Genomic DNA, 115343 nt, shown 5'->3' with positions numbered 1-115343 from the left:
TGGCGCTGTTGAACCCGCGCGTCGAGATCGACGAGATGAGCATGGACGACCGGCTCACGTCGACGCCCTTGAGCCGGTCCATGCTCGTGATGATCTCGGTCGAGGGCATCCGAGCGAGCGCGGCCGCCCCGACCCGCTCGATCGTGACCGGCGCCTCGAGGATGGTCTCCTCCTGGCGCGAGGCCGAGACGACGACGTCGCCGCCGGAGAGCACCTGGGGCTGGAGCGTCACCTGGAGGCCGTCGGTCGGCCCGTCGACCGTCACGCGCTGGGTCTCGTAGCCGGTGTACGAGACGCGGAGGACGCGCGCGCCCTCGCTAAAGTCGACGTCGAGCGCGAACCGGCCGTCGGCGTCGGTGGCCCGCCCGGTGAACGTGCCGTCGACGACGACGTTGGCGCCGGGGACGGGGCCGAAGTCGACCGTGCTCACCACGCCCGAGACGTTCTGCGCGACGACGGGCGGGGCGGACGCGGCGGCGAGTGCGAGGAGGGCGCCGTAGGCGGCGTAGCGACGGATCATGGGCGGGGTGGTGGATGATTCCGAACGGGTTACGGCCTTCATCAAATACCAACGAAAGCGCTTCCCGTCAACTCGCCCACCCGTTTCCGCCCCGCCCGAGCGCCGTCGTCTCCCGGGAGCCGGTCAGGCCGCCCCGCTCCCGCCGTGTCGGAGCGGAGGCTGCAAAGGCTCAGGCTCGGAACCCTTTCGGGTTAGGTGCGGAGTTCTGAGTATGAGGTACGGCCCGATCCCACCTCCGCGCGCGTACTCCGTACCGAGTCCCCTGTACGTCGCTCTAGAGCGCGGGCGGGGCGGCAGCCGACGGGCGTTGACGAGGACGGCCGCGCTCTCGCCGCCCCGCCCACGCGGGCGGGGCGGCACGGCGGGGTGGGGGCCGTACGTTCTCTCCAATCCCGCCCCGCCCGCCATGCCGAGCATCGACCTGCCCCCGTCCGTCGACGAAGCCAAAGCGCGCCTCCTGCTCGCGGTCGCGCTGTTCCAGGAGGGGGAGGTGTCCGTGGGGCAGGGCGCGGAGATCGCCGGCCTGAGCTACCGGGCCTTTGCCGACGCGCTCATGGACCGGGGCGTCCCGCTCACGACCTACACGGAGGAGATGCTGGAGGAGGACTTCGCGTTCGCTCGGGAGTTCTCCCGCGCCCGCGGCCATTGATGGACCTCGTTGTCACGGATACGACTCCGCTGATCGCTTTGGACCGCGTCGGTCACCTCTACCTGCTGCCTGCTCTCTTCGACGTTGTCGCCCCGCCGACCGTCGTCTCTGAATTCGGGCGGCGACCGCCATGGCTCCGCGAACGCCCGGTGCCGGATCCGTCTCGCGTCACAGCCCTCCTCGAAACGCTCGACCGTGGAGAGGCCGAGGCGATCGCGCTAGCGGAGAGCCTTCCCAATGCGCGGTTGCTCATCGACGAGCGGAAGGGGCGGCGCGTTGCCACCTCGTTAAACCTGCGTGTCACGGGAACGGCCGGCGTGCTTCTCGCCGCCAAAGGCGCCAACCTCGTCCCGCACGTGCGCCCTTTGTTCGACGCGCTCGTCGATGACCGCGGGCTCCACTTGTCGACCGCCTTACGGTTGGCAACCCTCCGTGAGGCCGGCGAGGCGTAGGCCTCCCCGCCCGCCCCGGGGCGGGGTGGCCAAACAGGCGCGCGCCCACCCCGCGAGAAACGGAGTGGGCGCGCTTTCTGGGCGGCCGTGGCGGCGGCCATCCCAGTCGGGTCCGCCCCGCCCCCGCGCGTCGTGCGCCGCGGGCGGGGCGGGGTGGCTCAGGTGCCGGCCGAGTAGTCGGTCGCGTAAGTGACCTGCTCGTCGGTCAGCTCGTCGATCTGCATCCCCATCGTCTCCAGCTTCACACGGGCGATCTGCTGGTCGAGCTCCTCGGGGAGGTCGAGGACCGTGTTCTCCATGTCCTCGCCGGCCTCGTGGGCGCGGATAAGGGCGAGGTGGGCCTGGAACTGGTTGGCGAAGCTCATGTCCATGACTTCGGACGGGTGGCCCTCGGCGGCGGCCAGGTTCACGAGGCGGCCGTCGGCCAGGACGTAGACCTTTTTGCCGTTGTCGAGCGTGTACTCGCGGTTATCCTCGCGAATCACGCGCGTGTCCTGCGACGCCTCGGCGAGCTCCTTCAGGTTGAGTTCGACGTCGTAGTGGCCCGTGTTGCACACGATCGCGCCCTCCTTCATCGAGACGAAGTGCTCGCCGCGGATGATGTCCTTCATGCCCGTCGCGGTCACGAAGATGTCGCCCACCTTGGCGGCCTCCTCCATCGTCATCACGCGCATGCCGTCGAGCGTGGCCTTGAGGGCCGCCGTCGGCTTGACCTCGGTGACGATGACGTTGGCGCCCATGCCCTTGGCGCGCATGGCCACGCCACGGCCGCAGTGGCCGTAGCCGGCGACGACGAAGTTCTTGCCGGCGATGAGGACCGACGAGGCGCGCAGGATGCCGTCGAGCGTCGACTGGCCGGTCCCGTAGACGTTGTCGAAGTCCCACTTGGTCTCGGCGTCGTTGACGGCGTAGACCGGGTAGCCCAGCTTGCCGTCGTCGGCCATCGCGCGGAGGCGGTGGACGCCCGTCGTGGTCTCCTCCGACCCGCCGACGATGTCGTCGAGCTTGTCCGGGTGGGCGCTGTGGACGCGGAAGATGAGGTCGGCCCCGTCGTCGAGCGTCGTGTGCGGCGTCTTATCGATCGTCCGGTCGATGCACCAGTAGAAGGCCTCGGTGTCCTGGCCGTACCAGGCGTAGATCTCGACGCCGTCGCCGTCGCCGTTCGGGCCGAGCGCGAGCGCGGCCGAGACCTCGTCGTTGGTCGAGAGCGGGTTGCACCCGGACCACGCGACCTCGGCCCCGCACGCCTTGAGAGTCTCGATAAGGACCGCCGTCTCCTTGGTCACGTGGAGGCAGCCGGTGATCTTGTAGCCGTCGAACGGCTTCGACTGGCTGTACTCGTCGCGGAGCCGCATGAGGACCGGCATCCGGCTCTCGGCCCACTCGATCCGCTTGCGGCCGGCCTCGGCGAGGCTGAGGTCCTTGACTTTGTAACGTCCTTCTTTGTGGTCCATCAGTCGGAGAGGCTGGGCCGGCCGCGCCGGCGGGGTTTCAGTCGGGAGCGAAAGCTACGGCGGTCCGGCACGCGGCCGTTTTAAGTCTCGAAACAGTTTGCGCACGCCGCCCCGCCCGGCCGCTCACCGCCCCGCCCGCGTGGGCGGGGTGGTTGATAGCAGACGCGCCGTGGCCGCAACATCTTCCGCCCCGCCCCGCCCCGCCCCGCTCGGGCGGGGCGGCTAGGCGGCCTGCGCCGCCTCCTGGAACGCGCCTACGAGGTCCAGGCGCTCCCACGGGAACGCGTCGCGGCCAAAGTGGCCGTAGGCCGCCGTGTCGCGGTAGCGCGGGCGCTCGCCGTTGGCGGCCAAGAGCCCCAGCCGGTCGATGATGGCGCGCGGGCGGAGGTCGACCGTCTCGGTCACGATCTCGGCCAGGCGCGCGTCAGTGATCCCGTCGCGGGCGGTCCCGTTGGTCTCGACGCGGATCGACACCGGGTCGGCGAGGCCGATGGCGTAGGCGACCTGGACGAGGGCCTCGTCGGCGAGGCCGGCGGCGACGAGATTCTTGGCGACGTGGCGGGCGGCGTAGGCCGCGCTCCGGTCGACCTTCGAGGGGTCCTTGCCGGAGAATGCCCCGCCCCCGTGGGCGCCCTTCCCGCCGTAGGTGTCGACGATGATCTTGCGGCCGGTCAGCCCGGTGTCGCCGTGCGGTCCGCCGATGATGAACGTGCCCGTCGGGTTGACGTGGAGGACGAGGCCGTCGTCGACGAGAGCCTCGGGGAGCACGGCGGGCAGGACGTGCTCGCGGACATCGGCCTCGATCTGGGCGAGCGGCGTGTCGGCGTGCTGCGTCGAGATCACGACCGTGTGGACGCGCTTCACGGTCCGGCCGTCGTCCTCGTACTCGACCGTCACCTGGCTTTTGGCGTCGGGCCGGAGGTACGGCATGACGTCGGCGTCGGGGCCGTCGGTCGCCTTGCGGATCTCGGCGAGCCGGCGGACGAGCCGGTGCGAGAGCACGAGCGCGAGCGGCATGAGCGTGGCCTCGTCCTCGCGCGTGGCGTAGCCGAACATCATGCCCTGGTCGCCGGCGCCCTGGTCCTTGTCCAGCCCGGCCCCCTCGTCGACGCCCTGCGCGATGTCGGGCGACTGGTCGTGGATGGTGACCAGGACGCCGCACGAGCGGGCGTCGAACTGCAACGCGGGGTCGGTGTAGCCGATCTCCTCGATCGTCCGGCGGACGACCTCCTGGACGTCGACGTAGGTGTCGCTCGTGACCTCGCCCGAGACGACCACGAGGCCCGTCGTGCACAGCGTCTCGATGGCGCACCGGCTGGCGACGTCGCCGGCGAGGAACGCGTCGAGGAGCGCGTCGGAGACCTGGTCGGCGACCTTGTCGGGGTGCCCTTCGGAGACGGACTCGGAGGTGAACAGCGGCGCCATGCGGGGCGGGGTGGGGGGAGGCCAGCGGGGAGCGCCCAAGATAGAGACGCGGCCGCCCCGCCCGCGCCGGCCCCGCCCGCGCCGCCCCAGGGTGCGGGCGGGGCGGCGCGTGCCGTGGCGGGCCACCCCCATCGGCCGTAGCTTAGCGGCCGCCCCGGCACGCCCGCCGGGCCACAAGCCTGCCCCTCTGGGCGCCCCCTCACCCACCCCGCCCCCACATGGCCGACGAGACAACGGAACAGCGCATCAAGGCGATCATCGTCGAGAAGCTCGGCGTCGACGAAGGCGACGTCTCCCGCGACGCCTCGTTCACGAACGACCTCGGCGCCGACTCGCTCGACACCGTCGAGCTCATCATGGAGTTCGAGAAGGAGTTCGACATGACGATCCCCGACGAGGACGCCGAGCAGATCGCGACCGTCGGCGACGCCGTCGACTACGTCGAGACAAACAAGGCCGCCTAAGGCCCCCCGGCCGCCGCCCCGCCCCGGCCCGATGGGCGCCCCCGAGCGGGGCGGCACCGTCGGGCCGCGTTCGTGACCGGCCACCCCGCCCCGCCCCCCGACCGCATGCCCACGCAGGACCGCCGCGTCGTCGTGACCGGCCTCGGCGCGCTCACGCCCATCGGCAACACCGTCCCCGCGTTCTGGGAGGCGATGATGGCCGGTCGGAGCGGGGCGGCGCCGATCACGCACTTCGACGCCTCCGCCTACCCGACCACGTTCGCGGCCGAGATCAAGGACTTCGACCCCGAGGACTTCCTCGACCGCAAGGAGGCCCGCCGGCTCGACCCGTTCGCCCAGTTCGCGATCGTCGCCGCCGACGAGGCGCTCGCCGACGCCGGCCTGAACCCCGCGGAGTTCTCCGAGGAGGAGCGCGCGCAGACGGGCGTCGTTATGGGCTCCGGGATCGGGGGCATGAAGCTGTTCCAGGACCAGACGGTGGTCTACGCCGAGCACGGGCCGCGCCGGCTGAGCCCGTTCTTCGTGCCCATGATGATCATCGACATGGCGCCCGGGCTCATCTCGATTCGCCACGGGCTCCACGGGCCGAACTACGCGACGGTCTCGGCGTGCGCGACGTCGAACAACGCGATCGCCGACGCCACGATGCTCATCCGCAGCGGGCTCGCCGACACCATCATCGCCGGCGGCACCGACGCCTCGATCACCGAGATCGGGCTGGGCGGGTTCGGCAACATGAAGGCGCTCTCGACCCGGAACGACGACCCCCAGGCGGCCAGCCGCCCGTTCGACGCCGAGCGCGACGGGTTCGTCATGGGCGAGGGGGCCGGCGCGCTCGTCCTCGAGGAGTACGAGCACGCCCGCGCCCGCGGCGCCCACGTCTACGCCGAGGTCGTGGGCATGGGCATGAGCGCCGACGCCTACCACATCTCGGCGCCCCACCCCGAGGGGCTCGGCGCGCGGCTGGCCATGCAGCAGGCGCTGAAGACGGCCGGCATCGGGCCGGACGACGTCGACTACCTCAACATGCACGGCACGTCGACGCCGCTCGGCGACGCGGCCGAGACGAAGGCGATCAAGGCCGTCTTCGGCGAGCACGCCTACACTATGAACCTGTCGTCGACGAAGTCGATGACGGGCCACCTCCTGGGCGCCGCCGGCGCCGTCGAAGCCATCGCCGCCATCCTCGCCATCGAGCGCGGCCGGATCCCGCCGACCATCAACTTCGAGACGCCGGACCCCGAGTGCGACCTGAACTACACGTTCAACGAGCCCCAGGAGCGGACCGTCGACGTGGCGCTCTCGAACGCGTTCGGGTTCGGCGGCCACAACACGTGCATCGTGTTCAAGAAGGTGGAGGCGTAGGGCTGGGGGACGGGCAGAGACCGGCCGCCCCGCCCTCACCTCGGGCGGGGCGGAGGGAGGGGAGAAACGAGTGGGCGGGGCCACCCCGCGAGGGGCCACTCTGCCCACGTCGCAGGCACGCCACGCCCGCGTGCCGGTCGGGTGTGGAGACCGCCCCGCCCCCAGTCGCCCTCTGTGCGAGCGGGGCGGGCGCGCCGGTCGGTGCCGCTTGGCCGGCGCCCTCTGCCCGTCCCCCCCGCCTCGCTCCGTCCTACCCGCCCGTCTCGCGGCGCCACAGGGCCTCCACCACGTGGTCCACGCCGCGGCCGAGGTGGCGGCGGAACGTGCTGAACGGGAGCCCGAGCCGCTCGGCCGCCGCCGCCTGCGTGGGCTCGGGGTCGAGGTAGGTCGCCTGGAGCGCGCGGAAGTAGGGGACGTCGCGGACGCCGGCGCGGAGCTCCTCGGCCGCCTCGCGCAGGAGCGCCCGCAGCGCCTCGACCTCGTCGCCGCCCCGCTCGCGGACGAGGCGCGACCGGAGGAGCGGGTTGTCGGCCAGCCGGTGGGGTCGGGCGTAGGCCTTCAGCGCGCGGCGGGCGGCGTCGGCGAAGTCGCCCTCGCTCAGCACCACGAGCGCATCCGCGGCGTCGAGCGCGGGCGGGGCGGGCGCCCGGTCCGGGGACTGCCCCGCAAGCCCGTCGAGCCACTCGGCCGGCGGCGAGGCCCGCCAGTCGCGCCCGAACACGGCGTACGCCCGCCCGCCGACGGCGAACGCGGCCTCGGGGTACGGGCGGAGCCCGGCGAACGCGAACACGGGCGCCCACAGGTTGGGGTCGGCCACGGCCAACAGCGAGACGGCGAGCCCGGGCGTCGAGAGGTAGCATTGGACGGTCCGCGCGAAGACCAGGCTCTGAACCGTCGAGACGCCTTGGTAGGCGTCGGCGTCCATCCACGACCGGAACAGGAGGGCGGTCTCGTCCGGCCGGAGCCGCCCCCCGACGGCCGCCCACGCCGGGCCGAGGGCGGGGTCCGAGGCGTCGCCGTCCGGCCCCGCCGGCCCGAGGCGGAGCGTGAGGAGGAACCCGGCGACCGCCCCGCCCCCGTCGCGGAACACCTCGACGGCCTCCGGCCGGCGCTCGGCCCACCTCCGGACGACGGCGGCCGAGGCCGCCCCCTCGTGCCGGGCCGCGAGCGCGGCGACGGCGTCGACGTCGCCCGGCGCGAGCGGGGTGGGACCCTCGACGCGGGCGCCGGCCCACGCCGCGAGGAGCCGCCCCATCAGCGGCCGGACGACCGGGTTGTCGCGGTAGAGGTGGACGTAGTCGGCCAGCGTCTCCCGCCGAGCGGCGTCCGAGGCCGGCCGCTGGAGGCGGCCCGAGTAGTGCCGCCGCGCCCGGCCGTGGAGCGCCGCGTAGCGGGCGGGGTCGCGCCACCGGAGGTCGGCCTCGACCGTCTCGCGGACGAGGTCGTGGAGGCGCACGCCGGCCGGCCCCGCCTCGACGAACGAGAGCCCGCGGAGCCACTCGAACGCCTCGTGCGCCTCGCCCGCCCCGCCCCCGCCCTCGCCCTCGCCCGCCCCGCCCCCGCCCGCCCCGCCCTCGCCCAGGAGGGCAGCCAGGAGCGGCTCCGAGACCGTCCGCACCACGGAGGAGCCCTCGACGGCCGCTCGGTGGGCCGGCGTCGGGACGTCGGCCATGAACCGGTCGAGCAGCGCGCGGACGACGGCCGGCTCGTGCGCGGCGTCGAACGCGGGCGGGGCGGCGTCCGGGCGCTCGCGGAACCGCTCGGCCACGAGCGCGAGCGCGAGCGGGTGCCCGTGCGTGAACGAGAGGACGCCCTCCCACGCCTCGCCCGGCACGCCGCGGCGGTCCAGGAACGCCTGGGCGTCGGAGACGCCGAGGTTACGGAGGGCGACCATGCGGACCGCCCCGCCCCACCCCACGCGCCACTCGGGGGCGGGGCGGTCGCGGCCCGCGAGCACGACGAGGACGCCGGCCGGCAGGCCGGGCACGAACGTGCGCTGGAACCACCCGTCGAGCGCCCCGAGCCGCTCGTACGTGTCGACGAGGAGCACGGAGCGCCCGCCGCCGAGCGGCGCCGCGGCCCGGGCCACGGCCGCGGGCTCCGGGTCGAGGTCGCGCCCGTCCACGCGCACCACGGGGACGGCGGCCTCGTCGCACAGCCGGGCCACCTCGTCCAGGAGCGCCGTCTTGCCGATCCCGCCCGGCCCCCACACGTGCGCGACGTGGAACGGGAGGCGGTCGGCACGGAGGGCCTCGGCGAAGGCGCCGAGCTCGGCGGCGCGCCCGACGAACTGCGCGTGGCGTGCCCGGTCGAGGTGGGCGCCGAGGGTGGTCGGGCGGGGCGGCGGCCCGTCCTTCGGAGCAGGGGGCATGGGGCCTAAGGGGTCGTCCTACATGTGCCTCGGGCCTCCTCCTACCCGAGTGATCACTTAGTGGGCACAATCTAGTCTTGTTCCTGGTGCCCGCATCCCCTTTACTTGGTCACATCCCGACCCCCTATCCTCCCCTTTTCCAAATGCGTTCACTGCGACCCCTTTTGGCCGGAGCGGCGGTGGCCGGCTTGGTCCTCACGGCCGGCCTCCTGGCCCCTCCCTACTCCGACGCCTCCAGCCACCGCGAGGCCCCGCTCATCGCCGACGACCCGCTCGCCGACAACACGGACGTCTACGCGTTCCGCGACCCGAACGACGACGGCAGCGTCATCCTCGTCGCTAACTACATCCCGCTCTCGCACCCCGACGGCGGCCCGAACTACAACCACTTCGGCGAGAACATCCGGTACGAGATCCACGTCAAGAACCAGACCTCGGCCGGCGCACTGGGCTCGGCGACCGACGACATCACCTACCGGTTCACGTTCACGCGCGTCAACGAGGACCCGTCGACGTTCTTCAACATCCGCCTCGGCAAGGAGAACCTCAACACGTCGTACACGCTCGAGAAGAGCACGGACGGCGGCCGCTCCTTCCAGACCATCATCCAGGACGGCTACACCCCGCCGGCCCACGTCGGCCCGCGCTCCATCGAGTCGGCGGTCGGCCTGGGCGAGGACTACCTCGACCTCGTCGAGGACGCCGTCATCAACGCCAGCGGCGGCGGCGGCGAGACCGTCTTCGTCGGCCCTCGCGACGACCCGTTCTTCGTCGACCTCGGCGGCGTGTTCGACCTGGGCCACATCCGCCAGCAGTTCGGCGAGAACGAGCGGAACGACGCCCTCGCCCGCGACGCCGTCGCCGGCTACAACGCGCACTCGCTCATCCTCCGCGTCCCGATCTCGACGCTCCAGAAGAACGGGATGGACGCTGACGACGTCGCAGACGACGCCTTCCTCGACCGCGACTACGTGATCGGCGTGTGGGCCTCGGCCTCGCGCACCCAGGTCCGCACGCTCGCCCGCGACGGCTCGGCCCCGACCGAGACCGGCCCCTACATCCAGGTCTCGCGCCTCGGGATGCCCCTCACCAACGAGGTCATCATCCCGATCGGTGAGAAGGACCGCTGGAACTACACGACGCCGTACAGCCGCGACGAGCAGGACTTCGCGGAGTACTTCTTCAACCCCGAGCTCGCGCTCTACATGGGGAACGGGATGTTCGGCGAGAACGTGCCGGGCCTGAGCGACGCCCTCACGGTCCAGCAGAACGCGTACCCCGCCCTCGACCTCAACGGCAACGGCACACCGGGCGAGGTGGGCGACGGCCTCGACTTCACGAACGGGGCCGACGGCGCCGCGGCCGTCCTCCCGCTCGTCACGAGCGGGGCGCTCGACGTCTCGGGCTCGGCCTTCTCGGTCATGACGCGCCCGGTCTCCGGGGGCAGCCCGACGGCCCTCCTGGCTCCGGGCGAGCCGCGCCGCGTGGACCTCTTCCCGATCTTCTACTTCGGCGTCCCGAACCTGCCGCCGTACCAGCTCGCGACGGGCAAGGGCGGCCTCGTGGCGGACACGGACAACGACGGCGCGCTCGAGTTCACCGAGGGGAAACCGTTCATCGAGACGTTCCTCCCCATCACGCAGACCCCTGACGGCGGGCTCTACGGCGGCGACATGCTCCGCTTGAACATGGCTGTGCCCACGACGGATCGGAGCTCGGCCGAGTTCAAGAGCTGGGCGCGCCTCGGCCTCGTCCGCGCTGCCGCGATCGGGCTCACGGTGCCCGCCTTCGGCACGGCCGCCCAGGAGTTCATCCCGCACCTCGACGGCTTCCCGAACGGGCGCCGCCTCGAGGACGACGTGACGACGATCGAGCTCCAGGCCGTCGCGGGCGTGGTGCTCGCGGCCGTCGGGCTCCCGGAGGACGACGCGACGGCCGGGGACTACTCGGACCTCGCCTCGCCGCAGCTCCTCCGTGAGCTGGCGTTCGTGGCCGGGCCGACGAAGAACGACATCCCGTTCCTCACTGAGTTCCCGTACGTCGCCACGCCGTTCGACGGGTATGAGTTCGTCCGCCGGCACCTCGCCGACGCGCCCGACGCAAACTTCTCGACGCCGACCGGGGTCGGGGTGGGCGTGCCCCAGGGGTTCATCCTGGAGCAGAACTACCCGAACCCGACCGCGGCCACGTCGGCGATCCAGTTCCACGTCGCCCGCGCCGGCGACGTCCGCCTGGACGTGTACGACGTGCGCGGCCGGCTCGTGGAGACGGTCTACGACCGCCCGACCGCGGTCGGGACGCACACGGTCGATTGGAACGCGGGCCGGCTCGCGTCGGGGACGTACCTCTACCGGCTCCAGATCGGCGGTGAGACGGTCGCGACGCGCCAGGCGACGGTCGTCCGCTAGCGGACGGCCGGTGCTCGCCTGAGCGAGCGGTCGCCCTCGGGGGGCGGGGCCAGCCTTCGGGTCCGGCCCCGCCCCTTCCCGTTTTCCCTCCCCCGTTATGACTGAACGCACCTCTCGTTTTCTCGGCGTCGCCCTCGTCGTCGTCTCCGTCGTCGTCGTGGGCATCGTGTGGCTCAACCGGAGCCTCGCCCCGCTCCCCGAGGACCACGGCCAGGTCTCGCCGTCGGCCCAGTTCGAGGACGCGGCCGACGCCGTCGCCTACTACCGCGCCCAGCTCCGCCGGACCCCCAGGTCCGCGGAGGTCCGCGTGCGTCTGGCTCAGGCGCTCATCCAGCTCGCTGAGGAGGACGGCCGCGAGACGGAGCTGATTCCCGAGGCCACCGAGCGGCTCGCCGAGGCCCTCGAGATCGACCCCGACCACTACTACGGGCAGACGATCCAGGCCTCGCTCTACAACAAGCTCCACGAGTTCGAGCGCGCCCGCGACCTCTCGCGGGAGCTCCTGGAGGCGTACCCGAACCACGCCTACGTCCACGGCACGCTCATCGACGCGCTCGTCGAGTTGGGCGAGTACGACGAGGCCGTCGCGGCGTCCGACCGGCTCCAGACGCTCCGCCCCGGGCTCCCGGCGTACTCGCGTGCGAGCTACCTCCGCGAGCTCCACGGCGACGCCGACGGCGCCATCGCGGCCATGACGCTCGCGGCCGACGCGGAGCCGTACGGGCGGGGCTCGCGGGCGTGGGCGCTGTACCAGCTGGGCAACCTGTACCTCGGCCAGGCCAAGCCGGACACGGCCGCGTTCATCTTCGAGGGCATCCTGGAGGAGCGGCCCGACTTCGCACCGGCGCTGACAGGGCTCGGCCACGTCGCCCTCGTCGGGGGCGACGCCGACGAGGCCGTCCACCTTTTGGAGGAGTCCCGGGCGCTCCGCCCGATGGAGGCGACCGACGAGGTGCTGGTCGAGGCGTACACGGCGGCCGGCGACCGGCGGAAGGCAGAGGCCGCCGCCGACCGCGTCCTGAAGGCGCTCCACGCCGCCCGCGAGATGGGCGAGATCGTGGACATGGAAGAGGCCGACTTCCTGGCCGACCGGGGCGAGGATCTCGGCCGTGCCCTGAAGATGGCGAAGGAGCAGGTCGCGCGCCGGCCGGGCCACCTCCACGCCAACGAGACCTACGCCTGGACGCTCTACAAGACGGGGAAGGCGCGCGACGCCGTCCCGTACATCGAGCGCGCGATGCGCTTGGACACCGGCGACGCAATGGTCCACTACCGGGCCGCGCGGATCTACCAAGCGGCCGGGCGGGGCGGGGAGGCCGCCCGCCACCTCCAGCTGGCGCTCGACGGCCACCTCGGCGTCGAGAGCCCGTCGGCCGAGGCCGAGGCCCGCGCGCTCCACGCGTCGATGGGGCCGGCGCCCGTGCAGGCCACGTCGGCCGCGCGCTGACCGCCCCGCCCGCCGTGCCCGCCCCGCCGCTCCCCCCCGCCCGCGCCGCGCGCCCCCTCCGGGGGGCGCTGGTCGCGCTCGCGCTGGCCGGCTACGTCGCCGCGCTCGCGGCGACGCCGGCGGGGCAGGGGCTCGGCCTGCTCGGGCACCTGGCGGGCGCGCACGCGGCGCCGGCCGCCGCCCCGCCCCTCGTCGTCGGCACGCCGGGCGGCGAGCAGCCCGTGCTCCCGACGCTCCGCGCTCGCCACCGGCACGGGGGCGGGGCGGCCCACGAGCACGGCGCCCACGAGCACGGCGCCGACGGCCACAGAGGGCACGGCGCCGACGGCCACAGAGGGCACGGCGCCGACGGCCACAGAGGGCACAGCGCCGCGCCGGACCTCCACCGGCACACGTACCCCGTGCTCGTCCACGCCGCCCCGCCCGAGCCGGACGCGGCGCGGGCGGGGCGGGAGCACGCGGGCCGTTTGCCGGGCGGGGCGGGCGTCCACGAGCACGACGGCGTGCCCCACACGCACGGGGCGCCCGCCCCGGAGCCGGCGGTCGTGGCGCCCGTCTCGCTCGACGAGCACCGGCAGCCGGAGGCGCCGCCCGTGCCCGGCCCGCCGCCGCGGGCCGCCGCCCCGCCCGCGCCGGGCGGGGTGGGTCCAGCGTGGACCAGCCTCTCGGTCGAGACGCCGCCGCCCCTCGGGCGGGGCTAGAGCCGACGCGCCCCGCCCCCGTGGGCGCCCTGGTTCTGCGGCCGGACGCTCCGGCCGCCCCGCCCCCGCCTGTTCTGCCGGCCGGCCGCTTCGGCGTGCCGCTCTCTCTACCGACTCCCCATGTCTCTGCTCCCCCGCCGCCTCCTGCGGCTCGCGTTCCTCTGCGCCCTCGTCTCCGGCAGCGCCTCCGCCCAGACCCGCCCCGCCCCGTCCGGCCGCGTCGTCGGGACCGTGACCGAGGCGCGGACGGGCACGCCGCTCGCCGGCGTCAACGTGGTCCTGGGCGACCGGCGCAACGCCGTCTCGCGCGCGGACGGCCGGTTCGAGATCCCCGGCGTCTCGGCCGGCACGTACACGCTCCGCGCCAGCTCAGTCGGATACCGGGTTCTGGCCCAGCCCGTCACGGTCCCGTCGGGCGGGGCGGTGCGCGCCGACCTGGCGCTCGTGCGGGGCGAGGCCGACCTCGGCGAGGTCGTGGTCGAGGGGCGCGCGACGAACCTCGTCGGCGTCGCGACGGCGGCGTCGGAGGGGGTCGTCGGACAGGAGCAGATCCGGCTCCGGCCGCTCCTGCGCGTCGGCGAGGTGCTCGAGACGATCCCGGGCACGGTCGTGACGCAGCACAGCGGGTCGGGGAAGGCCAACCAGTTTTTCCTGCGCGGCTTCAACCTCGACCACGGGACGGACTTCTCGGCGACGATCGAGGGCGTCCCGATGAACCTGCCGACGCACGCGCACGGGCAGGGCTACCTCGACCTCAACTCGCTCATCCCCGAGCTCGTTGACCGGGTCGCGTTCGAGAAGGGGCCGCAGAACGTCGAGGCCGGCGACTTCTCGACGGCCGGCCGCGCCGAGATCCGCCTGGTCCGGCGGCTCGACGCCGGCATCGCCCAGGCCGAGGCCGGGGCCGACGGCGACTACGGGGGGCTCGTCGCGGGCTCGTCGGCGGCCAGCGGCGGCGACCTCCTCTACGCCGTCCGCGGGCGGTACTACGACGGGCCGTGGGTGAACCCCGAGAACAGCGGGCTCGTGAGCGGGGTGGCGAAGTACTCGCGGGGGACCGAGGCGAACGGGCTCGCCGTGACGGCGCTGGCCTACCACACCGGCTGGGACGCGACGGACCAGATCGCGCGGCGCGCCGTCGAGGGCGGGGTGGTCTCGCGGCTCGGCGCGCTCGACCCCACCAACGGCGGCACGACGGGCCGCTACACGCTGGCCGGCGCGGTCCAGACGACGGCGCCGAGCGCGGCGCGGACGCGCGTCGAGGCGTACGCGGCGTACTACCACCTCAACCTGTTCTCGAACTTCACCTACTTCCTCGACGACCCCGTCCAGGGCGACCAGTTCGAGCAGGAGGACCGGCGGCTCTACGCCGGCGGCGGCGCCTCGCACCGCTGGCTCGCGCCCGGCCTCGGGCGGGGCGGCGTGAACACGGTCGGCGTCGACCTCCGGCACGACCAGATCTTCGGGGTCGGCCTGTTCCGCACGCGGGACCGCGTGCGCGTGGGGACCGTCCGCGACGACCGCGTGGCCGAGAGCACGGTCGGCGCCTACGTTCGCAACGAGACGCGGTGGACGGACTGGCTGCGGACGACGGTCGGGGTCCGCGCCGACGCGTTCCGGTTCGACGTCGAGAGCGACCTCGACGCGAACTCGGGCGTCGAGACGGACGCCATCGTGAGCCCCAAGCTCGGGTTCGCGCTCGGGCCGTGGCGGAGCACCGAGGTCTACGCGAGCGCCGGGCTCGGCTTCCACAGCAACGACGCCCGCGGCACGACGATCACCGTCGACCCGTCGAGCCGCGAACCCGTCGACCGCGTCGACCCGCTCGTGCGCACGCGCGGGGCCGAGCTCGGCGTGCGGACGGCGGCCGTCGCCGGCCTCCAGTCGACGGTCGCGCTGTGGGCCATCGGCCTGGACTCGGAGCTCCTCTTCGTCGGCGACGCTGGCGGCACGGAGGCGAGCGACGCGAGCCTCCACTACGGCGTCGAGCTCACGAACCACTACCGCGCGGCAGACTGGCTCGACGTGACGCTCGACGTGGCGCTCACGGAGTCGCGGTTCACGGACGTCCCCGAGGGCGAGGACCGGATCGAGAACTCGATCGGGCGGATCGTGACCGGCGGCGTCTACGCGGGCCGCGAGGCCGGGCCGGTCGGGGCGCTCCAGGTCCGCCACTTCGGCCCGCGCCCGCTGACCGGCGACGGGTCCGTGACCTCTAGCGCGACGACGCTCGTGAACGCGAAGGCGGGGTGGCGCTTCAGCCGGCTCGCCGTCTCGCTCGACGTGCTCAACGTGCTGGGCTCCGACGACGTCGACGTCAGCTACTACTACGCCTCGCGGCTGCGCGGCGAACCCGAGGGCGGGGTGGAGGACGTCCACTTCCACCCGGTCCTCCCGCGCACGGCGCGGCTGACGGCGCAGGTCCGGTTCTGAGCGTCCGCCCCGCCCGCGCTTGGGCGGGGCGGTGTGCGCCGGTACCCGCCCCGCCCGCGCGGGGCGGGGTGGTCAGCCCTCGTCGTGGAGGTCGTCGGTGAGGCTGCCGAGCGGCTCGTCGTGCTCCTCCTGGAAGAGGACGAACGCGACACCGTCCTCGACCTGGCGGAGCGGTTGGTGCGCCTCGACGACGGCCGCGTAGGTCTCGTAGCAGGCGAGGGCGGCCTCGGCCGTCTGCCGGTCCTCGTCCGCGAACGTCACGACGGCGCCGACGCGCTCGCGCGGGCTGCCCCGGAGGCCGGCCGGGTTGTCCGCGACCTCGCCCTGGACCAGCGTAAAGAAGGCGAGCCGCCGCGGGCTCCGCCCCGCCATCTCGTCGCAGGCCGCCTCGTAGGCCCGCTTGACGACCGCGTGCGTGACCACGTGGTCGGGGTGGACGCTGTTGCCGTGGTAGTCGTACGTGACCACGACGTCGGGGCGGACCGCCTCGATCTTCCGCTCGATCACGTGTTCGAGGTCGCGCGGGTCGAGGTCCTGGAGCCCACCGTCGGGGAAGTCGAGGACCGTGAGGTCGGCGCCCAGCGCGTCGGCCGCGCACTGCGTCTCCTGCTCGCGGCGCGCGCCCATCTCCTCGACCGACAGGCCGAGGTCGTGGCGCACCTTGGTCGCCCCGCCCTTGGTCAGCGTGAGGAGCGCGACGTCGTGGCCCTCGCGGACCTGCCGGGCGATCGCGGGCGCGGGGCCGAACGACTCGTCGTCGGGGTGGGGGAAGACGTAGAGGAGCGTCACGGGCGGGGCGGTCTCGGAAGGCGGGGTGGCCGCGTCGAAGGGCGCCCGCCGCCGCGCGGTTCCTCGCCCCGCCCCGCCCGCGAACGCTTCGCTCGCCGGGGCGGGGTGGCGTGCCCCCTCTCGGACCGCCTCGCCCGCAGCGTGGGGCGGGGCGGTGGGTATAGGGCGACGTGCAGGTCGGTACCGGGTACTCGGTACGAGGTACGCGCGCGCCGACGTCAGATCGGGCCGTACCCCTGTACCCGGTACCCCGTACCAACCCGGAGGGTGCTCTAGCTGGCGCCGGCCTCCGGCTCGTCCTCGTCCGTCACGACCTCGTGGAACACGGTCTGGCCCGTGCGCAGCATGCGGCGGACGTACGGGTGGCAAAGCCCGCACTTCTGACCGAACCGCGCGTGCTCCTGGAGGCCCGCGACGGTGGCGGCGCCGGTCTCCGAGGCGACGTCTGCGAGGTGCGCGAACGGCACGCCGAAGCACAGGCAGCGGTCGATCTCCATCAGCCCTCGGCGACCACGGCCGCCCGTCCGAACGCGAGCGCCGACGGCGCGATGCCGGCCCCGAACCGCCCGACCTCGGCGCCCGCCCGGTCGTGGACCGTGACCACGCCGTCGGCGCCGTAGGGGCTCACGGCGTCGGGGCGCCCGAGGTAGAGCCGCTCCCCGTCGGCGTCGTAGGCGACGGCGCCGACCGGCGCGCCCGGCACCTCGACGCGCGCGTCGAGCGTGTTGTCCGTCGCGTCGAACCGGAGCACCGCCCCGCTCCCGATCACATAGACCTCGCGGGCCGTCGTGTTGCTGGGGACCGCGCCGTCGGCGCCGAGCGTGGCCGAGCCGAGCGTCGTGTCGTAGTCGAACCGCGTGCGGACGGCGCCCGTCGCCCCGTCGAGGACCACGACCGCCCCGCCCGCGACCTCGCCCGTCTCGAAGTCGGTGGCGCCCGTGCAGACGACCCACACGTCGAGGTCGGCGTCGGCCAGGAGCGTCCGCGGGCCGACGCACAGGTCGTCCAGCGTGTCGACTACGCGGCCGGTCTCGGTGTCGAGGACGCTGACCGAGGTGCCCGACCCGAAGCCCGAGTTGGCCACGTAGGTCCGCCCGTTCACGCTGACGACGCCCTCGGGGTTGGGGCCGACCTCAACCGGCGCGCCGGTCTCGCCGGTCCCGAGGTCGAGGAGCGTGACCGTCCCGTCGTAGAGGTTCGTCACGTAGAGGTCGAGCGGGCCGCCTCCGGTGAGGCTCGGTCCATTCGCGAGGCCGCGCGGCGTCCGCACGTCGTACTGGGCCGTGGTCGTGCGGCTCGCGGCGTCGTAGACGTCGATCCGGCCGCGCCCGGTCGTGAACGAGTCGCTGTAGTTGAGGAGCACGTAGAGCGCGTCGCCGCCGCCCACGAGCCCTTGCACCAGGCCGTCGACGGTGGGGACCGCGTCCGGCGTCACCGTGCCCGTGGCGACGTCGTAGCGTGTGACCGAGCCGTTGTTGTCGGAAAAGTTGCCCTGGTTGCCGACGAACAGGACGGTGCCGGCCTCGACCTCGTCGGGGTCGTTGGCGTCGCACGCGGCGACGGCGAGCGCGAGGACGAGCAGGAGGGCGGGGCGGAGGACAGAAAGGCGGGGCATCAGCGGGTTCGGATCGTGAGCCGCACGCGCGCGTGGCGCGGCGGCATGGGGTAGGACTGGACGACCTCGTACTGGGCGCCCGTGAGGTTCTCGGCCGCGAGGCCGAGCGTGAGGTCGACGGCGCCGACCGCGCGCCGCACGGACGCTTGGGCGTCGACGACGAGGTAGGCCGGGAGCGGCTGCGAGCCCGACGCCGTCGTAAAGCGGGCGCCGACGATGCGGGCGCCCAGGTCGAGGCGGAGCGCGCCCCACCCCGCCCCGCCCCACGCCTTGGCCGTCCACCGGGGGACGTAGCGGAGCGGGGCGTCGGTGCCCCGGTCGCGGGCGTCGACGTAGGTGGCCAGCGCCCCGCCCTCGACGAGGGCGGGGCGGCCGGCGAGGCGGACCGCGCGGGCGGCGCGGACGGAGCCTTCGAGGCCCAGGCTCCGGGTGCGGGCCACGTTGGCGGGCTCGAAAAAGGTGGACGTCCGCGGCGCCCACACGATCTGGTCGCGCGCCCAGGTCGCGAACGCCGAGGCCTCGGCCTGCACGCCGCGCCCGCTCCACACGAGCCCGCCGTCGGCGCTCCACGCCGTCTCGGGGCGGAGGTCGGGGTTGCCGCCCGGCTGCCAGAAGCGGTCGTTGAGCGTCGGCATGCGGAAGGCGCGAGCGGCGTTGGTCTTGAGGGTCAGCGAGGGCGCGAGCGCGACGTTCGCGCCCAGCTGCGGGCTGAGCGCGAGCCGCCGGTCCGCCCCGCTCGGCGCGTACACGTCGGCGCGGGCGGAGGGGAAGAACGCCCAGCGGCCCCAGGCGACGCGCCCGCTGAGGGCGGCGCCGGCAAAGCGGTCGAGGGCGTCGTCTTGGAGGCTTGGGTGCTCGCCCCGCCCCGCCCCGGCGGAGAGCGCGAGCGCCCACGCCCCACCCCACCGCTCGGTTGTGGCGCGGAGGTCGAGAAAGGCCGCCGTCGTGCGCCCCGTGTCGTCGATGGCGTCGGGGCGGTCGGGCGGGGCGGGGAACGGGGCCGCGTAGCGGAGCCGCGTCCGCTGGAGCGAGGCGGCGGCCTCGACGCGCGCCCACGGCGTCTGCCGGTGGGCGGCGGCGGCCAGGCGGACGCGGCGGTCCCACTGGCGCGCGCCCACGTCGCCGTCGCCGCCCAGGCCGCGCTCGGCGTCGGCGGCCCACAGGCTGAGGCCGGCTCCGCCCCGCCCCTCGCCACCCGGCTCGGCGCCGACGGCCGCCGTCGCGTAGACCGACGCCTGCCGGGAGTCCCAGCCGCGCCGCGTCACGAGCGGGGCGTCGAGCCGCGAGCGGTCCCGGAACGCGTAGTCGTCCTCGGCGCGCGTCGCCTCGGCGGCGACGAGCGCGCGCACCCCGCCGACGCGGCCCGCCCCGAGCGCGTGCGCGCGGCGCTCGCCCCACGGCCCGACGTCGGTCCCCAGCCGGGCCTCGGGGGCGCCCCGGCGGGGCGGCCGGAGGTGGACGACGCCGCCCACGGCGTCGCTCCCGTAGAGCCCCGACGCCGGCCCACTCAGGACCTCGACCGACTCCAGGAGCGCCGTCGGGAGCAGCGAGAGGTCGACCTGCCCCAGCTGCGGGTCCGTCAGCCGCTGGCCGTCGAGGAGCACGAGCGCCTGCTGCGACGACGCGCCCCGCACCGTGACGGTCGCCAGCCCCGACGGCCCGTAGCGGCGGACGTGGACGGGGGCGCGGGCTTCGAGCACGCCGGCCAGGCTCGCGGCCGCCGTGGCGTCGAGCGCCTCGCGGTCCAGGACCGTCACCCGGACCGGCGCCTCGCGCGTCGGCAGCGCCTCGCGCGTGGCCGTCACCGTGACCTCGCCCAGCTCGACCGAGTCCGCCGGGGCGGGGCGGGGCGGACGGCTCGGCGTCTGCGCGCGGGGCGCGGCGGCGAGGGCCGCGAGCGTGGCGGCGAGGAGGAAGGGGCGGGCGGGGAGGCGCATGAAAAACCCCGCGCCTCAAACGAGAAGCACGGGGAGCACGCGCACGCGCCACGGGGCCGCACGGGTGCCGCCGCGCCTCTGATCCCGGAGGCGGGTGGGGCGGTCTCGCCCGGGCAGGTCTCCTGGCTCGCGGCCCGGCCCAGTTCCGCCGTCCCAGGGGGGCGGGGCGGAGTGAGCGCCCGCCGGCTCGGCCCCGACCTTCCCCCGGCCGCCGCGGAGCGCGGGGCCGGAGTGGTCGCGGGCGTCGTCGCCAGCGGCGGGCCGCCTACAGTTGCGGGGACAGCTCCGGTGTTGGACCGGATTCCCTTTTCATCCGCGCCGGCCGAGGCCGGTCGCAGAACCCGAGGCGGTGGAAGAAAGAGCGGCCGGCAAGGTAGGCGCCCGCCCCGCCCGGCGCGCGCGCTCACCGCATCTTCGGGAGTAGGGCCAGACCACCCCGCCCCGCACGGGCGTGGCGCCTGGGCGGGGTGGTCGAATCGCGGGCGGGCGGGGCGGCACACGGCAGCCCGCCCCGCCCAGGCGGAGCGGTCGGGATCACGGGCGGGCGGGGCGGCGTGAGGCGCCCGTGCCCCACCCTGAACCCTGGCTCCGGGGGCCGCTCCCCGGCGTCCCCGACCTGTTGCAGCCCGTCGCCCACGCGCTCGTGCAGGCGCGCGAGGAGGTGCCGGAGTACGTCGCGGACGTGGGCGGGGCGGCGCTGTGGGCGCGGCCGGCGGGGCGGGCATCCGTCGGGTTCCACCTCCAGCACCTCGCCGGCGTCCTCGACCGGCTGCTGACGTACGCCCGAGGCGAGGCGCTAAGCGACGCCCAGCTCGCCGCGCTCGACTCCGAGGGCGAGCCCCGCCCCGCCCTCACGACGGGCGCGCTGGTGGCGGCGTTCGAGGACGCCGTGGACCGCGCGCTCGCCCAAATCCGCGCGACCGACCCGGCGACGCTGCTCGACGCCCGCGCCGTCGGCCGCGACCGCATCCCGTCGACGGCGCTCGGCCTGCTCGTCCACGCCGCCGAGCACACGCAGCGCCACGTCGGGCAGCTCCTGGTGACGGCAGCCGTCGTGACCACCCCGCCCGCGTAGCCCGGGCGGGGCGGCCTGGGCGGGGCGGGGCAGAGCAGCCGTACCCGGTACTCCGTACCCTGTACCCACCCGAAGGGTGCTTACGCCACCTGGAGCGCCTCGTCGACGGCGTCGAGGTCGGCCGGCGACAGCGCCCACCCCGCCGCGTCGACGTTCGCGCGGACCTGCGACGGCTTCGTGGCGCCGGCGATGACCGACGCGACCGGCTCGTGGGCCAGGAGGTAGGCGAAGGCGAGGTCGAGGACCGTGTGGCCGCGGTCCTTGGCAACGGCGATCAGGCGCTCAACGGTCTCCAGGTTGTCGGCCGTGAGCAGCGAGTCGCCCATTTTTGCGAACCGGCTCCCCTCCACCCCGCCCAGGCGCGAGCCCTCGGGCGCCTCGTCGCCGCGGCGGTACTTGCCCGTCAGGAGCCCGCTCTTGAGCGGGAAGTAGGGGACGAACGCGAGGCCCAGCTCGCGGCAGGCGGCGAGCGTGCCGCCGTCGCCCTCGGGGTCGCGGTGGAGCAGGCTGTACTCGTTCTGGAGCGCGACGAAGCGGGCGCCGGTCGCGGCGGCCTCGGCCTCGCGGAGCTGCTCGGGCGAGAGGTTCGAGCAGGCGACCTCGCGGACCTTCCCCTCGCGCACCAAGTCGTCCAAGGCACCCAGCGTGTCGGCGATGGGCGTGTCGGGGTCCGGCTTGTGGAGGTAGTACAGGTCGACGCGGTCGGTCCCGAGCCGCCCCAGGCTGCCCTCGATGGCCCGGCGGACGGCCGCGGGCGTGGCGTCCCTCCCGTGCCCGAACTTCGTGGCAATCGTCACGTCGTCGCGGCGGGCGCCGAGGGCGCGGCCGAGGATCTCCTCGCTCTGGCCCTCGCCGTAGACTTCGGCCGTGTCGAAGTGCGTGACGCCGGCGTCGAGCGCCGCCGAGACCACCTCGCGCGAGGCGGCCTCGTCGATGTGCCAGCCGAAGTTGTTGCAGCCGAGGCCGACGGTGGAGACGGTGAGCGAGCCGATGCGGCGGGTGTCCATGACGGGAGGGGAGTCGGGCGGGTCGGGTCCGTCGTCCACCCCGCCCCGCCGGCCGGGGTTTCCCGCCCCGCCCGCGCTTGCCGCGCGGACACCCGGGGGCGGGGCGGCGTAGGACGGCCGCCCCCCCCGCCCCGCCCATGCGCCGCGCCGCCGTCTCCGTCCTGCTCGCCGTGCTCCTCGTCGCCGGCTGCACGTGCGCCTCGGACAGCGTGAACCGCGGCGACCTCAACCTCGTGTCGCTCGACGACGAGTGGTCGCTCGGCCGCGACCTCGCCGCCGAGGTCGACGCCCAGGTCCGCCCGCTCCCCGACCCCGTCGTGCAGGGCTACGTCGACCGTGTGGGCAGAGCGCTCGTGGCCCAGACCGAGATGGCCGACCGCGACTGGACGTTCACCGTCCTCGACGACCCGGCCGTCAACGCGTTCGCGCTGCCGGGCGGGCACGTCTACGTCCACGCCGGGCTCGTCGCGGCGGCCGGCGGTCCGGACGAGCTGGCGAGCGTGGTGGCCCACGAGGTCGCCCACGGCGTGGCCCGCCACAGCACCGAGCGCATGGTGAAGGCCCAGGGCGTGAGCTGGGTCGCCGGGCTGGTCTTGGGCGACAACCCCGGCCTCGTCCGCCAGGTCGCGGCCGGCCTCGTGGGGCGGGGCGCGCTCGCCCGGTTCTCGCGGTCCGACGAGGCCGAGGCCGACCGCCTCGGGTTGGACTATCTGGCGGCGGCCGGCTACGACCCGGACGGGCAGGCGGCCATGTTCGAGACGCTCGTGGCGCTCCGCGCGCGCCGGCCGCTTAGGTTCGAGCGGTGGTTCCAGTCGCACCCGCTCGGCGAGGACCGCGTCGAGGCGGCCGAAGCGGCGGCCGAGGCCCTGCCCTCGCCGCCACCCCGCCCCGACGAGGACGCGGCCTTCGAGGACGTTCAGCGCCGCGTGCGCCCGTTCGTGTCCAGCCGCTAGCCGCCGGGCGGGGCGGCGGGCTCGGGACCACCCCGCCCGATGCTCAGGAGCGGGTCGGTCGCCCGCGTCGAGTCTCCTCCCCCCAGCGGGGGAGGGAGACTCCTACCGAACAGCCTCTCAGGGGCGGGGCGGCTACGCGAGGTTGTGGAACACGCGCTGCACGTCCTCGTCGGCCTCCAGCTTGCCGACCAACTCCAGCACGTCGTCGGCCGCGTCGTCGCCCGGGTCGGTCGTCGTCGTGGGGACGTACTCGACCTCGGCCGTGATGGGCTCGACGCCGCGCGCGTCGAGGGCCTTCTGCATCTGGCCGAAGTCGGCGAACGCGCACCGCGCGACGAGCACCGCGCGCCCGTCCTCGGTCGTACCCTCTTCCAGGCTCTCCAGGCCCTCGTCGATGAGGTCGAGCTCGAGCTCGTCGCGGTCGCCGAGCGTGTCCGGGTCGAGCGCGAACGCTCCCATCTTGGTGAACTGGAACGCCACCGAGCCGCTCGTGCCCAGGTTGCCGCCGCCGCGCGAGAACACGGCGCGGAGGTTGGCGACGGTCCGGTTCACGTTGTCCGTCGCCGCGTCGATGAGGAGCGCCACGCCGTGCGGGCCGTAGCCCTCGTAGAGGACCTCGTCGTAGCTCGCCGTGTCCTTGCCGAGCGCCCGTTTGATGGCCGCGTCCACCTTCTCCTTGGGCATGTTGACGCCCTTCGCGTTCTGGACCGCCCGCCGGAGCTGCGGGTTGAGGTCGGGGTCCGGCCCGCCGGCCTTGACGGCGATCACGATGTCCTTGCCGATGCGGGCGAACTGCTTCGCCATGCGGTCGTAGCGCGCGAACATGGTGTGCTTGCGCTTCTCGAACATCCGGCCCATGCGTCTCTCGGTGTGGTGAGGGGCCGAAGCTACCGCGCTCGCCCACCCCGCCCACAGCAGCCTGTGCGGGCGGGGCGGTCGCGTATCATGCGGGACCCCGCCCCCTTATGGTCGATGGGCGGGGCGGCTGACGTTCTAGTTACACGTACTTGCCTCCTGCCCGTGTCCGCCGTAGCCGCCGTTTTCGTCCACTTAGCCCTAGCGGTGGCGCTCTTCTTCCTCATGGGCTGGATCGGCAGGCACACCGCGGGCATGGGCTACATCAGCCTGTCCCTCTTCGTCACGAGGGACGAGGCGCCGGCCTTCAACTTCGCCTTCCGAGCCTTCGGACCGATAGCGTTCATTGTGATCGTGGCCGCGGCGCTCTACGGAGTGGGCGCAGACTGGCTCGTCGGGGGCATCTGGTTTGTAGCCGTCTACTACTCCGCGTTCCGTGTTGGCTACAACCTCGCTATGGGCAGGAGGCTGCTCCTCAACTGGCCGAGGGAGGCGCTTATCCTCGCTGTCACGGTAGGAGGAGCCTGGCTCCTGTATGACAAGGTTATCCGCGTCCGGCAGTACCTCCTTCCCGATGCGCAAAGTGTCTCTACCGAGCTCTGGATCATCGTAGCGTTGTTCATCTACGCTACCCTCAATAGGATCGAGGTGAGCGAGGCGGGGTCACGGCGCCGCAAGGAAGCTTACCTCGCCCACGCCTTCCGCACGCTGCGCTCGCAGTACCAGAGCGTTGTGGAACCGCTGGTGCCGAACGCCTTCGTGGAGTCCGTCGTCTACTCGATCATGGTCTACGAGAGCTTCCAGCGGCCGCCTGCCTTCCAGGCGCTAGAGCGGGTGGCGTTCCCTCGGTTCAGCAAGTCGCTCGGGCCGATGCAGGTGCAGACGGAGTCCATGATCTCCAACACCGAGAGCGTCCGGCTCGGGACGGAGAAAATCGTCGCGGCGTACGAGCGAGCCGTGACCGAACGCGCCGAACCAAACTTTGACCCGGTCCATGACGACTACCGCCGGGGCTCCGTTGTCTACAACATCGCGGAAGATTATAACCCGGACCACAGCTACATGGAGGCGATTAGCGCTCTGAACCACCGGGTCATTGAGCGCTTCTACCCCAGCTTGGCTGAGCGCAACAGGGCAGCAGGCAGCTACGCGAACGGCCTCAGCGGCATCCTGTCGTACGTGTAACCCACGGCTGGTACTAGCTGAAAGCCAAGGAGTCGACGGCGATCCCAACCGATCGGGGCGGGCACAAGGAGCCGGGCGGCGCACCCCGCGCTCCGGCTCACCGCCCCGCCCCGCCCGGTCGGGGCGGCGGCCGCAGGGTTGGGCGGGGCGGATCCGCGTGCCTCGCGCACCAGCCGCGCACGCGCGGCGTTGACTCGGCGGGCGGGGTGGCTCGCCGCTCCGGGGATCTATCCTCAGGCTTACCTACGGGTTTCGTGCTGGCCCCCTCCTCTACTTTGGCGCTCCCCCGCCCCTGCCGCCCGTGATCCGGCCCCTCCTCGTCTGGACCGCCGCCGCCCTCCTCGCCGGGTGCGCCGGGGTGTCGCGGCCGGCCACACCGGGCGAGGTCCGCGCGCGGCTCCCCGCCCTCGAAGCGCGGGCGGCGGCGTCGCCGGGCGACGCCGCGGCGCTCCGCGAGCTAGGCCGCGCCTACGCCCGCCTGGGCGACCTCGACCGGGCCGCCGACGTCCTCGACCGCGCCGAGCGGGCGTCCCCGGGCGACGCCGCGACGGCCTACGCGCGCGGGCTCGTGGACGAGGCCCGGGGCCGCCCCGCCCTGGCCCTAGCCCGCTACCGCACCACGGGCGGGGCGGGGCCGTACGGGCCGCTCCTGGCGGGGCGGCGGGCGCGGCTGGAGGCCCAGCGGACGCGGGCCGAGGTCGACTCGCTCCTCGACGCCGAGCGGTACCCGACCGTCGGCGACGACGCGGCCGTGGTGTTCCCGCTCCGGTTCCGCGGCGACCCCGCGCTCCGCCCGCTCGCGCGCGGCCTGACGGCCCTGCTCGCCGAGGACGTCGGCGCGCTCGGGCTCCGCGTGGTCGGGGCGGGGCGGGTCCAGGCCACGCTCGACACGCTCGGCCTCGGCCCCGACGACGTCGACGCCGACCGCGCCCGCCGCCTCGCCCGCGTGCTCCAGGGCGACCACGTCGTGCTGGGATCGGTCGACGCGGCGGGCGACTCGCTCCGTGCCGAGGCCGCGCTCTGGGAGTGGGACGCGGCGCCGGCGCCGGTGCCGGCGGAAGCGGCGGGCGCGCTCGACGACCTGTTCCAGGTCGAGGCCGCGCTCGTCGACGCGTTCGCCGAGCGGGCCGGCGTGGCGCTCTCGGACGCCGAGCGGGACCGGCTCGCGCAGCCGCCGACGCGCAGCGTGGCCGCCTTCGTCCAGTACGGGCGCGGGCTGGCCGAGGAGGACGCCGGCCGCTACGCCGAGGCGGCGGCGCTCTACGACGAGGCCGCGCGCCTCGACCCGGCCTTCCGCCAGGCCGCCGACCGGGCGGCCGTCGCGCGCACGCTCGAAGCGGCGTCGGGCGACGTCGACGTGGCCCTGGCCGCCGTCGACCGGCTCGGCCCATCGGTCGGCGCCGTGCGCCTGGTGGGGCAGCGGTTGACGCACGCGAACCAGGCCCTCGGCGTTCACACGCCGGCGCCGGGCGGCGAGCGCGTGCCGACGGCCGAGGTCCCGCTCACCCCGCCCTCGGACCCGCTCCCCCTGCCGCCCGCCCCGCCCGGCCGCAACCAGACGCCTCGCTAGATGCCCCCGACGCCCGACGCGCGGGCGGGGTGGCTCCTCGCCCTCGCCGCCCTGCTCCTGACCGCCCTCGCGCCCGCCGCGACCGCCGCCCCGTCCGACGAGGCGCGGGGCGGGCGGGGCGGCGTAGAGATCGCCGTCCGCGCGGCCCCGTCGTTCACGTCGACGCCGGTCACGGACGCGGCGGTGGGCGAGGCGTACAGCTACCAGGTCACGGCCACGGACCCCGACGGCGACCCGCTCTCGTTCGACCCGGGGACGCTCCCGGCGTGGCTCACGTTCGACCCCGGCGCGCCCAACGACGGCGCCGTCATGCTCCAGGGGACGCCGGCACCCGGCGACGTGGGGGACTACAACATCTCCATCCTGGTCTCGGACGGGACGACCATTGTAGAGCAGACGTTCACGCTCACGGTCCGCCCCGCCAACAACCCGCCCATCGCTCGGGACGACGAGGCGGCGACGTCCGCAGGGCAGACGGTGACGGTCGACGTGCTCGCCAACGACACCGACCCCGATGGCGACCCGCTCACGCTGGAGGGCGTGTCGGCAGCGTCGGAAGGTCAGGTCGTCGCCAGCGACCAGAGGGTGCAGTACACGCCGGACGCGGGGTTCGTCGGGACCGACGCCTTTTCCTACGCCGTCTCCGACGGGCGGGGCGGGACGGCCGGGGCCACGGTGATGGTCACGGTGACGGCGGCCAACAACCCGCCGACGGCGCAGCCCGACAGCTACACCACGGCCGAGGGCGCCGCGCTCACGGTCGACGCGCCGGGCGTGCTCGCCAACGACACCGACCCCGACGGCACCCCGCTCGCGGCCGAACTCGTGACGCAGCCAGCGAGCGGGGCGGTCGAGTTCACCGTCGACGGCTCGTTCACCTACACGCCGAGCGCCGGCTTCTCGGGGACCGACACGTTCAGCTACCGCGCGTCGGACGGCGAGCTCACGTCGGACCCCGTCGCCGTCACGATCACCGTCACGCCGGCCAACAGGCCGCCGACGGCGCAGCCCAACACGTACACGACGCCCGCGGGCCAGACGCTGACCACCCCGCCCCCGGGCGTGCTCGGCAACGACTCGGACCCCGACGGCGACCCGCTCTCGGCCCAGTTCGTGGACGGGGTGGGCAACGGGGAGCTCGCGCTCCAGCCCGACGGCTCGTTCACCTACACGCCGGACCCGGGGTTCTCGGGGACCGACGGCTTCACCTACCGCGCGTCCGACGGCGCCCTCACGTCGGAGCCGGTCGCCGTCACGATCGCCGTCGACCCGCCCGCGAACGTCCCGCCGCAGGCGCAGGACGACGCGGCGGCGACGGCCGAGGACCAGCCGGTGACGATCAGCGTGCTCGCCAACGACACGGACCCCGACGGCGACCCGCTCTCGGTCCTCGCCGTCACGCAGCCCTCGAGCGGTCAGGCCACGGTGACGGGGGGCGGGGCGGCCGTCCGGTACACGCCGAACCCGGGGTTCGTCGGGACCGACACGTTCGCGTACACGGCCACGGACGGGCGGGGCGGGGAGGCCGAGGCCACGGTGACCGTCACCGTCACGAACGTGAACGAGGCGCCGGCCGCGCAGCCCGACGCCTACACTGTGGCCGAGGACGCCGTGCTGACCACCCCGCCCCCGGGCGTGCTCGGCAACGACACCGACCCGGACGGCGACCCGCTCGCGGCCGATCTCGTGGATGGGCCGGACAACGGCGTGCTCGACCTCCGCGCCAACGGCTCGTTCACCTATACACCGGCCGCCGACTTTTCGGGGACCGACGGGTTCAGCTACCGCGCGTCCGACGGTACCCTCGCGTCGGCCCCGGTCGCCGTCACGATCACCGTGGCGCCGGTCGACGACCCGCCCGTGGCGCAGCCCGACGCCTACACCGTGGCCGAGGACGCCGTGCTGACCACCCCGCCCCCGGGCGTGCTCGGCAACGACGCGGACCCGGATGGCGACCCGCTCGCGGCGGACCTCGTGGGCGGCCCGTCGAACGGGACGCTCAACCTCCGCCCCGACGGCTCGTTCACCTACACGCCCGCCCCCGGGTTCAGCGGGGCGGACGGGTTCACCTACCGCGCGGTCGGGGGCGGGGCGGCGTCGGAGCCGGTCGCCGTGGCGATCACGGTCACGCCCGTCAACGACGCGCCCGTCGCCCGAGACGACGGCTACACCGTGGCCGAGGACGCCGTGCTCTCGGTCGACGCGCCGGGCGTGCTCGCCAACGACGGCGACCCGGACGGCGACGGCCTCTCGGCCGAGCTCGTGACGGGGCCGTCGAGCGGCACGCTCGACCTCGACGGCGACGGCTCGTTCACCTACACGCCGGCGCCCGACTTCTCGGGGACCGCCACGTTCCGGTATCGGGCGTCCGACGGCGCCCTCACCTCGGCCCCGGCCACGGTCACGATCACCGTGGCGCCGGTCAACGACCCGCCGACGGCGCAGCCCGACGTCTACACGACGGCCGAGGACGTCCCGCTCTCGGTCGACGCGCCGGGCGTGCTCGCCAACGACGGCGACCCCGACAGCCCGACGATCACGGCCCAGCTCGTGACGCAGCCGTCAAACGGGACGCTCGACCTCCGCGCCAACGGTTCGTTCACCTACACGCCCGCCCCCGACTTCCAGGGCACCGACGAGTTCACCTACCGCGCGTCCGACGGCGGCCGCACGTCTGCGGCCGTCCCCGTGCGGATCACGGTCGGCGGCCGGAACGACCCGCCCGTCGCCCGAGACGACGCGGCGACGACGGCCGAGGACGAGGCGGTGACGATCAACGTGCTCGCCAACGACACGGACCCCGACGGCGACCCGCTCTCGGTCCTCGCCGTCACGCAGCCCTCGGACGGCCGGGCCGCGGTGACGGGGGGCGGGGCGGCCGTCCGATACACGCCGAGCGCCAACGCGAACGGCCGGGACTCCTTTACCTACACGGTTTCCGACGGGAACGGCGGGACTGCGACGGCGACCGTGACCGTGACGGTCACGCCCGTCAACGACCGGCCCGTGGCCCGGCAGGACGTGTACGTGACGGACGAGGACGTCGTGCTCCGGGTCGGCGCGCCGGGCGTGCTCGGCAACGACACGGACCCCGACGGCGACCCGCTCACGGCCCAGCTCGTGACGCAGCCGGCGAGCGGGGCGCTCGACCTCCGCCCCGACGGCTCGTTCACCTACCGCCCCGCCCCCGACTTCGCGGGGACCGTCACGTTCCGGTACCGGGCCTCTGACGGCACCCGCACGTCGTCCTCGGCCACGGTGACGATCACGGTCGCGCCGGTCGACGACCCGCCCCTCGCGCGGCCCGACGTCTACGTGACGGACGAGGACGTGGCGCTCGACGTGTCGGCGTCCGACGGCGTGCTCGCCAACGACACGGACCCCGACAACACCCTCTCTGCCGTGCTCGCGCGCGGCCCCTCGAACGGGGCGCTCGACCTCCGCGCGAACGGCTCGTTCACCTACACGCCCGACCTCGACTTCGTCGGCCGCGACGCGTTCACGTACCAGGCCGTCGGGGGCGGGGTGGCGTCGGAGCCCGTCACCGTGACGATCCGCGTGGGCGGCGAGAACGACCCGCCCGTGGCCCAGCCGGACGCGGCGACGACGGCCGAGGACACGCCGGTCACGATCGCGGTGCTCGACAACGACACGGACCCCGACGGCGACCCGCTGAGCGTGGCGTCGGTCGTCCAGCCGTCGAACGGCACGGCGACGATCTCGCCCGACGGGACGACGGTGGTGTACACGCCGAACCTCAACTTTAACGGGGCCGACGCCTTTTCCTACGCGGCGTCGGACGGGAGCGGCGAGACGTCGAGTGCGAGCGTGTCGGTCACGGTCACGCCGGTCAACGACGCGCCGGTCGCCATGGACGACGCGGCCTCGACGCGGGCCGGCGAGCCGGTCCTCATCGCGGTCCTCGCCAACGACCTCGACGTCGACGGTGACGCGCTCACGGTCGCCTCGGTCTCGGCGCCCGCGAGCGGGCGGGCCGCCGTCGAGGGCGGGGCGGTCCGCTACGCGCCGGACGCCGGGTTCGTCGGGACCGACACGTTCACGTACACGGTCGCGGACGGGCAAGGCGGGGCCGCCGAGGCCACAGTGACGGTGACCGTCCGGCCCGCGGGCGGGGCGGCCGTCGCGTCGGAGGCCGGCCCCGCCCGCGTGGGCGCGCCCGTGACGGTGGCCGTCGCGGCGACCGCGTTCACGCCGTCCTCGGCGGACCTGTTCTACCGCCCCGCCGGCGGTGGGGCCTACCGCGTGACGCCGCTCGCGCCCGCCGAGGCGGGGTACGCCGGGACGATCCCGGCCGACGCCGTCACGGCCCGCGGCGTCGACTACTACGTGGTCCTGAGCGGCGACGGCGCGCGCGCGACGGACCCGGCCGAGACGCCGGCCCTCGACCCGCGGCACGTCCGCGTGGCGATCCCGCGGGCCGAGGCTCCGGTCGCGTTCGAGCGCGACGGGTACCGGATGGTCGCGCTCCCGCTCGTGCCCGAGACGCCGACGGCCGCGGCCGTCTTCGCCGACGACCTCGGCCCGTACGACCCGACCGTGTGGCGCCTGTTCCGGTGGGACGCCGAGCGCGAGGCCTACGACGAGTTCCCCGACATCGCCGCCCCGCTCGTGCCGGGGCGGGGCGTGTGGCTGGCCGCCCGCGCCGGCGGCGCCTTCGACGTCGTCGACGCGCTCTCGGCCGACGCCTCCGACCCGGTCGCCCTCACGCTCGCGCCGGGGTGGACCCAGATCGGCACGCCGTTCGGGTTCGCCGTGGCCTGGGACGACATTGAGGGGAGCGAGGCCGTCTCGCCGCCGGTGGCGTGGGACGGGGCGGAGTACGTGTTCGACCAGGGCGTCCTGGAGCCGTGGCGCGGCTACTTCGTCGAGAACCCGACCGACGCGCCGGTCACGCTGACGGTGCCGCCCGTCGCGGTCGGCGCGGCGGCGCGGCGCGCGCCGGTCGCGGACGCGGGCAGCGGGTACCGGCTCCGCCTGAGCGTGACAGCCGCGCGCAGCGAGGGCGGGGCGGCCGACCTCCGCGACACCCAGAACGTCGTCGGCTTCGCGGCCGCCGCCGCCGCCGGCCGCGACCGGCTCGACTGGGCCGAGCCGCCGCCGCCCGGCCCGCACGTCCGCCTGAGCCTGCTCGCCGACGGCGCCCGGCTCGCGCGGAGCCTCCAGCCCGACGGCGGGGGCGGGGCGGCGTGGGACGCCGAGGTCACGGCCTCGGCCGACCTGCTGGCCGCCCCGCTCGCGCTCCGCGTGGCGCTCGACGACGAGCGCCCGCTCCCCGACGGCTACGGCCGCTACGTGCTCGACCTCGACCGCGGGGCGGCGCTCGCCGCCGACGGCGGCGCGGTCGAGGTCACGCTCTCGGCCGCCGACCCGGTCCGCCGGCTCCGCGTCGTCGTGGGGACCGAGGCGTTCGCGTCGTCGGTCGCGGGCGGGGTCCCGCTCGTGGCGCCCGCGTTCGGGCTCGAACGGGCGGCGCCGAACCCGGTCCGCGCCGCCGCGACGCTCGCGTTCAGCGTGCCGGCGCCCGGCCCGGTCACGCTCGACGTGGTCGACGTCCTGGGCCGTCGCGTGGCGGTCCTCGTCGACGGCGAGCGCGGGGCGGGGCGGCACGAGGTGGCGTGGCGCCCGGACGGCCTGGCGAGCGGGACCTACGTGGTCCGCCTCCGGGCCGCGGGCGAGTCCGCCACGCAGACGGTGACGGTCGTACGATGACGCCGATGCCCGCCCCGCCCCGCCCGCGCTCCTACCGGCTGCTCCGCCCCGCCCGCACGTTCTGCGGTGGGGGCGGGGTGGTCGCGCTCGCCCTGGCCGTTCTCGCCCTGTGGGCGCCCGCGCTCTCGGCCCAGCCGCGCCTCCCCGCCCAGGTCACGGCGGCGGCCGTGTACCAGCAGGTCCTGGACGACTCGGCCCTGGGCGACTCGTCCGGGCTCCGCCAGATCGCGGTGCCGCTCGTGGTCCTCGCGCCCGTCGCGCGCGGGGTCGACCTCAGCCTGCGCGCGGCCTACGCGACGTCGTCGCGGGACGGCGGCGAGAGCGTGGGCGGGTTCGCCGACGCCGAGGTCGCGCTCAGCGTCCGCCGGCCGGTCGCGGGCGGGGCGGTAGCCGTCGGGCTCGCGGCGACGGTGCCGGCCGGCGGCGGCCTGACGCGGGCCGAGGCGGCGACGGCGTTCCTGGCAGCCCAGGACGTCTACGCCCTCGCCGCGCCGTATCCGCGTCGCGGGCCGAGCGTGATGCCCAGCGTGTCGGTCGCCGTCCCCGCCGGCCCCTCGGTCGTGGTCGGGGGCGGGGTGGCGTACCGGCTGCGGACGGGCTTCGAGCCGCGCGCCGACCTCGACGCCTCGTTCGACCCGGGCGACGAGCTGGCGCTCACGGCCGGCGTCGACGTGCTCCTCGCGGACGGCTCGACGGTCGCCGTCGACGGCCACTACGTCCGCTTCGGGACGGACACGCTGGGGGAGCTGGAGTACACGACGGGCGACACGTTCGGGGCCTCGGCGGAGTGGGCCGGCCTCGTCGGCGGGCTGCCGGTGCGCGTGCTCGCGGCCGGCCGCCGGAAGGCGGGGAGCGACGCGGCGGGCGCCGCGCTCACGCGCCTCGGCCAGGACGCTGCCGTCCCCACGCAGGCGCGCCTCGTCGCCACGCTCCGCGCCCGGTTCGGCCCAGCCCTGACGGCCGACGTTTCAGCCGGCGCCCGCTACTACGCCGAGAGCAACGCGTTCGCGTCGCGGGCGCTCGCCGACGTGCGCGTGGCGCCCGCCTACCGGGTCTCAGACCGGGTGGCCGTCGTGGGCCGCCTCGGCGGGACCGTCGGGAGCTTTACGGCCTTCGAGGCCGGGCTCGGGCTGAGCGTGGGCCTGTGAGGACCGTGGGCCGGTAGACCAGCCAAAGCGCTCCGCCGGGCGGGGAGGCCGAACCGCTCACTCGCCGCCCCGCCCACGCCGGGGAGGCGCCGGAGGAGACCGAACCCGAACGCCGCCGGGTCCGCCCCGCCCTTGGGCAGAACCCGCCGCCGCCGTTCCCAACCGACCGCGGGCGGGGTGGCGGCGCCCGTCGAGCCGTCCTCCCCGCCGCCCCGCCCGCGCAAGGCGAGGCCCCACCGGGCGGAGTTCCGGTGGGGCCTCATGGACAACCCTGGCGGAGTTGTCCGGGGGGATCGTTCCGAATGCGGAATGGAGGATGCGGAATGACGAAGGTCTCAGACCACACGCCACGCTCGGTGCCGATGCCGGAGACTACGGGCGCGCCGGTGTCACGAGTGCGTCACCGCCCCGCCCGCAGCTCCCCTCCCGCATTCATCATTCCGCATTCCACCTTTTTCAGTCCATCATCCTCCGCAGGAAGGCCGGCACGTCGGTGTCGTCCTTGTTGATGCGCTCCTGGCGCGGGACGTCCTGGGCGGGGAGGCGGCGGACGTTGCCCGGGCGGGCCACGTCGCTCTCGCCGCGGGGCGTCGGGCGCGGGCGCTCGCCCGGCAGTTCCTCGTCCTCGCGGAGCCGCTCGGGCGCCGGGCGGGGCGGCTCCGGCGGGCGGCGGCGCTCGAAGGCCGGCTCGTCGAGGACCTTCAGGCTGTCCTCGCCCTTGTAGCGCGGCGCGCCCTGCCGCCCCGCCCCCAGCGTCACGCTGCGGCGCGGGGCCTCCTCCTCGGTCTCGCGGGCGACCTGGTCGAAGCCGGTCGCGATGACCGTCACGCGGAGCGAGTCGCCGAGCGTCTCGTCGATGACGGTCCCGAAGATGACCTCGGCCTCGTCGCCGGCCTCGTTCTGGATGACCGACGTGGCCTGCGTCGCCTCGCGGACGCCGAGGTCGACGCCGGCCGTGATGTTGACGAGCACGTTGCGGGCGCCGGCGATCGAGATGCCGTCGAGGAGCGGGCTCGAGATGGCCTCCTGCGCCGCCTTCTGCGCCCGGTTCTCGCCCGTCTTGATGGCCGACGACATGAGCGCCGTCCCGCCGTCGAGCATCGTCGTGCGGATGTCGGCGAAGTCGAGGTTGATGAGGCCGTGGACCGTGATGAGCTCCGAGATGCCGCGCGTGGCGTTGTAGAGCACGTCGTCGGCCATCTCGAAGGCCTCGACGAGCGTGGTCGAGTCGTCGGCCACGTCGAGCAGGCGCTCGTTCGGGATGATGATGAGCGTGTCGACCGTCTCGCGGAGCGCCTCGATGCCCTGCTCGGCCATGCGGAGCCGCTTGCGGCCCTCGGCCACGAACGGCTTGGTCACGACGGCGACGGTGAGGATGCCCATCTCCTTGGCGATCGCCGCCACGACGGGCGCGGCGCCGGTCCCGGTGCCGCCGCCCATGCCAGCAGCGACGAACACCATGTCGGCCCCGTCGAGGGCCGCCTCGATGTCGCGGTGGCTCTCCTGGGCGGCCTCGGCGCCGACCGACGGCCGGGCGCCGGCCCCGAGCCCCTTCGTCAGCTCGCGGCCCATTTGAATGCGCGTGGGCGCCTCGTTGGCCTGGAGCGCCTGGGCGTCCGTGTTGACGGCGACGAATTCGACGCCGTGGATGCCCTTGGTGAGCATGTTGTTGACGGCGTTGCCGCCTCCGCCGCCGACGCCGATGACGCGAATGAGCGCCGTGTCTTGTGCGTCGTCGTCGAACGCGAAACGTGTGGAAAAGTCTGAGTTCATGATGAGTCCCCCCGGATGGGTGGCCAGGATTGTAGAGGGGCGGTGGGACCACCGGCAAAGTACCGGCTCCGCGGTCCCGCCGCCTGTGCTTTCTGTCGGTTGGGGCGTGCGGTCTAGAGCGTGCGCCGAGGGCGTGCCGTCTAGAGTTCGTCGAACCAGCTCCGCATGCGGCTGGTGATTTTCGAGACCAGGCGGTCGGGGTCGGCGTCGTAGCCGTCGCCGAAGGCCGGCTCGGGCGGAGCGGCGTCGGGCTCGGCGGCGTCGTGGGTGAGGAGCGAGGTGCCGGCCCCGGCGCCGGTGCGCAGGCCGTGGAGCACGAGGCCCACGCCGGTCGCGTACTTCGGGTCGTCGACCTCCTCGGCGAGGCCGCCGTCGAGCCCGAGCGGGCGGCCGATGCGGGCCTCAATGCCGAGGATCTCGGCGGCCAGCTCGGCCGTGCCCGGGATGAGCGCCCCGCCCCCGGTGAGGACGACGCCGGCCGAGAGGTGGCGGCCGTAGCCGGACCGCTTGATCTCGATGGCGACGATTTCCAGGATCTCCTCCAACCGCGGCTGGATGATCTGGGCGAGCGTCGATTGTCCAATGGACTTGTCGGGGCGCCCGCCGATCCCGGGGATCTGGATCTCTTTGTCCTCAGTCACGAGGTCGGTGTGGGCCACGCCGAACTGGCGCTTGAGCCGCTCAGCCTGGTCGTGCAAGATGCCGAGCCCCTTGCGCAAGTCGTCGGTCACCTTGTTACCGGCGACGGCGACGACGGCCGTGTGGCGGATCGTCTTGTCCTCGAAGACGGCGATGTCGGTCGTCCCGCCGCCGATGTCGACCAAGACCACGCCGACCTCCTTCTCGTCGTCGTGCAGGACGGCGAGCGACGAGGCCAGCGGCTCCAGGACGATGTCGTCGACGGCATAGCCGGCCTTCTCGATGCAGCGGTAGACGTTCTTGGCCGCCGAGACCAGCCCGGTGATGATGTGGACGTTCGCTTCGAGGCGCACGCCCGACATGCCGATGGGGTCGGCCACGCCGTCCTGGCCGTCGACGATAAAATCCTGCGGGAGCACGTGGAGGATCTCGCGGTCGGCCGGCATGGCCACGTGCTTGGTGTCTTCGAGGAGCCGCGTCACGTCCTCGCGGCTGATCTCGCCGCCGGTGACCGTGATCACGCCGCGGCTCTGGAAGCTCTGGATGTGGTCGCCGGCGATGCCGACGACGACGGACCGGGTCTCGACGCCGGCCGCGCGCTCGGCCTCGCCGACCGCCTTGCGGACGGCCTCGACGGTCTTGTCGATGTTGACGACGACGCCGCGGTTGAGCCCCTCGGAGGCGGCCCAGCCGACGCCCAGGACGTTCGTGCGGCCGAGGGCGTCGGTCGAGCCGACGACGGCGCAGATCTTGGTCGTCCCGATGTCTACGCTGACGACGATGCGTTCGGTGTCTTTCATGGGTCTGGGGGGAAGAGTGATGAGTAAAGAGTGATGAGTGACGGGCGGGGCGGGGGCGCGGCGCCCGGGGCTACCGCCCCGCCCTCGGGAGCGGCCGGCGGTGGGGCGGGGGCCTCTCCTGGAAGCGGTCGCAGGCGCCGCCTCGACCGCCCTCCTCTCCCACGTCTATCCCCGCGCAGGCGGGGACCCAGGAGTCGAGCGGCGCCGCCCTCCCATCCTGGATTCCCGCCTGCGCGGGAAGGACTCGTGTGAAAGAGCGTGCTGAGGAGCACACGCCTGCCCCTGGCCTCCTCCATCGAGGAGGAGGCCCGTTCCCGCCCCGCCCCGCCCCGCCCTCGTGGAGGGACGGCGGCGACACGCGGGCGGGGTGGCAGCGGGTGGTCACGGGAAGCAGAGCGAGGGCGGGGTGGCGGAGCGGGCGGGGTGGCCTGGATGTCGGGGACGAGCGGGTGGCGTCAGCCTCGGGACGCGGACTCGGGCTCGTCACCCGTCACCCGTGACCCGTCGGCCGCCCCGCCCTCGCGCGTCACGACCTGGCCGTCGAACCGCAGGTCGACGAGCCGGAAGTCGTGGGCGGGGCGGGGCAGGACGGCCTGGTCCCAGAAGGCGCGGAGCCGGCGGAGTTGGTCGGCCGGGTCGCCGCCCCGCCCGAGGCGGACCGGCACCGAGCCGTGGCCCGTCGTCGGCGTGGTCCAGAGCGTGGGCGACGGCCCCCACGCGACCTCGGAGACGAGGGCGCGCGTGGCGTCGTCGGCGCGGGAGAGGGCGGCGAGGAGCGAGCGGAGGTCGGCGTCGGCGACCGGCTGGACGGCGTGGTAGGGCGGCGCGTCGCGGAGGACGGGCACGTCGTAGAGGGCCGACGGCGAGGGCGGCATCATAAAGCCCTGAGCGTCGAGAAAGTGGCTGGGCCGGCCGTCGGCGCCCAGCGCGAGGGCGACCGGCTCGCGCTCCTCGACGCGCACGCGGAGCGTGCCGGTCGGCAGGCGGCGGACGCTCGCGCGGTGGACCCACGGGTGCCGCTCGGCGCGGCCCGCCAGGAGCCCCGGGTCGAGCGCGTAGAGCGCCGTCGAGTCCGGCGTGACGCCGACGAGCCGCTCGACCTCGGCGACCGGCGCGTGCGCCGTACCGACCACGGCGACGCGCTCGAACGGGAGCGTCCGCTGCCACACCCACGCGGCGACGAGGGCGAGGACCAGCGCCACCCCGCCCAGACGGCGGAGCCAGCGACGGCGAGTCGTGTGCTTGGAATCAGCCATCACGAGGTGGGCGGGGTGGCAGGCTGGAGCGACGCGAGGAACGCGTCCCCGTAGCGCCACACGTCGCCGGCCCCCATCGTGACGACGAGGTCGCCCGGCTGCGCGAGGCCGCGGAGCGTGTCCGGCAGCGCCGTCTTGTCGGCCTGGTAGTGGACGTCGCGGTGGCCGTACTGGCGCGCGAGGTCGGCGACCGTCTGGCCGCTCACGCCCTCGATGGGCGCCTCGCGGGCGGGGTACACGTCGGTCACGACGAGGACGTCGGCGTCGTAGAAGGCGCGCGCGAAGTCGTCGGCGAGGTCGCGCGTGCGGCTGTAGAGGTGGGGCTGGAAGACGGCCACCACGCGGCGGTCGGGCCAGCCGCGGGCGGCGGCGAGCAGCGTGGCCTCGACCTCGGTCGGGTGGTGGGCGTAGTCGTCGACGACGAGCACCGTGGCCGCCCCGCTCTCCACCCCGCCCTCGCCGTCCGGGTGGGGCGGGGCGGCGCCCTCGCCCTTGATCTGGAAGCGGCGGTCGACGCCGGCGTACTCGGCGAGCCCGGCGGCGATCTCGGCAAACGGGACGTCCAGCTCGCGCCCGACGGCGACGGCGGCCAGCGCGTTGCGGACGTTGTGGAGGCCGGGCGCCCCGAGCACCACCCCGCCCAGCCGCTCGGTCCCCTCGACCACGTCGAACCGCGTGACGGCGCCGGTCTGCTCGACGTTCTCGGCGCGCAGCGTGGCCTGCCGGCTCGTCCCGTACGTCACGACCGGCCGGTGGATCTGGCCCAGCACGCTCCGCACGTTCTCGTCGTCCAGGCACAGGATGGCCGCGCCGAAAAAGGGGACCGAGTTGGCAAACTGCACGAACGCCCGCTTGATGTCGTCGAGGTCGTCGTAGATGTCGAGGTGGTCGGCCTCGATGTTGGTCACGACCGCGACAATCGGCGTGAGCCGGAGGAACGTCCGGTCGTACTCGTCGGCCTCGACCACGATGAGCTCGCCGTGGCCGGCGACGGCGTTCGACCCGAACACGGCCACCTTGCCGCCGACGATGATCGTCGGGTCGAGCCCCGCCGCCTTCGCCACGAGCCCGACCATCGTCGTCGTCGTGGTCTTCCCGTGCGTGCCGGCGATGCCCACGCCGCGCTTGGCGCGCATGAGCTCGCCGAGCATCTCGGCCCGCTTGATGATGGGGATGAGCCGGCGCGTGGCCTCGGCGGTCTCCGGGTTCTCGTCCGGCCGGACGGCCGACGAGTAGACGACGACGTCGGCGTCGGCCACGTGCTCGGCGGCGTGGCCCTCGTAGACCGTCGCGCCGAGCGCTTCGAGGTGCGCCGTCACGTCGCCCTTTTTGAGGTCCGACCCCGAGACCTCGAAGCCGCGGTTGATCAGGACCTCGGCGATCGACGACATGCCGATCCCCCCGATCCCGACCATGTGGACGCACCGCACGCGGCCCATCTCGCCGTGCGCGGCCGGCCCGTTGGTCGGCCCATGGTTGGGAGTCGTCGGGGTCATCGGGCGGGGCGGTCTGCGATCGCGACGACGGCCTCGGCGATCGTGCGCGCGGCGTCGGGCCGGGCGATCTCGAGCGCCGCCCCGCCCATGGCGGCCAGGCGGTCGGCGTCGTGGAGGAGCGGGAGGACGACGGTCTCGAACTGCGCCGAGAGGTCGGCCTCGGGGAGCAGGACGGCGGCGCCGGCGTCGGCGAGCGCGCGGGCGTTCTTCGTCTGGTGGTCGGCTGTCACGTTGGGGCTGGGGACGAGGACCGACGGCGTGGCCGTGACCGCGAGCTCGGAGCACGTGATGGCGCCGGCGCGGCAGAGCGCGAGGTCGGCGGCGGCGTAGGCCAGGTCCATCCGGTCGAGGTACGGGACGAGCCGGAGCCGCGGGTGCGCGGGGACGGCCTCGCGGAGCGTGTCGTAGTAGCGGCTCCCGGCGGCCCAGAGCACGAACGCTGCCTCGTCGGCGAGGAGCGCGTCGAGGTAGAGCTTGAGGGCGCCGTTGATGGGGCCGGCGCCCAGCGAGCCGCCCATCGCGAGGAGCACGCGCGCGTCGTCGGGGATCTCCCAGTGCGCGCGGGCCTCGGCGCGGTCGGCGCGCGCGAGGTCGGCGCGGACCGGGTTGCCGGCGACCGTCACGTCCGCCCCGCCAAAGGCGGCGCGGGCGGCATCGAAGGCGACGAACACGCGCCGCGCCCGCCCCGCCAACAGCTTGTTGGTGGCGCCGGCGTAGGCGTTCTGCTCCTGGAGCACGAGCGGGATCCCGCGGAGCGTGGCGGCCAGCCCGACCGGCCCGCTCACGTAGCCGCCCGTGCCCACGACCACGTCGGGGTCGAACGCTGAGAGGGCGCGCCAGCTGTCCCACAGCCCCTTGGCGAGCTTGAGCGGGAACGTCGCGTTCCGCTTCAGGGCCTCCGCCGAGAGCCCGCGCTGGAACCCGCTGACCGTCACGGCGCGAATCGGGTAGCCCGCCTTCGGCACGGCCTCCCACTCCATCCGGTCGCGCGTGCCGACGAACGAGACGGCGGCGCCCGGCCGCAGCTCGCGCACGGCGTCGGCAATCGCGATGGCCGGGTAGACGTGCCCGCCCGTCCCGCCGCACGCGAAGAGCACGCGCGGCGTCCCCACCGCCTTGGAGGCGGGCCGGACTGCGGGCGGGGTGGCGTCGGTGGTCATGGGCGGGGTGGCGCTACGGTCGGGCCGGGGGGCCGTCGTTGGCTGAGGGCGGGGCGGAGTCAGGCCGTGGTTTTGCTGTGGCGCGACACGTTGAGCAGGATGCCCACCATGGCGCCGGTCGCGATCATCGACGTGCCGCCGTAGCTCACGAACGGCATGGCCAGCCCGGTGACCGGCAAGAGCCCCGTCGCCACGGCGGCGTTGACGAACCCGCCGAGCACGACGGCCGTGGTCAGGCCGGTCGCGAGGAACAGGCCGAGCGGGTCGGGCGCGTTCTTGGCCACGCGCAGGAAGCCCCGCCCGAGCAGCCACACGAACACGAACAGCACCACGCCCGCCCCCACGAGCCCGTACTCCTCGGCGATGATGGCGAAGATGAAGTCGTTGTAGGGCGCCGGCAGGAAGTCGCGCTGGAGGCTCTTGCCCGGCCCGACGCCCGCCACCCCGCCCATGGCGAACGCGATGCGCGCCTGGTCGGCCTGGTAGTTTTCGTCCTGGGCGCTGATCTCGACGGCCTCGTCGTTCGACGCGAACAGCTCGACGCCGGTCCACGCTTCGAGCCGGGCCGCCCGCTGCGGGCTCGACGACAGGAACCCGACGGCGAGCACGAGGCCCGCGAGCGCGACGGCCGCCATGTGCAGCACGCGGACGCGCCCGACGAACAGCATGGCGCCCATCGTGGCCGACAGCACGGCGGCCGTCGACAGGTCCTCCATGCCGATGAGCAGGATCGTCGGGGCGATCCACGCAAGGAGCGGCGCGAACCCGCGCCCCAGATCGCCGATGTACGCCTGCTTTTTGGCGAGCAGCACGGCCACGTGCACGATGAGGGCCACCTTCGCCAGGTCCGACGGCTGGAAGCTTATCGGCCCCAGCTCGATCCACCGCTGCGCCCCGTTCGTGACGGCGCCCATGACCTGGACGGCGACGAGGAGCGCGAGCGAGCCCAGGAGGGCCAGCTTCGACACGCGCGCGAGCCGCCGGTAGTCGACCAGCGACAGCACGCCGGCGGCGCCCAGCGCGAGCCCGACGCGGAGGAGGTGCCGGAACAGGAACCGCTCGGTGTCGCCGCCCGACTTCGTCTCGGCCAGGAACGACACGGCCGAGTACACGGCGACCACGCCCACCGCGCACAACGCGAGGACGCCCCAGATGATGGCGCGGTCGGCGTGCGGGCGGGCCACAGGCTGGCGGGACGGGGCGGCGGCGGTGGACACGGTGGAGATGCGGGGGCGGGGTGGCGAATCGGTAGGGACACCACGCGTGGTGTCCGTTCGGGCGGGGTGGCAGGTGGGCGGGGCGGCCAGACCACCCCGCCCTCGGCTAGAGAGCGGGCGGGATGGTGCGAGGCGAGCGCCCAGCGACCGCCCCGCCCTCGTGGAGGGCGCGGCGATGCGGGGGCGGGGTGGTTGCAGTCATCGGGACGGGGTCGGGCGGGGCGGGGCGGCGGGGCTGATTACTCGTCACGCTCACAGGGCGCGGACGAGCCGCTTGAAGGTGTCGCCCCGGTCTTCGTAGTCCTCGAACATGTCGAACGAGGCGCAGGCCGGGCTGAGGAGGACGGTGTCGCCGGGCGCGGCGAGGCGCCGGGCGGCCCCGATGGCCTCCTCCATCGACGCCGCGCGCGCGACGAGCGCCGTGTGCGGGCCGAGCTCGCGCTCGACGGCCTCGGCGCCCTCGCCGATCGCCACGATGCCCTTGACCTTTTCGGCGACGAGGCGCTCCAGCGGCTCGTAGTCGTTGCCCTTGTCGCGGCCGCCGGCGACGAGCACGACCGACGGCGAGCCGTCGTCGTGGGCCGGGACCGACTCGAGCGCGTACCACACGGCGTTCACGTTCGTCGCCTTCGAGTCGTTCACGAACCGGACGCCGTCGACCGTGCGGACGGTCTCCAGCCGGTGCGGGACGCCCTCGAACGACGTCAGGCTCTCGCGGACCACGTCGCTGCGGATCTCCATCGCCCGCGCGACGACGGCCGACGCGAGCGAGTTGTACAGGTTGTGGCGCCCGCGGAGCGCGAGGTCGGAGGTCGGCATGAGGGGGTCGTCGTGGATCACGGTGGGGGGGGAATCGGGTCCAGAACCGGGGGGCGGCAGCGCCAGCACCACCTCGCCGCCGCGCGCGAACGCGCCGCGCTCCACCCCGCCCGCAAGGGCAGCGTTGGGCGGGGTGGCCGCCCCGCCCTCGCCGGTGGGCGGGGTGGCGGGCTCGGGCGGGGCGGCGTCGTCGATGGCGACCGCGTAGGGCGTCAGGCCGCGCGCGGCGGCGACGGACAGGGCGCGCTCGCGGACGAGCGCGTCGTCGGCGTTGTAGACCAGCCAGTCGGCGGCCGTCAGGTTGTCGAACAGGCGGAACTTGGCCGCGGCGTAGGAGGCCAGGTCGCCGCCGTAGCGGTCGAGGTGGTCCGGCGTCACGTTGAGGAGCACGGCCACGTGCGGCCGGAACGTGGCGACGTGGTCGAGCTGGAAGCTGGAGACCTCGAGGACGACCGCCGTCTCGGCGTCCACGTCGTCGACGTAGTCCGCGAAGGCGAGCCCGATGTTGCCGGCGACCACGTGCTTCCGCCCCGCCGTCCTGAGCACGTGCGCGATGAGCGTCGTCGTGGTCGTCTTGCCGTTCGAGCCCGTGACCGCGATGATCGGCCCGTCGCAGAACCACGACGCCACCTCGATCTCGGAAAAAACCGGCCGCTTCTGCCGGAGCGCCGACTGCACCAGCTTCGAGGTCGTCGGCACGCCCGGGCTCACGACCAGCCAGTCGGCGTCGAGCGCGCGCGCCGAGTGGCCGCCGAACTCGCTCTCCACCCCGCCCCGCTTCAAGGTCTCCGCCACCCCGCCCGCGTCGGGGCCGGCGTCGGTGAGGAACACGGTCGCGCCGCGGCGCGCGAGGAGCCGGGCCGCGGCCTGCCCGCTCCGGGCGCCGCCCACGACGGTCACGCGGGCGCCCGGAACGGACGCGCGCAGGGCCTCGGCCGAGACGGGCGTCTCGGGCACGACGGGCGGGGCGAAGAGGCCGGCGCGCGTCATCGGATGCGGAACAGGAAGAGGGTCAGGATGGACAGCAGCGCCGTCACGATCCAGAACCGGATCACAATCTTCGACTCGTGGACGCCCATCGCCTCGTAGTGGTGGTGCAGGGGCGCCATGCGGAAAACGCGCCGGCCCTCGCCGTACTTCCGCTTCGTGTACTTGAAGTAGCCGGTCTGCACGATCACCGAGACCGTCTCGGCGAAGAACACGGCGCCCACGACCGGCAGGTACAGCTCCTTCTTGATCAGGATCGCCAGCGTCCCGATCGCGGCGCCCAGCGCGAGGCTCCCCGTGTCGCCCATGAAGACCTGGGCGGGGTAGCCGTTGTACCACAGGAACCCGAAGCACGCCGCCGCGAGCGCGGCCCCGAAGATGACGAGCTCGCTCGTGCCCGGGAGGAACACGTCGTTCACGAACTCGGCCAGGTTCGCATTCCCCGTCACGTACGTCATCGCGACGATCGCGAGCATGGAGAACGCCGCCGTCCCCGCCGTCAGCCCGTCCAGCCCGTCCGTCAGGTTGACGGCGTTCGAGACGCCGGTCAGGATGAACGTCACGACGACGATGTAGACCAGCCACCCGACCTCGACGCCGAGCAGCGGGCTCAGAAAGTCGTAGTCGATGCCGCCGTCGGTCACGAGCGGGAGCGACGTGAACGTGGTCGTCCCGTCGACGCGGGGCAGGAAAAACAGGACGCACACGGCGACGACCACGCCCAACGAGAGCTGCCCGGCGATCTTCACGCGCGGCGCGATCCCCTCCTTCCGCTTGCGGACCACCTTGATGTAGTCGTCGGCGAACCCGAAGGCGCCCATCCAGAACGTGGCCACGAGCGCGACCCAGACGAACGGGTTGCGCAAGTCGGCCCAGAGCAGGACGCCCGACGCGAGCGCGAGCAGCAGGACCACCCCGCCCATGGTCGGCGTGCCGGCCTTGTGCGCGTGGCTGACGGCGCCGGCGTCCTCGCCCTCGCGGACGGTCTCGCCCAGCTGGCGGCGGCGGAGCGCGATGATGATCCGCTTGCCGGCGAAGAGCGCGACCAGGAGCGCCGTCCCAGCCGCGAGGCCAGCGCGGACGGTCGAGAACTGGAAGACCTGGAACCCGGGCGGGGCGTAGGTCTGCTCGATCCACTCGGCGAGGAGGTACAGCACTAGCGGGCGGGGCGGCTCGTGAGGGCGTCGCGGAGGACGGCGCGGTCGTCGAAGTCGCGGCGCTCGTCGCCGACGATCTGGTAGGTCTCGTGCCCCTTGCCGGCGACCACGACCACGTCGCCCGGAGCCGCCCCGCCCGCGGCGAACCGGATGGCGTCGGCGCGGTCGGCCACGCGCTCGGCGCGGGCGGGGCGGTCGAGCCCGGCGGCGACGTCGTTGAGGATGGCCTCGGGGTCTTCGGTCCGCGGGTTGTCGCTGGTGAGGACCACGCGGTCGGCGACCGTTTCGGCCACGCGCGCCATGAGCGGGCGCTTGCCGGCGTCGCGGTCGCCGCCGGCGCCGAACACGGCCCACAGCGCGTTCCCCTCGGGGACGATCTCGCGGGCCGTCCGCAGCACGTTGTCGAGCGCGTCCGGCGTGTGCGCGTAGTCGACGACGCCGACGACGCCGCCCGCGCGGACGGTCTCGAAGCGGCCCGGCACGCCGGGCGCCGCGGCGAGCGCGTCGAGCACCGCCCCGCCCTCGTAGCCCAGCGCGACGCCGCAGGCGTACGCGGCGGCGAGGTTGAGCGCGTTGAACCGGCCGGCCATCTGGAACGGCCGCTCCTCCCCGCCCAGGCGGAGCCGCAGGCCGTCGAGGCTGTTGTCCAGGACCTCGACGCGGACATCGACGCCCTCGCTCGTCCCGAACGTGACGACGCGCGCCGCCGAGTCGGCGACCATCGCCTTCCAGTTATCGTCGTCGCCGTTGACGACGGCCGTGGCGTCCGGGCCGAGCCCGTCGAACAGGCGCTTTTTGGCGTCGCGGTACTCCTCGAACGTCCGGTGGTAGTCGAGGTGGTCCTGGCTCAGGTTGGTAAAGACGGCCACGTCGAACGCCACCCCGCCCACGCGGTCCAGCGCGAGCCCGTGGCTCGACACCTCCATCGCCGCCGCCGTGCAGCCGCCGTCGACGCACGCGCGCAGAAAGCGCTGGAGCGCCGGCGCCTCGGGTGTCGTGAAGGCCGTGGCGTAGCGCGTGCTCCCGATCCGGTTCTCGACCGTCCCCACGAGCCCAGCCGTCACACCGAGGGCGGTCAGCAGGTGATGAATCAGGAAGACCGTCGTGGTCTTGCCGTTCGTGCCGGTCACGCCGAGGGTGGTGAGCGCATCGCCGGGGCGTCCGTAGAACGCCGCCGCGACCTCCCCGAGCGCAGCCCTCGTGTCCGTTGCCGGAACGAAGGCCGCGCTGGAGAGGCGCTTACCCTTCCCCAAGGGCGCCGGTGCCGACGACGGGGCGGGGCGGTCGGCCAGCCACTCGTCCGAGACGAGGGCGGCGACGGCGCCGCGCGCGAGCGCGTCGTCGACGAAGTCGTGGCCGTCGCGGCCGTGGTGCGTGTCCGGGGTGACGGCGCCGAACAGGGCGCCCGGCGTCACGGCCCGGCTGTCGATCTGGACGTCCGTCACGAGCACGTCGGCGTCGCCGACGACGCGGCCCACCGCCCCGCCCGCCTGGAGCGGCGCGACGAGGTCGGCCAGCGCGCGGGGCGCGGCCTGGACGGCGGGCGGGGTGGCCTGGAGGCTCATCGGCTCGCCCCCGTGACGGTGACCTGGCGCGGGACCGCCCCGCCCGCCCGCGCCGACTGCTGGCGCACGACGCCGCGCCCGACGACGCGGGGCTCGACGCCCAGCGCGCGCAGCCACGCGACCGCCTCGCGGACGCTCCGGCCTCTCAGGTCGGGCATGACCGCCCCGCCCGCGCTCGTCTCCGTGGGCGGGGCGGCGTCCAGGCGGACCGTCTGGCTCAGCCGCACCGTGTCGCCCGGAGCGGGGCGGGTCACGGCCGGCGCCCACGTCTGGTCGCGGTCCGCCTTCACCGTCAGGCCCTCGGCCTGGAGGCGGTGGGCGGCGAGTGTGGTCGGCAGGCCGGTCACGCGCGGCAGGCGGATGGCCTCGCGCGGGGGCACCTCGCCGGCCGGCGCCACGCGCTCGGCCACGCGCGGGAACGTGCCCACCCAGCGCCGCGCCGTCGCGCCGAAGATGGGCGCCGCCACCTGGCCGCCGTAGAACCCGTTCGTCGCCCCGTCGAGCACGACCACGAGCACGACCTCGGGGTCCTCGACCGGGAACAGGCCGGCGAACGACGACCGGTAGCTCTTGGCGTAGCCGCCGCCGGTCGCCCGCTGCGCCGTGCCCGTCTTGCCGGCTACGCGCAACCCCTCGACGGCCGCGAGCGGGGCGGTCCCGCCTTTGCCCACGACGGCCTCGAAGTGCGGGAGCAGCGCCGCGGCGGTCTCGCGGCTGAACGCGCGGCGGACCGAGTCGGGCGGGGCGGACCACACCGTCTCGCCGGTCGCGGCGTTCCGGCGCTCGGCGACGACGTGCGGGCGAACCAAAAGGCCGCCGTTCGCGAGCGCGGCGTAGGCGACGGCGATCTGGAGCGGCGTGACCTCGACCGAGTAGCCGGTCGACATCCAGGGCAGCGTGAGCGTGCCCCAGTCCTCGGGCTTGCGGAGCGAGCCGCCGATCTCGCCCGGCAGGTCGACCGTCGTGGGCTGGCCGAAGCCGAGGTCGCGGGCGGCGCGGTAGAGCGGGCCGCGGCCCATCTTCTCGGCCGCGAGCGCCATCGCGATGTTCGACGACTTCTGGATCGCGTCGCCGAACGCGATGCGGCCGTAGCCGTGGCTGTCCTTCATGGTCCGCCCGTGGAAGACGTGCCAGCCCTGGCCCGTGTCGAAGACGGTCTGGGTCGTCGCCGCCCCGCTCTCGAGCGCCGCGACGGCCGTCACGAGCTTGAACGTCGAGCCGGGCTCGAGCCGGTCGACGACGGCGTGGTTGCGGCGGGCCGCGTTCGAGAAGGCGCCGGGCCGGTTGGGGTCGAACGTGGGCACGTTCGCGAGCGCCAGGATGGCGCCCGTCTTGGGGTCGAGCGCGACGGCCGTCCCCCACTGCGCGCCGGCCGCCTCGACGCCGCGCGCCAGCTCCTCCTCCAGGATCGCCTGGCGGACGAGGTCGATCGTCAGGACCACGTTCTCGCCGTGCTCCGGCTCCACGCGCGTCCCGCCGACGACGGCCTTGACCACGCCGCGCCGGTCGCGCTGGACGGCCTGCCGGCCGGGCGTCCCCTGGAGGTCTTGGTCGAGCAGCATCTCGATGCCGGCCACGCCGTCCATGTCGCGCGTGACGTGGCCGAGCACGTGCGACGCGAGCGTGCCGTAGTTGTAGCGGCGGCGGTACGAGCCGCGCACGATGAGCCCGTCGATGCCGGCCGCGTCGAGCCGGTCCTTGGCCGCCTCGCCCAGGTCGCGCACGAGCACCACGTACTGGCGGCTCGCCCGGTCGCGCACGAGCCGGCGGAAGTGGTCGCCGCCCCGCCCAGTCGCCTCGCCCAGGATCGCGTACAGCTCGCTGGCGTGGTCGTCGAAGCCCGGCACCGTCGGGTCCGCCGCGACCTCGTACCGCGCCGTGTTGACGGCGAGCGCCCGCCCGCGCCGGTCGAGGATGGCCCCGCGCTGCGCCGCCAGCTCGATCATGCTCTCCGCCTGCTGCTCCCCGCGCGCGCGCAGCTCGGCCCCTTCGCCCACGTGGATGCGGACCATCTGGGCCACGACGAGCCCGGGCAGCACGAGCAGCGCGCCGAGGACGACGTAGAGTCGGGTGAGGATGGAGTCGCGAGCGGCGATGGGAGGGGTGGGTAAAGGGTGATGGGTGACGAGTGATGGGCAATGCGGGAGGGCGGGGTGATGAGCGGGGCGGGGGAGGCCTCTTGCTCATCACCCGTCACTCGTTACTCGTCACTCATCTTGATCGGCGGCCCGTAGGCGACGCCCTCTTCGAGCCCGAGCGCGGCGGCGCGGCGCATGACCACGCTCGGGCCGACCATCTGGTCGACCTCGCCCTGGAGGCGCTGGTGCGTCAGGCGCAGCCGCTCGTTCTCGCGGCGCGCGTCCTGGAGGTCGCCCAGCGTGGCGCGCGTGGCGTAGACGTGGCTCACAAACAGCGTCGCGACGAGGCAGCCGAGGAGCACGAGCAGCCCGAACCGGAGGCTGGGGACGGCGTCGAGCGGGCGCGCCCGCCCCGCCCGCTTGGCCGCGCGCTTCGTCGCCTGCTTGGCGCCGGCCGTGGCCCGCCCCGCCCGCTTCGCGAGCGGACTGGGCTGGACCGTCTTGAGGTCGCCCCAGGCCGGCAGGCCCGCGCCGCGCCGGCCCGTCTTGGCCGACGCCGAGCGCGCCCGGCGAGCCGGGGCCTTCTTCTTCGGGCGGGGTGCGGTCTGGGTAGCCATCGGTGGACGAACGGGCGGGGTGGGGCGGGGCGGCAGGAGCAGTCCCCCTCCTGGACAGGAGGGGCTAGGGGTGGTGGACCGGGCGGAGCGCCACCCCGCCCGTGCGGCTTGGGCGATGGACTGAGCGCCCGGAAGCGAGGCGAGGCGTCAGCGGTCCCGTCGACGTCTGCCCCCCACCCCGCCCCGCCCCCGGTGGGGGAGGGAGAGTGCCCTGCCCGCCTTCTGCGGAGGCGGGGTGGTTGGTCAGAAGCGTCATCGTAGGCACGAGGGCGGGGCGGTCTAGAGGTCGGAGGGCTGCATGGGCGGGCTGCCGATGTCGGCCGCTTTCTCAGCGACGCGGAGGCGCGCGCTCCGCGAGCGCGGGTTCTGCTCGACCTCCGCCTCGCCGGCCGTAACCGGCTTGCGCGTGACGGCCTTCCACGGCGTGAGCGGGTTGCCGTAGAGGTCCTTCGGGACGTCGCGCGAGAAGGTGCCGGTGCGGAGGAACTGCTTGGCCCGGCGGTCCTCCAGGCTGTGGTAGGCGATGACGGCGAGGCGGCCGCCCCGCCCGAGCACGCCGAGCGCGGCCGGCAGCGCGGCCTCGAGCTGGTCGAGCTCGCCGTTGACCGCGATGCGGAGGGCCTGGAAGACGCGGGCCAGCGTCTTCGTCTCGTCGCGCGTCGGCGACGCCGAACGGACGGCGTCGGCGAGGGCGGTCGTCGTCTCGGGCCGCGCCTCCTTGATGGCGCGGGCGATGCGGCGCGAGCGGCGCTCCTCGCCGTAGGCGTAGATCACGTCGGCCAGGTCGTCGGCGCCGAGGCGGGCGACGAGCTCGGCGGCCGTCTCGCCCCGCCCGCTCATCCGCATGTCGAGCGGGCCGTCGGCCGAGAACGCGAAGCCGCGCGCGTCGGCGTCGATCTGATGGCTCGACACGCCCAGGTCCAGCAGCACGCCCTGGGCGGGGCGGCCGTGGCGCGGGCCGAGGTCGTTCCGGCCGAGCAGGCCGTCGACGTCCGCGAACTCGCCCTGGAGCGCGAGGAACCGCCCCGCCCGCTCCGCCTCGGCGAGGCGCTCGCGGGCGGTGGCGATGGCTTCGGGGTCGCGGTCGATGCCCACAACGAGGGCGTCCGGGCCGAGGGCGTCGAGGAGGGCGGCCGAGTGGCCGCCGCCGCCGAGCGTGCCGTCGACGTAGAGGCCGGCGGTGTCGGTTACCAGGGCGTGGACGGTCTCGGCCGCGAGGACCGGCGCGTGGTAGGCCGTGGCATAGCGGAGCGGGTCCACCCCGCCCCCCCCCTGCGCGCCCCGATCGGACACGCCGGAGCCAGCGCCGGCCCCGGGGTGGGGGGCGTCGGCGCGGTCGGCGCGGCGTGGTCGGTCGGGGCGGGGCATGGAGGGGGGGGCGGTCATGGACAACTGGGCAGGATCTCCGGGGGGTTAGATCCCGCCCATCACTCGCTCCGCGAGCGATTCGTAGTCGGGTTGGTCGTTGATGTGGGACTCGAAGACGGTAGGGTCCCACACTTCGAGGCGGTCGAAGGCGCCGATGACGAGCGCCTTCTCGCCAGGCTGGAGGCCGGCGAACTCGACGAGCGGCTTGGGCACGGCGATGCGGCCCTGCCCGTCCATCGTCACCTCGTCGGCCCAGCGGTTGAGCTGGCGGACGAACACGCGGTCCTCCTGGTTGAACATGTTGAGCCCGCGCATGCGGGGCTCGATCTCGCCCTCCCAGTAGTCGAGCGGGTAGAGCACGACGCACTGCTCCTCCCCCCGCGTGGCGACAAACGTCTCCTTGGCGTCCGGGCTCAGGGCACGACGCATCTTCGCCGGCACGGGCAGTCGGCCCTTGCTGTCGAGGGAGTTCTCCGCTTGTCCTTTGAAGCCGGCCACGGCCGGGAGGGGGTGGTGATCAGGGGGGCCGCCAGGCTGCGGGGACGATTCCCCACTTTTCCCCACTGCCCTTCCAACATACCCCACCGGCCGAAAAACCCCCGGGAAGGCCACTTTTTGTGGATAAGTGCCCCCTTCCGCGGCCCGTTTGGTAGACGATCCGGGGCTCCGACCCCCCAAAGTGAAAATCCGTTCACCCCCTATTTCGAGTGGGTGAAAATGATTTCACCCTCTAGCTTTCGGGTGCCATCCCGCCCCACGCGCTCCAAACGAGGGCGGGGCGGTCTGCGGCGCCCCCATTCCCCACCCCGCCCCACCGCCCTCTCCGGCGGACTCGGCGGGCGGGGCGGCGCCTCCTCTCTCCCGCCCCGCTCGCGGCGATCTGCGGGCGGGGGGACATGACAACTCCGAGCCTCCACACCCCGCCCGACTGCCCGATGCGCCCGCGCCTGACTGAGCGACAGAACCAGGTATACGAGTTCCTCCGCGACTACATCCGCCGGAACGGGAAGCCGCCGACGATCAAGGAGGTCGGGCAGAGCCTCGGCATCCGGTCCACGAACGGGGTCCACAAGATGCTGGTCGCGCTGGAGACCAAGGGCTATGTGGAGCGGACGCCGCACGAGGCGCGCGGCCTCTCGGTCGTCGACGACGCCGACCTCTACGCGTCCGACGACGAGCCGCCGGCCGTCTTCCTGCTCCGCCAGAAGGAGGGGGCGGGGCGGCGGGCGCGGCTGCTCACGTCGGAGAACGCGGCCCACCCCCTCCCCCGCTCGCGGCGCTCGCTCGTCCTCGACCCGTCGCTGCTCCCCGACGACACCGACCTCGACGACTGCCTCGCGGTCACGGCCGGCGACGACGGCATGAACGGCGCCGGCGTCCGCAAGGGCGACACGGTTGTGGTCGAGGAGGCCGACTGGCGCGACCTCGCCGACGACGCGCTCGTGGCCGTCCTGTTCTACGACCGCCTCGTCGTCCGCCGGTTCGCGTTCGTCAACGAGCGCCTCCAGTTCCGCGCCGCCGACCGGACCTACGCCGACGAGTCGGCGCGGCCGGACGACCGGGAGTTTTTCGTCGTCGGCCGGGCGCTGGCGCTCGTGAGGAGGTTATAGGGTTTGGGGGTTCAGGGTTCAGAGGTTCAGGGTTCGTGTCTTCCACCTCGCCCTGCTGCGGCGGGCGGGGCGGTCTCCGAAGCGAGTGCGTGAGGGCAGGGCGGCCGGCCTTTCAACCCTGAACCCCGAACCAGCCAACCCCGAACCTCATCCCGCCAGCTGCCCCAGCATCCAGGCGCAGCCCAGCGCGGCGTAGATCCCCAGCACGTACCCGGCCACCGCCATCAGCAGGCCGACGGGCGCCATCGCCGGGAGGTAGACGCCGGCCACGATCGGCGCGCTCGCCGCCCCGCCCACGTTCGCCATGCTCCCCGTGGCGACGAAAAAGAGCGGGGCGCGGAGGAGCTTGGCCGCCAGGAACAGGAGCGCGATGTGGACCGACAGCCACACGACGCCCATCAGCAGGTAGGCCGGCGCCTGGAGCACGGCGGCGAGGTCGGCCGTGGCGCCGATCGAGGTGAGGAGGAGGTAGAGGCCGGCGAATCCGATCTGGCTGGCCCCGTCGCGCTCCAGCGTGCGGACCGGCGTGAACGACAGCGCGAGCCCGGCCGTGACGGCGATGAGCACGGCCCACGTCCCGCCCGAGATGATCGTCGGGTCGCCGAGGGCGGGGAGGAGCCCGCCGAGCACGCGCGACAGCACGGCCGCCCCGACGCCCAGCCCGACGATCATGGCGACGGTCGCCGTCGTGGACGGCTGCCGCGTCTGGTCGATCTCGCGGAGCGTCGCGTTGACGCGGTCGAGCGCCTTGGTGTCCGCCCCGACCCAGCGGTCGAACCGCTCCTGGTAGCCCGAGAGGAACAGGAGCACGGCCAGCCACCCGTACCCGACGACCGTGTCGACGACGATGATCGGGGCGAGCCCGGCGTCGCTCAGCCCGACCGACTCTTGGAGCGCGACCATGTTGGCGGTCCCCCCGATCCAGCTCCCGGCGAGGGCCGCCATGCCCTGCCACGCTTCCGCCCCGCCCAAAAACTGCCCGACGGCGAGGTAGGCCACGGGTCCGCCGATCACGATCCCGAGCGTGCCGACGACCATCATGAGGAGCGCGAGCCGCCCCAGGCTCAGGATCGCCCGCAGGTCGATCGTGATCATGAGCAGGAACAGCGCGAACGGGAGCAGGACGTAGCCGAACCAGTCGTAGGCCGCGTTCTGCGCCGGCGTCACGCCCGCCGTCGTCAGCAGCATGGGCACGAAGTAGGCCCAGATCACCGGCGGGATCACGCGGAACAGCTTGTCCAGCGCCGGCACCCGCGACAGCGCGAACACGGCGCCCAGGACAGCGGCGAGCAGCGCCGCGACCTGGGTCGGGTCGGTGACGAGGGCGGCGGTGACGTCGGGCTCCATGGGGCGGGGCGGGTGGGGCGGCGCGAAGATAGGAGGACCGCCCCGCCCTCACCGGCCGCTGCCTGCGCCGGGCCAGTCCCGGTCGCTCTCCGGGAACGGGATGTCGGCGCTCAGGCCCATCCCGTCGTACAGCGCCTCGACATCGAGGGAGACGCCGAGCGCGTCGAGCAGAAACTGCCGGTCGGCGTCGGGCTCGATCAGGACCCACCGCTCGCCGTCGCGCGCGAGCCCTTCGACGCTCTGCCGGTCGGTCGCCACGAACACGATCGCCTGGAGTGACGGGACGCGGCGGTACACTTCGGCCTTGCCGCCGCGGTCCCAGCGGGCCGTACTCGGACTCAGCACCTCGACAACCACGGTAGGATTCGTGGCCGCTGGCCCGTGCTCGCTCCGTTCGACCGGGCCGCAGACGACTGTGAGGTCAGGGTAGCAGTAGTGCCCGCCCGGCTCTAGCTCGACGGCGAGGTCCGAAGAGAACGTCTGGCAAGGACCGCCTGCTAGCGCGCGTTCGAGTTGAAACGCGGCTCGGATCGCCAGACGGGCGTGCTCCGGCGTCCCCCCGGCCATCGAGAACACCTCGCCGTGGTAGAACTCGTGCTTGTCGAGCTGCCCGGCCTCCCACTCGAAAAACTCGGAGGCCGACAGGGCGGGGCGGACAACGGTAGACATGGGCGGGGCGGGAGGGCTTGGGGCAAGGTAGGCCTCCTCCCCGCCCCGCTCACACCGGCGGCTCGGGTGGGGCGGAGCGCCCCAGGTTCAACACGCCGTCGCACACCCGCTCCAGCAAGTCCGCGCGGTGGCTCGACAGCACCACCACCCCGCCCCCGTCGCGGAATGCTTCGAGCAGGCCGAGCGCCGCCTCGGTCGCCGCCGTGTCTAGGCCGCGGAAGGGCTCGTCCAGAAGCAGGACCGACGGGGCGCCGACGAATGCCGCGGCGAGCTGCGCCTTCCGCGTCATCCCTGCCGAGTAGGTGCCCGTCCGCTGCGCGCGGCGCTCGTCCAGGAGCACCGCGTCCAAGAGCGCCTCGTGGCGGGGCGGGGCGGCATCGTTCCACGTCCCGCGCTCGCGGGCGATCCACTCCAGCGTCTCGACGGCCGAAAGGAAGCCCGGCAGGTCGGGCTGGTCGTGGACCACGCCGACCGACGCGAGGTAGCGGTGCGGCGCCGCGTGCGCGTCCACCCCGCCCACCCCGCCCAGCAGCACGCGGCCGGCCGTGGGCACGCTGAGTGCCGAGAGAATGCGGAGCAGCGTCGACTTGCCAGATCCATTCGGGCCGACCAAGCCCGTTGCCGTGCCCGGCGCGAACGTGTGCGACAGGTCGCGGAGGACGAACGGGCCGCCCACGTACTTTTTGGTCACGCCGTCGACCACGAGCGGCCGACGGCGCTCAGGCGCGACGGTTAGGAGCGGGGCGAGGCTAAGCGAGAGCACGGCGGAAAGCAAAACGTTCAACGATCGTCACCGCGAGGGAGCTGACGGCGGCGGTAGCGAGGTAAACGAGTGACCACATGAGGATTGAGCGGGCCTCGACATCTGTCAGCCACGCGAGTAGCGCCAGCACAGCGATCAGCAGTGGCAGCCAGCGGACGTTCATCAGGAACCGGGCCGCCGCCCACCCCGCCCCGCCGTGGAGCCGGTACGCCAGAGCCGAGGGAATGAGGGCGGGGCGGGCCGTGAACGCGACCGCTCCGTTGACGGCCGCGATCCACAGCAGGACAGCTCCGGCGAAAACGCCTTCGGGCACGCCCGCGAACGCGACGATGGCGACGAGCGCGAGGCCACCGAGCGCGAGCCGACCCAGCGGCAGCCGCCGGTCGAGGCTCAGGAGTCCAGCCCAGACGGCGGGGCGGAGGGCCGGCGGCGCCCAGTACACGGCGTCGTAGGCGAGCGCCTCCCGCCCGTCCTCCTCGGTCCCCGTCGATTGGAAGGCGTCGGCCCAGACGCCGTTCGTGGTCCAAAACGAGCGGTCGTACGTTTCGGCGCGGCGCAAGAGGACGACCCCCGCGAGCCCCAACGCCGCGACTGGCCCCCCGATGCCCCACCCCGCCCCGAGCGCCTGCCCGAGAATGGCGAGCACGGAGCCGACAAGAAACACCTCCGCCGTGGTGAGGAGGGACGGCGCGGTGAACGCGTCGGCCTCTGGCGACCGTGCGCCCGTCGTGGCCCACGTGAGGACGCGGCGCCGTCCGCTCGCCCCGTTCTGCTCCCACGCCTGGACGCGCAGGCCGAGCGAGGCGTACCGCCCAAGCGCGTACAGCCCGACTGTCCACACGGCGAGCGCTCCCTCGACGCCCAAGAACCACTGCCCCGCTCCCCACGAAACCGCGAGGGCGGGGAGGGACAGCACAGCGAGGATCGGCGCCACGCGCTCGATCTGGTGCCGGAGGAGCCGCCCCGCCCACGGATTCGACAGCTGGAGCCGCCCCGCCGCCGGATCGGGGTACAGGAGGTGTGGTGTGCCGATCGCAAGGGCGCCCGAGATCAAGATGCCCAGATAGCGGACGAGCGTACCGCGTCCGGTAGCATCCAAACCGTCAGCGGTTGTTGACGCGAGCGCGCCGAGGGCGAGAGCCGCGGCTACGCCCGCCCCGCCCCGCATCCAGCGGGCGGGGCGGCTCTGCGACCCGGGCAGGACGCTGCTCATCGGAACGTGCCGAGGTAGACGGTGCCTTCGGGAAAACCGGCGCGGGCGTCGCGGGCGAGGCGGTCTGCGAACGGCTCGGGGTAGAGCGTGATCGACTCCAGCTCGTCGAAGGGGACGAGGCGGAGGCGGCGCAGAATTTGGTCGTCGCCTAGCTCGGGGTCCGTCCCCAGGCGCGCGGCGGCGAGGGCGGGGCGGCTGGCGCGGCACTCGACGTAGAACGAGACAGCGTGGAGCGGCGGGCGCACAAAGTCGAGCGCGTAGCGCACGGCTCCGACCTCGACGTCAACACCTGTTTCCTCCTTCACCTCGCGGGCGAGGGCTTCGGCTAGCCCCTCACCGAACTCCACCCCGCCCCCGGGCGGCGTCCAGAACGGCTCGTCCGACCACAGGCCCGAATGCTCGGCGAGGAGAAGGGCCGTCGGTGCGTCGGGGTCGTCGAACACGAGCGCGCCGACGCGGACCCGGACGTGCCCCGCGAGCCGGTCCGGGACGTGGCCGCCGGAGGACGTGCCCGTGCTGCTCACCGTCCCGTCCCGCCGGAGCCGCCCCGCCCCGCCCGCCGAGCGTGTTCACCTCCACCAGGCGTGGCTGTTGTGTCGGGCGGGGTGGCGTCCGTGCGAGCACGTCCCAACGCAGGCCGCCCCGCCCCGCTCAGCGGCTCTTCCCCAGTTCCCGGTCCCCAGTCCCCAGTCCCCCTGTTCATCCGTCGGAGAGGACGCGCGCCGTCGCGCGGCGGACGCGCCGCGTGCGGCTCGGCGCTTGCGGCTCGCCGAGTTGGCCGGCGGCGCGCGCGTAATCGGCGGCCGCGCCGACGAAGGAGGCGAACAGCGGGTGCGGCGCGCGGACCGTCGTCCGGTATTCGGGGTGGAACTGGACGCCGACGAACCACGGGTGCGTCGGCCCCTCCGCCTGGCCGTCGCCCTGGGCGGGGCGGGGCAGCTCAATGATTTCGACGAGGTCGCGGTCGGGGTTCATGCCTGAGAAGACCAACCCGCCCTCGCGGAGCCGGTACCGCAGGTCGTTGTTGACCTCGTAGCGGTGGCGGTGCCGCTCGCGGACCGTCTCGGTGCCGCCGTAGGCTTCGGCCGCGAGCGAGCCCGGCGCGAGCGCGCAGGTGTAGGCGCCGAGCCGCATCGTACCGCCCTTGTCCGTCACCGTCTTCTGCTCGGCCATCATCGAGATGACCGGGAACGGGGCGTCGGGCTCGAACTCGGTCGAGTGCGCGCCCTCCAGCCCGCACACGTTGCGCGCGAACTCGATCGTCGCCACCTGCATCCCGAGGCAGATGCCCAGGAACGGGACGCCGCCCTCGCGCGCCCAGCGGACCGCTTCGATCTTGCCGTCGACGCCGCGGTCGCCGAAGCCGGGTGCGACGAGGACGCCGGAGACGCCGTCCAGCCGCTCGGCCACGTTCTCGTCCGTGAGGTCGTCCGAGAGCACGCTCCGCACCTCGACCTGGACGCCGCGGTGGGCGCCGGCGAGCAGGAAGCTCTCGGAAATCGACTTGTAGGCGTCCTGGTGCTCGACGTACTTGCCCACGAGGGCGACCGTCACCTTCTCGTCGGGGCTCTTGAGTCCGCGCAGGAACGCGACCCAGTTTTCGAGGTCCGGCCCCGGATCGACGTCGAGCGGGGCGGCCAGCTGGAGCCGCCGTAAGACGACCTCGTCGAGGCGCTGCTCGCGGAGCAGGAGCGGGACCTCGTAGATCGACTCGGCATCGAGCGACTCGATGACGGCCTCGGGCTCGACGTTGCAGAACAGGCCGATCTTGCGGCGGACGTCGTCCGGCAGCGGGTGCTCGGTCCGCGCAACGAGCACATCGGGCTGGAGCCCGTACGACTGGAGCGTCTTGACCGAGTGTTGGGTCGGCTTCGTCTTGAGCTCGCCGGCGGCGGCGAGGTACGGGACGAGCGTGAGGTGGACGAGCGCCGTGTTGGCCCGCCCCTCTTCGAGCACGAGCTGGCGGATGGCTTCGAGGTAGGGCAGGCTCTCGATGTCGCCGGCCGTCCCCCCGATCTCGGTGATGATGACGTCGTAGTCGCCGGTCTCGGCGAGCCGCCGCATCCACCCCTTGATCTCGTCGATCACGTGGGGCACGACCTGGACCGTCTTGCCCAGGTAGGCGCCGGCCCGCTCCTTCGCGATCACGCCCGAGTAGACGCGGCCGGTCGTCACGTTGTTGGCCTGCGACATGGGCACGCCGAGGTAGCGCTCGTAGTGGCCCAGGTCGAGGTCGGTCTCGGCCCCGTCGTCGGTCACGTACACCTCGCCGTGCTCGTACGGGTTCATCGTCCCCGCGTCGACGTTGATGTACGGGTCGAACTTCTGGATCGTCACCTGGAGCCCGCGCGCTTCGAGCAGGCGCCCGAGGCTGGCCGAGACGATCCCCTTGCCCAGCGACGACGTCACGCCGCCGGTCACGAAGAGGAACTTGACCGGGCGGTCGGCGGGGCCTGCGGGCATGGGCGGGGCGGTGGCTCGCCCGAAAAGGTACGGGCCGACCCAAAGGGCGAGGCGGGGCGGAACTGTGAGTTCTCCGCCCCGCCCGCGCTTTCACACGACCGCCCCGCCCGCGCTTCCGAAGCGTCGGGGGCGGGCGGGCTCGGAGCGGCGCCGTCTCCACCCCGCCCCGCCGGAAGGGGGCGGGGCGGCGGACTCCGTGGGCGGGGTGGTGCGCGTTCGTCCCTCTCGGGCGGAGCGGCCGACCCGCCTTGAGCCGTAAGGACTACGGCAGGTTGTCCACCCCTTCTGGCAAGCGCGGTGGCCACGTCTCGGGATGCCACGAGTCCTCGCCATGCTGCAACTGCGTCACACTCGGACCGGAAGGGCGAAAGGGACGTTCTACACGGAGCCGAACCAGCACGTAGAATTATGGAGCGCCATGAGGTCTACCACTCCGACCCTGAGATCATGGGAGGCACTCCTGTCTTCCAGGGCACTCGCGTCCCCGTCCAAACCCTTCTCGACTATCTCGAAGGAGGCGAGACCCTCGACGAGTTCCTCGACGGGTTTCCAGGTGTGAGCCGGGAGCAAGCCGTCGCGTTCCTGGAGATGGCGAAGGACGCCCTCCTCGACGCGGCCTGATGCACGTGCTGCTGGACGAGAACGTGGACCGGAAGCTAAAGCGCTCTTTCGACCCCCAGCACGAGGTCGTGACCGTGCGCGAGCACGGGTGGAGCGGAAAAAAGAACGGTGACCTGCTCCGCTCGGCCGAGGCCGAGTTCGACGTCATGGTGACGCTCGACAAGAGCATGCAGCACCAGCAGAACCTCCCTGCGTACGACCTCGCTGTCGTCCTCATCACCGCCCGGAGCAACAAACGGAGCGCGATCGAACCGGCGATGCCGAACGTGAACCGGGTGCTCCTTACGGTGGAGCCGGGTCGGCTCTACGTCATCGCGGCGTAGCGACCACGCCGGACCGCCCCGCCCGCGCGTTCGACAAGGCGGGGCGGGGTGGATCACCCACCGTCATCGGGGGCGGGGCGGCTACCCGACCTCCGCCCGAACCTCCTCCACCCCGCCCTCGACGCGCCGCACGCGGGCCTCGTGCATCTCGGCCCCCAGCTGCACGCGGACTGACCGGGCGCCCGCTAGGTCGTCCAGCGACGGGGCCGGGTCGTCGGCGTAGGCGTCGCCGTACCAGAGGACGCGGCCGTCGAGCTCGACGGCGCGGAAGTGGCCCCAACGGAGCGCCTTGCGCGCGGCGGCGTCCGCCTGCGGCAGCCGCGTGGCGGCGGGGCCGACGATGCGGAGCGCTCCCTGCCCCTCGTCCAGCGGCGTCATGCGGCTCGCGGCCGGCTCGACGACGATCTCGACAGCCGGCTCCTGCCCGCTCAGCGCCTCGGTCCCGTTCGCGGGGTAGCGGAGCGTGAGGCGCCCCTCAGGCGTGTCTATGCCGGCTTTGATGCTCGTGATCGTGGCCGCGCGGCGCTTGGCGACGACCTCAGGGAGGGCGCGCAGGAGGGCCGCGTAGATCTCGGGCGGCCAGCCGCTCGGCGCCGCCCCGCCCGGCGTGAACCGGGCCGCGACCGGGTAGCCCCCGTCCCAGACGGGCGGGCCGAGTGCGCGGAGGCGCTCGGCGTCGGCCTCGGCGAGCATCGCGGCCGGGTAGAGCGTGAGTCCCTCGGCCGGGCCAACTTCGTCGAGCGCCTCCAGCCCCTGACCTTCCAAGGGCGGGGCGGCGTAGACGAACCGGCACAGCGCGAGCCAGTCGCTGAACAGCGCGAGCCCCGGTTGCTCGCCGGCCTGCCCCATCACGTTGGCGTAGAGCCAGGGGCCGTCGTCGAGGCGGAGGGCGAGGTAGCGGTCGCCGCGCAGGCGCGACCACGGGGCGGACTCGTAGAACCCCCGGGCGGCGTCGAGGAGCGCGCTCAGGTCGTCGTCGCTCGTCTCCGTCAGGAGCGCCACATCGAGCCGGTTGCCGCCGGGTCCCATCATGAACAGGGCCTCGCTCGCGGCGTCGGCGTCCGGCGTCGGGCCGGTCTCCAGGCCGACGTGGGCCTTTTTGAGGAGCGCCTTCAGACCGCCCCGCCCCAGGTCCGCGTCGGCAAAGCGGATGCGGGCGGGGCGGCCCGCCGTCAGCCCGGCCTCGGGGTGTGCGTGCGTGGCCTCGAACACGACGCCCGCCAGCACGGGCGGGGCGAGCGCGCCCGGGTGGAGCGCCGTGCCGCGGACCTCCCCGCCCGCGTCGGTCACGACGACCAGGTAGATCGGGACGAACCGCCCGTCGACCTCGGCCACGTCGGTCTCGCGCGCCGACAGCTCCCACGTCTCGTCCAGCTTCGGGAGGCGCCGGACCTCGGTCGGCGTCGGCGTCGGGCGCTCGGACCGGCGGGCGACCTCCTCCAGCCGCTCGGAGAACACGGGCCACGGCACGGTCGCGCCGGGTCCGGTCAGGTGGACGGCCGCCGAGACGTCGTCGCCGTCGAGCCGGAAGCCCTGGGCGCCGTACGGCGGCGCGCCCGCTTCGTCGGACAGGCCGAACAGGTCTTCGAGGAGCGCGAAATGGCACTGCGCGCCCTCGCTCCACCCGAGTTCCCAGACGTCCGGCGGGAAGTCGATTCCCGTCACCTCGAGTTCGGCCTCAACGACCTGGATGCGGTCCCCCGTGAACGGGCAGCGGTCGACGGCCACGTCGATCCAGACGAGGCCAGGGGGCGGGGCGGTTTCCATGTCGCGCTAGCGTGTGGGGCGGGGCGGCTTCTGCGCCGTGACGAGCAGCCCGGTTCCGGTGTCGTTGTCGCGGCGCAGGTCGACGGCGTTGAGCGCCAGCCCGACCGGCCCGGCGCCGAGGTAGTAGGCGCCCACGAGCGGGGTGAGGAGCGGGCTCCGGTTCAGCATCGTGATCGGCCACTTGACGAGGAGCCGCCACGCGGCCGAGCCGACCGGGCCATACGTGTAGTCGGTGTCCGTCACGCGGAGGCCGGCCGTCTCCAGCTTCTCGACGAGGTCATCGACCGCGTACCCGTCGCGGACGTGCTCGCCGATAAAGCTCTCCTCCCCCGCCCCGCCCACCCCGCTCCCGCCCTGGTCGCTCGGCGTGTTGACGACGAGGTGCCCGCCCGGCACGAGCGCATCGCGGACGTTGCGAAACACGGCGCGGTCGTCCTCGATGTGCTCCATCACGTCAACGGACAGCGCGAGGTCGAACGCCTCCTCGTGCGGCAGCGGCTGCGTCAGGTCGGCCCGCTCGAACGTGACGCGGCCGGCGTACGGCGTCTGCGCCACGAACGCCTCGGCCCGCCTCAGGTAGTCGTCCTTGACGTCGACGGCCACGACCTCGACGTTCGGGAACGTGCGGACGAGCCAGTAGGCGTACTGCCCGAATCCGGTCCCGGCATCCAGCACGCGAACGGGCCGCCCCGCCCGAGCGCCCACGAGGCGCCGGAGCGTGCGGCGGACGTACCACGACCGCAGAAAGACGGCGTCGAGCGTACGGTAGAACGCCTTGGTGCGGGTCGGGGTGGTCCAAAAAAACCGGCCGAGGCGGTCTTTGACGGGGTCGTAGTCCACGGGGCGGGGCGGTCGGGTGTGGGGGCAGGGTACGGAGTACTCGGTACGGGGTACGAGGCTGAGGTGACCTCCTGCACCCCGTACCCTGTACCCTGTACCTCGCACCCGGTTACTCCAGGCGGGGCGGGGTGGTGCCGGCGAGATGTTCGACGGCCTCGGCGACGCGGCCCCACGACGCGGCGTCGCGGACGCGGCGGACACCCGCTTCGAACGTCCCGCCCAGGCCCTCCTCAACGAACCGAACGAGCGCCGCCGCCAACGCGGCCGGATCGTCTGGCGGGACCACGAGTCCGGCCTCGCCGTCGGGGACAGCCTCAGCCAATCCGCCCACGTCGGAGGTAATCACCGGGCGGCCGTAGTGGAACGCGATCTGCGCCACCCCGCTCTGCGTCGCCGTCACGTACGGCTGCACGACCGCGCTCGCGGCGCTGAAGTAGAGGCCGACGCGGCTGTCCGGGATGTACCCGGCGTCGAAGCGGACGGACGCGCCAAACGGGGCCGCCTGAGCGCGCAGAGCGTTTTCGTCCGCGTAGAACTCGCCCGCGACGACGAGGCGCGCGCCGGGCACGCGCTGCACCACCCCGCCCCACGCGTCGAGCAGAACGTGGAGTCCTTTGTACGGGCGAACGAATCCGAAGAACAAGAACACCGGCGCGCGGGCGGGGAGGCCGAGCTCCTGCCGCGCCTCAACGCGGGGCGGGGCGGCGCCGAACCCGTCGTAGACCGGGTGCGGCACGGTATGAACGGGCGCCGTCACGCCGAGCCGCTGCACGTCGGCGGCGACGCGGTCGCTGAGGGCCAGCAGCCCGTCCGCCCCGCCCAGGGCGAAGCGGCCCAGCAAGAGATCCCCCGGCCGCCGCTCGTGCGGGATCGCGTTGTGGACGAGGGCCAGAACCGTTACGCCTCGTCGCCGGAGCCGGCGCGTGACGACGCCCCACATCGGCGCCAACAGCGGCGTCCAGTACGGGATGACGGCGACCTCCCCGCCCTCGTCTGCGATGCGGTCGGCCGCGCGCGTCCAGGTGCCCACGTTGAGCGTGTCGAGTTCTGCCGGCGCGCGCGGCACGCCGGGCGGGGCGGGACCGGGCTCGAACTGCGTGGCGCCGGGGAACAGCCGGTCTGGGTACTGCCGCTGGAACGTGACCGTGCGGACGTCGTGGCCGCGCGCCGCGAGCGACCGGGCGAGGCCGGCGCCAAAGTGGGCGATGCCGCCGCGGTAGGGCCAGAACGGACCGAGAAGCGTGATGCGAGCCATGCCGCAAGATGCGGCCCCGCTCCTCACCCCGCCCGTGCATTCGCGCAGAGGGCGGGGCGGCTTGGTCTATGGCCTCACGCGACGGGGACCGCGCGGGGCGGGGCGGTCGCGTGCTCCACCCCGCCCCGCCCGGCGGTGGGCGGGGCGGTCTCCTCGCGCACGTCGTAGCGGTCCGCCCGCTCCATCTCGGGGCGCACGATCATCTCGCCCAGGAAGCCGGCTAGAAACGACTGCGCGCCGAGCAAGATGAGGAGCACGCCGAAGGTCAGCAGCGGGCGACCTCCGATGGGCTCGCCAAACGCCACTTTGAGGACGGTGAGGTAGGCCAGCATCAGGAAGCCGACGAGGAACGCCACCGTCCCTGCCCCGCCAAAAAACATCATCGGGCGCCGCGCGAACCGCGTGATAAAGACGACTGTGATGAGGTCGAGGAAGCCGCGGAGGTAACGCTCGATCCCAAACTTGGTCCGCCCGTGGACGCGCGGCCGGTGGTTCACCTTCTGCTCCTCGATCCGCGTGTAGCCCTCCCACTTGGCCAGGAGCGGGATGTAGCGGTGGAGCTCGCCGTACACGCGGACGCTCTGGACCACCTCGGCGCGGTACGCCTTGATGCCGCTGTTGAAGTCGTGAAGCGGGATGCCCGACACGACGCGCGTGACCCAGTTAAAGAACTTGCTCGGCAGGCGTTTTTCCCACGGGTCGTTCCGCTCTCGCTTCCACCCGCTCACGAGGTCCGCCCCGCCCTCCAGGCGCGCCACCATTTCGGGAAGCTCGGCGGGGTCGTCCTGGAGGTCGGCGTCGAGCGTCGCGATAAAGCGGCCCTGGCACCGCGCGAAGCCGGCGGCCAGCGCCGCGCTCTTGCCGTAGTTCCGCCGGAAGCGGACGCCGCCGAACCGGATGTCTTCGGCTTGTAGCCGCTCGATGACTGCCCAGGACTCATCGGTCGAGCCGTCGTCCACGAGCCACACCTCGAAGGTGAGCCCGCCAAGCGCCGCGCGGATCTCGTCGGCGAGGGCGGGGAGGCTCTCGGCCTCGTCGTACACGGGAACGACGACCGAAAGGTCAGGGCGGGGTGGGACCTCGGACATAGGGGTCAACCTAGCGACCGGCGGGCCACCCCGCCCCGCTCTAGAGCGTGACTGTGACCGGCGCGTCTGGGGCGAGCACAGACCGCTCGCGCTCGCCTTCATGGCCAAAGAAACGGAGGCGGCCGTCTGCCTCACAGACCCACACCTCCTGCGCGCCGCGCGCGAGGTAGAGCGTGACCTTCTCGCTCATCTCCGCCCACGAGTTCGACCGGGACATGACCTCAACGCAGACGTCCGGTGCCACTCGATACACCGTCGCCTCGGCGTGCTCAGCGGCGAACTCGTCGGACATCCAGACCACGTCTGGCACCTTAACGCCGTCCCTCGTTTCGACTGGGGCCTCTGTCGCTGGGACTCCTCCCAGTGCGTCTTCCAGCATCCGGGCAATCTTGTACTGGAGGCGGGCGTGCCGTGCGAACGGGGGACTCATAACGATGCGGCCGTAGCGGTCCTGCTCAACCTTGAACGGCAGATCCTGGAGCGCCGGATGGGCACACACGTCCTCCCACGTCATCGGACCATCCGGCCGCCCCGCCCCGCCCTCGCGGGGCGAGTCGAGCGGCGCGGGGCGGGGCGGGGTGGCAGTCGCGGACATGGGCGGGGCGGCTAGGTGTCGATCGTCGCGTACTTCGCGTTCCGCTCGATAAACTTGCGCCGGGGCTCGACGGCGTCGCCCATGAGCGTCGAGAACGTCTTGTCGGCCGCCGCGGCGTCCTCGACGGTCACGATCTGGAGCATCCGCGTGTCGGGGTCCATCGTCGTGCTCCAGAGCTGCTCGGGGTTCATCTCGCCGAGGCCCTTGTAGCGCTGCACACCGACGCCCTTCGGCCCGCCCAACTCGGAGATCGCCTCCTGGAGCTGCTGGTCGTTCCAGCAGTAGATCTCCTTCGAACCCTTTTTAGCGCGGTACAGCGGGGGCAGCGCGATGTAGATGTAGCCGGCTTCGAGGAGCGGGCGGAGGTAGCGGTAGATGAACGTGAGCAGCAGCGTGCGGATGTGCGCGCCGTCCACGTCGGCGTCCGTCATCAGGACGATTTTGTGGTAGCGGAGCCGCTCGTCGGAGAACTCGTCGGCGCCGGCGGCGATCTGCACGCCCAGAGCCGTCACCATGTTCTTGATTTCCTCGTTGTCGAGGATCTTATCGAGGCGCGCCTTCTCGACGTTCAGGATCTTGCCGCGGAGCGGGAGGATGGCTTGGAAGTGCCGGTCGCGCGCCTGCTTGGCGCTCCCGCCCGCCGAGTCGCCCTCGACGAGGTACAGCTCGGACTCGGTCGCGTCCTTGCTCGCGCAGTCGGCCAGCTTGCCCGGAAGGCCGCCGCCGCCGAACGCGCTCTTGCGCTGGACGAGCTCGCGGGCACGACGGGCCGCCGTTCGCGCCTGAGCGCTCAGGATCACCTTCTGGACGATCGTCTTGGCCTCGCGCGGGTGGTCTTCGAGCCACTCGCCCAGCTTCTGCGCCACGAGGCTCTCGACGGCGCCCTGGACGTCGCTGTTGCCCAGCTTGGTCTTGGTCTGGCCCTCGAACTGCGGCTCCTGCACCTTCACCGACAGGACGGCCGTCATGCCCTCGCGGAAGTCGTCGCCGGAGAGCGTGACCTTGGCCTTTTTGAGCAGGTCGTTCTTCTCGGCGTAGCCCTTGAGCACGCGCGTGAGCGCCCGGCGGAAGCCAGAGACGTGCGTGCCGCCCTCGTGCGTGTTGATGTTGTTGACGAACGAGAGCACGTTCTCCTGATACCCCGTGTTGTAGCGGAGCGCGAGCTCGACCGGCACGTCGCCGCTCTCGTCGTCGAGAGTGACGGCGCCGTCGAAGAGCGGCTCGCGCGTCTCGTCGAGGTAGGCCACGAACTCCTCCAGCCCGCCCTCGGAGTGGTAAACCTCCTGCCCCAGCTCCTCGTCCTCCTCGCGGAGGTCTTGGAGCGTGATCGTGACGCCCTTGTTGAGGTAGGCCAGCTCGCGCATCCGCCCCGCGAGCGTGTCGAAGCGGTAGACCGGGTCGAAGAAGATGGTGGTGTCGGGCTTAAAGTGGACGGTCGTCCCCGTCTCTTCGCCCGGCTCCATGTCGCGGACGCGCTGGAGCGGGTCGACCGTGTGGCCGCGCTCGAAGGCCATCTCGAACACGCCGCCGTCGCGGCGGACCGTCACCTCGAGCCGGCCCGAGAGCGCGTTCACGCACGACACGCCGACGCCGTGGAGACCGCCCGACACCTTGTAGGTGTCCTTGTCGAACTTGCCGCCCGCGTGGAGCACGGTCATGACCACCTCGACGGCCGGCTTCCCCTCACCGGCGTGCATCTCGACCGGGATGCCGCGCCCGTCGTCGGAGACGGTAATCGAGTTGTCCTCGTGGATCGTAACCGAGATGGTGTCGCAGTAGCCGGCGAGCGCCTCGTCGATCGAGTTGTCGACGACCTCGTAAACGAGGTGGTGCAGCCCGCGCACGCCGACGTCACCGATGTACATGGCCGGCCGCTTGCGCACGGCCTCCAGGCCTTCGAGAACCTGGATGTTCGACGCGCCGTAGTCGCCGCGCGCGGCGAGCGGGGCGGCCCCGTCGCCCCCGGCGTCGGGCGTGGGCAGCGCGTTGGGCGGGGTGGTCGGCGTCTCGTCGCCAGCGGGGAGGTTCTCGTACGGGGCGTTCTCAGACATCGGTCGGGGGGCGGGGGGACGGCCCTCAAGGGGCGGGGCGGGCGCGACAGCGCGCCTGGCCGGATCGGGACAATTTAAGGCTGGACGGCCTCAAAAGCCGGGGTTTTAGAGCCGATAGGCCGACTAAGTCAACGCAAACCGCTCGCGGTTATTGGCTAGGCCGCCCCGCCCAGAGCGGTCTGCGCCGCCTGTAGACGCCGCGGACGACGGCCCACCCCGCCCCGCCCGCGCAGAGGTCGGCAGGCGGCCAGTGGGGCGGGGCGGCGTTGGCGGCCTACGCGTCCAGAACGTCCGCGAGGGCGTCCAGCCAGTCGGCCACTCGACGCGCGAGGTCGCCGAGGGCGGGGCGGTCGGCGTCGATCTCCTCGGCCGCCGCCGTGGCAAGGCGGCGGGCCTCCTCGACCACGCCCTCGGGCACGGCGGGGTACAGGCTCAGGAGCTTCTGGTGCGCCCGGCGGACCGCCCCGCCCAGGTCGTCCACGAGCACGTGGTCCTCGAAGGCCTGGGCGAGCGCGGCGGCCTCGGAGTCGGGAGCGTCCGCGACCGCTCGGAGGCGGAGCTGCACGACAAGCGCGCGGAGGTCGGCGCGGAGCGCGTCGAGGTCGAGCCGCGCCACGTCCTCGGACTCCTGCGCCGACGGCTCCCGCCCCGCCCGGCGGTCGGCGACCGACCGCGACGCGCCGTACGCCGCGCGGATGGTGGCGACGAGCGTCATGGCGTGGAAGGCGGTGGGCATCGGGTACGGGGTACGGGGTACGGGGTACGGGGAGATGAGGGCCGCCCCGCCCCCAAAGTCAAGGGCGGGGCGGCGCGTTGGCTGGGACTTTTCCGCCCCGCCCGCAGGGGCGGTTGGTGGCAAGGCCACGGGGCGCCAACCCTAGGTTGTACCTCGTACCCCGTATTCTGTACCCGCCCGGAGGGTGTCTTACACCTCGAGGTAGCGGAGGAAGGCGGCGGCCCGCTCCTCCAGGTCGCCCTCGGCCTCGTCGAACGAGCCGACGACGTGGTACCCGTAGTGCGTCATGATGTGGCGGACGCGGGCCGTGTCGGTCACGTTCAGCTTGAGCGTCACGCGCACGCGGCCCTCACCGGGATCGTCCTCGGTCGAGACCGACAGGATGCGGACCCCGTTCTGCTCGACGATCTGGGCCACCTGACCCAGCGAAAAGTCCTGGCGGGCGGCGTCGAGGACCATGATCGCGCCCGGCTCCTCGGTCGCGAGCATGTGGGCCAGCTGCCCGAACACGTCCTGGCGCACGACCAAACCTGCGTACTCACCCTCGCCCGCGAGGACGGGGACGACGCTCAGCCCGTGCTGCCGCATCACGTGGGCGGCGTCGAACACGTGCGTGTCGAGGCCGATCGAGACCGGCTCGCCGGCCATGAGCGACCCGAGCGGAGCCTCGGAATCCGGGTGCGCCCGGAGCGCCTCCTCGATCACGATCGAGTCAAGGCGGCCGTCGGAGTCGAGCACCGGGAGGTGCGAGACGTGGTCCTCTGCGAGCGCGAGCAAGGCTTCGGCGACGGTGTCGTCTGTCGAGAGCGCGTCGAGGTCGCTGAGCAGGGTGGCAACAGTCATGGTCGGAGGGGGGACGACCCGGTAATGGGAAAGCTACCGCGGGGCGGCTCCCCCTAGACGTACAAGCCACGTTCCATATGACGCGGGCGGGGCGGAGAATCCGACCATTCGGGATCCTCCTTGGTCCGCTGGGGGAATTCGCCCCTCACCCCGCCCTCGCTGCGAGGGCGGGGCGGCGCCGTGGCGGGTTACTCCGCCCGATCCGCCAGGGTGGCAGGGGTCTCGGCACCGTCGCCGGCGGGGTCGGCAATGGCCTCGTCCCAGCGGAGGCTGCCGTAGCGCTCGAGCATCCGGTCGAGGTCGGGCGCGTTCTTGCGCGAAGCCCTAAACCAAAGGCGGACCACGGGCACGCGGCCGGCGCTCGCGTCGAATGCGTCCTCGGCGTAACCGACCTCCTCGTCGGTCACCTCGGCCACCCGGTGGACGTGGGCGCGGGCCTTGGCCTCGGTGACGGGCAGGATGGCCGTGCGGTCGACGTAGTCGGACTCGACGAGCGCGAGCGTCCGCTCGCGGAGGTCGTCGAGGCCGATGCCGCGGGCGGCCGAGATGAACACGGCGTCGTCGTACTGAGCGCGGAGAGCGTCGAGCAGGCCGCGGTCTTCCAGCGCGTCCACCTTGTTGAACACCATGAGCGTCGGCTTGTCGAGCGCGCCGAGCTCCTTGAGCGTCTCGTTCACGACGCGGACGTGGTCCTCGGCGTTCGGGTGCGTCACGTCGACGACGTGGAGCAACAGGTCGGCCTCGCGGGTCTCGTCCAGCGTGCTCTTAAAGCTCTCGACGAGCGCGTGCGGGAGCTTGCGGATAAAGCCGACTGTGTCGGCGAGCAGGACCGACTTGTTCGTGTCGAGCTCGACCTGACGCGTGGTCGCGTCTAGGGTCGCGAACAGGCGGTTCTCGGCGAACACCGACTCGTCGGCGAGCGCGTTCATGAGCGTGCTCTTGCCGGCGTTCGTGTAGCCCACGAGGGCCACGCGCGTTTCGTCGGCGCGGCCCTTGCGCTGGGTCGTCCGCTGGCGGTCGATGGTGTCGAGCTGGTCCTTGAGGACCGCGATCCGCTTGCCGATCAGGCGGCGGTCGGTCTCGATCTGGGTCTCGCCCGGCCCGCGCATCCCGATGCCGCCCTTCTGGCGTTCGAGGTGCGTCCAGGCGCGCGTGAGGCGGCTGCGGAGGTACTCGAGCTGGGCGAGCTCGACCTGGGCCTTGGCCTGCGACGACCGAGCGCGCTCGGCGAAGATGTCCAGGATGAGGCCCGAGCGGTCGACGAGCTTGACCTCGGTGTCCTCGGACTTGAGCGCCTTTTCGAGGTTGCGGACCTGGACCGGCGTGAGGTCGTCGTCGAACACGACGAGGTCGGCCTTGTGCTTTTCGGCGGCCTGGCGGAGCTCCTCGACCTTCCCCTTGCCGATAAACGTGGCGGAGTGGATGCGGGGGAGCGACTGCGTGAGCCGGTGAGCCGTGTCGGCGCCGGCCGTGTCGGCGAGGAGTTCGAGCTCGTCGAGGCCGTCGCGGAGGTCGTCCTTCGTGGTGTCGGGCGTCTGGACGCCGACGAGGATGGCGGTCTCGCGGCGGCGGGCGGGGCGGGGCGTCAAAAGGCGGGCGGGGCGGGCGGGGTGGGGACCGGCGGAGCCGGCAGGAGATAACGCGGGGGAAGCTAAATCGGTATGCGCTGAGCCGCTCTGGCGCGCGGGTCTGCACGGGCGGGGCGGTCTGGAAACCGCTCTGGCCGCCCCGCCCCCGCGGCGGCAGACGGGCCACCGACGGCGCCTGACCGCCCCGCCCCCAGAGCGCGCGGGCTAGCCCGCGGGCGGGGCGGCGGCCTTTTTCCAACGCGTCGTCAGCGCCGTTTCGGCGAGCAGGCACGCGAGCGCGAGCGCGAGGGAGACGGTCCACAGCGGCGTCCCGGCCGCCCCGCCCGCCGAGAGCGCCGCGGGCGCGGCGTCGAGCACGCGGACCGGCCGGCCGGTGACGGCTTCGAGCCGCTCCGCGGCGACGGCCGGGTCGAGGGCCGCTGGGTCCGACTCGCGCGCGTCCTCGTTGACGGCGACCACGCGGAGCGTCCGCTCGCCCTGGACGACGCGGTAGAGGCCGGCGCGCGCCGTGGCGTCGTCGAGGTCCAGGACGACGGCTCCCGGAACCGTCCGCTGGAGCGGCGTCGTGGTGATGCCGTCGGGGCCGACGAGGCGGAGCGGCTGGCCTGCGTCCACGCCCTCGACGCGGACCGTTCCGTCCGCCCCGCCCGTCTCGCCCACGACCGAGCCGGCAGCGAGGTAGGCCGCGGCGCGGTAGAGGAGCGGGACGAACAGGCCGCGCTGCGGGAGGTCGCTCCACGCGAGGTCCGGCGCGACGGCGACCAGGAGCACGCTCCCCTCACCCCGCCGGATCTCCTGGAGGAACGGCGGCCCCGCCTGGAGCCCGATCAGCGTCGACTCGTCGCCCCCGCCCGGGCGGTACCGCGCCGCCTGCGCCACGTCGACCTGTTCGAGGGCGGGGCGGGACGCATCGAACACGCCGGCGAAAAGCGGGTGCTCCAGGTCGGCGTCAGTCGTCGTCCCGATCGGAGCGCCGCCCCGCTCGCCCATGACGCCGTCGATGCGGCCGCCGCCGACGGCCTGGAGGAGCGGGTTGAGAGCCTCAGGCTGGTCACCTGGAAACGCGAGGACGCCGCCGCCATTCGCCACGAACGCTTCGAGCCGCCCCGCCGACGCGCCCACGTCGCGGGGGCCAACCAGAACGACGGCGTCGTAGCGGTCGAGGTCAGCGCCCGGCAGCGCGCCCTCGTCGATCTCGTTGAGCGCCACCCCGCCCCCTTCGGCCGTGACGCCGAGCGCGAGTGTGACGAGGTCCGCCCGCTGCCCGTCGCCGCGGACGATCAGGACGCGGGGCGGCGGCGGCACGCGGAGCGCAAAGGAGCGCGCGTCGTCCCACTCCGCCGCGTCGGCCTCGATGCGGACCTCCCCGCCCAGCCAGCCGCGCGCGGGCGGGGTGACGGTAAATCGCGCCGTGGTCGGCGTGCCGGGGACCACGTCAACGGCCGTTTCAGCCACGCGCTGCCCGTCCAGGCTCAGCGACGCGCCGACGGTGCCGGGGCGCCCGCCGTAGCGCGCGACCGTCGCCTCGACCTGGACCGGCCGCCCCGGCTCGATGATCCGGCTGACGACGCGCACGTCGGTTACGGCCGTGTTGACCTGCCGGCGCCCGCCGAACGGGATCAGCGTCACGTCCACGTCCGGCGGGAGCGCTGCGCTGACGGAGTCGGTAAACGTGGCCGCCTGGAGATCGCTCAGGACGACCACCTCGCGGCGCGGGTGGAGGGCGCCGTCCAGCACGCTCCCCGCCCGCGCGACCGCGGCCGTGAGCGGCTCGGCGCCCGCCAGCGCCTCGGTCGCCGCCACGCCGTCGAGCGCCGGCCCGGGCGTCGTGAACGGGACCGGCCGGTACCCCGCGGGCGGGGCGGTCGGGAGCACGGTCCGCTCGTCGCCCCGCCCGGTCGCGTCGATGAGGGCGGCGGCGGTCGTCTTGGCTTGATCCAGGAGCGCACCCTGCGCGTCGCGGAGCGTCATCGAGCGGCTGTTGTCGAGAACGACGACGAGGCTTCTCGCGGCGCCCGCCTCGAACGCGCCAGCGTCGGCCGTTGGCACCGGCCGCGCGAACGCGAGGACCAGGAACACGACGGCGAGCGCGCGGAGCGCGAGCAGCAGCCACTGCCGGATGCGGACGCGCCGCATCGCCGTCGCCTCGATCTCGCGCAGGAACCGGAGCGTCGAGAAGTCAATGCGCTGCGGCCGCCGAAAGTTGAACAGGTGGATGGCGATGGGGATCGCCACCGCCGCGAGGCCGGCGAGGAGCAGGGGGTTCAGGAACGTCACGGGCGGAGGCTACGGCTGCCCCGCCCCCAACGCACGCCCCGCCCCGCTCGCGCCTGCACATACGCGCCCGCATGCGAGGGCGGGGTGGCGCGTTGCACTCTGGACTCCGCCCCGCCCCAGGTCCGCCATGACTGACCGCTCCGCCCTCTCCGCGCGGCTTCAGCAACTCTTCCCGGCGGAGGCAAAACGCCGGTTCGCCTTCCGGGACCGCCCTCTGCCAGAGGGAACGGCGGAGTTCATCGATGGCGAGGTGATCGTTCACCCGCCCCGCCCCGCCCGCGACATCTCGGCTGCGGGCCGCCTCTGCGTCCTTCTGAGCACCTACGTCCAGATCAACGCGCTCGGGTGGATCGGTACGGGCAGAACGCTCGTGGGGTTGACCCGGAACGACTACCGGCCCAGCCTCTGCTTCTTCGGCCAGGAAAAGGCTGAGACCATCACGCCGACGACACTCCTGTTCCCCGCCCCCGACCTCGCAGTTGAGGTCCTGTCGCCGAATACCGCCGCCCGCGACCGTGGCGTCAAGCACGACGACTACGCCGCGCACGGCGTCGACGAGTATTGGATCGTAGACGCCGAGCACGAGACGGTCGAGCAGTACCTCCTGCACGACGACGTGTACCAGCTGGCGATCAAGGCGAACACGGGCGAGATCGCGTCGCGCGCCGTCGACGGGTTCGTCATCCCCGTCCGCGCCGTGTGCGACGACGCCGCCAACCTCGACGTCCTCCGCGCGCTCCTAGCGTGACCGTCCCGCCCGAGCGGGCGGGGCGGGGTGGCGCAGGGCGGAGCGGATGACACGGCGGCTTCACCCCGCCCTGGCACCTTGGGCGCGCGGGGCGCGTTTTCTCCTCCCCCACCCCGCCCTTTGGGTCCGCCCCCGATGCCCGAGACGACCGCCCCGCCCGCTGCCCGCGCCAAAAACCGCTTTGTCGGGCGCGACCTCGTCGTCAAAGGCGCACGCCAGCACAACCTGAAGGGCGTCGACCTGACGATCCCCAAGCGGCAGCTCGTCGTCGTGACCGGGCCGAGCGGGTCGGGCAAGTCGTCGCTCGTGTTCGACACGATCTACGCTGAGGGCCAGCGCCGCTACGTCGAGAGCCTGAGCGCCTACGCGCGCCAGTTTCTCGACCGGATGGACAAGCCGGACGTGGACCTCATCACGGGCCTAGCGCCGGCGATCGCGATCGAGCAGCAGACGGGCACCAAGAACCCGCGCTCGACGGTCGCCACGCAGACCGAGGTGTACGACTACCTCCGCCTGCTCTACGCCCGCGTCGGCACGACGGTCTCGCCGGTGAGCGGGGAGGTGGTCACCCGCGACAGCCCGCGCTCGACGGCCGAGGCCATCCAGGAGGCGCTGTCGGCGAAGACGCGGTTCTACCTCTGCTTCCCCTTCCCCGACCACAAGGGCGCCAAAAAGGTGGAGGAGCTCGAAGCGCTCCTCGCGCGCGGCTTTTTCCGCCTCGTCGCCCTGCCGACCGAGAAGCAGGCCGAAAAGGGCAAGGCGCCCGAGGTCCTCGACCTCAACACCACCCCGCCCGCCGACGTCAAGACGCCCACGAAGCGGCTCCTGGTGCTCGTCGACCGCCTCGCCACCAAGCCCGGCGACGACGCGACGACGAACCGGATCGCGGACTCGGTCGAGCAGGCGTTCCGCGAGGGCGGCGAGCGGGCCGTCGTGGTCACCGCCCCGCCCCCGTCGTCGGGTGGCGAGCCGTTCGAGACGCTGACGTTCTCGGCCCTTTTCGAGCGCGACGGGATGACGTTCGAGGAGCCGACAGCCCAGCTGTTCTCGTTCAACTCGCCGCTCGGCGCCTGCCCCGCCTGCCAGGGCTTCGGCCGCGTGCCCGGCGTCGACCCCGACCTCGTCGTCCCCAACCCCGAGCTCTCCATTCGGCAGGGCGCCGTCGCCCCGTTCCGCACCGAGCAGTGGTCGAAGCACCAGCGGACGCTGCTCCGCGTGGCGGCCAAGGAGAGCGTCGACCTGGACGCGCCGTACACGCTCCTCCCGCAGGAGCACAAGGATCTCGTGTGGGCGGGGCGGGGCGACTACGTCGGCGTCAAGGGCTTCTTCGACTACCTCCAGAAGAAGCAGTACAAGATGCACTACCGCATCTACTCGGCCCGCTTCCGCGGCTACACGCGCTGCCCCGCGTGCGACGGCTACCGGCTCCGGCCCCAAGCGTTGCACGTGAAACTATGCGGCCCGGCGCTGGGCACCGACGGCGACACGACCCGGTGGACGCACATCGGCGAGCTCGCCGAGCTCACGACGGCCGACGCGCAGACGTTTTTCGAGTCCGTCGAGCTGTCGGACCACGACGAGGAGGTGGCGGGGCGGATCCTGACCGAGATCCGCAAGCGCCTGGGCTACCTCGTCGAAGTCGGCCTGGACTACCTCACGCTCGACCGCCTCGCCATGACGCTCTCGGGCGGGGAGACGCAGCGGATCAACCTCGCCACGTCGCTGGGCTCGTCGCTCGTCGGCAGCCTCTACGTCCTCGACGAGCCGACGATCGGGCTCCACCCGCGCGACAACGACCGGCTCATCACGATCCTCGAAGGGCTCCGCGACATCGGCAACACGGTCCTCGTGGTCGAGCACGACGAGCAGATGATGCGCCGCGCCGACCAACTCGTCGATGTCGGCCCCGGCTCGGGCGCGCTGGGCGGGGAGGTCATGTTCCAGGGCACGTACGACCAAGCCCTCGACAGCGACGACTCGCTCACGGGCGCTTACCTCTCGGGCCGCCAGTCGATCCCTGTTCCGGCGGAGCGCCGGCCGCTCGACCCGAACCGCGTGATCACGGTCGAGGGCGCGCGCGAGCACAACCTCAAGCGGCTGACGGTCTCGTTCCCGCTCGACCGGATCACCGTCGTCACCGGCGTGTCGGGCAGCGGCAAGTCGACGCTCGTGAACGCGACGCTCTACACGGCGCTCCAGCGCCTCAAGGGCCGCGACTTCGAGGGCAAGGTGGGCGCCCACGATGCCGTCCACGGCTCCGAGCTGATCGAGAACGTCGAGATGATCGACCAGACGCCGATTGGAAAGTCGCCGCGGTCGAACCCCGTCACCTACGTCAAGGCGTTCGACGCCATCCGCGACCTGCTCGCGAGCACGCATCAGGCCAAGATCCGCGGCTACCGCGCTGGCACGTTCTCGTTCAACGTGCCCGGCGGCCGGTGCGAAGTGTGCCAGGGCGAGGGCGTGGTGCAGGTCGAGATGCAGTTCCTGGCCGACCTGTACCTCGAGTGCGAGGCGTGCCACGGCAGACGGTTCAAGCAGGACGTGCTCGAGATCCGCTACAAGGGGAAAAACGTGGCCGAGATCCTCGACCTCACGGTCGACGAGGCCGTCACGTTTTTCGAGGGGCAGAAGCGGGTCCTCAACAAGCTCCAGTCGCTCCAGGATGTCGGGCTGGGCTACCTCACGCTGGGGCAGCCGTCGAACACGCTCTCGGGCGGGGAGGCGCAGCGGGTCAAGCTGGCGTCGCACCTCTCGAAGCAGCACGCCGGCCACACGCTCTACCTGTTCGACGAGCCCACGACGGGCCTCCACTTCGACGACATCAAGACGCTGCTCGGCGCCTTCAACGCACTCGTGGATGCGGGCCACTCGGTCGTCCTTATCGAGCACAACCTGGACGTGATCAAGGCGGCCGACTGGGTCATCGATATCGGCCCCGAGGGCGGCCGGCGCGGCGGGTTCGTCGTGGCCGAGGGGACGCCGGAGCAGGTCGCAGACGTCGAGGCCAGCCACACGGCCCCGTTCCTCCGCGACGCACTCGCGCGTGCGTAAGCGGGCGGGGTGGCGTTTCTTTCGTAGCCCCCTCCCCCACCCCGCCCTCGCGTCCGTGCCCACCCCGCCCGATCCCCTCCGGGTCGCCCTGTTCACGGGCAACTACAACCACATCGAGGACGGCGTCTCGCGGACGCTCGGGCGGCTCGTCGGGTACCTGGAGGAGCAGGGGCACTCGGTCCTCGTGGTCGGGCCGACGGTCCCAGATCCGCCCCTGACGCAGCCGGGGGAGTTTGTGGAGGCGCCGTCGGTGCCGTTTTTCAACCGGGCCGAGTACCGGCTGGCGACGGGATTTCCGCGTTCTCTCCGCGCCCGCGTCGAAGCCTTCAGGCCAGACCTTGTTCACGTCGCGTCGCCGGATGTGCTGGGTCACCGTGCGGTGACGTGGGGGCGGAAGCACGGGCTCCCCGTCGTTTCGACGTACCACACGCACTTCCCCGCGTACCTGGGCTACTGGGGACCGACGTGGCTGGAGCCGGTCTCGTGGGCCGTCGCCCGTGGGTTTTACGGCCGCTGCAACGAGGTCTACGTCCCGACGCCGACGTTGCTCGAGGAGCTGCGGTCGCACGGCATCCAGACGACGTTCCGCCTGTGGCCGCGGGGGATCGAACTCGACCGCTTTTCGCCAGCTTACCGATCCGATGCGTGGCGGGCGGGGCGGGGGTTTGAGCCGTCGGATGTGGTCGTTTCGTTCGTCAGCCGTCTGGTCAAGGAAAAAGGAATCGACGTGTACGTCGAGGTCGTCCGCCGATTGCAAGCGAGCGGCGCGCCGGTGCGCGCGCTCGTCGTCGGGGATGGCCCGGAGCGCGCATCGCTCGAAGCCCGCCTGCCGGGCGCCGTGTTCACCGGGCACCTGGGCGGGGTGGAGCTAGCGACGGCTTACGCCTCGTCCGACGTGTTCCTCTTCCCCAGCGAGACCGAAACGTTCGGGAACGTGACGCTGGAAGCGATGGCGTCCGGCCTCGCCGTCGTCTGCGCGGACGCGGCGGGCAGCCGGAGCCTAGTGACCGACGGCGTGACGGGCCTCCTGTGCCCGCCCCGTAACGCGGACGCGTTCGAGGCCGCCGTCCGCCGCCTCCTCGACCGCCCCGCCCTCCGCGCTGATTTGGGCGGGGCGGCGCGAGACGCCGCCGGCGACTACAGCTGGCCCACGGTCCTCGCGACGATGGAGGACTATTACCGAGGCGTGCTCGCCTCCACGTCTCGATGACCGTTTGCGACCTGACCCACGCCTACCACGAGACGAGCGGGGGCATCCGCACCTACATCGATGCCAAGCGCCGGTACGTGCTGGAGAACACGGACCACACGCACGTCCTCGTGGTCCCGGGGAGCGAGGACCGGGTGGAGCGGGGCGAGCGGTGGGCGACCTACTGGATCAAGAGCCCCCTCATCCCCGGCGCGGCGCCGTACCGCTTCTTGCTGCGTCGCGGCGCCATGGTTGAGGCGCTGGGGGCCGCTCGCCCCGACGTCGTCGAGCTGAACAGCCTGTACCGCGAGCCATCGGCCGCGTTCGAGTACCGGCGGCGCCACCCGGGTGCGGTCGTCTCTGGGTACTACTTCACCGACCTCCCGAGTGCCTACGTCCGCCCCGCCGCCGAGGCCGTAGCGGGGCAATGGGCGGCGGGGCACGCCGAGCGGTGGGCCGAGCGCTATGTCCGCTCCACATTCGACCACTGCAACCTCGTCTGCGCTCCGTCTCCTGCCCAGGCCGAGCGGCTCACGCGGATCGGCGTCGAGGACGTTCACATCGTCGTTCCCGGCGTGGACCTGGAGACGTTCCACCCCGCCCGCGCCTCCAACACAGTGCGCGCCGACCTGAGCGTGCCGGGCGGGGCGGTCTTCGCGGTCTACGTCGGCCGCCTCGACTCGGAAAAGCGGACGGCGACGATGGTCGAGGCGGTCCGCCTGGCGAACGAGACGGCGCCGGTCGTCCTCGTCCTCGCCGGCAACGGCCCCCACCGCCCCGCCCTCGAAGAAGCCCAGGCCGAGGGCGCCGCCATCCGCGTCCTCCCGTACCAGGACAACCGCGACCAGCTCGCGCGCCTCCTCGCCTCCGCCGACGTCTACCTCACGGCCGGACCGCATGAGACGTTCGGCCTGTCGGTCGTCGAGGCGCAGGCGTGCGGCTTGCCCGTCGTCGGCGTCGAGGCCGGCGCGCTCGTCGAGCGCGTCCCCCCCACCGTCGGGCGGCTCGGCCCCGTGGACGACGCCGCGGCCATGGCGGCGAACCTGCTCTGGGTAGCTGCCCGACGCGACGCGCTCGGACCCGCCGCCCGCCGCCATGTCGAGGAGCAGTTCTCGTGGGCCGCCTCGTTCGAGACGCTGTTCGCGCTGTACCGAGAGGCGCTCGGTCGCCCCGCCCCGCCCGCTTAAGGGGCCAAGCGCCGCCCCGCCCTCGTAGCGCCTCGCGGGCGGGGTGGCAGCTTTACTTCGTGCTCTCCGAGGGGGCGTGAAGCTTGAACACGGGGTGGCGGAGCGCGTCGGGGTCGCCCACGTCGTGTCGCTTCCGGCGCGGGCGGGGCTCGAGCCAGCGGTTGTCCTCGGCGACCTGGAGCAGGGCGGGGAAAAAGGCGAGCGTCGCTACGAGCGTCGTCCCGATCCCGACGACAGCGAGGACGCCGATCGACCGGAGGCCGGGGTGGTTCGAGACGAGGAGCCCACCGAAGCCGATCAGGTTTGTAAGCGCCCCCATCGTCACGTGCTCGCCCGTCGAGCGGAGCACGCGGCGGATCGAGCCCCGCCCCTCCTCGCGGTAGCGGTGCGTCAGGTGGACCCCGCCGTCGTTCCCGATCCCGAGTACCGTGGGCAGGACGACGAGGTTGTAGAACGTGAGCTGCACGTCGAGCAAGACCATCGCGCCCAGCATCCACACCAGCCCCACCGCGAGCGGGGTGACAGCGACGAGCGTCCACCGCAGCGACCGGAACGACACGAAGACGAGCACGAAGACGAGCACGAAGGTCACGCCCACCATCAGCTGGCTCTCCTCCTGCATCAGCTTCAACATGTCGGCCGCGACCAGCTGCGTCGACGCCGCGAAAAACTCCCCGCCGTCGGGCGTCGTCACCTGGCCAATCAGTTCGCCAAAGCGGATCGACCGCCGGCCGTCCGACAGCTTTCCTCGGGGGAACACGATGACGAAGTTGCCCACCGTCCCCTCTCGCGTCATAAACGGCCGCGTGATAAACGCGGGGACGCTGTCGAGCGGAATGGGCGTGGTGGCCGAAGCCGCTTCACGAAGCCGCTGGATCTGCCCCGTCGTGTCGGCCGCGAGGAACGGGTCCTGAAGGACCTCCCGGACTTCTGCCAGCCGGTCCAGCTTCCGCCGTGTCGTCTCAGGGTCGGTGGGGAACCGCTCCTGGAGGCTCTCGACGGCCAGGATCATCGAGTCGCGCTCTGCGAGCCGCTTGAGCGCCGCCGTTACGGAGCGGACGTCCTGCGGGTCATCGAGGAGGATATACGCTGGGTTCCGGCGCTCGCTCTGCCCAAGTGCCGGCGTCAAGGCCTGGGCTCGCCGCTCGTAGTCGGGGTACTCCGGCTCCAGGTTCGAGAAGTTGTACTCGAACCGCACGTCGGGCACCGCCAGTACGCAAAGAGCCGTAATGCCTAGACACACCGAGACAACCGTCCGGGAAAAGGGGAACCGGACGTCGGGCTCGTATGCCGACGCCTCGCCCCGCGAGCGCAGGTTGAGAGCCCCCACACGCTCGGCGATGCTGAGGAGGGCGGGGAGGACGAAGAGCATCGAGATCAGCGCGAACACGATGCCCATGCCCCCGATGAGCCCGAACTCGCTGAACCCCCGGAAGTCCGCGATTTGGAGCACGAACAGGGCAAACGCCGTCGTAAAGGCCGAAACAGCGATGCCCTGCCCCGTGCTCACGAACGTCTCCTCGACGGCGTCCGAGACACCCCGCCCCGCCCCACGCTCTTCGGCATACCGAGCGTAAAAGTGGATGCCATAGTCGATCCCGAGCCCGAACAAGACCAACCCGAGCGTCGACGTCATCAGGTTGAGCGTCCCGAACGCAGCCCCCGCCACGCCCGCCGTCCAGCTCAGGCTGATCAGCAAGGGAACCGTGAGGAGGAGCGCCGTGACCGGCGTCCGCAGCAGCTCGACCGCGACGACGCGCCATACGAGCCTCCCCCCCGTCCGCGCTTGAACCGATTTGTAGAGGAAATACAGGACGACCGTTAGAACCACCGCGAGCACGCCGCCGCCGAACGAGTTCTGGACGTCCGACGTGATCGACCGGACCTCGACCGCCTGCTTCAGGATCTGCCCCGCCGGCGTCACCACCATCTCCGGGTGGTACCGCCCCGGCTGCATGCGGATGACGAGTTCGTCTACGTCGGCGTAGAGTTGCTCGACGAACCCGATGTCCGTCTTCGAGCCCGTCGGGTAGAACCGGACGACGAGCGTCGTCGAGTCCGGGCTCATCGTGTACTCCGTCAGCGCGAGTTGCGCGAGGTCAGCCCGAAGCTCGTCCTGCTCTTGTTGACGCTGTTGCTGAAAGGCGTCTGCCTCGTCACCAAACAGGTCCATCCGCAGCGGATCCGTGGTAGACCGTACCTGGGACGCCGTCTGGCGGAGGAAGTCTTCGAGGCGGTCGAGCTCATCGAAGGTGGCGAAGTACAGCGCGTTCTCCGTCACGAACCGCACGTCTCGGCGGAAGTCGTACCGCGAGAAGTAGGGGTCTCCAGATACCCCCTGGAGCTCCATCATTCGGGGGATAAAGTCTTCGGCGAACGCCAGGTTCGCCTCGAAGTCTGGGCTCGTGATCGCCACGTCGACGGTCGTCTCGGCACCCACCGCCTGCTGCAGCTTGTTCAGCGCCTGGACGCTGTCAAAGTCCGGCGGCAGCAGCGTCGCAATGTTCGTATCAATCCGCAGCTTGACCGCCTGACTCACGCCCAGGGCGACAAACGCAAACGCGACGACCAAGACCGTCAGCGGGTGCCGTACGATCCATCGGGGAATGATGCGGAGTCTCTCGTTCAACGCTGCGGGGGCGTGGGGGGGAGGAGCAAGCGTAGTCTAGGAACAGACGGCGGCGGGCCGTTTCACGTGAAACCAAACCTCTTTCGTCCCCCTGATGCCCAACACATACGACTCGCTAACGGTCGGCGACACCTTTTCGTGGTCCCGCACCGTCACGATGCAAGACGTGCAGACGTTTGCAGACGTGACCGGCGACGACAACCCGATCCACATCGACGAGGAGGCTGGAAAAGCCAGCCGGTTTGGACAGCCCGTCGTGCACGGCGTCTACGTCCTGGGACTGGCGTCGAAGGTGCTCGGCCGTGACTTTCCTGGGCCGGGCTCGATCGCGGTCTCGCTGTCCGCCAAGTTTCTCCGCCCCGTCCCCGTTGGCGCCGAGGTCACGATCGAAGTCAAAGTGGCGGAAAAGATCGAGCGCCACCGCCACGTCCGCATCCGGCTCTACGCCTACGTCGGCGGCAAGATGTGCCTGGGCGGGGAGGCCGTCGTGATCCCGCCCGACGCGTGACCGCCCCGCCCACGACGTGGGGCGGGGCGGGGATCGCACGCTGCGGCCGAGTTGCCCCCACCCCGCCCCTGTCGCTCGGGCGGGGTGGGGGCATTCACTAGGACGGGAGCTTGACGGAGCGGCCGCTGGGGATCGTCTCGTCCAGCGTCACCTGGTTCATAATGGCCACCTCCTCCGCGGTGAACCCCGGGGGGAGCGTCCGGCCCCGGAGCATCGACCGCAGCGTCGTCGGGCGCTGGACCGTCGTGACCTCCAAGCGGGAGGGCTGGCGGTTCAGGTACCGCTGGTTGGTCAGCCGCTCGAAGCTGTCTGCGACGGACCGGAACGTCCGCGCGTACTGGCGTAGCCCGTCGGGCGACGTGATTCCCAGGATCTGATACACGTTCCCACCAAACTCTACGAACGTCGCTGAAAACCCGACGGCACCCTGCTGCTGCTGGGCTTGCCCTTCGACACGGAACGCCTGTCCCGCGCCTACGGACACCGGCCCGCTCCCCGACACCTGAACGCCTTGCTGGCGCGCAAACGCTTCGGCCGCCGCTCGCGCAGACGGCTCCTGCGCGAGTGAGAGCTGGATCAACGCCTGCCCGTTCGGCTCGCCAATTAGGAAGGCGGCCGGCGAGTTCTGCGTCTGCCACCCGCTCGGGAATGAAAGCTGAAACCGGAGGTCCGGGTGGTAGAACGTGTTTCCCTCGACGAACCCCTGCCGCGGGTCTTCGCCGACGACGATCCCCTCGATCTCCCGGAGGTACGGCACCGCGTCGACTGTCGTCCCCTGCGGGTCGTACTGGGCGGCCAGTTCGGGGATCGTCTGCGCCCGCTCGCCCGGGTTCGGGTGCGTAGAGAGGAAGTTGGGCAGCGCGCCCCCCGACTGCTCGCCCAGACGCTGGAGCGCACGGAAAAAGCCCGCCGCCTGCGTCGCGTCGTACCCCGCGTACTCGGCGTAGGCGACGCCCGCACGGTCCGCCTCGCGCTCAGCGCCCCGCCCGTACTTGAGCGTCAGGAGCTGCGTCGCCTGGCTGCCGTAGTTGAGGATGCCTTCGGCGATGTCCCCGCCACCGACCACCCCGCCCACGACGGCGGCGCCGAGCAGTCCGAGCTGGTTGAGCTGGGACCGCGCCGCCTGTTCGGACGAGTGCCGCGCCAGCACGTGACCGATCTCGTGTCCGAGAACGACGGCCAGCTGCGCCTCGTTCTCGAGGTGCGACAGGAGCCCGCGCGTCACGTAGATGTACCCGCCGGGGAGCGCGAAGGCGTTGACGACGGGCGAGTCGAGCACCCGGAAGTGGAACGGCGTGTTGCGGACTTCGACCGGTGTGTTGGCGTCCGTGTACGCGCTCGTCTGGAGCACCTCCTGTCCAATCCGCTCGACGTAGGCGTTCAGGGCGGGGTTGTCGTAGAGGCCGAACTGGGCCGTGATCTGCTGGTCCGACTGCCGCCCCAACTCGACCTCCTGCTCCCAGGTGTAGGCGCCCCGTTGGGACTCGCCCGTCACGTAGTTGGTGTTGGCCGTCCCGCACCCCGCGAGAAGGACGAGAAGGAGGAGGGCGGGGCGGGGCAACCGGCGGAGTCGGGAAGGGCGCATAAGAGTCAAGGCGAGGGAGCGAGGGTAGAGTAGACGGAGCCCTGTTCCACGTGAAACAGCGCGTGCGCGTCCGTTTCGAATGAGAGCAGGGACTCGAAGGGGTCGAGGGACGCTGCTGTAATGAACGACTGCCCCACGTCCCCCGACGCGAGAAGGTCGAGGACGAGCCGTGTGCGGTCGGGGTCGAGCGGGCCGAACACGTCGTCAAGGAGGAGGAGCGGGCGTTCGTCGGACGCCTCGTGGAGGTACAACGCCTGGCCGACACGGACGGCGAGGGCGAACGTCCGGTGCTGGCCGTGCGATCCGAACGCGCGGAGGTCGTGGCCTCCGACGCGGAAGTCGACCTCATCAAGATGTGGGCCAACGGTCGTGCGGCCCGTCTCGCGGCTCCGCGCCCGCGTCCGGTTCAGCGCCCGGCGCAACGCGTCCTCCGCCCCGCCCGATTCCTCCGCCCCGCCCTCGTCCGGCGCGACCGACGGCACGTACGTCATGGTGAGAGGCTCGCCCGGCTCCCCGAGGCGCGCGTAAGCGTCGGCGAGGTAGCGCTCGAACTCCTGCACGAAGGCGGAGCGGCGCGACACGATCCGCCCGCCCGACACGGCGATCTCCTCGTCCCACGCGTCGAGCGTGCCCGGCGGGAGCGCGCGGCCGCGGCGGACCTGCTGGAGCAACGCGTTCCGCTGCCGGAGCGCTCGTCGGTAGCGGACGAGGTCGTCGAGGTAGACCGGATACGCCTGGCTGAGCGTAGCGTCAAGGAACCGGCGCCGCTCGGACGGTCCACCCGCCGTCAGCTCGTGGTCCGCCGGCGACAGGATCACGACGGGCGTCCGTCCGACGAGGTCGACGAGGCGGTCGAGCGGCGCCTTGTTGATGAACGCGCGCTTGCCCTCGCCGGGGACGACCGCGACCCGGGCGTGGAACCCAGAGCGGACGTCTCCCTCGATGTCGGCCTCGACGTCGAAGTGAGCGGCGCCCCGCCGCACGACGTGCGCGTCACGAGCGGCGAGGAAGCTCTTCCCCAGGCAGAGGTAGCTGATCGCCTCGAGCAGGTTGGTCTTTCCCGCCCCGTTCGGCCCGACGATCAGGTTGACGCCGGGGGCGGGGTGGAGCTCGGTCTGCGCGTGGGCGCGGAAGTCGGCGAGTCGAAGGCGCGTAAGGTGCACGGGGGCGGGGCGGGGCACCCGTCGTACCGACAGATCAGAACGCGGTTCGACGGCGTAGGCCGCCCCTCTCCCCCACCCCGCCCCGCTCATGCCCACCCCGCCCGCCACCGGACAGGCGCTGTTCGACCAACTCAAAAGCCTCACGACCGAGAAACGAAACCCGCGCACCGTCGGGATCGACACCGCTCCGCTCGCCGACGTGCTCCAGATGCTCCACGAGGAGGACCAGCGGGCCGTCGACGCCGTGACGCCCGAGCTGCCCTACGTGGCGCAGGCGGTCGAGATCGTCGAAGAGGCGTTCCGCTCGGGCGGGCGCCTGTTCTACGTCGGCGCCGGGACGAGCGGGCGGCTCGGCGTACTCGACGCCGCCGAGTGCCCGCCCACGTTCGGGACCCCGCCCGAGCTCGTGCAGGGCCTGATCGCCGGCGGGCGCGAGGCGATGTTCGAAGCGCAGGAGGGCGCCGAAGACAAAGAAGAGAACGGCGCCGAGGCGGTAGACGCTGCCGGCGTGACGAGCCGCGACGTGGTCTGCGGCATCGCCGCGAGCCGGCGGACGCCCTACGTGGTCGGCGCCGTCGCCCGGGCGCGCGAGATCGGCGCGCGGACGCTGTTCGTCACGTGCAACCCCCGCAGCCAGTTCACGCTCGACGTGGACGTCGCCATCTGCCCCGACGTCGGCCCGGAGCCCATCATGGGCTCGACGCGCATGAAGAGCGGGACGGCGACGAAGCTGGTCCTCAACATGCTCTCGACGGCTACCATGATCCGTCTGGGGAAGGTCTACGAGAACATGATGGTCGATCTCCAGATGACCAACCAGAAGCTCGTCGAGCGCTCCAAAAAGATCGTGATGGCGGCAACCGGCGTCGGCTACGACGAGGCGGCCGAAGCGCTCGGCGCCGCAGACGGCCACGTGAAAACCGCCCTCGTCATGCTCCTCGCCGACGTGGACGCGGACGAGGCACGCGACCGGATCGAGCGGGGCGGCGGGTTCGTGCGCCACGCCATCGCAGACGAGGCGGCGGAGAGCGGGGCGTGAGGCCACCCCGCCCCGCCCCTGCTGGACGGGCGGGGTGGGCAGCGCCATGAACCGCCCCGCCTGGCGCTCCCCCCGCGTTCTTCCCATCGCTCCGCTCAGGGGAAGAACGCTGTCCCCCTCACGCGTGACGGGGGGAGCCGCGCCACCGCCCCGCCCTCGCTCGGCGGGCGGGGCGGGGCGGCCCCTCCCCTTTTCGTGCAGACTCAGCCGGGCGCACGAACCAGAGCGCGGGCGGGGCGGTTGTCTCCCCTCCTCCACCCCGCCCGGGCGCCACGCGTGCCGGGCCGACCGCATGCCCACGACGCTCACCGACCTCCGCGCCCGGCTCTCGGCCCTCCCCTTTTTCGAGCGCGTCCGCGACGAGGTTGACGGCCTCACGCCGGGCGACTCGCTCCGCCTCAAGGGGACAGTCGGCTCGCTGCCCGCCTTCGTCCTGGCCGACCTGCTGGACGAGACCGGCGGCCCGGTCGTCGCCCTGCTCGCCGAGAGCGAGAGCGCGGACTACCTCCGCTCCGACCTGGAGCAGCTGTTGGGCGGGGTGGAGCGCGTCCTGTTCCTCCCGCCGACCGGGCAGGACCCGTACGACCCCGAGCAGCTCAGCGACACGCTCCCGCTCGTCCAGCGCGCCGACGCGCTCGGCCGCCTCCGCGACGGCTTCGACGGCCTTCTGGTCACGAGCGTCGAGGCCATCTCCGAGCTCGTGCCGCTCCCCGAGACCGTCTCCGACGAGACGCTGACGATCCGCGTGGGCGACACCGCCCCGCCCGAGGAGCTCATGGACCGCCTGAGCGGGCAGGGCTTCCAGCCCGTCGAGTTCGTGAGCGAGCCCGGCGAGCTGGCGCTCCGCGGCGGCATCCTCGACGTGTACCCGTTCGCCGGCGGCTACCCGGTGCGCCTGGAGTTTTTCGGCGACGAGGTCGACCAGATCCGCGAGTTCGACCCGCAGTCGCAGCGGTCGATCACGCGGCTGGAGTCGACGCGGCTCGTGCCCAACCTGGACGCCGAGCGGTACGCCGAAGCGGGCCACGTCACGCCGCTCGACTACCTCCCCGCCCAGACGCCGCTGGCGCTGTTCGACGCGCAGCGGCTCGTCGAGAAGGCGCAGGAGCTGTACGACGCGGCGGCCGAAGCGTACACCGAACGCGTCGACGCGCTCGACGAGGACGAGGAGCCGCCCACCCCGCCCGAGACGCAGTATCTCGCGGGCGGGGCGCTCTCGGCGCTCATCACAACCCGCCCCGCCCTCCTCTTCGGCACGTTCTCGGGCGAAGGCGACCGGACGCTGGAGCTCGCGGCGACGCCGCAGCCGTCGTACAACGGCGACCTCGGCCGCCTCCGCGACGACATCGACGGGCGGGGCGGAACGGATTATGTCGTGCTCTGCGACAGCGCATCACAGAAAAACCGGCTGTGGGAGCTGCTCGGCGGCGATCTGGAAACGGGCAAGCCGCCCAAGGCGGATCTCCTGGTCGAGTCGCTTCACGAGGGGTTTGAGGTGCCCGCGGCCGGCCTAGCCGTCTACACCGACCACCAGCTGTTCAACCGCTACCACCGGCCCACGTCGCGGAAAAAGGCGAAGGCGCGGGGTGGTCTGTCGCTCCGCGAGGTCAAGGCGCTCCGCCCCGGCGACTTCGTGGTCCACGTGGACTACGGGATCGGCAAGTTCGCGGGGATGCAGACGATCACGGTGCGAGAGCAGAAGCAGGAGGCGGTCCGGCTCCTCTTCAAAGGCGGCGACGAGCTCTTCGTCAACGTGGCGGCGCTCCACAAGCTGCACAAGTACACCGGCAAGGAAGGCCACCAGCCCAAGCTGACCAAGCTGGGAACGGGCGCCTGGGACCGCCTCAAGGCGCGGACCAAGAAGCGCGTCAAGGACATCGCCCGCGACCTCATCAAGATCTACGCGAAGCGGCGCGCCTCGCAGGGCTTCGCCTTCAAGGGCGACACGATCTGGCAGCGCGAGCTCGAAGCCGCCTTCGAGTTCGACGAGACGCCCGACCAGGCAGCGGCCATTGACGCGATCAAGGAGGACATGCAGCAGCCGATCCCGATGGACCGCCTCGTCTGCGGCGACGTCGGGTTCGGCAAGACCGAGGTGGCCGTCCGCGCCGCGTTCAAGGCGGTCCAGGAGGGGAAGCAGGTGGCCGTCGTGGTGCCGACGACGGTCCTCGCGAGGCAGCACACCGAGACGTTCACGAAGCGCATGGGCCGCTTCCCTATCCGCATCGCCCAACTGAGCCGGTTCGTCACGCCGGCCGAGCAGAAGGAGGTGGTCGCCAAGCTAAAGACGGGCGAGGTCGACGTTGTGATCGGTACGCAGCGGGTGCTCTCGAAAGACATCGAGTTCAAGGACCTCGGCCTGCTCGTCGTGGACGAGGAGCAGCGGTTCGGCGTGGGCTCCAAGGAAAAGCTCCGCAAGCTCCGCCCCAACGTCGACACGCTCACGCTGACCGCCACGCCGATCCCGCGCACGCTCCAGTTCTCGCTGCTCGGCGCCCGCGACCTGTCGCTCATCCAGACGCCGCCGCAGAACCGGCAGCCGGTCACGACTGAGATCCACACGTTCAACCGCGACCTCATCCGCGACGCCGTCCTCTACGAGGTCGGGCGGGGTGGTCAGGTGTTCTTTATCCACAACCGCGTGCAGACGATCGACGAGATGGCGGCCATCATCCGCTCGCTCGTCCCCGACGTACGCATTCGGACGGCGCACGGGCAGATGTCGCCGTCGGAGCTCGAAAAGGCCATGCTCGGGTTCATGGACCGCGAGTACGACGTCCTCGTCTGCACCAACATCGTCGAGAGCGGGCTCGACGTGTCGAACGCCAACACCATCATCATCGACCACGCCGAGCGCCACGGGCTGGCCGACCTCCACCAGCTGCGCGGGCGGGTTGGCCGCAACGACCAGCGGGCGTTCTGCTACCTGCTCGTCCCCAGCGTCCACAGCCTGACCAAAGAGGCGCGGCAGCGGCTCCAGGCCGTCGAGGAGTTTTCGGACCTGGGCGCTGGGTTCAACCTGTCCATGCGCGACCTCGACATCCGCGGGGCCGGCAACATGCTCGGCGCCGAGCAGTCAGGGTTTATCGAGGACGTCGGCTTCGAGACGTACCACAAAATCCTGGACGAGGCCGTGCAGGAGCTTCGCGCCGACGAGTTCGCCGAGGTCTTCGCCGATCAGGACACTGCCCCGCCCCCGCCCGAGCCCACGGTCGATGTGGACGACGACGTGTTCATCCCCCAAGACTACGTCACGAACCCGGTCGAGCGGCTCAACCTGTACCGCCGAATCGCCGACGTCGAGACGGACGAAGCGGTCGCTGAGTTCAAGGCCGAGCTCGAAGACCGCTTCGGCCCCGCCCCGCCCGAGGTTGGCACGCTGCTGGGGCTGGCCGCCATGCGCCCGCTCGCCATGCGGCTGCGGCTGCCGCGCGTGGTGTGGAAAAACGAGCGCCTGTTCCTGACGGTCCCGGAGCCGAAAGACGACCCGTACTTCCACACGAAGGTGTTCGACCGTTTCCTCCAGGCCCTCAACGGCCTGGGCCGGCGCTACGCCATGAAGGACAGCCGCTCGGGCAAGCTCCGCGCAATCGTCCAGGACGTGTCAACGCTCGCCGACGCACGCGAGGTGCTGGAGACGTTGGCCGCAGCTGTCGAGGCCACCGCCCCGCCCGAGCCAGCTCAGGTGTAGGTGTAGCTCGGGTTCCGCCGGCGGATCGCCGTGTCGACCGCGTACCGCCCCGCCCCCATGACGGCGAACGCGAGGCCGACGACGAGATAGAGGAGGGCGAGTTCGCGGTCCGTGAACGCGTCCCCCGCGTGCCGTCCGAACGCGGCGACGCCGAGCGTGAAGGCGACGAAGAGCCCAGCGGGCCGCGTAAGGAGGCCGACGGCAAGCAAGAGGCCGCCGACGAACTCGGCCAGGCCCGCCGCCCATGCGAACAGGGTCGGGAGCGGAAAGCCGATCGCGGCGACGCCGTCTACGAACCCTGGGGAGGGCGGGAGCTTCCCCAGGCCGTGCGCGAACGCGAGCGTGAGGCCGAACCCGAGCCGGATCAGCAGGAGGCCGAGGTCGGTCAGGCGCGACGTGGTGCCGGTGCCGAACAGGAGGGAGCGGAACGTCATAGGGCGGGGCGGTGCACGCGCTCCCTACGCCGCCCCGCCCCGCCGGTTCGCGCGGGCGGGGCGGTCAGTCGGCGTCCGTGGGTACGATGACGGGCAGCGCCTGCTCGCGGACGAGCGCGTTGAACGCGGGCACGTCGCGGTCGAGGATCTGGCGGAGCGTGACGAGTTCGGCCTCGATCTCTGCCATCACCTCGTCGCGGTAGGCGTAGGCCTGGTCCGTCGGCCGGAAGTCGCCGGCGGCGACGGTCCCGCCCAGTGCCGAGAGCTCGTTGCCCAGGTTGATCCCGTAGTTCAGCGGGTCCTGTCGGCTCTGGCTCCGCGTCTCGTACAGCGCCTCTTCGACGGCCGTCATCCGCTCCACCAGGCTCTCCCCCGCCGCGCGGACCGTGTCGGCACCCGTTGCCTGGACGGGGAGGCGCTCGAGGTACGCGTTGACTTGATTGCGCAGGTCGCGGACGCGGCCGACGGACTCATTCACCTCGGTCACCTTGTCGCGGACCTCGCGGAGAAACACGAACTGCGCCTCCAAGTCCGCCGGCGTGGCCGACGAGCGGGGGTCGAGGCGGATCTCGAACGGGCGCTCCAGACTGTCCTCGCCCACGATGAGGCGCGCGGTGTAGGTGCCGGGCACGGCTTCCGGCCCGCTCAGGCCGCCGCCCCAGAAGATCATGCCGTCGAACCGGGCCGCGTCCGGGTAGCGGCGGCCCCAGACGACGCGGTTCATGCCAACCTTCGTGGGCATCTGGAGGCCGTCGTCCTCGGCATCCGACGTGAACGTCTGGACCGTCTCGCCGTCGCGGTCGAGGATGCGGAGAGCCACCGTTTCCGTGCTGTCAGGCGCCTCGGCGAGGCGGTAGTGGATCGTCACGCCGGGCTCCGGGTTCGTCCCCGCCGCGCGCGTGTCCGTCGAGCGGTAGCCGTCGACGCGGTAGGTCGACTTGGGCTGGAACAGCCACACGTCGGCCTCAGCGACGGCCGAGTTGATCTGGTAGAGCGGCGTCAGGTCGTCGAGCACCCAAAAGCTCCGCCCCTGCGTGGCGACGACGAGTTCGCCCTGCCGCACGGCAAGGTCGGTGATGGGGACAACGGGCAGGTTCAGCTGGAACGGCTGCCACCCCGCCCCGTCGCTGAACGAGACGTACATGCCTTGCTCTGTGCCAGTGTAGAGGAGCCCCGGGCGGGCGGGGTCCGCACGGATCACGCGCGTAAAGGCGCCGTCGGGGATGCCCTCATCGATGCGGCGCCAGGACTGGCCGTAGTCGTCCGTGTGGAGCAGGAACGGGCGGAAGTCGTCGACCTTATAGCGCGTGGCGGCGACGTAGAGGCCGCCGGGGCGCCGGGGATCGGGCTCAACCGAGTTGATCATCGAGCCCTCGGGCAGAAGGCGCACGGGCGGGGTGGCGTCGGTCCACGCCCCGCCCCCGTCGCGTGTCACGTGGAGCAGGCCGTCGTCGCTGCCGACCCACAGGACGCCGGGCTCGTGCGGGCTCTCGGCGAGCGCGAAGATCGTCCCGTAGTACTCGACGCTCGTGTTGTCCTGCGTGATCGGGCCGCCCGACGAGCCCAGCGTTTCAGGATCGGCGCGCGTGAGGTCAGGTGAGATGCGCTCCCACGATTGGCCTAGGTTAAGCGAGCGGTAGAGGTGGTTTCCAGCCGCGTAGAGCGGGTAATCGCCTGTTGCCTCGTCTCGGTACTGCGAGAACAGGAGCGGGAAGTTCCACTGAAACCGGATCTTCAGGTCTTTCGCCGGCGCCCCGATCGGGTTCTCCGGCCACACGTTGACGATCCGGCTCTCGCCCGTCCGGTGGTTGACCATCTGGAGGAAGCCGCCGTAGGAGCCACCGAATACGATGTCCGGGTCCTCGGGGTGCGGGGCGAGCCAGCCCGACTCGCCGCCGGCCGAGGGCTCCCAGTCGCGCTCGGTGATCGTGCCGCCGGCGCTCCGGTGGGCGATGCGGATGGTCGAGTTGTCCTGCTGGCCGCCGTAGATGCGGTACGGGAAGTGGGTGTCCGTCGTGACGCGGTAGAACTGAGCCGTCGGCTGGTTCATGTAGGTGCTCCACGTCCGCCCGCCGTCGAACGTGACCTGGGCGCCGCCGTCGTCGGCGATCACGATCCGGTCGCCGTCTTCGGGCGCGATCCAGATGTCGTGGTGGTCGGCGTGCGGCGTATCCACGCTCTCGAACGTCTTGCCGCCGTCGGTGCTCACCCAGAGCTGGACGTTGAGGACCCAGACCTTGTCGGGGTCTTGCGGGTCGGCGCCGAGGCGCGTGAAGTACCAGGCGCGCTGGCGCAGGTTGCGGTCGGTCGAGACGCGCGTCCAGGTCTCGCCGGCGTCGTCGGACCGGAAGAGGCCGCCGTCCTCGTTCTCGACGAGCGCGTAGACGCGGTCGGGGTCGGCCGGCGAGATCGAGACGGCGCTGATGCCCCAGATGCCGTCGGGGAGCCCCTCACGATTCGAGATGTCGGTCCACGTGTCGCCGCCGTCGGTCGACTTCCAGATCGACGAGCCCTCCCCGCCCGACGAGAAGCTGTACGGCGTGCGGCGGACGCGCCAGATGCTGGCGTAGAGGATGCGCGGGTTGGTCGGGTCCATTTCGAGCTCGAAGGCGCCCGCGTCCTCGTTGACGAACAGGACGTGCTCCCACGTGTCGCCGCCGTCCGTCGAGCGGAAGACGCCGCGGTCCGCGTTCGGGCCGAACGCGTGGCCGAGGACGGCCGCGTAGACCACGTCCTCGTCCCGGGGGTGGACCACCATGCGCGGGATGTGCTGGCCGCCCTCGAACCCGAGGCTCCGCCACGAACGGCCCGCGTCCTCGCTTTTCCACATCCCCCAGCCCGGCGACACGTTGCCGCGGAGCGACTTTTCCCCGCCCCCGACATAGATCACGTTGGGGTCACTGGGCGCGACGGCCACGCTCCCGATCGAGCCGCCGAAGGAGCCGTCGGAGATGTTCTCCCACGTGCCGCCGGCGTCGGTCGTCCGCCACACGCCGCCGCCGGTCGCGGCCTGGTAGTAGGTCAGCGGGTCGCCCGCGATGCCGGCGACGCCCGACGCGCGCCCACCCCGGAACGGGCCGACGAGCCGGTACTCGAGCGACGAGAACAGCGCCGAGTCGACGGGGGCGGGTTGGGCACGGGGACCGACCGCGCCGAGCAGGAGTCCAGTGAGACTGAGGAGCAAGAGGCGCATGGGAACGAACGCAGGGGGCAGGGTGGACGGGCGGAAGTCTACGCCCTTCACACGCCGCTCATGCTCCGCCCCGCCCCATGCTGCTCCCAGACGCGCGGGCGGGGCGGCCTTCAGCGGAGGCCACCCCGCTCCGACGGAACGGCCGGGGGCGGGGCGGGTTGATCCGAGCCGCCCCCACCCCGCCCCAGACTCGCCCCGTGCCCGACCTGACCTCGAAGCAACGCGCCCACCTCCGCGGCCTCGCCCACAGCCTCAAGCCCGTCGCCCACATCGGCAAGGAGGGCGTGACGGAGGCGGCGGTCGACGCGCTCCGCCAGACGTTCGCGACGCACGAGGTGGTCAAGGTCCGCGTGCTGGAGGCGGCGCCCGATGACGCCCGCACGACAGCGCAGGCGCTCGCTCAGAAGATCGACGGCGCAGCCGTCGTGCAGACGGTCGGCCGCAACGCGACGCTCTACCGCCCGGACCCCGACGACCCGACGATTCGGCTTCCTACGCGCTGAATGGGCGGGGTGGGGACTGAAACGGTCGTTTACCGCCTAGCAGGAACGAGCGGGGCGGTCCACCCCGACCGAGACGTGCGGGCGGGGCGGTCAGTGCGTACCGGGGCCGAGCACTCGGCGGGCGGGGCCAGGTGCCGGTCGAAAAACGAGACGACCCGCTCGGCGTACGCCTCCGGCGCCGTCTTGAACGCGTCGAGGTGCTCGGCGACAGCGACCGTCCACCGCTCGCAGCGGATGCCGGCCCGCGCGAACGCCGGCACGTAGCGGCGGACGCCGGCCGGGGGCGAGAGGTCGTCCGCCCCGCCCGCGATCATCAGCACGCCGCGTAGGCCGGTGGCCCGAGACGCTTGGCGGAGCGGGTTGAGAGTTGGGAACAGCGGCCGTCCCCACCGCACGACCGCGCTCTGCACGCGGCGCGCGCGCGACGGCGCGTCGCTGTTCGACATGGCATGGAGCGCATCGACCTCGTTCGCGTACGGCGCGTCGAGGACGGCGGCCTGGAACGGGTGGCCTGGCGTCGCGAAGGCGCAGGCGCCGTAGACGGCCCCGAAGCACACGCCGAGAAAGCCGACCGGCAGCCCCGGCGCTCGGCGAACCGCCTCCTCACCGGCCGCGAGCACGTCGCGGGGGAAGAGGACGCTCTGCTGCGGGGTCTCGCCAAACCCGCCAAAGTCGAACAGAAGAACGTGGTACCCCGCCCGGCGGAGCATGGCAGTGTGTCCGTGCTCCAGAAAGAACCCTTTCCCGCTCCGCTTGAACGGGTGCGCGCAGACGACGACGCCGCGCGCCCCGCCCTCGGCTCGGCCCCAGAGTCCGGCCACGCCGTGCCCGTCGGACCGGGAGCACCAGACGGACTCCCATGCCCCCGACGCCGCCCCGCCCTCGGGCCGCGCCTGGGGCGTCCGAGTGGGACGGAACACGAACCGGCGGTAGAGCCGGACGCCGATGGGGTCGAGGGCACGGGAAGCGAGCGCCCTCAGCACGGCTTCTGGGGGAAGCGGTCGTCGAAGTCGGGGTTGGCCACGACGCCGGAGTCTGATCCCGGCCCGCCCGGCCCACCGGGATCGATGTCGCACTTGGTCGCCGTTCGGTCGTGGATCAGGCCGAGGTCGATGAGCGCCGGGGACTCGTACGCGCGCGGTGCCACGATGGACGTCGTCTCGGAGTGGGTGTGGGAGGTCATAGCGAGGCGCCCGTAAGGGCGGGGTGGTGAAAGGAAAAGCCCGCGTTGGAGGGAGTGGCCACGCTGCGGGCGTGCGTGACGACAGAATCGGCCAGCCGGGGCAGCTCGTCGAGCGAGCGGGGCACCGTCAGCCGAAACAGTGGGACGTACCGGGCGAGCGCGGCGTAGCTGCGAAGGCAGCGGTCGCCCGATCCGGTCGAGCGCGCAAGAGCGCCGGTAAACGCGTGGTGAGCGACCTGCTGGAACGCGTCGAGAGTGGAGAGTCGCTCGGTGCGGAGAGCCGGTCCGGGTTCGAGCACGTAGATCGCGCGCAGGGGGCACGCCGTGGGCACCGTTGAGACTGTCTTTCTCCACTTGGCGACAGCCGAATAGGCAGGACGGAGGGCGTTCAGGTCGTCGTCCAGCGCCTGCGCCGTGTCTTGCGTCACCTTGAGGAACGGGTAGCCGCCCGCGACGCTCGGAGCCGCCGCGTCGAGGTCGCGCACCGGCAGCACGTCATCCGTGATGAGCCGTCCACCCCGCCCGACGAGCGCCGCCGCCGTCGTCGATTTGCCGGCGCCCTGATCGCCCAGGAACGCGACCGCTCCGCTCTCGACGGCGACGGCACTCGCGTGGAGCGTCAGGACATCGCGCTGGTGGAGGATGGTCGCGAGCCCTTGCCCGAGCACGAGCGAGGTCAACGCCTCGTGGTCGTCACCGTCAACCAGGATCTCCCGCCCGTGCCGAGCCAGGACCACCCCGCCCCCGAGCGTCCCGAGAAACACGTGGCCCGGCGACGCCTCGAAGCAGCCCGGGCGGGGCGGCCGAGTGGCGAGCGAACGCGCGGGACCAAACCGGACCACGACGTCGGGCTCACCGCCCGCCGAGGACGCCCCCCCGAGCGGCAACTCGGTGCCGACGCGGAGGCCGTAAAGCGAGCAGGTGGGCAGACGAGACACGGGCAAGACGCGGGACGAGCGGGGCTGAGCGTCCTCACCCTGCTCATTCCGGTCCAGTCTCACCAATCGGCACTATAGACCTCTAAAACGGCACATATCGGAGCGGGCCGTGCCTGCCGGACTCCGCGCGTGCCGCTCCGCCCTTACGCCTCCTCGTCCCGCACGTTGACCGACAGCTTGTAGAGCCCGCGCCCGACACGCGCCACGCGCCCCCGCTTTACCAGCTGCCCCAGAATCCGCCCTGCGTAATCGGGCGTGGTCCCGGCCGCCTCGGCGAGCGTGTCGCGGTGGACAGCGCCGGGGATCCGGGCGAGGTGGTACAGGACGGTCTGCGTGACGGACGGGGAGTCGAGGGCTTCCACGGGCGGGGCGGGGTGGTGTAGGGCAGCGCGTTGTACGACCGCCCCGCCCGGAGAGGTCCGTCGGGGCAGGGCGGCTCCTGCTCTCCCCACCCCGCCCTCGCGTGCCTCGCAGGCGGGGCGGTCTCTGCGCTACACGTTGAACCGGAACAGCATCACGTCGCCGTCGGCGACCACGTACTCTTTTCCCTCGCTCCGCATGGCGCCGGCCTCGCGGGCGGACGCCTCCGACCCCAGCCGGTCGTAGTCGGTGAACTTGATGGTCTCGGCGCGGATAAAGCCCTTCTCGAAGTCCGTGTGGATGACGCCGGCCGCCTGGGGCGCCTTCGTGCCCCGCGAGATCTGCCACGCGCGCGACTCCTTCGGGCCAGCCGTGAAGTAGGTGATGAGCCCGAGCAGCTCATACGCCGCCTGCGCGAGCCGGTCGAGCCCGGACTCCTCGACGCCGGCGGCCTCCAGGAACTCGGCGCGGTCCTCGTCGGGGAGGTCGGCGAGCTGGGCCTCGAACTCGGCCGAGACGACGACGACGCCGGCGCCCTCCTCGGCCGCCCGCTCGCGGACCTGGTCGACGTAGGCGTTCCCGTCGGGGAGATCGCCCTCGCCCACGTTCGCGGCGTAGAGGACGGGCTTGGCGGTCAGCAGGAACTGCTCGCGGAGGACGGGCGCCTCGGCGTCCGACACCTCGACGGTGCGGGCGGGGCGGCCGTCGCCCAGGTGGCGTTCGAGGCGCTCCAGGAAGTCGGCCTCCAGCTTGGCGCCCTTGTCGCCGGTCTTGACCGACTTCGCCACGCGCTCGCGCCGCTTCGAGACCGTGTCGAGGTCCTTCAGGAGCAGCTCGGTCTCGATCGTCTCGATGTCGCGGAGCGGGTCGACCGAGCCCTCGACGTGGACCACGTTGGGGTCCTCGAAGCACCGCACGACGTGGACGACGGCGTCGACCTCGCGGATGTGGGCGAGAAACTGGTTGCCCAGCCCCCCCCCTTTCGACGCGCCCGCCACGAGACCCGCGATGTCGACGAATTCGATGACGGCTGGGAGCGTCTGCGCCGAGCCCGCGAGTTCGGCGAGCCGGTCGAGCCGCGTGTCCGGCACCGGCACGACGCCCACGTTGGGCTCGATCGTGCAGAACGGGTAGTTCGCCGCCTCGGCGCCCGCCTCGGAGAGCGCGTTGAACAGGGTGCTCTTCCCGACGTTGGGGAGCCCGACGATGCCGACGCGGAGGGCCATGCGAGTAACGGGTGATGGGTCACGGGTGACGGGTCGGAGACTAGCGAGCGGGGCGGGGCGGGGCGGGGGAGTCAGCGCGAAATGCGGAGCAACGGCGCACCGGGGGCGGGGTGGCCCCGTGATCGCCCGTTCCGCCACCCCGCCCGTTGCTCGTGCCGCCCCGCCCGCGGTTCCCACCCCGCCCTCGCCTCTGCCCATCCCTCCGTCCCGTATTCCTCCACCCCTCCTGCTACCTTCCGCCATGCGCCGCCTCCTCCCCGCCCTCGCCCTCGTCTGGTGCGCCCTGCCGGCGTCGGCGCAGGACGCCGCGCCGGGCGCCGCCCCGCTCGGGAGCGCGCCGCGGCTCTACGTCGGCGTGGGCGCGCTGCCGGGCGTAGGCGTCGTGGCCTTCGGGACGGCCCCGGTCGTCGACGTGTTCACACGCGAGCTCGTCCTCTACGCCGACTACGTCCCGCGCGTGACGGGCGGGGCGGGGCGGCTGGAGACGGCCGTCGGGCTGGGCGGGGCGGTCCGCGCGCTGCGGATCGTCGAGATCGTCCGAGACAGCGACCCGGGGCCGCTCGACCTCGACCTCGGGCTCCGCATCGGGCCGTCGTTCTACACGGCCTTTTTCGAGCAGTCGGCCGAGAGCCGGTCGCGCGCCTTTAGCGTCATGCTCGACCCGTTCGCGCGGGGCACACTGCGCCTGCCGTCGGGCCGCGTCGTGTTCGCTGAGCTGGGAGCGCAGAGCCCGTCGCTCCGGGTCGGGCTGTCGACGGCGCTGGGGGCGGGGCGGTAGCGCCTGGGCGGGGCGGTCGTCCAAGGCGGGGCGGTCGCCCAAGCGGACACCATGCATGGTGTCCCTACGGGTGCCTGAACGCGAGCGGGGCGGCCACCCCGCCCTCCACACGGACGCCGTGCGGGGTGGTCCTACGGGTGGATGCCTGGAAAGGGGTGGGGTGGTCCCTCCACCGCCCCGCCCTCACACGGCCAGTTCGGCGGTCTCCACCGACAGGAACCGGCGCTCGGGGAGCGAGACGCCCGTAAGGCGACCCAGGCCCGGGCGGTTGGGGAACACGGCGCCCGTGTCGATCCCGATCAGCCGCGGCGTGTCGAGCGGCTCGGTGACGGGAGTGTGGCCGCAGACGACCGGCATCTCCCACGCCGCGAGGTTGGCGTCGAGGTGCTTCCGCGTCCAGAGCAGGATGGCCGGGTTGGGGTCGGCGAGGTTCTCGGCGACCGACTTCCGCGTGTCGAGCCCGGCGTGGACGAAGGCGAACCCGCCCCGCTCGACGGCCAACTCGGTCCGGCGCAGGAAGTCAACGTGCTCGGAGGGAATGGCGAAGTCGCCGCGGCGCTCGTAGGCCGCGAGCGTGGTCCGCCCGCCGTTGGCCCACCACAGCTCGACGTCGCCGGCGCCGTCGACGTAGTCGAGCATCATCTGGTCGTGGTTGCCGCGGAGGAACACGTACTCCGCCCCGCCCTCCTGCGCCTCCAGCGCGAGGAGGCGGTCGATGACGCCCGGGCTGTCCGGCCCGCGGTCCACGTAGTCGCCCACGAAGACGAGCGTGTCGCCGGGTCCGAGCGCGCCGCCGGCGTCGGCGTCGAGGGCGGCGAGCAGGGCGTCGAGCGTGCGCGCGCAGCCGTGGACGTCGCCGATGGCGTAGAGGCGGTCCACTTAGCCCTTCGTGCTCGTGTTGACGAGGCCGCGGCCCGTCTTCTTCATCCGGTCCGTCCCTTCGAGCTCGCGCAGGACGGCGTCGAGGACGCCGTTGACGAACGCCGGGCTCTTGTCGGTCCCGAACACGCGGGCCACCTCGACGGCCTCGTTCAGCGTCACCTTGGGCGGGATGTCCTCGAAGTAGAGGAGCTCCGCGATCGCGATCCACAGCACGTAGCGGTCGGTCCGCGCGAGGCGGTTGAGGTCCCAGTTCTCGATGTGCCGGTCGATGAGGACGTCGGCCTCGGCGCGCGCGTCGGCGCTCTTGAGGAACAGGCGCTCGGCAAAGCGGAGGTACGTCTTCTCCTCGCCGAACGTGGGCCGGATAAGCGTGTCGATCACGTGCTCGACGGTGTCTTCGCTGGCCTCATACGCGTAGATCGCTTGCAGAACGCGCTCGCGCACCTGACGGCGTTTGCTGAGGCGGGGCGGCTGCGACACGGGACGGCGGGGTCAGAGAGCGGGCCGACGAAGATACCGGGCGGGGCGGGGCGGGAGCGGTCAAAAGGAGGCGAAGCGGGGGGAGGGATGGAGAGATACGCGCTCCGCGCGGGGTGGAGGAACAGGCACCCGCCACGCCCCACTCGCCGCGCAAAGACCCACCCCGCCCCATTGCAGCGGCAAGAGGTCTCGTGCGCGGCGATCCGTGAGGGCCCTCGCCCAACAACCACCCCGCCCTTTGGGTCCTAGCCCCTCCTGGCTGCGCCGATGCTGCGCGGTGTCCAGGAGGGGGATTCGTCTCACCCCGCCCCGCTCGGTCCGAACGCCGATCACGCAGGAGACCGCCCCGCCCTCGGCGAAGGCTCCGGCCGGGTTGGATCGGGCGCGCGTCCGGGTCTACCGCCTGTGCCGCTCGCCCCGCCTCCGCCCCCGCTCCGACCGTCCGGGCGCCCTCTCCTCGTCGCCGCCGTCGCGTTCGGGTGTGGGATCGCCCTCGCCCATGCCGCCCCGCCCGTCGGCGTGGCGGCGTGGGCGGGCGGGGCGGCCGCGCTCGCGCTCGCGGCCGGCGCCTACGCGTGGGCCACGCGGGGCCGCCTCGTCACGCTGCGCGGGCTCGTGCTCGCCCTGGCCGTCGCGGGCGGGGCGGTCGGCGTCGGCGCAGCGCGCCTCGCAGCGTGGCGCGCGCTGCCGGCGGACCACGTCGCGCACCTCGCCCAAGCCGCGGACTACGCGGACCTCGACCGGGACGACCGCGCGCCCGTCACGCTCTGGGGCACGGTCGACAGCGTGCCCACGGGCTCGGGGTGGAGCGTCCGGTTCCGGCTCCGCCCGGACTCGGCCGCGCGGGGCGGGGCGGCGCGGCCCGTCGCGGGACCGGTCCAGGTGTCGCTCCTGACGCCCGACGACCGGCGCCCCGTCTACCCCGCCCTCCGCCTGGGCGACCGTGTGCGGCTGTCGGGCCGCCTCGCCACCCCGCCCCGCCCGCGCAACCCGGCGCAGATGGACTACGGCGCCTACCTCCGCGGCCAGGGCATCTGGGCCACGCTCCGCGTGGACGACGAAACGGGCGCGGCCTTTCTCGCCCCGAGCGCGCGGTGGGCCGACCGCGTCGCCGTCGCCGTGCAGCGGCACGTCCGCGTGGCGCTGGCGCGGACGGTCCCGAGCGCCGAGGCGCGCGGCGTGCTGCTCGCGCTCCTCCTGGCCGACCGGAGCCGCGTCGACGGCGAGGCGCTCGACGCGTTCCGGCAGACCGGGCTCATGCACCTGCTGGCCGTTTCGGGGCTCCACGTCGGGCTCGTAGGGCTCGCGCTCTACGGGCTCCTCAAGCCACTCCTCGGGCGGCTGGGGCTGCGCCACCGGACAGTCGAGGCGCTCCGCGCGGCCGTCACGCTCGCCGTGCTGGCCGTCTACGTGCTCGTCACGGGCGGGTCGGTGTCGGTCGTCCGTGCGTTCGTGATGGTGGCGCTCGTGCTGGCGGGGCGGGCACTCGAGCGGCCGTCGGACACGCTGAACACGCTGGGGGCGGCGGCGCTCGTGCTCCTGGTCTCGCGGCCGACGGCGCTCTTCGACGTGGGCTTCCAGCTCTCGTTCGCCGCCGTCGCCGCGATCGTCACGCTGACGCCGCTCCTGACGGCGGCGGTCTCGGCGCGCGTCCGTGAGCGGACCGTGGGCGGGGCGGTCGTGGGCTCCGTCGCCGTGTCGCTGGCGGCGACCGTGGGGACGGCGCCGGTGCTCCTGGCGCACTTTGGGCGGCTCCCGCTGGGCGCGCTCGTCCTCAACCTCCCCGCCATCCCGCTCACCGGGCTCACGCTGGGGAGCGGGCTCGCGGCCGTCGCCACGTCGGGGTGGCTCGCGCCGGCCGCCGCCGCGTTCGGCGCGCTCGCCGACCTGAGCGCCCGCGCGCTCCTGCTCACGAGCCGCGTCGGGGCGGGGTGGCTGGACTGGGCCGCGCTCGACGTCTACGTCGAGAGCCCGCTCGTGCTCGCCGCGCTCGCACTCGGCGCCGCGGCGCTGGCCGTGTGGCGCCGCCCCGCCCTCCGCCTGCGTCTCGCGCTCACGGCCGCCGCGTGCCTGGGCGGGGCGGCCTGGGCGCACGCGCTGAGCGCCGAGGCCCGCCCGCACCTGGACGCCGTGTTCCTCGACGTGGGGCAGGGCGACGCGACGCTCCTCGCGCTCCCGAACGGCCGCCACGTGCTGGTCGACGCCGGCCTCCGCTCGCCCTACGTCGACGAGGGCGAGCGGACCGTGCTCCCCCACCTCGCCCGCTACGGGATCGACCGCGTCGACGCCCTCGTGCTCACGCACGCCGACGCGGACCACATCGGCGGAGCGGCGGCCGTGATGCGGGGCGTCCGTGTGGATCGCCTCGTCGTGAACGGGCGGGGCGGCGAGACGGACCTGTGGGCCAAGGTCGTGCGCACGGCCGACTCGCTGGGGGTCCCGGTGCAGGTGGCGGCGGCCGGCGACACGCTCGCGCTCGACCCGGCGGTGCGGCTCCGCGTGCTCGGTCCCGCCGGCTTGCGGTCCGCTCCGCCCCGCCCGGGCAGCGGCGCGGGCAGCCAACGGCCGGCGTCAGCCAACGAGGCGTCGGTCGTCCTGCGCGTCGAGTACGGGCGGACGCGGTGGCTCCTCACCGGCGACGCCGAGCGGGGCGGGGAGGCCGCCGTCGTCGCGCGCTACGGGCCGCTCCTGGCCTCGGACGTGGTCAAGGTGGGCCACCACGGCTCGCGGACGAGCTCGACGCCGGCGCTCGTGGCGGCGGCGGGGCGGCCGGCGTTCGCCGTCGTGTCGGTCGCGCGGCGCAACCGCTACGGGCTCCCGGACGAGGAGCCGATTGCGCGGTGGGGGCAGACGGGCGCTCAGACCCTCCTCACGTCCGCCGAGGGCGCCGTCTGGCTCCGGTCCGACGGCGAGCGCGTGTGGCGCGTCGCGTGGCGCTGACGGGGCCGCCCCGCCCTCGCGGGCGGGGTGGTCACTCCCGCCGGAGCTTCCGGCCGAGATCTTGTCGGCCGTGGAGCACCGCGAGAACGTCGACCGTGTCTCGGGACACGACGTAGACGATCCGGTAACCCTCCCGCACGAGCTCCCGGATGTGGTCGACTCCGAACTCTGGTACCACACGTCCGAGTTGCGGGTGGTCCGCCAGCGCCTCGGGGGCCGCGTAGAGACGCGCCACGACCGACCGTGCGTACTGCTGCGACGCACGCTCGAAGTATTCGCCGATGCCGTCCAGGTCGTCGAGCGCTCCAGGAGCCACCCGACGCTAGCCATCGCTTCGGGGCGTGCTTCCGAGCCAGCGGCTCAACCGGGTCCGTGCCTCCTCGTGCGTGACGCTCTGGCCCTCCTCCACCTCCCGGAGCCCCCGCTCGACCTGCTGGACGACGTAGAGCTCGTACTGGATGTCCTCGAACGAGGCGTCGTCGTCGAGCCGGTCGATCAAGCGACGGGCTACTTGTTTCGGGCTTACGGTGGGCATGACGGCGAGGGCGGGGCGGGCATGATACCCGCGTCGGCCTCTGGAGGTGCCCCGGCTCCGCCGAGTCGCATGTTGCGAGCGAGTCGCGCGGGATGGCGCCGCCCCGCCCGCGAGGGCGGGGTGGGTGCCTCCCCGTCCTCAGTGGTACAGGAACAGCGGGACGCGGGCCTCGTCGAGCAGCCGCGTGGCCGACGACCCGAACACGAGCCGCCGGAGGCCGGTCTTCGCGTACGCCCCCGACACCACGAGGTTGGCCCGCTCGCCCGTGGCGTAGCCGAGGATGACGTCGGCAGGGTCGCCGCTCTCGACGCCCGTCGTCTCGACCCGGTCGAACCCGTACGCGCGGAGGTACGACGCGGCCCCTTCGAGGAGCTGGCCGCTCGCCCGGCGGTCCTCGCCGGAGCTGCCGTGGACGTGGACGACCTCGACGTCCACGTCCGTCCCGAACGGGGCGAGGTGGGCAAACTTCTGGAGCGTCCGGGCCGCCGCCGCGCTCCCGTCGTAGGCGACTGCGACGCAGCGCACGTCGGGCGTCTCGGTGCCCACGATGAGCGTGGCGGCCGCCGACTGCTCGAGGACCTTGGCCAGCGTGTGCGTCCGCTGCGTCGGGTTGGCGTAGTAGAAGTGGCTCTCGCGTCCTGCGATGAGAAGGTCGTGGACCCGCATCTCGTCGACGATGCTCTGAACGAGCCCCTCCTCGCGGATGGCGTCGGGCGTGTGGCGGACGCCGGCGGCCTCGATCTGCTCGCCGAACGACTGGGCCAGCGCGACCGCCTTCTGCTTGGTCTCCTCGGCCAGCTCGTTGCGGAGCCTCTCGGCGAAGTACATCGACCCGATGCCGCCGCCGGCCGTGTCGCGCTGGATGGCCTCGCGGTCCACGAAGGCCAAGCCGGTCACTTCGGCGTCGTGGCGTTTGGCGATGTCGATCGCCGTCTGGATCGCGGCGGGCGTGTCGGAGTCGGGGTCGAGGGCGACGAGGATGCGGCGGGTCATGGGAGGCGGAGAGAGGGGCAGGCCAAAAGCTACGCGTGCGGGAGCAGGCGGGGCTGGAGGGGAGCGTAAGACGCTCGTATCAGGTGGTATACCCTCGTGTACCACGTGGTCTGCTCGCGTTCGGGCCTCGCTCCGGGTTCTCCACACCCCTCTGTATTTCTCTTTAGAAAGTTAAGTAATGCAGAGGTAGTACTAGGTCTGTGGACAGCGTGGACAACTCCGGGCCGCCCCGCCCTCGTGGACAACCCGGCCGTCGTCCACGCGCTATCCACACTCCCGTCCACCCCGCCCGCCCGTGCGGAGGTCGCTGGGGCGGGCGCCAGCGCCGATCTCGCCCCGGCCGTCCACAAGTCCACACGTCTCCACACGAGGGCGGGGGCTCTAGCCCGGACGGCGGGGTGGACAACGCCTGGTGGACAACCCTCGGGATGCCCCGTGGACAGGTGGGGGTTGACGGAGGGCGTCCCTTCCCCATGCCCCGCGCCGTCCACAGGCGTCCCCGAGGGCGGGGTGGTTATCCACACCGTTCTCCACGGTGTGGATAGCGGTTTCCAGTGCAGAATCGACGGTCGGGAGGTCACCTCGTGCGCCCGAGCGGGCACGCAACGGAGGACCGCCCCGCCCTCAGGGAATCGGCGAGACGAGCGTCGACTTAAGGGGCTGATCGAAGCGTCCCGCCGCTGCCGGCCGGCTGAGCGACGGCCGCACAGCGGCGGCTCGAAGCGGCGGGCGCGCATGCAGAACCGCCCCGCCCCCTGGCGAGGGCGGGGCGGTCGAGAGGGGCGGTGGAGCCTCTGGGGAGGAGCCGTTCCGCCTTAGCTGGGCTTCCCGAGCAGCGAGAACATCTTCTGCTTGTAGTTCTCGACGCCCGGCTGGTTGAACGGGTTGACGCCGAGGAGCGTCCCGCTAACTGAAACGGCGTGCTCGTAGAAGTGGATGAGGCGACCCACGTTCTCGGCGTCCAGGCGCGGGAGCGTGACGGTCCAGTTGGGGACGCCACCCTCGGCGTGGGCCTCGGCTGTCGCCGCGTACGCCTTCTCGTTGATCTCGCCGTAGGTCTTGCCCGCGAGGTAGTTCAGGCCGTCGCCGTTGTCGTCCTGCTCCGCGACCTCGAGCCCTTCGCCGGCGTCGTCGATGCGGAGGAAGCTCTCGACGAGCGTCCGCTGCCCCTGCTGGACGTACTGGCCGACCGAGTGGAGGTCGGTCGTGTACTGGAGCACGACCGGGAACAGGCCCTTGCCGTCCTTCCCCTCGCTCTCGCCGAACAGCTGCTGCCACCACGCGCCGATCCCGCGCAGCGCCGGGTCCATGACGGCCATGACCTCGGTCTTGTAGCCCTGCTCGCCCAGCGCGTAGCGGTCGCCGGCGTACTGGAGGGCGGGGTGGCCGGCGTCGGCGTCCGTCACCTCGCGCGCGCCGGCGACGGCGCCGTAGAACAAGGAGCGCGTGTCGACGCCCGACGCGGCGATCGGCAGGAGGCCCACGGGCGTGAGCACAGAAAACCGGCCGCCGACGCCGTTCGGGACCACGTAGCGGCGGTAGCCCTTGTCGACGGCGAGGTCGTGGAGCGCGCCGCGGTCGGCGTCGGTCGTGGCGATGATGCGGCGGTCGGCGTCGTCGAAGTGCCGCTCCACGAACCGGCGCGCAAAGCGGAAGGCGAGGGCCGGCTCGAGCGTCGTCCCCGACTTCGAGATCACGTTGACGTAGACGCTCTTGCCGTCGAGGTACTGGAACAGCCGCTCGTGGTACTCCGGCCCGAGGTGGTGGCCGGCAAAGAGGATCTCGGGGCCGTCGTCCGAGAACGGCGTGTCGAGCGCCTGCATGACGGCCTCGGCGCCCAGGTACGACCCGCCGATCCCAATACAAAGGAGGACGTCGGCACGGTCGCGGATCTCGGCGGCCGTCTCGGCGACCGACTCCAGGAGCGCGTCGTCGGGGTCGAGCAGCATCCGACGCCACCCGAGCATCTCGGGCATCTCGGTCTCGCCGTCGAGCACGCGGCGGTGGGCCTGCGCCACGCGGTCGTCGAGGGCGGGGCGGTCGTCGAGGAAGGGGAGGACGTGCGAGCGGTCGAGGGTGAGGGGCATGGGTGTGGGAGAGGTGGAGGGGTGGAACGTCCCGCCCCGCTCGCGGTGCCGCCGCCCCGCCCTGGCTTCCGCTACCGCCCCGCTCGGGTGCCGCCACGCGAACGGGGCGGGGCGGAGCGTTGGCCGGGCGCCCGTCCTCCCCGCCCTCTGAGTCCGCCCATGCGCGCCGTTCTCGCTGCTGTCCTCCTGTTTGCCGCGTCGGCGGCGTGTGCTCAGGGCGGGGTGCAGGTCGCGCGCGTCCAGTACGGCGGCGGCGGCGACTGGTACTCGGGCGACCCGCTCCCGACGCTCCTCGCCTACGCGCGGCAGCACACGCTCCTGGACCTCGACCCGGAGCCGGTCACGGTCGAGCTGGGGAGCGACCGGCTGTTCGCGGTGCCCCTGCTGTTCCTCAACGGCCACGGCAACGTCGCCCTCACCGACGACGAGGCGGGGCGGCTCCGGCGCTACCTCGACGGCGGCGGCTTCCTCATCGTCAACGACGACTACGGGCTGGACGAGTCGGTTCGCCGCGAGCTCAAAAAGGTGTACCCCGAGCAGGAGCTCCAGCCGCTCCCGGCGAGCCACCCGGTCTACCACGCCCACTTCGACTTTCCCGACGGGCTCCCCAAGATCCACGAGCACGACGGCGAGCCGGCGCGGGGCTACGGGCTGTTCCACGAGGGCCGCCTCGTCGTGTTCTACGCCCACGAGAGCGACCTCGCCGACGGCTGGGAGCCGGAGGGCGTCCACGCCGACCCGCCCGAGGCGCGCGAGGCGGCGCTGCGGATGGGCGTGAACCTCCTGGTCTACGCGACGACGCAGGGCGGGGCGGTCCAGTAGCATCGGTAGGTCAGGACGATCAGTGGGTCAGTAGGGCGGGGTGGGCAAGGATTGGACTGACGCGCCGTCCCGCCCCTGGCGCCGCGCGGGCGGGGCGGGCATCTTCCGGCTCACCAACTCACCGACTCTCCCGGACATGACCCCTTTCCGCGTCCTCCTCGTCGGGCTGCTCCTGATCGCCGGCCTCCTGTACGTCCTCAATCCAGGGCCGGAGGCGTTCCGGCGGTTTCTGACCGAGGAACTCGCCGCGCAGGCCGAGCAGCGGGCGCGAGACGCGGGCGAGGAGGTCGGCGGCTCGTCCGGCGGCCGCGTGGCCGGCGTGATCGCCAGGCGCCTCGGGCGCGAGGCCGGCGCGCTCGCCTCGGAGGCGTTCGAGCGCGAGGACTACTACGTCGCCAGCGTCTACCGCGTCGACATCAACGGCCGCCGGCCGGGCGGGGAGTGGGCGTTCCTCGGGATCGCGAATCAGTTTTTCCCGATCGAGGCGCCCGAGCTGTAGGGCGGGGCGGAGCGGATCGGGGAGAGCAGGTAGAGCGCAAGAGCAGGTAGAGCGAGACCACCCCGCCCCGCTCGTCGGAAAGGGGGCGGGGCGGCGCACGGGCTCCTTCCACCCCGGCCCGCTCCTGAAAAAGGGCGGGGTGGCGGAAAAAGACTGCCCCGCCCCGCCCGTGCCGTCACCTTCCGCTCTCCCCGCTCTCCCCGCTCTCCCCGCTCTCCCCGCTCTCCCCGCTCTCCCCGCTCTCCCCGGCTCTCCCCGCGGCACCCGGGCGGGGCGGCGGCGTATGGACCCCCGTCCCCACCCCGCCCCGACCCATGTCCGCCCTCCAGGAAACCGACCCCGCCGTGTTCGACCTCGTCCGTGCCGAGGTCGAGCGGCAGAACGACGGGCTCGAGCTCATCGCGTCCGAGAACTTTGTGAGCCCGGCTGTGCTCCAGGCGCTCGGGAGCCCGCTCACCAACAAGTACGCCGAGGGCCTGCCCGGCAAGCGGTACTACGGCGGCTGCGAAGTCGTCGACCAGATCGAGGACCTCGCCCGCGACCGGGCCAAAGAGCTGTTCGGGGCCGAGTGGGTCAACGTCCAGCCGCACTCGGGCGCGACGGCCAACCTGGCCATCTACCTCGCCTTTATGGAGCCCGGCGACCGGCTCCTCGGGCTCGACCTCGCCCACGGCGGCCACCTCACGCACGGCAGCCCGGTCAACTTCTCGGGCAAGCTCTACGACGCCCACTTCTACGGCGTCGACGAGGACGGCGAGCGGGCGGGCTACGTCGACCTGGACAAGGTGCGCGAGGCGGCCCGCGAGGTGCGGCCGACGATGCTCTCGGTCGGGGCCAGCGCCTACAGCCGCGACTTCAACTACGTCGCGCTCCGCGAGATCGCCGACGAGGTCGACGCGCTGCTCTGGGTGGACATGGCGCACACGGCGGGCCTCATCGCCGCCGGCCTGCTCAACGACCCGCTCCCCCACGCCCACGTCGTCTCGACGACGACGCACAAGACGCTCCGCGGCCCGCGCGGCGGGATGCTCCTCGTCGGCCGCGACGCGCCCTCGCCGACGGGCGAGACGTGGAAAAAGAGCGGCAACCCGAAGTCGACCGGGCAGGTCCTCGACTCGGCCATGTTCCCCGGCGCCATCGGCGGCCCGCTCATGCACTCGATCGCCGCCAAGGCCGTCGCCTTTGGCGAGGCGCTCCGGCCGGAGTTCGCTGAGTACCAGCGGCAGACGGTCGCCAACGCCCGCGCGCTCGCCGCGGCGTTCGTCGAGCGCGGCTACGCCGTCGTCTCCGGCGGGACCGACAACCACCTCGCGCTCGTCGACTTCCGCTCCAAGGGCGTCACGGGCAAGGAGGCCGAGGCGTGGCTGGGCGAGGCCGAGATCACGGTCAACAAGAACATGGTCCCGGGCGACCCCGAGAGCCCGTTCGTGACGTCGGGCATCCGCGTCGGCACGCCGGCGCTGACCACGCGCGGGTTCGGCGAGGACGAGTTCCGCACCGTCGTCGCGCTCATGGATCGCGTGCTGGCGAGCCGGGGCGGCGACGCCGAGGCCGTGCGCTCCGAGGTCCGCGCGCTGTGCGACGCGTTCCCGCTCTACGACGTGCCCTCGCTGGGGACCGAGCCCGTCCGCGCCGCCGTCGCGCAGTGACGGGCGTGTTTGCGGTGGGGGAGCGGTTCGGTCGCAGGCGCGGAATGCCTTCCCGCTAAGCAACTGTTTGGGAGCCGATTTCAGTCTCCTCCCCCCAGCGGGGGGAGGTTGGGCGGGGGGACCTCGGGCGGCCACCCCGCCCGAGACGCCCGCTCGACGTCCGTCTCCCACCCCGCCCTTTGGGTCCGGCCCTGCCCCGGTGGGAGAGGGAGAACCTCTACCAGACAGCTTCTGAGGCGCGCCCCACGGACTCGTCGTCCTGGGCTCCGGTCTGGGACCGCGCAGCCGCTCTGCGCCCACGGGAGCGACCGCCCCGCCCGGTGAACGGCCGGTGAGTTCGGCCGCCGACACCGAGACGTCACGGGCGGGGCGGGGTGGCCGGCCGATACTGCGCCGCCCCGCCCGCTCTGCCTCCACCGCCGGAGGCCGCCCCGCCCGTGCCCGACCTGCTCGCCTCCCTCATCGCGGCGTTCCTCCCGCTGTTCGTCGCCATCAACATCCCGGGCATCCTCCCGCTCTACGTGGGGATGACCGAGTCGTTCACGGCCGACGACCGGCGGGCGCTCCTTGTGCGCGCGCTCGCCGCGGCCCTCGTGCTCGCCGTGCTCATGCTGTTCGCGGGCGGGGTCATCTTCCGCACGCTCGGCATCACGGTCGACGACCTCCGCGTGGGCGGCGGGCTCATCCTGCTCGTCATCGCCATCACCGACCTCGCCTTCGGGGACACGAAGGACCGACGGGCCGGGAGCAAGGAGGCGCAGGAGGAGATCGCCGAGGCCGACGAGCCCATCGACCTCCCGGTCGTCCCGCTGGGCATCCCGCTCATCATCGGGCCGGGCGCCATCACGACGATCCTGATCGCCGACGGACAGGTCGGGTGGGAGCTTACGTTGCTCTCGATCGCGCTCAACATGGTGCTCGTGTTCGTCGCGTTCACCTTTGGGCCGTCGCTGCTCCGGCTGTTCGGGCCGGGCACGTCGAAGGCCGTCGCGAAGGTGGCCAGCCTGTTCCTCGCGGCCATCTCGGTCGCCATGATCCGGGGTGGCATCACGGCCATGATCGCCGCCGCGTCGTCGTGAGCGAGCCCGCCGCCCCGCCCGCGCCCGGGCCGTACCGGACCGTTGAGGTCCGCTGGTTTCTGCCCGGCGAGGTGCCGGCCGCCGTCGCCGCGTGGTTCGACGCGCTCGGGCCGCCGGTCGAGGAGGGCGTGCGGACCGACCGCTACCTCGGAGGCACCGGCGCCGAGCTCGGCCTGAAGGTCCGCGAGGGGCGCGTCGAGGCCAAGCAGCGCACGGGCGGGGCGGGGCGGGTGCACGGCGCCCCGGCCGCGGCGTGGGCCAAGTGGCTGTTCCCGGTCGAGGGCGACCCCGCCCCGCCCGGGTGGGTCGAGGTCCGCAAGCGGCGGCGGCAGCGGCGCGTCGAGGCCGCCGGCGGCGCGTGCGCCGTCGAGCTCTCGCGCGTCGAGGCGGGCGGGGCGGTCTGGTGGAGCGTCTGCCTGGAGGCGGCCGGACCGAGCGCGGACGCCCGCCGCGCGGCGCTCGCGCACGCGGCCGCGCTGTGGCTGGACCGCGACGACGCGCCGGCGCTGCGCCCCGAAGCGGCCCAGGGCTACCCGGCGTGGCTCGCCCACGTCGGAGCGTAGGCGTGCGGTGGTACGGGGTACGAGGTACCGGGTACGCAGCCAAGACGGCCCGCCCCGGCCCTGATCCGTGCGGGGGTGCTCTATTCTGGTGGCGCCCCACCACCCCGCCCCGCCCGATGCCGACTCCGCCGATTGCCCAGTTCCGCCCCGCCCTAGCGTTCCCGCTCGGCGTCGTCCTGTGCCTGCTCCTGGCCGCGGGCGGGGCGGTCGCGCAGCCGGCGATTCTCCCCGCTCCGGTCGAGGCCGCGTTCTCGGCCGGCTCGTTCGTGGTGACCACCGAGACGCCCATCGTGGTCCCGCCGGGCGACGCCGAGGCCGCGCGCGTCGGGCAGCTCCTGGACGAGCTGATCGGCCCGGCCGTCGACGGCGCGCCGGCGGTCGACGCGGGCGGGGCGGTGGGCGCCATCGTGCTCGACCGGCGGCCGGACCGAACGGACCTCGGCGCCGAGGGCTACGAGCTGGAGGTGACCGACCGCGGCGTCACGATCACGGCGCCCGAGGCGGCCGGGCTGTTCTACGGCGCCCAGACGCTCCGGCACCTCATGCCGCCCCACGTCGAGTTCACGGCCGCCCTCCCGCGCCCGCTCCCCGTCCCGCTCGGGCGCGTGGTCGACCGCCCGCGGTTCGCGTGGCGCGGCGCCATGCTTGACGTGGCCCGCCACTTTTTCAGCGTCGACGACGTGAAGCGGTTCGTCGACCTGATGGCGCTCTACAAGCTGAACCGGCTCCACCTCCACCTGTCCGACGACCAGGGCTGGCGCGTCGAGATCCCGGGCCGCCCCGCCCTCACCGACGTCGGCGGGCGGACCGAGGTGGGCGACGGGCAGGGCGGGTACTACACGGTCGCGGACTACGCCGAGATCGTCCGGTACGCGGCCGAGCGGTTCGTCGTGGTCGTCCCCGAGATTGACGTGCCGGGGCACACGAACGCGGCCCTCGCGTCGCTCCCCGAGCTGACCTGCGACGGCGTCGCCCCGGCCCCGTACACGGGCATCCGCGTCGGGTTCAGCGCCGTGTGCGTCGAGAAGGAGGAGACGTACGCGTTCCTGGACGACGTCGTGGGCGCGCTCGCCCGGGCCACGCCCGGCCCGTACCTCCACCTGGGCGGCGACGAGGTCAAAACGCTCTCGGCGGAGCAGTACGCGGCGTTCATGGCGCGCGCGCAGCAGATCGTGGCCGCCCACGGCAAGCGCTTTGTCGGGTGGGACGAGGTGGCGGAGGTGCCGCTCCAGCCCGGCGCGGTCGTCCAGGTGTGGCGGCCGCAGGCGCCGGCGGTCGCGGCGTCGGTGGCCGAGGCCGTCGCGGGCGGGGCGGCCGTCGTGCTCTCGCCGTCGGACCGCATCTACCTCGACATGAAGCCGGACTCGGCCGCCGTGCTCGGGCTCACGTGGGCCGGGCTGAACGGGGTCCGCGACAGCTACGACTGGGACCCCGCCGCGCTGCTCCCGGGCGTCCCCGAGGCGTCGGTTCTGGGCATCGAGGCGCCGCTGTGGTCCGAGACGCTGGGGACGCTTTCAGACGTGACGCTCATGGCGTTCCCGCGCCTGGCGGCCGTCGCCGAGCTCGCGTGGTCGCCGCAGGCCGTGCGGTCGTGGCCGGGCGTCCGCCGGCGGCTCGCCGCGCAGGCGCCGCGGTGGACGGCGCTCGGGGTCACGTTCGACCGCTCGGCCGAGGTGCCGTGGGAGCGGTAAGGCGGTGGGTCAGTCCGTCGGTGCGTCAGTGGGACGGTGAGCCGGCCCACCCCGCCCGAAACGCTTGAGCGGGGCGGGGCGGCGGTCCAGGGCACCCGAGCGGGCGGGGCGGGTTGGACGCGGCTCCGCCCGCATCTCCGCCCCGCCCGTGCGCCTCCGCCTCCTGCTCGCCCCGGTCCTCCTGCTCGTCGCCGGCGGGTGCGGCCTCGTCAAGTCCGTCGGCGTCGACCTGTTCTACGAGAGGGTCCCGCTCCCGGCCGAGAACGTGCGCCGCGACCTCGCCTACCTCGACGACGGCGACCCGAAGCACCGGCTCAACCTGTTCATGCCCCTCGCCGACTCGGTCCGCCGCGAGCCGTGGCCGACGGTCGTGTTCGTCCACGGGGGCGGGTGGGACTCGGGCGACCGCGACTTCACGTACGGCGGCGAGGACCTGTACAACAACGTGGGCCGGTTTTTGGCGCGGCACGGCATCGGCGCCGCCGTCATCAGCTACCGGCTCCAGCCGGGCGTCCGGTACCCGGCGCAGGTCGAGGACATGGCCGACGCGGTCGCGTACGTCCACCGCGAGATCGGGGCCTACGGCGGCGACCCGGACGCGCTGTTCCTCATGGGCCACTCGGCCGGCGCGCAGCTGGCGGCGCGCGTGGCGCTCGACCCCGCCCCGCTCCAGCGCGCGGGAGCCTCGCAGAGCGTCGTGTGCGGCGTAGTCGCGGTGAGCGGGGCGGCTCTCGACATCGCCGACCGGCCGACCTACACCGAGGCCGGGGCCGACTTCGCGTACTACGCCCGCCGGTTCTCACCGTCCGGCGAGCCGGTCGAGACCGCCCCGCCCGAGCCGCTCGCGTGGGAGCGCGAGGCGTCGCCGGCGACGTACGCCTCGGCCGGCGACCCGCCGTTCCTCATCGTCTACGCCGACGGCGAGGGGCCGGTGTTCGAGCGCCAGGTGGAGGTGCTGGACGCCGCGCTGGACGCGGCCGGCGTGCCCAGCGAGGTCGTCGTCATGCCGGCGCGGAGCCACGCGCTGGGCGTCCCCAACCTGAGCCGCGACGACCGTGTGGTCGGCCCGGCCGCGCTGGCGTTCGTCCGCGGTCGGGCGTGCACATGACGGCCTACCGCGTGCGCTGGCGCTGAACGACGGGCTCGGGCTCTGACGGCTCGGGCGGGGCGGAGTCGCCCAGGAGGCCGGCGTCGATGCGCCCCGGGGCGAGGCCGGCGGCGCGGGCCTCGCGCTCCAGGTCGTAGCCCTCGCTCGTGACGATGGCTTCGAGCGCCTCGACGCGGCGGAGGAGCCGGTCGCGGTCGGCCTTCGCGTCGGCGAGCTCGTCCTCGAGGTGCCCCGTGGCGCGACCGAGCTTGGCGGCCGTCTTAGACTTCGTCATCTGAACCTCGTAGTAGATCCCACCCACGGTCGCCACGATGGCGACGAGGAACAGCATAACGGCGACGATCACCATGGCGGGCGGGGCGGCGTTGGAGGTTGAGACAACGTACACCGCGAGACGGGCCACCCCGCCCGAGGTTGCGGGCGGGGTGGCAGGTCTGACACCACCCCGCCCACGGTCGTCGGGGCGTGGGCGGGGTGGTCGGGTCCGGGATCGCCACCCCGCCCGATGGCTGGACACCATGCAGGGTGTCCCTACCACCCCGCCCGGCTCGAACGGCCCGGGCGGGGCGGGCGGGGCGGTCCCTCTGCCCATTCCCAGTTCCTCTTTCCTCGTTCCCCGTCCGTCACTCCACCCAGACCGTCTTCTCGTTCACGAAGGCGCGGATGCCGGGGCGGCCCAGTTCGCGGCCGTAGCCCGAGTCGCCGACGCCGCCGAACGGGAGGTTCGGGTGGCTCTTCGTCATCTCGTTCACGAACACGGCGCCCGAGCGGATCCGGCGGGCGACGCGCTCGCCCCGCTCGCGGCTCCGGGTCCACACGCTGCCGCCGAGCCCGAACCGGGTCGCGTTCGCCAGGCGGACCGCGTCGTCCTGGTCCTGGGCGACGGTCAGCGACGCGACCGGGCCGAAGATCTCCTCCTCGAACGCGACCGTCCCCTCGCCCACCCCGCCCAGGACCGTCGGCGGGTAGTAGGCGCCGGGGCCGTCAGGGACCGTTCCGCCGCACAGGACGCGCGCGCCCTCGGCGGCCGCGCGCTCGACTTGGTCGTGGACGCCGGCGCGGAGGTCCTCGCGGGCGAGCGGGCCGAGGTCGGTGTCCGGGTCGGTCGGGTCGCCGACCGTGAGCGCCTCCATGCGCTCGACGAACCGGGCCGTGTACTCGTCCGCGATCGGGGCCTCCAGGATGAACCGCTTGGCCGCGATGCACGACTGGCCGTTGTTCTGCGTCCGCGCCGCGACGCCCACCTCGACGGCCCGGTCCAGGTCGGCGTCGGCCAGGACCACGAAGGCGTCCGACCCGCCGAGTTCGAGGAGCGACGGCTTGAGCGCCTGGCCCGCCTGGCTCCCGACGCTCCGCCCCGCCCGGCTGCTCCCGGTCAGCGTGACGGCGCGGACGCGGTCGTCGGCGATGACGCGGGCGGTCGCCTCGTGGTCGAGGTTGAGCCACTGGAACACGCCCTCGTCGAACCCGGCCTGGCGGAACACATCGACCATGGCCTCGGCGCAGCCCAGGACGTTGTCGGCGTGCTTCAAGAGCCCCACCCCGCCCGCCATGATCGTCGGCGCGGCGAAGCGGAGGGTCTGCCAGTAGGGGAAGTTCCACGGCATGACGGCGAGGACCGGGCCGAGCGGCTCGTAGGCCACGAAGCTCCGCGTGGCGTCGGTCTCGCGCGGCTCGTCCTGCAAAAAGCCCTCGGCGTGCTCGGCGTAGTAGCGGCAGACCCACGCGCACTTGCGGGCCTCGGCGACGGCTTGGTCGAGCGGCTTCCCCATCTCGCGCGTCATGAGGGCGCCGTGGACCTCGGCGCCCTCGTCCAGGAGGTCGGCCGCGCGGCGCATGGCCTCGGCCCGCACGGCGAACGGCGTCTGGCGGTGCGCCTCGAACGCCTCGGCGGCCCGGTCGAGCGCGGCGTCGGTCTCGTCGTCCGTCAGGCGGCGGTAGGTGTCGAGCGTCTCGCCCGTGGCCGGGTTGCGGGTCGTGACGGAGTCGGGGCGGGGCGGCATGGGCGGAGTCGGCGGGCGGGGCGGTGTGCTCTCCCAACGCCGCTCCGCCCCGCCCGTTCGCAGCCCGAG

The 115343-nt window shown here is 73.0% G+C and carries 91 protein-coding genes and 1 riboswitch (1 of these 92 cut by a window edge); of the genes, 34 read left to right on the top strand and 57 right to left on the bottom strand.

Annotated elements, in window-relative coordinates; genetic code table 11:
* Positions 1-520: the start of a TonB-dependent receptor gene (locus RQM47_RS03765; protein ID WP_311661220.1), read on the bottom strand. Its footprint begins 2237 nt before the window's first position; the window shows 520 of its 2757 coding nt (coding positions 1-520); the start codon lies at positions 518-520; its stop codon lies off the left edge, out of view.
* Between the two features lie 406 nt (positions 521-926).
* On the opposite strand from RQM47_RS03765, the gene RQM47_RS03760 reads away from it, so the two are divergent.
* Complete coding sequence (locus RQM47_RS03760; protein ID WP_311661219.1) at positions 927-1169, top strand: UPF0175 family protein; 243 nt, start codon at positions 927-929, stop codon at positions 1167-1169.
* Entirely contained in the window at positions 1169-1621 is a 453-nt protein-coding gene (locus RQM47_RS03755; RefSeq protein WP_311661217.1) for a DUF3368 domain-containing protein, read from the top strand. Before RQM47_RS03760 ends, RQM47_RS03755 begins: the two co-directional genes overlap by 1 nt.
* A 158-nt stretch (positions 1622-1779) precedes the next feature.
* Here the strand turns inward: RQM47_RS03755 and RQM47_RS03750 are convergent, their stop codons facing one another.
* On the bottom strand, positions 1780-3075 hold the full coding sequence (locus tag RQM47_RS03750; protein WP_311661215.1) for an adenosylhomocysteinase: 1296 nt from the start codon (positions 3073-3075) through the stop codon (positions 1780-1782).
* Between the two features lie 222 nt (positions 3076-3297).
* Entirely contained in the window at positions 3298-4500 is a 1203-nt protein-coding gene (gene metK, locus RQM47_RS03745) for a methionine adenosyltransferase (protein ID WP_311661213.1), read from the bottom strand.
* Positions 4501-4718: 218 nt separating this feature from the next.
* Here metK and RQM47_RS03740 point away from each other — a divergent pair, with 218 nt between their 5' ends.
* Together RQM47_RS03740 and fabF are read left to right on the top strand one after the other, a co-directional pair.
* Complete coding sequence (locus RQM47_RS03740; protein ID WP_311661212.1) at positions 4719-4964, top strand: acyl carrier protein; 246 nt, start codon at positions 4719-4721, stop codon at positions 4962-4964.
* Between the two features lie 105 nt (positions 4965-5069).
* Entirely contained in the window at positions 5070-6329 is a 1260-nt protein-coding gene (gene fabF, locus RQM47_RS03735; protein ID WP_311661210.1) for a beta-ketoacyl-ACP synthase II, read from the top strand.
* Between the two features lie 250 nt (positions 6330-6579).
* On the opposite strand, the gene RQM47_RS03730 is transcribed toward fabF, so the two are convergent.
* Positions 6580-8700 (bottom strand): ATP-binding protein, encoded by a 2121-nt coding sequence (locus RQM47_RS03730; protein WP_311661208.1) that lies wholly within the window; start codon positions 8698-8700, stop codon positions 6580-6582.
* A 143-nt stretch (positions 8701-8843) separates the two neighbouring features.
* Here RQM47_RS03730 and RQM47_RS03725 point away from each other — a divergent pair, with 143 nt between their 5' ends.
* From RQM47_RS03725 to RQM47_RS03710, 4 genes are all read left to right on the top strand, one after another.
* Positions 8844-11108 (top strand): DUF4331 family protein, encoded by a 2265-nt coding sequence (locus RQM47_RS03725; protein ID WP_311661206.1) that lies wholly within the window; start codon positions 8844-8846, stop codon positions 11106-11108.
* 97 nt (positions 11109-11205) lie between these two features.
* On the top strand, positions 11206-12555 hold the full coding sequence (locus RQM47_RS03720; protein ID WP_311661204.1) for a tetratricopeptide repeat protein: 1350 nt from the start codon (positions 11206-11208) through the stop codon (positions 12553-12555).
* 14 nt (positions 12556-12569) lie between these two features.
* Complete coding sequence (locus RQM47_RS03715) at positions 12570-13256, top strand: hypothetical protein (RefSeq protein ID WP_311661202.1); 687 nt, start codon at positions 12570-12572, stop codon at positions 13254-13256.
* Between the two features lie 120 nt (positions 13257-13376).
* A complete protein-coding gene (locus RQM47_RS03710; RefSeq protein ID WP_311661200.1) occupies positions 13377-15689 on the top strand; it encodes a TonB-dependent receptor in 2313 nt (770 codons plus the stop codon).
* 72 nt (positions 15690-15761) lie between these two features.
* Here the strand turns inward: RQM47_RS03710 and RQM47_RS03705 are convergent, their stop codons facing one another.
* The 4 genes from RQM47_RS03705 to RQM47_RS03690 form a co-directional block, all read right to left on the bottom strand.
* Positions 15762-16478 carry a PIG-L family deacetylase gene (locus RQM47_RS03705; RefSeq protein ID WP_311661199.1) on the bottom strand — a complete coding sequence of 239 codons (717 nt, stop codon included), beginning with the start codon at positions 16476-16478 and terminating at the stop codon, positions 15762-15764.
* A gap of 272 nt (positions 16479-16750) precedes the next feature.
* Positions 16751-16975 carry a bacterioferritin-associated ferredoxin gene (locus tag RQM47_RS03700; RefSeq protein WP_311661198.1) on the bottom strand — a complete coding sequence of 75 codons (225 nt, stop codon included), beginning with the start codon at positions 16973-16975 and terminating at the stop codon, positions 16751-16753.
* Positions 16975-18093, bottom strand: coding sequence for a hypothetical protein (locus RQM47_RS03695; protein ID WP_314007409.1), 1119 nt, complete (start codon positions 18091-18093; stop codon positions 16975-16977). The genes RQM47_RS03700 and RQM47_RS03695 overlap by 1 nt, the downstream gene beginning before the upstream one ends.
* Entirely contained in the window at positions 18093-20030 is a 1938-nt protein-coding gene (locus tag RQM47_RS03690) for a TonB-dependent receptor plug domain-containing protein (RefSeq protein ID WP_314007406.1), read from the bottom strand. The genes RQM47_RS03695 and RQM47_RS03690 overlap by 1 nt, the downstream gene beginning before the upstream one ends.
* A gap of 94 nt (positions 20031-20124) precedes the next feature.
* Positions 20125-20390, bottom strand: a riboswitch (cobalamin riboswitch).
* Between the two features lie 256 nt (positions 20391-20646).
* On the opposite strand from RQM47_RS03690, the gene RQM47_RS03685 reads away from it, so the two are divergent.
* Positions 20647-21105 (top strand): DinB family protein, encoded by a 459-nt coding sequence (locus tag RQM47_RS03685; RefSeq protein ID WP_409945957.1) that lies wholly within the window; start codon positions 20647-20649, stop codon positions 21103-21105.
* A gap of 80 nt (positions 21106-21185) precedes the next feature.
* Here the strand turns inward: RQM47_RS03685 and RQM47_RS03680 are convergent, their stop codons facing one another.
* Entirely contained in the window at positions 21186-22112 is a 927-nt protein-coding gene (locus tag RQM47_RS03680) for an aldo/keto reductase (RefSeq protein ID WP_314007401.1), read from the bottom strand.
* Between the two features lie 137 nt (positions 22113-22249).
* On the opposite strand from RQM47_RS03680, the gene RQM47_RS03675 reads away from it, so the two are divergent.
* Positions 22250-23065 (top strand): M48 family metallopeptidase, encoded by an 816-nt coding sequence (locus tag RQM47_RS03675; RefSeq protein ID WP_314007398.1) that lies wholly within the window; start codon positions 22250-22252, stop codon positions 23063-23065.
* Between the two features lie 132 nt (positions 23066-23197).
* Here the strand turns inward: RQM47_RS03675 and RQM47_RS03670 are convergent, their stop codons facing one another.
* Positions 23198-23923 (bottom strand): YebC/PmpR family DNA-binding transcriptional regulator, encoded by a 726-nt coding sequence (locus RQM47_RS03670; protein WP_311661187.1) that lies wholly within the window; start codon positions 23921-23923, stop codon positions 23198-23200.
* Between the two features lie 162 nt (positions 23924-24085).
* On the opposite strand from RQM47_RS03670, the gene RQM47_RS03665 reads away from it, so the two are divergent.
* The 4 genes from RQM47_RS03665 (at position 24086) to RQM47_RS03650 (ending at position 33553) form a co-directional block, all read left to right on the top strand.
* Complete coding sequence (locus RQM47_RS03665) at positions 24086-25105, top strand: hypothetical protein (protein WP_311661186.1); 1020 nt, start codon at positions 24086-24088, stop codon at positions 25103-25105.
* 301 nt (positions 25106-25406) lie between these two features.
* Positions 25407-26675: a tetratricopeptide repeat protein gene (locus RQM47_RS03660; RefSeq protein WP_314007395.1), complete on the top strand. Its 1269-nt coding sequence runs from the start codon at positions 25407-25409 to the stop codon at positions 26673-26675.
* A complete protein-coding gene (locus RQM47_RS03655) occupies positions 26676-32405 on the top strand; it encodes an Ig-like domain-containing protein (RefSeq protein ID WP_314007393.1) in 5730 nt (1909 codons plus the stop codon).
* Between the two features lie 5 nt (positions 32406-32410).
* Positions 32411-33553, top strand: a complete 1143-nt coding sequence (locus tag RQM47_RS03650; RefSeq protein WP_314007391.1) for a hypothetical protein — start codon at positions 32411-32413, stop codon at positions 33551-33553.
* 456 nt (positions 33554-34009) lie between these two features.
* Here the strand turns inward: RQM47_RS03650 and ftsZ are convergent, their stop codons facing one another.
* From ftsZ to mraZ, 13 genes are all read right to left on the bottom strand, one after another.
* Entirely contained in the window at positions 34010-35326 is a 1317-nt protein-coding gene (ftsZ, locus tag RQM47_RS03645; RefSeq protein ID WP_314007389.1) for a cell division protein FtsZ, read from the bottom strand.
* A gap of 140 nt (positions 35327-35466) precedes the next feature.
* Complete coding sequence (gene ftsA, locus RQM47_RS03640; RefSeq protein WP_311661179.1) at positions 35467-36765, bottom strand: cell division protein FtsA; 1299 nt, start codon at positions 36763-36765, stop codon at positions 35467-35469.
* Between the two features lie 455 nt (positions 36766-37220).
* The gene (locus RQM47_RS03635) at positions 37221-38021 is read right to left on the bottom strand and encodes a cell division protein FtsQ/DivIB (protein WP_311661177.1); all 801 of its coding nucleotides are present in this window, start codon (positions 38019-38021) and stop codon (positions 37221-37223) included.
* A complete protein-coding gene (gene murC / locus RQM47_RS03630; RefSeq protein ID WP_349256284.1) occupies positions 38021-39460 on the bottom strand; it encodes a UDP-N-acetylmuramate--L-alanine ligase in 1440 nt (479 codons plus the stop codon). The genes RQM47_RS03635 and murC overlap by 1 nt, the downstream gene beginning before the upstream one ends.
* A gap of 53 nt (positions 39461-39513) precedes the next feature.
* Positions 39514-40677 (bottom strand): undecaprenyldiphospho-muramoylpentapeptide beta-N-acetylglucosaminyltransferase, encoded by a 1164-nt coding sequence (murG, locus tag RQM47_RS03625; protein WP_311661174.1) that lies wholly within the window; start codon positions 40675-40677, stop codon positions 39514-39516.
* A gap of 59 nt (positions 40678-40736) precedes the next feature.
* On the bottom strand, positions 40737-41861 hold the full coding sequence (locus RQM47_RS03620; protein ID WP_314007387.1) for a putative peptidoglycan glycosyltransferase FtsW: 1125 nt from the start codon (positions 41859-41861) through the stop codon (positions 40737-40739).
* A 285-nt stretch (positions 41862-42146) separates the two neighbouring features.
* On the bottom strand, positions 42147-43703 hold the full coding sequence (gene murD / locus RQM47_RS03615) for a Mur ligase family protein (RefSeq protein ID WP_311661171.1): 1557 nt from the start codon (positions 43701-43703) through the stop codon (positions 42147-42149).
* The gene (gene mraY, locus RQM47_RS03610) at positions 43700-44857 is read right to left on the bottom strand and encodes a phospho-N-acetylmuramoyl-pentapeptide-transferase (RefSeq protein ID WP_311661169.1); all 1158 of its coding nucleotides are present in this window, start codon (positions 44855-44857) and stop codon (positions 43700-43702) included. Before mraY ends, murD begins: the two co-directional genes overlap by 4 nt.
* Entirely contained in the window at positions 44857-46422 is a 1566-nt protein-coding gene (locus tag RQM47_RS03605; RefSeq protein WP_311661168.1) for a UDP-N-acetylmuramoyl-L-alanyl-D-glutamate--2,6-diaminopimelate ligase, read from the bottom strand. The genes mraY and RQM47_RS03605 overlap by 1 nt, the downstream gene beginning before the upstream one ends.
* Positions 46419-48461 carry a penicillin-binding transpeptidase domain-containing protein gene (locus RQM47_RS03600; protein ID WP_311661167.1) on the bottom strand — a complete coding sequence of 681 codons (2043 nt, stop codon included), beginning with the start codon at positions 48459-48461 and terminating at the stop codon, positions 46419-46421. Before RQM47_RS03600 ends, RQM47_RS03605 begins: the two co-directional genes overlap by 4 nt.
* Before the next feature lie 161 nt (positions 48462-48622).
* Positions 48623-49117 (bottom strand): hypothetical protein, encoded by a 495-nt coding sequence (locus RQM47_RS03595; protein WP_311661166.1) that lies wholly within the window; start codon positions 49115-49117, stop codon positions 48623-48625.
* Positions 49118-49396: 279 nt separating this feature from the next.
* On the bottom strand, positions 49397-50485 hold the full coding sequence (gene rsmH / locus RQM47_RS03590) for a 16S rRNA (cytosine(1402)-N(4))-methyltransferase RsmH (protein ID WP_314007384.1): 1089 nt from the start codon (positions 50483-50485) through the stop codon (positions 49397-49399).
* 45 nt (positions 50486-50530) lie between these two features.
* The gene (gene mraZ / locus RQM47_RS03585; protein WP_311661164.1) at positions 50531-50983 is read right to left on the bottom strand and encodes a division/cell wall cluster transcriptional repressor MraZ; all 453 of its coding nucleotides are present in this window, start codon (positions 50981-50983) and stop codon (positions 50531-50533) included.
* A gap of 437 nt (positions 50984-51420) precedes the next feature.
* Between mraZ and RQM47_RS03580 the strand changes: the two genes are divergently transcribed.
* Positions 51421-52095 carry a LexA family protein gene (locus RQM47_RS03580; RefSeq protein WP_314007382.1) on the top strand — a complete coding sequence of 225 codons (675 nt, stop codon included), beginning with the start codon at positions 51421-51423 and terminating at the stop codon, positions 52093-52095.
* A gap of 147 nt (positions 52096-52242) precedes the next feature.
* On the opposite strand, the gene RQM47_RS03575 is transcribed toward RQM47_RS03580, so the two are convergent.
* From RQM47_RS03575 to RQM47_RS03550, 6 genes are all read right to left on the bottom strand, one after another.
* Positions 52243-53442: a DUF819 domain-containing protein gene (locus tag RQM47_RS03575; RefSeq protein ID WP_311661160.1), complete on the bottom strand. Its 1200-nt coding sequence runs from the start codon at positions 53440-53442 to the stop codon at positions 52243-52245.
* Positions 53443-53490: 48 nt separating this feature from the next.
* Positions 53491-54111, bottom strand: coding sequence for a Uma2 family endonuclease (locus tag RQM47_RS03570; protein WP_311661159.1), 621 nt, complete (start codon positions 54109-54111; stop codon positions 53491-53493).
* A gap of 49 nt (positions 54112-54160) precedes the next feature.
* Complete coding sequence (locus tag RQM47_RS03565) at positions 54161-54874, bottom strand: ABC transporter ATP-binding protein (protein WP_311661157.1); 714 nt, start codon at positions 54872-54874, stop codon at positions 54161-54163.
* Positions 54861-56087 (bottom strand): hypothetical protein, encoded by a 1227-nt coding sequence (locus tag RQM47_RS03560; protein ID WP_311661156.1) that lies wholly within the window; start codon positions 56085-56087, stop codon positions 54861-54863. Before RQM47_RS03560 ends, RQM47_RS03565 begins: the two co-directional genes overlap by 14 nt.
* A complete protein-coding gene (locus RQM47_RS03555) occupies positions 56084-56611 on the bottom strand; it encodes an NUDIX domain-containing protein (RefSeq protein ID WP_311661154.1) in 528 nt (175 codons plus the stop codon). The genes RQM47_RS03560 and RQM47_RS03555 overlap by 4 nt, the downstream gene beginning before the upstream one ends.
* 175 nt (positions 56612-56786) lie before the next feature.
* On the bottom strand, positions 56787-58550 hold the full coding sequence (locus RQM47_RS03550) for a CTP synthase (RefSeq protein WP_314007380.1): 1764 nt from the start codon (positions 58548-58550) through the stop codon (positions 56787-56789).
* Between the two features lie 408 nt (positions 58551-58958).
* On the opposite strand from RQM47_RS03550, the gene RQM47_RS03545 reads away from it, so the two are divergent.
* Together RQM47_RS03545 and RQM47_RS03540 are read left to right on the top strand one after the other, a co-directional pair.
* On the top strand, positions 58959-59171 hold the full coding sequence (locus RQM47_RS03545) for a DUF433 domain-containing protein (RefSeq protein ID WP_311661151.1): 213 nt from the start codon (positions 58959-58961) through the stop codon (positions 59169-59171).
* Complete coding sequence (locus tag RQM47_RS03540; RefSeq protein WP_311661149.1) at positions 59171-59494, top strand: DUF5615 family PIN-like protein; 324 nt, start codon at positions 59171-59173, stop codon at positions 59492-59494. The genes RQM47_RS03545 and RQM47_RS03540 overlap by 1 nt, the downstream gene beginning before the upstream one ends.
* An 81-nt stretch (positions 59495-59575) precedes the next feature.
* On the opposite strand, the gene RQM47_RS03535 is transcribed toward RQM47_RS03540, so the two are convergent.
* The 10 genes from RQM47_RS03535 to RQM47_RS03490 all read right to left on the bottom strand — a co-directional run bounded on the left by RQM47_RS03535 (position 59576) and on the right by RQM47_RS03490 (position 72535).
* A complete protein-coding gene (locus RQM47_RS03535; RefSeq protein ID WP_314007378.1) occupies positions 59576-61261 on the bottom strand; it encodes a hypothetical protein in 1686 nt (561 codons plus the stop codon).
* Positions 61262-61267: 6 nt separating this feature from the next.
* Positions 61268-62101, bottom strand: coding sequence for a class I SAM-dependent methyltransferase (locus RQM47_RS03530; RefSeq protein ID WP_314007376.1), 834 nt, complete (start codon positions 62099-62101; stop codon positions 61268-61270).
* A 109-nt stretch (positions 62102-62210) separates the two neighbouring features.
* Positions 62211-63356 carry a glycosyltransferase gene (locus RQM47_RS03525; RefSeq protein ID WP_314007374.1) on the bottom strand — a complete coding sequence of 382 codons (1146 nt, stop codon included), beginning with the start codon at positions 63354-63356 and terminating at the stop codon, positions 62211-62213.
* Between the two features lie 74 nt (positions 63357-63430).
* Positions 63431-64444 (bottom strand): glycosyltransferase family 2 protein, encoded by a 1014-nt coding sequence (locus tag RQM47_RS03520; RefSeq protein ID WP_311661142.1) that lies wholly within the window; start codon positions 64442-64444, stop codon positions 63431-63433.
* A gap of 40 nt (positions 64445-64484) precedes the next feature.
* Entirely contained in the window at positions 64485-65039 is a 555-nt protein-coding gene (locus tag RQM47_RS03515; RefSeq protein ID WP_311661140.1) for a Uma2 family endonuclease, read from the bottom strand.
* Between the two features lie 11 nt (positions 65040-65050).
* On the bottom strand, positions 65051-67090 hold the full coding sequence (gene gyrB, locus RQM47_RS03510; protein ID WP_311661138.1) for a DNA topoisomerase (ATP-hydrolyzing) subunit B: 2040 nt from the start codon (positions 67088-67090) through the stop codon (positions 65051-65053).
* Positions 67091-67364: 274 nt separating this feature from the next.
* Positions 67365-67826, bottom strand: a complete 462-nt coding sequence (locus tag RQM47_RS03505; protein ID WP_311661137.1) for a hypothetical protein — start codon at positions 67824-67826, stop codon at positions 67365-67367.
* A gap of 189 nt (positions 67827-68015) precedes the next feature.
* Positions 68016-68669 carry an HPP family protein gene (locus RQM47_RS03500; RefSeq protein ID WP_311661136.1) on the bottom strand — a complete coding sequence of 218 codons (654 nt, stop codon included), beginning with the start codon at positions 68667-68669 and terminating at the stop codon, positions 68016-68018.
* Between the two features lie 188 nt (positions 68670-68857).
* Complete coding sequence (gene hflX, locus RQM47_RS03495) at positions 68858-70258, bottom strand: GTPase HflX (RefSeq protein ID WP_311661135.1); 1401 nt, start codon at positions 70256-70258, stop codon at positions 68858-68860.
* 204 nt (positions 70259-70462) lie between these two features.
* Positions 70463-72535 carry a BatA and WFA domain-containing protein gene (locus RQM47_RS03490; protein WP_311661134.1) on the bottom strand — a complete coding sequence of 691 codons (2073 nt, stop codon included), beginning with the start codon at positions 72533-72535 and terminating at the stop codon, positions 70463-70465.
* 127 nt (positions 72536-72662) lie between these two features.
* Between RQM47_RS03490 and RQM47_RS03485 the strand changes: the two genes are divergently transcribed.
* The 4 genes from RQM47_RS03485 to RQM47_RS03470 all read left to right on the top strand — a co-directional run bounded on the left by RQM47_RS03485 (position 72663) and on the right by RQM47_RS03470 (position 78713).
* Positions 72663-73283, top strand: coding sequence for a Uma2 family endonuclease (locus RQM47_RS03485; protein WP_311661133.1), 621 nt, complete (start codon positions 72663-72665; stop codon positions 73281-73283).
* A 135-nt stretch (positions 73284-73418) separates the two neighbouring features.
* Positions 73419-76337, top strand: a complete 2919-nt coding sequence (gene uvrA, locus RQM47_RS03480; protein WP_314007371.1) for an excinuclease ABC subunit UvrA — start codon at positions 73419-73421, stop codon at positions 76335-76337.
* A 55-nt stretch (positions 76338-76392) separates the two neighbouring features.
* Positions 76393-77547 carry a glycosyltransferase family 1 protein gene (locus RQM47_RS03475; protein WP_311661130.1) on the top strand — a complete coding sequence of 385 codons (1155 nt, stop codon included), beginning with the start codon at positions 76393-76395 and terminating at the stop codon, positions 77545-77547.
* A complete protein-coding gene (locus RQM47_RS03470; RefSeq protein ID WP_311661129.1) occupies positions 77544-78713 on the top strand; it encodes a glycosyltransferase in 1170 nt (389 codons plus the stop codon). Before RQM47_RS03475 ends, RQM47_RS03470 begins: the two co-directional genes overlap by 4 nt.
* A gap of 52 nt (positions 78714-78765) precedes the next feature.
* Here RQM47_RS03470 and RQM47_RS03465 read toward each other — a convergent pair whose 3' ends face one another.
* Complete coding sequence (locus RQM47_RS03465; protein WP_311661128.1) at positions 78766-81342, bottom strand: efflux RND transporter permease subunit; 2577 nt, start codon at positions 81340-81342, stop codon at positions 78766-78768.
* A gap of 94 nt (positions 81343-81436) precedes the next feature.
* Between RQM47_RS03465 and RQM47_RS03460 the strand changes: the two genes are divergently transcribed.
* Positions 81437-81850, top strand: a complete 414-nt coding sequence (locus RQM47_RS03460; RefSeq protein ID WP_314007368.1) for a MaoC family dehydratase — start codon at positions 81437-81439, stop codon at positions 81848-81850.
* 97 nt (positions 81851-81947) lie between these two features.
* On the opposite strand, the gene RQM47_RS03455 is transcribed toward RQM47_RS03460, so the two are convergent.
* Both RQM47_RS03455 and recF read right to left on the bottom strand, forming a co-directional pair.
* A complete protein-coding gene (locus tag RQM47_RS03455) occupies positions 81948-83435 on the bottom strand; it encodes a M48 family metalloprotease (RefSeq protein WP_311661126.1) in 1488 nt (495 codons plus the stop codon).
* 5 nt (positions 83436-83440) lie between these two features.
* Positions 83441-84598 carry a DNA replication/repair protein RecF gene (recF, locus tag RQM47_RS03450; protein WP_311661125.1) on the bottom strand — a complete coding sequence of 386 codons (1158 nt, stop codon included), beginning with the start codon at positions 84596-84598 and terminating at the stop codon, positions 83441-83443.
* Positions 84599-84686: 88 nt separating this feature from the next.
* Here recF and murQ point away from each other — a divergent pair, with 88 nt between their 5' ends.
* Positions 84687-85637, top strand: a complete 951-nt coding sequence (gene murQ / locus RQM47_RS03445; RefSeq protein WP_314007364.1) for an N-acetylmuramic acid 6-phosphate etherase — start codon at positions 84687-84689, stop codon at positions 85635-85637.
* Positions 85638-85929: 292 nt separating this feature from the next.
* Positions 85930-89328, top strand: a complete 3399-nt coding sequence (mfd, locus tag RQM47_RS03440) for a transcription-repair coupling factor (protein ID WP_311661123.1) — start codon at positions 85930-85932, stop codon at positions 89326-89328.
* Here mfd and RQM47_RS03435 read toward each other — a convergent pair.
* Both RQM47_RS03435 and RQM47_RS03430 read right to left on the bottom strand, forming a co-directional pair.
* Positions 89319-89762 carry a DoxX family protein gene (locus RQM47_RS03435; protein ID WP_311661122.1) on the bottom strand — a complete coding sequence of 148 codons (444 nt, stop codon included), beginning with the start codon at positions 89760-89762 and terminating at the stop codon, positions 89319-89321. The genes mfd and RQM47_RS03435 overlap by 10 nt on opposite strands.
* Positions 89763-89826: 64 nt before the next feature.
* Positions 89827-92955 carry a VPS10 domain-containing protein gene (locus RQM47_RS03430; RefSeq protein ID WP_311661121.1) on the bottom strand — a complete coding sequence of 1043 codons (3129 nt, stop codon included), beginning with the start codon at positions 92953-92955 and terminating at the stop codon, positions 89827-89829.
* Positions 92956-93152: 197 nt separating this feature from the next.
* On the opposite strand from RQM47_RS03430, the gene RQM47_RS03425 reads away from it, so the two are divergent.
* Entirely contained in the window at positions 93153-93458 is a 306-nt protein-coding gene (locus RQM47_RS03425; protein ID WP_311661120.1) for a YhbY family RNA-binding protein, read from the top strand.
* A gap of 29 nt (positions 93459-93487) precedes the next feature.
* On the opposite strand, the gene RQM47_RS03420 is transcribed toward RQM47_RS03425, so the two are convergent.
* The 5 genes from RQM47_RS03420 to ychF all read right to left on the bottom strand — a co-directional run bounded on the left by RQM47_RS03420 (position 93488) and on the right by ychF (position 97165).
* A complete protein-coding gene (locus RQM47_RS03420; RefSeq protein WP_314007362.1) occupies positions 93488-94441 on the bottom strand; it encodes a hypothetical protein in 954 nt (317 codons plus the stop codon).
* Complete coding sequence (locus tag RQM47_RS03415; RefSeq protein ID WP_314007360.1) at positions 94435-94641, bottom strand: hypothetical protein; 207 nt, start codon at positions 94639-94641, stop codon at positions 94435-94437. Before RQM47_RS03415 ends, RQM47_RS03420 begins: the two co-directional genes overlap by 7 nt.
* Positions 94638-95579, bottom strand: a complete 942-nt coding sequence (locus tag RQM47_RS03410) for a hypothetical protein (protein ID WP_314007358.1) — start codon at positions 95577-95579, stop codon at positions 94638-94640. Before RQM47_RS03410 ends, RQM47_RS03415 begins: the two co-directional genes overlap by 4 nt.
* A gap of 143 nt (positions 95580-95722) precedes the next feature.
* Complete coding sequence (locus tag RQM47_RS03405) at positions 95723-95941, bottom strand: hypothetical protein (RefSeq protein WP_311661113.1); 219 nt, start codon at positions 95939-95941, stop codon at positions 95723-95725.
* A 129-nt stretch (positions 95942-96070) separates the two neighbouring features.
* Positions 96071-97165 (bottom strand): redox-regulated ATPase YchF, encoded by a 1095-nt coding sequence (ychF, locus tag RQM47_RS03400; RefSeq protein WP_314007355.1) that lies wholly within the window; start codon positions 97163-97165, stop codon positions 96071-96073.
* Positions 97166-97406: 241 nt separating this feature from the next.
* Between ychF and RQM47_RS03395 the strand changes: the two genes are divergently transcribed.
* Positions 97407-97943: a hypothetical protein gene (locus RQM47_RS03395; protein ID WP_311661110.1), complete on the top strand. Its 537-nt coding sequence runs from the start codon at positions 97407-97409 to the stop codon at positions 97941-97943.
* Positions 97944-98126: 183 nt separating this feature from the next.
* Here the strand turns inward: RQM47_RS03395 and RQM47_RS03390 are convergent, their stop codons facing one another.
* Both RQM47_RS03390 and nusB read right to left on the bottom strand, forming a co-directional pair.
* Positions 98127-98822: a metallophosphoesterase family protein gene (locus RQM47_RS03390; RefSeq protein ID WP_311661108.1), complete on the bottom strand. Its 696-nt coding sequence runs from the start codon at positions 98820-98822 to the stop codon at positions 98127-98129.
* A complete protein-coding gene (gene nusB, locus RQM47_RS03385) occupies positions 98823-99305 on the bottom strand; it encodes a transcription antitermination factor NusB (protein WP_311661106.1) in 483 nt (160 codons plus the stop codon).
* 405 nt (positions 99306-99710) lie between these two features.
* On the opposite strand from nusB, the gene RQM47_RS03380 reads away from it, so the two are divergent.
* Entirely contained in the window at positions 99711-102245 is a 2535-nt protein-coding gene (locus RQM47_RS03380; RefSeq protein WP_311661104.1) for a DNA internalization-related competence protein ComEC/Rec2, read from the top strand.
* A gap of 31 nt (positions 102246-102276) precedes the next feature.
* Here RQM47_RS03380 and RQM47_RS03375 read toward each other — a convergent pair whose 3' ends face one another.
* From RQM47_RS03375 to RQM47_RS03360, 4 genes are all read right to left on the bottom strand, one after another.
* Positions 102277-102561 carry a type II toxin-antitoxin system RelE/ParE family toxin gene (locus RQM47_RS03375; protein WP_311661101.1) on the bottom strand — a complete coding sequence of 95 codons (285 nt, stop codon included), beginning with the start codon at positions 102559-102561 and terminating at the stop codon, positions 102277-102279.
* Between the two features lie 6 nt (positions 102562-102567).
* Complete coding sequence (locus RQM47_RS03370) at positions 102568-102780, bottom strand: hypothetical protein (RefSeq protein WP_311661099.1); 213 nt, start codon at positions 102778-102780, stop codon at positions 102568-102570.
* Between the two features lie 138 nt (positions 102781-102918).
* Positions 102919-103773, bottom strand: coding sequence for a universal stress protein (locus RQM47_RS03365; RefSeq protein ID WP_314007352.1), 855 nt, complete (start codon positions 103771-103773; stop codon positions 102919-102921).
* 815 nt (positions 103774-104588) lie between these two features.
* Complete coding sequence (locus tag RQM47_RS03360) at positions 104589-105860, bottom strand: glucose-6-phosphate isomerase (protein ID WP_314007350.1); 1272 nt, start codon at positions 105858-105860, stop codon at positions 104589-104591.
* Between the two features lie 159 nt (positions 105861-106019).
* Between RQM47_RS03360 and RQM47_RS03355 the strand changes: the two genes are divergently transcribed.
* The 7 genes from RQM47_RS03355 (at position 106020) to RQM47_RS03325 (ending at position 113271) form a co-directional block, all read left to right on the top strand.
* The gene (locus tag RQM47_RS03355) at positions 106020-106682 is read left to right on the top strand and encodes a DUF4159 domain-containing protein (RefSeq protein ID WP_311661095.1); all 663 of its coding nucleotides are present in this window, start codon (positions 106020-106022) and stop codon (positions 106680-106682) included.
* Positions 106683-106818: 136 nt separating this feature from the next.
* Positions 106819-107181: a DUF4359 domain-containing protein gene (locus tag RQM47_RS03350; protein WP_311661093.1), complete on the top strand. Its 363-nt coding sequence runs from the start codon at positions 106819-106821 to the stop codon at positions 107179-107181.
* Between the two features lie 314 nt (positions 107182-107495).
* Positions 107496-108830: a serine hydroxymethyltransferase gene (glyA, locus tag RQM47_RS03345; protein WP_314007348.1), complete on the top strand. Its 1335-nt coding sequence runs from the start codon at positions 107496-107498 to the stop codon at positions 108828-108830.
* A 437-nt stretch (positions 108831-109267) separates the two neighbouring features.
* The gene (locus RQM47_RS03340) at positions 109268-109909 is read left to right on the top strand and encodes a MarC family protein (RefSeq protein WP_311661089.1); all 642 of its coding nucleotides are present in this window, start codon (positions 109268-109270) and stop codon (positions 109907-109909) included.
* On the top strand, positions 109906-110472 hold the full coding sequence (locus tag RQM47_RS03335; protein ID WP_311661088.1) for a hypothetical protein: 567 nt from the start codon (positions 109906-109908) through the stop codon (positions 110470-110472). Before RQM47_RS03340 ends, RQM47_RS03335 begins: the two co-directional genes overlap by 4 nt.
* Before the next feature lie 116 nt (positions 110473-110588).
* Positions 110589-112163 carry a beta-N-acetylhexosaminidase gene (locus RQM47_RS03330; RefSeq protein WP_311661086.1) on the top strand — a complete coding sequence of 525 codons (1575 nt, stop codon included), beginning with the start codon at positions 110589-110591 and terminating at the stop codon, positions 112161-112163.
* A 148-nt stretch (positions 112164-112311) separates the two neighbouring features.
* Entirely contained in the window at positions 112312-113271 is a 960-nt protein-coding gene (locus RQM47_RS03325; RefSeq protein WP_311661085.1) for an alpha/beta hydrolase, read from the top strand.
* 4 nt (positions 113272-113275) lie between these two features.
* On the opposite strand, the gene RQM47_RS03320 is transcribed toward RQM47_RS03325, so the two are convergent.
* Entirely contained in the window at positions 113276-113620 is a 345-nt protein-coding gene (locus RQM47_RS03320) for a hypothetical protein (protein WP_314007346.1), read from the bottom strand.
* A 274-nt stretch (positions 113621-113894) separates the two neighbouring features.
* Complete coding sequence (locus RQM47_RS03315) at positions 113895-115274, bottom strand: NAD-dependent succinate-semialdehyde dehydrogenase (protein WP_314007344.1); 1380 nt, start codon at positions 115272-115274, stop codon at positions 113895-113897.
* Between the last annotated feature and the right edge of the window lie 69 nt (positions 115275-115343).

The sequence above is a fragment of the Rubrivirga sp. S365 genome (genome assembly GCF_032248475.1).
Taxonomy (GTDB): Bacteria; Bacteroidota; Rhodothermia; order Rhodothermales; family Rubricoccaceae; genus Rubrivirga; species Rubrivirga litoralis.
Note: the sequence above shows the minus strand (reverse complement) of the source record. Positions and strands in the feature narration are given on the sequence as shown.

Excerpts from the sequence above, each read along its gene's own strand:
- RQM47_RS03760 (WP_311661219.1), top strand. The coding sequence starts at position 927 with ATGCCGAGCATCGACCTGCCCCCGTCCGTCGACGAAGCCAAAGCGCGC.
- RQM47_RS03755 (WP_311661217.1), top strand. The coding sequence starts at position 1,169 with ATGGACCTCGTTGTCACGGATACGACTCCGCTGATCGCTTTGGACCGC.
- RQM47_RS03750 (WP_311661215.1), bottom strand. The coding sequence starts at position 3,075 with ATGGACCACAAAGAAGGACGTTACAAAGTCAAGGACCTCAGCCTCGCC.
- metK (WP_311661213.1), bottom strand. The coding sequence starts at position 4,500 with ATGGCGCCGCTGTTCACCTCCGAGTCCGTCTCCGAAGGGCACCCCGAC.
- RQM47_RS03740 (WP_311661212.1), top strand. The coding sequence starts at position 4,719 with ATGGCCGACGAGACAACGGAACAGCGCATCAAGGCGATCATCGTCGAG.
- fabF (WP_311661210.1), top strand. The coding sequence starts at position 5,070 with ATGCCCACGCAGGACCGCCGCGTCGTCGTGACCGGCCTCGGCGCGCTC.
- RQM47_RS03730 (WP_311661208.1), bottom strand. The coding sequence starts at position 8,700 with ATGCCCCCTGCTCCGAAGGACGGGCCGCCGCCCCGCCCGACCACCCTC.
- RQM47_RS03725 (WP_311661206.1), top strand. The coding sequence starts at position 8,844 with ATGCGTTCACTGCGACCCCTTTTGGCCGGAGCGGCGGTGGCCGGCTTG.
- RQM47_RS03720 (WP_311661204.1), top strand. The coding sequence starts at position 11,206 with ATGACTGAACGCACCTCTCGTTTTCTCGGCGTCGCCCTCGTCGTCGTC.
- RQM47_RS03710 (WP_311661200.1), top strand. The coding sequence starts at position 13,377 with ATGTCTCTGCTCCCCCGCCGCCTCCTGCGGCTCGCGTTCCTCTGCGCC.
- RQM47_RS03700 (WP_311661198.1), bottom strand. The coding sequence starts at position 16,975 with ATGGAGATCGACCGCTGCCTGTGCTTCGGCGTGCCGTTCGCGCACCTC.
- RQM47_RS03695 (WP_314007409.1), bottom strand. The coding sequence starts at position 18,093 with ATGCCCCGCCTTTCTGTCCTCCGCCCCGCCCTCCTGCTCGTCCTCGCG.
- RQM47_RS03690 (WP_314007406.1), bottom strand. The coding sequence starts at position 20,030 with ATGCGCCTCCCCGCCCGCCCCTTCCTCCTCGCCGCCACGCTCGCGGCC.
- RQM47_RS03680 (WP_314007401.1), bottom strand. The coding sequence starts at position 22,112 with ATGGACACCCGCCGCATCGGCTCGCTCACCGTCTCCACCGTCGGCCTC.
- RQM47_RS03675 (WP_314007398.1), top strand. The coding sequence starts at position 22,250 with ATGCGCCGCGCCGCCGTCTCCGTCCTGCTCGCCGTGCTCCTCGTCGCC.
- RQM47_RS03670 (WP_311661187.1), bottom strand. The coding sequence starts at position 23,923 with ATGGGCCGGATGTTCGAGAAGCGCAAGCACACCATGTTCGCGCGCTAC.
- RQM47_RS03655 (WP_314007393.1), top strand. The coding sequence starts at position 26,676 with ATGCCCCCGACGCCCGACGCGCGGGCGGGGTGGCTCCTCGCCCTCGCC.
- RQM47_RS03650 (WP_314007391.1), top strand. The coding sequence starts at position 32,411 with ATGCCCGCCCCGCCCCGCCCGCGCTCCTACCGGCTGCTCCGCCCCGCC.
- ftsZ (WP_314007389.1), bottom strand. The coding sequence starts at position 35,326 with ATGAACTCAGACTTTTCCACACGTTTCGCGTTCGACGACGACGCACAA.
- ftsA (WP_311661179.1), bottom strand. The coding sequence starts at position 36,765 with ATGAAAGACACCGAACGCATCGTCGTCAGCGTAGACATCGGGACGACC.
- RQM47_RS03635 (WP_311661177.1), bottom strand. The coding sequence starts at position 38,021 with ATGGCTGATTCCAAGCACACGACTCGCCGTCGCTGGCTCCGCCGTCTG.
- murC (WP_349256284.1), bottom strand. The coding sequence starts at position 39,460 with ATGGGCCGCGTGCGGTGCGTCCACATGGTCGGGATCGGGGGGATCGGC.
- murG (WP_311661174.1), bottom strand. The coding sequence starts at position 40,677 with ATGACCACCGACGCCACCCCGCCCGCAGTCCGGCCCGCCTCCAAGGCG.
- murD (WP_311661171.1), bottom strand. The coding sequence starts at position 43,703 with ATGACGCGCGCCGGCCTCTTCGCCCCGCCCGTCGTGCCCGAGACGCCC.
- RQM47_RS03605 (WP_311661168.1), bottom strand. The coding sequence starts at position 46,422 with ATGAGCCTCCAGGCCACCCCGCCCGCCGTCCAGGCCGCGCCCCGCGCG.
- RQM47_RS03595 (WP_311661166.1), bottom strand. The coding sequence starts at position 49,117 with ATGGCTACCCAGACCGCACCCCGCCCGAAGAAGAAGGCCCCGGCTCGC.
- rsmH (WP_314007384.1), bottom strand. The coding sequence starts at position 50,485 with ATGCCCCGCCCCGACCGACCACGCCGCGCCGACCGCGCCGACGCCCCC.
- RQM47_RS03580 (WP_314007382.1), top strand. The coding sequence starts at position 51,421 with ATGCGCCCGCGCCTGACTGAGCGACAGAACCAGGTATACGAGTTCCTC.
- RQM47_RS03575 (WP_311661160.1), bottom strand. The coding sequence starts at position 53,442 with ATGGAGCCCGACGTCACCGCCGCCCTCGTCACCGACCCGACCCAGGTC.
- RQM47_RS03570 (WP_311661159.1), bottom strand. The coding sequence starts at position 54,111 with ATGTCTACCGTTGTCCGCCCCGCCCTGTCGGCCTCCGAGTTTTTCGAG.
- RQM47_RS03560 (WP_311661156.1), bottom strand. The coding sequence starts at position 56,087 with ATGAGCAGCGTCCTGCCCGGGTCGCAGAGCCGCCCCGCCCGCTGGATG.
- RQM47_RS03550 (WP_314007380.1), bottom strand. The coding sequence starts at position 58,550 with ATGCCCGCAGGCCCCGCCGACCGCCCGGTCAAGTTCCTCTTCGTGACC.
- RQM47_RS03545 (WP_311661151.1), top strand. The coding sequence starts at position 58,959 with ATGGAGCGCCATGAGGTCTACCACTCCGACCCTGAGATCATGGGAGGC.
- RQM47_RS03540 (WP_311661149.1), top strand. The coding sequence starts at position 59,171 with ATGCACGTGCTGCTGGACGAGAACGTGGACCGGAAGCTAAAGCGCTCT.
- RQM47_RS03535 (WP_314007378.1), bottom strand. The coding sequence starts at position 61,261 with ATGGAAACCGCCCCGCCCCCTGGCCTCGTCTGGATCGACGTGGCCGTC.
- RQM47_RS03525 (WP_314007374.1), bottom strand. The coding sequence starts at position 63,356 with ATGGCTCGCATCACGCTTCTCGGTCCGTTCTGGCCCTACCGCGGCGGC.
- RQM47_RS03520 (WP_311661142.1), bottom strand. The coding sequence starts at position 64,444 with ATGTCCGAGGTCCCACCCCGCCCTGACCTTTCGGTCGTCGTTCCCGTG.
- RQM47_RS03515 (WP_311661140.1), bottom strand. The coding sequence starts at position 65,039 with ATGTCCGCGACTGCCACCCCGCCCCGCCCCGCGCCGCTCGACTCGCCC.
- gyrB (WP_311661138.1), bottom strand. The coding sequence starts at position 67,090 with ATGTCTGAGAACGCCCCGTACGAGAACCTCCCCGCTGGCGACGAGACG.
- RQM47_RS03505 (WP_311661137.1), bottom strand. The coding sequence starts at position 67,826 with ATGCCCACCGCCTTCCACGCCATGACGCTCGTCGCCACCATCCGCGCG.
- RQM47_RS03500 (WP_311661136.1), bottom strand. The coding sequence starts at position 68,669 with ATGACTGTTGCCACCCTGCTCAGCGACCTCGACGCGCTCTCGACAGAC.
- RQM47_RS03485 (WP_311661133.1), top strand. The coding sequence starts at position 72,663 with ATGACTGACCGCTCCGCCCTCTCCGCGCGGCTTCAGCAACTCTTCCCG.
- uvrA (WP_314007371.1), top strand. The coding sequence starts at position 73,419 with ATGCCCGAGACGACCGCCCCGCCCGCTGCCCGCGCCAAAAACCGCTTT.
- RQM47_RS03470 (WP_311661129.1), top strand. The coding sequence starts at position 77,544 with ATGACCGTTTGCGACCTGACCCACGCCTACCACGAGACGAGCGGGGGC.
- RQM47_RS03460 (WP_314007368.1), top strand. The coding sequence starts at position 81,437 with ATGCCCAACACATACGACTCGCTAACGGTCGGCGACACCTTTTCGTGG.
- RQM47_RS03455 (WP_311661126.1), bottom strand. The coding sequence starts at position 83,435 with ATGCGCCCTTCCCGACTCCGCCGGTTGCCCCGCCCCGCCCTCCTCCTT.
- murQ (WP_314007364.1), top strand. The coding sequence starts at position 84,687 with ATGCCCACCCCGCCCGCCACCGGACAGGCGCTGTTCGACCAACTCAAA.
- mfd (WP_311661123.1), top strand. The coding sequence starts at position 85,930 with ATGCCCACGACGCTCACCGACCTCCGCGCCCGGCTCTCGGCCCTCCCC.
- RQM47_RS03435 (WP_311661122.1), bottom strand. The coding sequence starts at position 89,762 with ATGACGTTCCGCTCCCTCCTGTTCGGCACCGGCACCACGTCGCGCCTG.
- RQM47_RS03430 (WP_311661121.1), bottom strand. The coding sequence starts at position 92,955 with ATGCGCCTCTTGCTCCTCAGTCTCACTGGACTCCTGCTCGGCGCGGTC.
- RQM47_RS03415 (WP_314007360.1), bottom strand. The coding sequence starts at position 94,641 with ATGACCTCCCACACCCACTCCGAGACGACGTCCATCGTGGCACCGCGC.
- ychF (WP_314007355.1), bottom strand. The coding sequence starts at position 97,165 with ATGGCCCTCCGCGTCGGCATCGTCGGGCTCCCCAACGTCGGGAAGAGC.
- RQM47_RS03395 (WP_311661110.1), top strand. The coding sequence starts at position 97,407 with ATGCGCCGCCTCCTCCCCGCCCTCGCCCTCGTCTGGTGCGCCCTGCCG.
- RQM47_RS03370 (WP_311661099.1), bottom strand. The coding sequence starts at position 102,780 with ATGCCCACCGTAAGCCCGAAACAAGTAGCCCGTCGCTTGATCGACCGG.
- RQM47_RS03365 (WP_314007352.1), bottom strand. The coding sequence starts at position 103,773 with ATGACCCGCCGCATCCTCGTCGCCCTCGACCCCGACTCCGACACGCCC.
- RQM47_RS03360 (WP_314007350.1), bottom strand. The coding sequence starts at position 105,860 with ATGCCCCTCACCCTCGACCGCTCGCACGTCCTCCCCTTCCTCGACGAC.
- RQM47_RS03355 (WP_311661095.1), top strand. The coding sequence starts at position 106,020 with ATGCGCGCCGTTCTCGCTGCTGTCCTCCTGTTTGCCGCGTCGGCGGCG.
- RQM47_RS03350 (WP_311661093.1), top strand. The coding sequence starts at position 106,819 with ATGACCCCTTTCCGCGTCCTCCTCGTCGGGCTGCTCCTGATCGCCGGC.
- glyA (WP_314007348.1), top strand. The coding sequence starts at position 107,496 with ATGTCCGCCCTCCAGGAAACCGACCCCGCCGTGTTCGACCTCGTCCGT.
- RQM47_RS03330 (WP_311661086.1), top strand. The coding sequence starts at position 110,589 with ATGCCGACTCCGCCGATTGCCCAGTTCCGCCCCGCCCTAGCGTTCCCG.
- RQM47_RS03320 (WP_314007346.1), bottom strand. The coding sequence starts at position 113,620 with ATGGTGATCGTCGCCGTTATGCTGTTCCTCGTCGCCATCGTGGCGACC.
- RQM47_RS03315 (WP_314007344.1), bottom strand. The coding sequence starts at position 115,274 with ATGCCGCCCCGCCCCGACTCCGTCACGACCCGCAACCCGGCCACGGGC.